Raw genomic sequence first — 111,481 nt, 5'->3', positions numbered from 1 at the left:
CTATCAGGCGCTGTTCCGCGACCGCGCGATCGACAAGCGTTACGAAGCGATCGCGGCACCGCTGCCCGAGATGCGATTTCCGATGCAGCGGCAGTCGCGGCTGGAACGCGGCGAGCCCTTCTTCCGCATGCGTGAAACCGAGGGCGAGCCCAATGCGTTCACCGACATCGACGTGCTGGCGCGCGGCGACGCGGCCTGGCGCTACGCGCTGTCGCCGATCACCGGCCGCAAGCACCAGCTGCGTGTGCACATGGCGGCGCTGGGCGCGCCGATCGCGAACGATACGCTCTATCCCGTGCTGCGCGACGCGATGCCGGACGATCCGCAGCATCCCCTGAAGCTGCTCGCGCGTTCGCTGGATTTCATCGATCCCGCCACCGGCGTGCAGCGGCGCTTCGAGAGCGCACAGACGCTTCGCTTCTGAATGCCGCTCAGCCCTGTGCCAGCAGGACTTCCAGGACGTCATCACCGTAGCGCGCCAGCTTCGCGCCACCGATGCCCGGCACGCGCGCCAGCGCATGCATCGAATCAGGGCGACGCTCGGCGATCTCGCGCAGCGTGCTGTCGTGGAAGATCACGTAGGCGGGCACGTTCTGTTCCTTCGCCAGTCGCGCGCGCAGGTCGCGCAGCGCGCGGAACAGCGGCAGCGCCTCGGGCAGCACCGACACGCCGGTGCGCGGACGGTCCTCGCGGCGCGCGCTCTTCTCGACGAGGTCGCGACGCATCGACACACGCTGGCCGCCGGTGAGCACGACGCGGCTGGCATCGGTCAGGCGCAGGCCGCCGTAGGACTCAGCATCGACCGCGAGCAGGCCCATCGCGACAAGCTGGCGGAAAACGCCGCGCCAGGTCTTCGCATCGAGGTCGGCGCCGATGCCGTAGGTGCTGACGCGGTCGTGGCCGAACTGGCGGATCTTCTCGCCCTCGCCGCCGCGCAGGACGTCGATCAGGTGCGCTGCGCCGAAACGCTGGCCGGTGCGGTACACGCAGCTCAGCGCCTTGCGCGCGGCGTCGGTCGCGTCCCACTGGTCCGGCGGCGAGAGGCAGTTGTCGCAGTTGCCGCAGTCCGTTGGATACGTTTCGCCGAAGCTGGCCAGCAGCACGCGACGCCGGCACTGCAGGGTTTCGCAATAGCCGAGCAGCTGGTCGAGCTTGCGTCGTTCGAGCTGCTTGCGCTCCTCGCCGGCCTCGCCCTGTTCGATCATCTGCTTGAGCAGCACCACGTCGCCCAGGCCGTAGCACAGCCACGCGTCGGCGGCTTCGCCGTCGCGGCCGGCACGACCGGTTTCCTGGTAGTAGCCTTCGAGCGATTTCGGCAGGTCCATGTGCGCGACGAAACGCACGTCGGGCTTGTCGATGCCCATGCCGAAGGCGATCGTCGCGACCACGACCACGCCATCCTCGCGGATGAAGCGACGCTGGTTTTCGGCGCGCACATTCGCGTCCATCCCGGCGTGATAGGGCAGGGCCTTGAAGCCGTTGCCGGCGAGGAACTCGGCGGTCTCCTCGACCTTGCGCCGCGACATGCAGTAGACGATGCCGGCCTCGTCGCGATGCTGCTTGAGGAAGTCGAGGAGCTGGCGCCGGCCGTTGTCCTTCTGGACGATGGTGTAGCGGATGTTCGGGCGGTCGAACGAGCTGACGAACCACCGCGCGTCCTCGAGCTGCAGGCGCTCGGCGATCTCGCGCTGCGTCGGCGGGTCGGCGGTCGCGGTGAGCGCGACGCGCGGCACCTGCGGCCAGCGCTCGTGCAGCACGGTCAGTTCGCGGTATTCGGGGCGGAAGTCGTGGCCCCACTGCGACACGCAGTGCGCCTCGTCGATCGCGAACAGACCGACCTTCGCGCGATCCAGCAGCGACAGGAAGCGCCCGGTGAGCAGGCGTTCGGGGGCGACGTAGAGCAGGTCGAGTTCGCCGGCGAGCAGCGCGCGCTCCACGCGCATCGCGTTTTCGGCATCGAGCGTGGAGTTGAGGAATTCGGCGCGCACGCCGACCTGGCGCAGCGCGTCGACCTGGTCCTGCATCAGCGCGATCAGCGGCGACACCACCACGCCCACGCCGTCGCGCAGCAGCGCCGGCACCTGGTAGCACAGCGACTTGCCGCCGCCGGTGGGCATGAGCACCAGCGCGTCGCCGCCGTCGGCGATGTGTTCGACGATCTCGCGCTGCGGGCCGCGGAAGTCCTCGTGGCCGAAGACGCGGCGCAGGAGGTCGCGCGCCATGCCCGGCATGGCGGCGGTGGCGCCGTCGCCGGGACTCACGCCCGCTTCTGCTTGCCGTCGCCCGCCGACGATTCGGCGCCGTGCGCCAGGCGCAGCAGTTCGGCGGCGTTGACGATCTCGACACGGCGGCCGGTGACGGCGATGACGCCGTCGTCCTGCAGGCGGGTGAAGCCGCGGCTCACCGTTTCCAGGGCCAGGCCGAGGAAGCGGGCGATGTCCTCGCGGCTCATCGGCAGCTGGAACTGGCTGTCGGACTGGCCGACGTTGCGGTAGCGCTCGCCAAGGCTGTGCAGGAACAGGGCGATGCGCTCGTTGGCCTGGCGGCGGACGAGGATGCCCAGATGGTCCTGGTCGCGGTCGACGCTCTGGCCGATCACGCGGAACAGCTGCTGCTGCAGGCTGGGGATCTGCCCGGCCACGCGCGACAGCTCGTCGTAGGGGATTTCGCACACGGTGGCGGCGGTCAGGGCCACGCCTTCGCAGCGATGCTGGCCACTGCCGAGGGCATCCAGGCCGATCAGCTCGCCGGCCAGATGGAAGCCGAGCACCTGCTCCTCGCCGTCCTCGCTAATGCTGACCGACTTGAACGCACCGTCCCGGGCGACGTAGACCGCGTTGAGCGGGTCGCCGATGCGGAACAGGCGGTCGCCGCGGGCGATCGGCTTGCGCCGCTGGACGATGTCGTCGAGGCGCTGCAGCTCCTCGGCGCCGATGCCGCCGGGCAGGCACAGCTGGCGGACCGAGCAGTAGGTGCAGCCCCGGCGCAGCTTGATCAGGTCGAGTACGGAGGAATCGCTCATCGGTCGCTAGTGTGCCACGGTCATCCGGCGGCGGGGCCGCAGAACCGTCCCGCCGGGTATGGCGATTTGTCCCGGCCCGGACCGCCCCGGCGCCCCGGGCTCGAATCCGGGGCGCGACACCCCTTATACTGCCCGGGTTCTGCGGCCCGGAAACCGGGTCCGCTCCGTCAACAGTCGTTTTCCGGGTGAGTCGTGCGCAATTACGATCTGGATTTTCTGAAGCGCTTTTCGCTGGTCATCGCCTTTCTCGCGGCGCTGACCCTGGGCCTGATCCTGTTCGCGGCCTACCTCCATAACGCACTGCCCGGCCAGACCAATCCGGTCGAAGTCGCGCGCACCGAGGCCCGCATCGCCCCCGCCGGCGACGTCTACGCGGGTGCCACCGGCGAAGCGGCCAAGGCGGCCGCCGATGTCGCGGCGCTGGAAGCCCTGAAGGCCAACGTGCCCTTCGGCGGCCGTACCGACGGCGCCGAGATCTACAACCAAGGGCCCTGCGCGGGCTGCCACAAGTCGGGCGCCGGCGGCGCGCCGATGCTCGGTGCCGCAGGCATGGGCGCTCGCGCCAGCAAGGGCAAGGACCTCCTTTACAAGCACGCGATCGAAGGCTTCACCGGCAGCGCCGGCGTGATGCCCGCCAAGGGCGGCAACCCGGCCCTGACCGACGACCAGATCAAGGCCGTCGTCGACTGGATGCTGGAACAGCCGGGCTGATCCGTCACACGCCTCGCCTATCCTCCGCAACGCCGCCTCCGGGCGGCGTTGTCCGTTTCGAGACTGGAGATTTCGCCATGATCCGCATGATGTTCCGCCTTGTACCGACGCTTCTCGCCCCCTCCGCTTGCCTGCTGCTCGCCGGCGCCGCGATGGCGCAGCAGCCGATCGCCATCGGCGCGATCCAGGGCAATGGCGAGCGCAGCCCGCGCGTGGGCGAGACGGTGGTGGTCGAAGGCGTGGTGACCGCCGTGCATGCGGGCAAGCGGGCCGGCGTTTTCCTGCAGGACGCCGGCGACGGCGATCCGGCGACCTCGGATGCGATCTTCGTCGAAGCAGAAGGGCTTGCAGGCGGTATCCCGTCGATCGGGACACCGCTCCGGCTGAGCGGCACCATCGTCGAGGCCGATGCCGGACGCGGCACGCTCACCCTGCTGCGGTCAGTACAGATCCTGCTGGTCGAGGCACGGAGAAAGACCATGAAGGCCGGTCCGGTCGTCCGCCTGAAAGCCCCGCCGGCCGACTGGGAACCTTACGAAGGCATGCGCGTCGAGATCACCGCTCCGCTGACCGTCGCCGGCACACACCGGCTGACTCGCGAGGGGATGCTCTTCGCGCACTTCGGCGAAGGCCGCCTGCGCACGCCGACCGAGGCCTTCGCGCCCGGCCCCGAGGCGAAGGCGCTCGCCACCGACAACGCCCGTCGCCTGCTCCGCCTCGACGACGGCAGCGACCAGGATCGTCCGGCCTCGGTCTGGTACCTGCCCGGCGACCCGCCGCGCACCGGCAGCCGGCTGACCCGGGTGGAAGGCGTCGTGGATCATTGGGGCGGGGCCTACCGGCTGCAGCTGACCCGCGCACCGAAGGTGGATCCGGCCGACCGCCCGAAGCCGCCGAAGGTCGGCGGTGACGTGCGCATCGCCGCACTCAACCTGGAAAACCTGTTCAACGGGGACGGCGCCGGCGGCGGCTTCCCGACCCCGCGCGGCGCGCGCACGCCGGCCGAGCTGGAGGCGCAGCTCGGCCGCCTGACCACCACCATCCACGGCCTCGATGCCGACGTGGTCGCGCTGATGGAAGTGGAGAACGACGGCTACGGCCCGGACTCGGCGATCGCCCAGCTGGTGGCGGCGCTGAACCGCGACGGCGCGGACTGGCGCTACATCGACGCCGGCCGGGGCCCGGGCAGCGACCAGATCCGGGTCGGCCTGATCCATCGCGCCTCCCGCGCCACGCCGGTCGGCGCCCCGGCGACCCTGGAGGACGATCTGTTCGGCACCCGCAGCCGCCCGCCGCTGGCGCAGAGCTTCCGCGCGGGCGATGGCCCGGTGTTCACCGTGGTCGCCAACCACTTCAAGTCGAAGGGCTGCGGTGACGCCAGCGGCGCGGATGCAGACCAGAAGGACGGCCAGGCCTGCTGGAACGCCGCGCGCACCGAATCCGCGCGTCGGCTCGATGCCTGGCTGCGCAGCGATCCGATGCGATCGGGCAGCGATCTCTCGGTGATCGTCGGCGATCTGAACGCCCACCGCATGGAAGATCCGGTCCGCCTGCTGGTCGATGCCGGCTGGCGCGATGCATTCGACGGACATCGCGGCGAGCCTCCGTACAGCTACGTCTTCGACAACCAGACCGGCCGGCTCGACCACGCCCTGCTCAGCCCCGCGCTGGCGAAGCGTCTGGTCGACGCGGCGGAATGGCACACCAACGCCGACGAGCCCGACAGCCGCGGCTATCAGGAAGCCCCGGAGCAGCGCGGCCCCTGGCGCAGCTCGGACCATGACCCACTGGTGCTGGGCTTCCGCCTGCGCAAGCCCTGAACGGGCGACCGCGCGCGGCCCGTTATCATGGCGTCATGACTATCCCCGCCTTTCCCGATGTCGCCACCACCCTGTCCCTGGCCGGCCCGGCCGGCCTGCTGGAGGTGGCGGTGGACCCGCCCGAGGCCGATGTCCCGCCCCGCCCGCTGGTCGCGGTGATCTGCCATCCGCTGCCCACCGAGGGCGGCACGATGCACAACAAGGTCGTGACCATGGCCGCGCGCGCCCTGCGCGAGCTCGGCGCGACCACGGTGCGCTTCAACTTCCGGGGTACGGGTGGGTCCGAGGGCACCTTCGACCACGGCGAGGGCGAGCTGGACGACCTGCGCGCGGTGGTGGCCTGGGCTCGGGCCGGCCGACCCGAGGCGACGCTGTGGCTGGGCGGTTTCAGCTTCGGTGCCTACGTCAGCCTGCGCGGCGCCGCCGAATTGCAGGCGGGCCTGCTGCTGTCGATCGCGCCGCCCGCCGGGCGCTGGGCGTTCGAGACGATCGAGACGCCGACCATGCCGTGGCTGGTGATCCAGGGCGACGAGGACGAGGTCGTCGAGCCGCAGGCCGTCTTCGACTGGTTCGAGGCGGTGTCCAAGCAGCGCGGCGAAGGCGCCGAGCTGGTGCGCATGCCCGAGACCAGCCATTTCTTCCATCGCAAGTTGATGGACCTGCGCGGCGCGATCAAGCACGGCGTCCAGCGCTACCTGCCAGGCAACGGCAATCCGGGCGACGCGGCATGACGCAGGCGCCTTCCGCGCGCTACGCCGCGGGCGTGGCGCGCGGCGACTGGAATGACGATCCCGCGCAGCACGCGGCCCTGCACGAGCTCGACCGCCTGCACGCGCACCTGGCCGCGCCGGTGGAAACGCCGGGCCTGCTCGCCCGGCTGTTCGCCAAGCCCGTCGATCCCGCACCGAACGGCCTGTACCTGTGGGGCGGGGTCGGTCGCGGCAAGACCTTCCTGATCGACCTGTTCTACGACGGCCTGCCGATCCGCGAGAAGCGGCGCACGCATTTCCACCGCTTCATGCGCGAGGTGCACGAGCGCCTGCGCGCGCACGCGGGCGAACGCGATCCGCTGGCCATCATCGCCCGCGAGTGGCGCAAGCAGCTGCGCGTGCTGGTGCTGGACGAGTTCTTCGTCAGCGACATCGGCGATGCGATGCTGCTGGGACGCCTGCTCGACCGCATGTTCGTCGAAGGCGTGATCCTGGTGACCAGCTCCAACGCCGCGCCGGCCGACCTGTACAAGGACGGCCTGCAGCGCGCGCGCTTCCTGCCGGCGATCGCGCTGCTGGAGCGGCACTGCAACGTGGTCCACCTCGACAGCCCGCACGACTACCGCCTGCGCGCGCTGACCCGCTCGCCGGTGTATCGCGCGCCGCTGGATGCCGGCAGCGACGCCTGGCTCGAATCGCGCTGGCACGAACTGGGCGGCGACGACGGCCACCGCGACGCCGGCATCGATGTCGATGGCCGGCGCATCGCGGTGCGCGCGCGCTGCCCGGGCATGGCCTGGTTCGATTTCGCAGCGGTCTGCGAAGGTCCGCGCGGCAGCGCCGACTACATCGAGATCGCCACCGAATTCCACACCGTGCTGCTCGGCGGCATTCCGCTCTTCAACGGCGGCAACGACGACGCCGCGCGCCGCTTCATCACCCTGATCGACGAACTGTACGACCGCCACGTCAACCTGGTGTGCAGCGCCGACGCCGAACCGACCGCGCTGTATCGCGGCGAACGCCTCGCCGCCGCCTTCGAGCGCACAGCGTCGCGCCTGATCGAAATGCAGAGCGCGGAATACCTGGCGCTGGAGCATCGGGGCTGAGCCTACCCCTGTTTTGCAGGCGCTTTTGTGGGAGCGACGCAAGTCGCGAAACAGACCCGGGAAAGCGTCGCGACTTGCGTCGCTCCCACAAAAACAAGAAGCACCGCCGATTTCTGCGACGATAGCCCCATGCCCGGAACCGACACCATCGCAGCCATCGCCACCGCCGCCGGAGCCGGCGGCATCGGCGTGGTCCGACTCTCGGGCCCACGTGCGAAGGCCATCGCCGAGACGATCTGCGGCCGACGACTGAGGCCGCGCCATGTGCACTACGCGCGCTTCACCGACGATGCCGGCGAGACGCTCGACGACGGCATCGCCCTGTATTTCGCCGCGCCGGCCAGCTACACCGGCGAGGACGTGGTGGAGCTGCAGGGCCATGGCAGCCCCGCCGTGCTGCGCGAGGTGCTGTCGCGCTGCCTGGCGCTGGGCGCGCGCATCGCACGGCCGGGCGAGTTCAGCGAACGCGCCTTCCTCAACGGCAAGCTCGACCTGGTGCAGGCCGAGGCGGTGGCCGACCTGATCGCCGCCGGCGACGCCCGTGCGGCGCGCGCGGCGCGACGTTCGCTCGACGGCGTGTTCTCGCGCCGGGTCGACGCGCTCGCCGACCTGCTGCTGCGCCTGCGCGTGCACGTCGAGGCGGCGATCGATTTCGCCGACGAACCACTCGACACCCTCGGCGGCGACGCCCTGCGCAGCGGGCTGGCGCGCGCGCAGGACGACCTCGACGCGCTGCTGGTCGAGGCCGAGCGCGGCCGGAAACTGCGCGACGGCCTGCACGCGGTGATCGTCGGTCCGCCGAACGCGGGCAAGAGTTCGCTGCTCAACGCCCTGGCCGGCAGCGAGCGCGCGATCGTCAGCGACGTCGCCGGCACCACCCGCGACCTGCTGCGCGAGACCGTGCGCGTCGATGGCGTGGAACTGACCCTGGTCGACACCGCCGGCCTGCGCGCCGGCGGCGACGCGATCGAACGCGAGGGCATGCGCCGCGCCGAGGCCGAGCTGGGCCGCGCCGACCTGGCGATCGTGGTGCTCGACGGACGCGAGGTCGAGGCCGGGCGCGCGGCGGTGGCCGAGGCGATCGCCGACGTGCCGCAGCGGCTGTGGGTCTTCAACAAGTCCGACCTGGCGGCAGCGCCGGCGGCAGCCGGCGAAAACGAAGTGTGGGTCTCGGCGCGCACCGGCGCCGGACTCGATGCGCTGCACGCACGGCTGCGCGCGCTGGCCGGCCTGGAGGCCGATGGCGTCGACGGCAGCTTCAGCGCGCGGACCCGGCAGGTCGACGCATTGCGTCGCGCGCGTCAGGAATTGGTCGCTGCGCGGCAGTTGCTGGACCGCGACCGGCTGGAGCTGGCGGCGGAGTCGCTGCGCCTGGGCCACGACCAGCTGGGCGAGATCACCGGCAGGGTTGCGCCGGACGATCTACTGGGTCACATTTTCTCCACGTTCTGCATCGGCAAATAGCCCGCGATGCCGCCCCGGGGATGTCGGCGGCACGGAATGCGCAGGAACCCCGCACGCCCCCGGTGCGCTGGCACAACTCGTGCTTGCCCACCAGAACCCAGCCCGCAGGAAACCACCATGACCCCAGCCTCCAACATCCGTATCTCTCCGATCCGCGACGGGTTCCGTCATGCCGCGCTCGCGGCCGCCCTCGTGCTGGCCATCTCGGCCTGCGGCGGCGGCGACAAGCCCGCCGACGCCGGCACCGCCGCCCCGACCGACGCCGCGGCCCCCGCCGCGCAGCCGCCGGCCCAGGCGGTCTCCGCCCAGGTCGCGGCCATGAGCGTGGACCAGCTCCGCGAAGCCGCCCGCACCGCGCAGAACGAACAGCGCATGTACGCGCCGGCCGGCAACAACGCGATGGAGTTCTACCTGGCCCTGCGCGACAAGCAGCCGAACGACGCCGCGGTGACCAGCGCGCTGACCGACCTGATGCCGTATGCGCTGATCGCGACCGAGCAGAGCATCGCCCGCGACGACTTCAGCGAAGCCCTGCGCCTCTACGCGCTGATGGAGAAGACCGACAAGAGCGCGCCGGCCCTGCCGCGCCTGAAGCAGGCGATCACCGACGCCCAGGCCAGCTTCGCCCAGCGCCAGCAGCAGCAGGAGCTCGACGCCGAAGCCGAGAAGGAGCGTCTGGCCAAGCTGGAGGAAGACCGCAAGAAGCAGCAGGAAGAGCAGCAGAAGGTCGCCGCCGAGCGCATCCAGCAGCAGCAGGCCGAAGCCGCGCGCAACGCCGAGGCGAACCGCCAGGCCGAGGCCGCGCGCCAGGCCGAAGCCGCACGCCAGGCCGAGGCCGCACGCCAGGCCGAAGCGCGTCGCCAGGCCGAAGCCGCACGTCCGACCGCCGCGCCGGCTACCGCCAGCGCCAACGACCTGCGCCTGATCAGCCAGTCCGCGCCGAAGTACCCGCCGGAAGCCTTCCGCGACCGCATCTCGGGCGAAGTGCAGGTGGAATTCACCGTCGGCACCGACGGCACCGTCACCAGCGCCCGCGTGGTCCGCGGCAACCCGCCGCGCGTGTTCGACCGCGAAGCCGTCGCGGCGGTGAAGCGCTGGCGCTACCAGCCGATCGCCTCGCCGGTCACCACCCGCCAGACGATCGCGTTCAAGCCGTAATCCCTGCGCGTTCCGCAGACACGAAGAAGCCCGGCTCGCGCCGGGCTTCTTTTTTCCTGTCATCCCGAGCGTAGCGAGGGACCTGCTTTCCGAGTCTTCTGCAAGAGCATTCAAGCAGGTCCCTCGCTACGCTCGGGATGACAGCGACTCATCGTCGCTGCCTGTACACCAACGATCAGGTCGAGATCGCCAGCTTCTCCTGGCGATAGCGCCAGATCGCGGCGAGCCACAGTACGCCGGCCAGGGCCAGCGCGCAGGCGAGGTAGATACCCCACTGCTCAGGCGATGCGGTCTCGCCACGCGAGGCCTTCACCAGCATCTGGTTCTGCGACAGGAACGGCACCGCGTACTGCCACAGGTCCTGGTCCTTGAGCGGATAGGCCATCAGCGCATAGGCCGGCAGCATCGGCATGAACATCATCCACACCAGGTGGCTCTGCGCTTCCTTCATGCTCTTGGCGCCGGCGGCGATGAAGGTGAGCAGCGCGGTGCCGATCAGCACCAGCGGCACCAGCACCAGCATCATCTTGCCGATCGCGAAATAGGACACGTCCAGCGAACGCGCCATGGCGCTGGTCGACAGGGCCGCGCTGAACTTGAACGAGAGCAGGGTCAGCACCAGCGCGACGATGCCGATCAGCGCGGCGGCCATCATCTTGCCGCTGACCAGGGTGCCGCGCGACACCGGCGTGGCCAGCAGCGGTTCGAGCGACTGCCGCTCGCGCTCGCCGGCGGTGACGTCCATGGTGAGGTTGGCGCCGCCGATGAAGGCGAACATCAGCAGCAGCACCGGCAGCATCATCGACAGGAAGCGGCCCTGCTTGGCCTCGGGCGTGGCCACGTCGCGCTGGGCGACGTTGACCGCCTGCGACAGCGAGGGATTCACGCCGCGCGCCACCAGTCGCAGCGCGCCGACCTGGCGACCGTAGGCCACCAGCGCGACGCGCACGCGCTGCACGGCGACTTCGGCGTTCTGCCGCGTGCTGTCGGAGACCACTTCGACCTTGGCCGGGCGGCCTGCGCGCCAGTCCTCGGCGAAGTCCGGGGCGATGATCAGGGCGACATCCTCGTCCTGGCGGCGGATCGCACCGACCAGGTCCTGCGGCGGGGCCTTGGCGCGGATGTCCTGGGTGGCGAGGAAGGCGACCAGGTTCGGGGCGTAATCCGCGCCGATGACCGGGATCTCCAGCGGCTTCTCCAGCTGTGTGCTGACCCGGGTCTCGACCAGCTTGCCCAGGCCGAGGAACAGCAGCGGGTAGACCAGCGGGCCGAGCAGCAGGGCCATCAGGAAGGTGCGGCGATCGCGCGCGAAGTCGCGCAGCTCCTTGCGCAGCACGGTCAGGAAGATGTTGAACGATGCGGGCATCATGCGTGCAGGCCCTCCTCCGAGCCGATCAGCTGGACGAAGGCGTCCTCGAGGTTGTCGTGGCCGGTGCGCGCGCGCAGTTCGTCGGGCGTGCCCATGGCCTTCACTTCACCGGCGGCGATCACCACGATGCGGTCGCACAGCGCGGCCACCTCCTGCATGATGTGGCTGGAGAAGATCACGCAGCGCCCTTCGGCGCGCAGCTGGCGCAGGAATTCACGCAGGCCGCGCGTGGTCATCACGTCCAGGCCGTTGGTCGGTTCGTCGAGGATGACGTTCATCGGATCGTGCACCAGCGCGCGCGCGATCGCGGTCTTGGTGCGCTGGCCCTGCGAGAAGCCTTCGGTGCGGCGGTCGAGCACGTCGGCCATGCCCAGCGCGTCGGCGAGGCGCGCGGTGCGCGCGGCGATCGTCGCCGCATCCAGGCCGTGCAGCTCGCCGAAGTAGGCGATGTTCTCGCGCGCGGTCAGGCGCTTGTACACGCCGCGTGCGTCGGGCAGCACGCCGAGGCGGCGGCGCACGTCGTTGGCGTGCGTGGCGACGTCGAAGCCATCGACGCTCACCTTGCCCTGGTCGGGCGACATCAGCGTGTAGAGCATGCGCAGCGTGGTGGTCTTGCCGGCGCCGTTGGGGCCGAGCAGGCCGGTGATTTCGCCGTCGCGCGCGGTAAAGCTCACGCCGCGCACGGCCTGGACAAGACCCGTGCGGGTCTTGAACGACTTGTGGAGATTCTGGACTTCGATCATGGGGAAGACTCTTGGTTGAACCACGCGATGCGGCGCGGCTCGATGGAATGGCTTGATGAAATAGATTCCTGACGCCGGGGAGCGGATGATCAGGGCTCCCAGCCGTAGTAGCCCGCGAACGGCGGCGAGGCCTTCAGGCGCTTGAGGCAGCCGGCGTCGAGCGCCTTCGCATCAGCCTTCTCGACGAACTGCGCGAACAGCTTGGGCATGCAGCCGGTGGTCAGCACGCTGTGGCCCTGGCCGGGCAGGACGAGATGACGGCCGTTGGGCAGGGTCTTCACCACCTCGTCGCCGTAGCGCGGCGGCGTGACCGGGTCGAATTCGCCGCTGATCGCCAGCACCGGCACGTTGCCGGACAGCGGCGTGCGGAAGTCCGCCGGGCGCGCGCCCTTCGGCCAGGCCGCGCACTGCGCCTGCAGGAATTCGGCCATGGAGGTGCCGAGGATGGTGTCCTTGTCGGCGGGATCGATGCGGATCTCCGGGTCCTCGGTGCAGCTGACCGACAGATGCATGCCCAGCGCCATCGAATCGCCGAGATCACCGGCCAGCGAACGGGCCTGCGACAGCAGCGGCTCGTAGCGGCCTTTCGAGGCATCGTGCAGCACCAGCGGCAGCATCGACGCGGACTCGGGACGATAGGCATAGAAGCGCAGCAGCGCGCTCAGATGCCCGAAGGCCGGCGCTTCCTCGCGCCATTCGCCGCTGGTCGGGTCGCGGTAGCGCACCGGGGCGATGCCGCCGGCCTGCAGCGTCGCGCGCACCGTCGCCAGCATCGCCACCGGATCGCCGATGTTGCGCTTGCACGCCGGGTCGGCGGCGCAGCGTGCGAACTGCTGCTTCAGCGCCGCGTCGAGGTTGCGCGCGTGCTCCTGGCCCAGCACCAGCGTGTTCGGCGCGATCGAATCGAGCGTGACCGTGCGCGTGTGCGCCGGATAGCGCTTGGCGAACTGCTGCGCGACGCGGGTGCCGTAGGAAATGCCGACGAGGTTGAGCTTGTCCACGCCGACCGTCCTGCGCAGCAGGTCGAGGTCGCGGATGTGGTCGGTGGTGGTGTAGTAGCGCAGGTCCGAGGTCTTCGACAGGCGACCGCGGCAGCGTTCTGCCAGCCCCCGCATCTGCGCGGCGTCGGGTTCGGTGGCGCTGCCGTCCATCAGCTCGCCCAGTTCATCGCACTCCAGGAGATGCGAGCCGCCGGTGCCGCGTGCATCCATCAGCAGGATGTTGCGACTGCGGCGCACGTCTTCCAGCGCGTCGTGCAGCCCGGGATAGGCATCGAGGATGGCCTGGCCCGGGCCGCCGGCGAGGATGACCAGCGGATCGGGCTGGGTGGCGTTCTTCGCCGGGATCAGCGCGACGGCGAGGTCGATCGTCCGCCCCTTCGGGGCATCGTGGTTCTCGGGCGCCTTGAGGGTGGCGCACTGCGCCTCGATGGCGGCGGTGCCTTCCTCGCCGAGGGAACAGGGCTTGAAGCGCAGCTGGCCGTAGCGCAGGTCGCCCTCGGCATCGGTGCGCAGGGTCGGGGCGGTCTGGGTGGCGCCGCCACCGCAGCCGGCGAGCGCGAGCGCCAGGGCGGACAACAAAAGGAATTTGGGCATGGAGGACTTCCGGTGCTGGGGGTTCGCCGGCAACGTCGACCGGCTTCAGGGATCAGGACGCAGGGGCGGGGAGAATGTGACCGGCGGGATGCGCGGGCACAAGCGCGGCAATCCCCGCCTGTCCGGGACAGGCGGAGTCGGAGGTGGCGGTGTCGACGCGGGGATGGACTTACGCGCGGCCGTGCAGGTAATCCAGGGTCACTTGCAGCATCGAGCGGAAGCCGACATCGAGCGCGGATTCGTCGAGGAAGAATTCCGGCGAGTGGTTCGACGGCGCCTTCACCGGGTCCTGTCCCTGCGGCGTGGCGCCGACGAAGAAGAAGAACCCGGGGACTTCGCGGGCGTAGAACGAGAAATCCTCGGCGCCCATGTTGAGGTCCATCTCGACGACGTTGCCTGCGCCCGCCGCGCGCTGGAGGCTGGGCACCATCTTCGCGGTGAGCGCAGGGTCGTTGACGGTGACCGGGTTGCCCTTGGTGTCGGGCACCTGGGCGACGGCGGTGGCGCCGTGCGCGGCGGACACGTGCTCGGCGACGTTCACCAGGTCCTTGAACACGGCCTGGCGCATGCCTTCGTCGAAGGTGCGGATGGTGCCGATCAGTTCGACCTGGTCCGGGATGATGTTGTAGCGGATGCCGCCCTTGATCGCGCCGAAGCTGACGACCACGGGCTGCTTGGAGATGTTCTGCCGACGCGACACGATCGTCTGCGCGCTGCCGATCACGTCGGCCGCCGCGACGATCGGGTCCACGCCGCCCCAGGGCCGCGAGCCGTGGGTCTGCCGGCCCTTGATCACGATGTTGAAGCGGTCGGACGCGGCCATCGTCGGGCCGCTGCGATAGCCGACCTTGCCGGCGTTGAGCGTGCTGAACACGTGCAGGCCGAACACGGCCTCCGGCTTGAAGTCGCGGAAGATGCCCTGCTTCAGCATTTCCTCGGCGCCGCCTTCCTCGCCGTCCGGCGGGCCTTCCTCGGCGGGCTGGAACACGAACAGGATCTCGCCCGGCAGATCGGCCTTCATCGCCGCCAGCGCCTCGGCCACGCCCATCAGGATCGAGGTGTGCGCGTCGTGGCCGCAGGCATGCATCACGCCGACGGTCTCGCCGCGGAAGGTCGAGGTGGCCTTCGATGCGAAGGGCAGGTCGTTGCGCTCGGTCACCGGCAGCGCGTCCATGTCGGCGCGCAGCGCGATGCGCGGGCCGGGCTTGCCGCCCTTGAGCACCGCGACCACGCCGGTGGTGGCGATGCCGGTCTTCACCTCGAAACCAAGCTTGCGCAGGTGGTCGGCGACCAGCTTCGACGTACGCACCTCGCGATTGCCCAGCTCGGGATGCTGGTGGATGTCGCGACGCCAGGCCAGCACCTTCGGCTGCAGGCGCTGGGCCTGCGCGTCGACCTCAGGGCGCGCGCCGTCGGCGGCGAATGCGGACGAGGCGGACAGCAGTGCGGCGAGCGCGGCGGCAAGGGTGGTGGCGCTCGCGGTCGAAGCGGGCAGGATCGAAGCGGGCAGGAGCGTGCGCATGCGGGGCCTCCGGAGTGATCCGCCGATCCTACCCCATCGCGTCGCTGCGCCCCCGGCGAACCGGGCATCCGTCATGGTTCTCCACGAGTCGCCCGAACCGGCATGATCGGTATCGCCGAAAGCGGTCGCCCGACTGCTCGTCAAACGCCGGCATGCATGCGAGTCTGCGGCCTTTCGCATCCATCGGGACCCACCCATGTCGAACCCGTCCTCCCGGCCGCTGGAAGGCGACGCCGCGCTGATCCGTGCCGTCGGCACCTTCGCGCTGACCGCCGCGGTCATCAACGTGATCATCGGCGGCGGCATCTTCCGTATGCCCTCGGCGCTGGGCGGACAGATGGGCATGGCCGCGCCGCTGGCGATCCTCGCCGGCGCGCTGGCGATCATCCCGGTCGCGCTGTGCTTCTCCGCCATCGGCAGCCGCGTGCGCGCCACCGGCGGGCCTTACACCTACCTCACCGCCGTGTTCGGTTCGTTCGCCGGCTTCATCGCCGGCGCGCTGATGTGGATCAGCAACATCGCCTCCAGCGCCGGCGTCGCCGCCGCGCTGTCCGAGCAGGTGGCGACGCTCGTGCCCGCCCTCGCCGGCAAGACCGAGCGCGCACTGCTGCTCACCGGCGTGTACGCGCTGCTGTTCGCGCTCAATGCCTTCGGCGTGAAGCTCGGCGCGCGCGCGATCGCGGTGCTGGCCACGCTGAAGCTCGCGCCGCTGTTCCTGCTCGCGGCGGTGGGCATCTGGTTCGTCGACTGGTCGCAGGTGAGCTTTTCCTTCGGCGACGTGCCCTCGGTCTCCGCGCTCGGCGCCTCGATGGTGCTGGTGATGTTCGCCTACTCGGGCATGGAGACCGCGCTGGTGCCGTCGGGCGAGCTGCGCGACCCCTCGCGCAACGTGCCGCGCGCGACGCTGGCCGCGATCCTGCTGGTAGTGCTGCTGTACCTGGGCCTGCAGATCGTCGGCCAGGGTCTGCTCGGCCCGGCACTGGCGAACAGCCCGGTGCCGATCGCCGACACCGCCGCGAAACTGTGGGAACCCGGCCGTGTGCTGCTGCTCGCCACCGCCTGCGTGTCGATGACCGGCTTCCTGATGGGCAACCTGATGGGCACCTCGCGCCTGGTATTCGCGCTCGGTCGCGACGGCTACCTGCCGCGCGCCTTCGGCCGCGTCACCGAAACGCACCGCGTGCCGCTGTTCGCGCTGGCCGCGCATGCGATTCCCGCCTGGCTACTCGCGCTGGGCGGCAGCTTCGACAAGCTCGCGCTGATCTCCGGCGGCGCCATCTGCCTGATGTACGCCTTCGTCAGCGTCGCCGCGTGGCGCGCGCAGCACATCGGCCTGCGCGATGCCGAGGCCACGCCCTTCGCATTGCCCGGCGGTCCGCTGATCCCGGCGATCTCGCTGCTGGCGATGCTCGCCATCGTCACCACGCTCAAGCCCGACGAATGGGCCGCCATTGGCATTGCGCTGGGTGCGCTGGTGCTGGTGTACGCGGGACTGCGCGGCGCGGCGAAAAAAGCGGCCTGACCGCAGCGCAGGGATTCAGTGCGTGTTGCGGTCGCGATCCCAGCCGCGATGCCTGATGTCCAGATACAGGCTGTAGCAGGCGGTGAACGCGGGAAAGAGGTTCTGCAGGATGCCGACCGCGTCCTGCTTCGAGGAGAAGATGAAGTAGCTGAGCGTCATCAGGCTGCCGACGATGCTCATGTACCAGAACAGGCGCGGGATGACCGGCTTGCCGGCACGCTTGCTGGCGATGAACTGCACCACCCAGCGGCAGCCGAACATCAGCGCGCCGGTCAGGCCGATCAGCTTCCACGGGCTCATGTGGATGCCGGTCCACTCCAGCCACGCGATCGGCGTGTTCATCAGGTCCATGCTCAGAGCTCCCGCACCGCCGTGCGCTTGCTGCGCACGATCAGCCAGGCCACGCCGCGCAGGTCGCGCAGGCCGACCAAGGCGCGGTTGAGGTTGTTGTACTTGGACACGCCGCTGGCGCGATGGCGGTGGTTCACCGGCACGCTGACCGTCTTCCAGCCCGCGCGCTGCATCAGCGCGGGCAGGTAGCGATGCATGTGGTCGAAGTACGGCAGGTCGAGGAAGGCCTCGCGCTCGAACAGCTTGATGCCGCAGCCGGTGTCCGGTGTCGCATCGCGCAGCATGCGGCTGCGGATCGCATTCGCGAACTTCGAGGCCCAGCGCTTGCTGCCGGTGTCCTGGCGGTTGACGCGCCAGCCGGCGAACAGCTTCACGTCGGCGGGCGATTCCGCGCGCTTGGCGAGCAGCTTCGGGATGTCCGCCGGATCGTTCTGGCCGTCGCCGTCGAGCGTGGCGATCCACGCGCCGCGCGCGGCCTTCACGCCGGTGCGCACCGCGGTGCTCTGCCCACTCTGGCTGACGTGGTGCAGCACGCGCAGCTCCGGCACCGTGGCCTTCAGGCCCTGCAGCACGGCGAGCGTGTCGTCGCGCGAATGGTCGTCGACGTAGACGATCTCGAAGTCGACCAGACCGCGCAGCGCGGCGACGATCTCGTTGACCAGCGGCGTGACGTTGTCGCGCTCGTTGAACACCGGGACGACGACGGAGAGATGGGGGGGGGTCATCGATGGAATCCGCGTAATGTGCGCCAACTGCCGGAAGACGCGCTCAAATGCGCGCCTTCAACCGCTCCAGCACCCCGTCCAGCGTCTCCAGGTCGGTGTAGTGGATGACCAGGCGGCCCTTGCCGCCGCGACCGTGGAGGACGTTGACGACGGTGCCGAGCGATTCGGACAGGTCGCGCTCGAGGGCGACGATGTCGGCCTGCGGCTTGGCCTTCACGGGCTTGGCGGCCTTGTTGCCGGTCGGGATCTGGCCGGCGCTGAGCTGCTGCACGCGGTGCTCGACCTCGCGCACCGACCAGCCGTGCTCGGCGGCCTGGCGGGCCAGGGCGATCGCGGCCTGCGGGGTCAGAGACAGCAGGGCGCGGGCGTGGCCCATTTCCAGCGCGCGGGTCTCGACCAGGGTGCGGATGTCCGGCGGCAGTTCGAGCAGGCGCAGCAGGTTGGACACCGCTGCGCGCGAACGGCCCACGGCCTCGGCGGCCTGGGCGTGGGTGAGGTCGAATTCGTCGATCAGGCGCTGCAGCGCCTGCGCCTCTTCCAGCGGGTTGAGGTCCTCGCGCTGGATGTTCTCGATCAGCGCCATCGCGACCACGGTGCGGTCGTCGACCTCGCGGATCACCACCGGCACTTCGCTCAGGCCGGCCTGCTGCGAGGCGCGCCAGCGACGTTCGCCGGCGATGATCTCGTAGACCTTGCCGCCCTTGTCGCGGTCGATCTCGCGCACCACGACCGGCTGGATCACGCCCTGTGCCTTGATCGACTCGGCCAGCTCGGTGAGCTTGCCCGGGTCCATCGCGCGGCGCGGCTGGTACTTGCCGGGGGTCAGCGCATCGATCGGCAGCATGCGCAGGGTGTCGGTGGGCGTGGCTTCCAGCGCGGGCGCCTCCGCGGCGGCCTTGGGGCCGAGCAGGGCTTCGAGACCGCGGCCGAGGCCACGCTTTTTCACTGCCGTCATGCGGACGTCTCCTCCGAGGATGCGGACGACTTGTCGTGGGCGGCCGTCCCGGCCTGTTGACGCTCCAGCTGGCGCTCGCGCTGGCGGCGGATCACTTCCACCGCCAGGCCGAGGTAGGCGATGGCGCCGCGCGAGGCGCGGTCGTAGCCGACGATGCTCTGCCCGTAGCTGGGCGCTTCGGCCAGGCGCACGTTGCGCGGCACCACGGTGGTGAACACCTTGTCGCCGAAGTGCTTCTCCAGGTCGGCGGACACCGCGTTGGCGAGGTTGTTGCGCGCGTCGAACATAGTGCGCAGCACGCCCTCGATCTCCAGCGCGGGGTTGAGCTTGGCCTTCAGCGCCTCGATGGTCTCGATCAGCGCGCTCAGGCCTTCCAGCGCGTAGTACTCGCACTGCATCGGCACCAGCACCGAGTCGGCGGCGGTCAGCGCGTTGAGGGTGAGCAGCGACAGCGCCGGCGGGCAGTCGATGATGATGAAGTCGTAGCGGTCGCGCAGGCTGTCGAGCGCGCGCTTGAGGCGCTGCTCGCGGCCGGGCTCGTCCATCAGCTCGATCTCGGCGGCGGTCAGGTCGGTGTTGCCGGGCAGCAGGTCGAAGCCTTCCGGCGTGCGCACCACGACATCGACCGCATGCATCTCCTCCAGGATCACGTCGCAGGTGGAGCCGGCGAGCTCGCGCTTGTCGACGCCGCTGCCCATGGTCGCGTTGCCCTGCGCGTCGAGATCGACCAGCAGCACGCGCTTGGGAGCCAGCGCCAGCGCGGCGGCGAGGTTGACCGAGGTCGTGGTCTTGCCGACCCCGCCTTTCTGGTTGGCGATGGCGATGATGCGGGCCATGGATGGGTCCGGTGGGTACTCGTGGAGGCGGAATGCACCGTACCACCCCATGCCTTCCGGTATGGAGCGAAAGCGGCCGAACCGCAGATTATGCCTGCTGCCGGGGCGTCCCGGGGTCAGCTTGCGACCGAAGGGTCGCGGCCGATCGTGACCAGGTGGCGCTCGGCGTCCAGCCCGGGCACGGCCAGCGGCTGGATCCCGCGCACCGTCCAGCCCGGCGGCAGGGCGGCGATCTCCTCGTCCGGGCGCGCGCCCTTCATCGCCAGCAGCACCCCGTCAGGGGCCAGCAGGTGCCCGCCCAGGGCCAGGATCTGCGGCAGGGTGGCCAGGGCGCGGGCGGTGATCGCCTGGTAGGCACCGGGGCGGTCGAGGGCTTCGATCCGCGACTCCGCGACCTCGGCATTGCCCAGGCCCAGGGTGCGCAGGGCCTCGCGCATGAAGCGCGCCTTCTTGCCGGCCGATTCGACCAGGGTCACGCGCAGGCCCGGGGTGGCGATGGCCAGCGGGATGCCCGGCAGGCCGGGGCCGGTGCCGAGGTCGGCCAGGGTGGCCACGTCGCGCACGGCCGGCGCCATCGCCAGCGAGTCGAGCAGGTGCTTGGTCACCATCTCGCGCGGGTCGCGGATGGCGGTGAGGTTGTAGGTGGCGTTCCAGCGCAGCATCAGCGCGAGATAGCGGGCCAGCGGCTCGGCCAGGGCGGCATCGAGGCCGAGCGCGGCGAGGCCGGCGTCGAGGTCCGCGCGCGCGTCGGCGGGAAGGGAAGACATGCTCATGGCGGCATTATCGCCGAGGTTCGGGCCAAGGTCTGGCAGGACTCAGCCGGCGTCGCGCCACGCCAGCGTCGCCAGATAGCCGGGCGACGGCGTCCAGGCGTGCAGGCGCCAGTCGTCGGGCCGGCCCAGTTCGGGGTCGCAGTCGAGCAGGCGCGGCGGGCCGTCGCGGTCGTCCAGCGAGAAACGCAGCCGGTGCAGTCCGAACGACAGCCCGCGCCCGTGGGCCTTGAGCAGCGCTTCCTTCGCGCACCACAACCGGGTGAAGTCGCGCTGCAGCGCGTCCGGATCGGTCGCCAGGCCCTCCAGCGCCTCGGTCTCGGCCGGATGAAAGAAGCGCTGGGCCAGGGCCAGCGCCTTGGGGCGCGGGCGCAGCAGCTCGATGTCGATGCCGACCCGGGCACCGTCGGCGCAGGCGGCGATCAACCGCTCGCCGCTGTGGCTCCAGTTGACGTCGGCATGGTGCGGCCCGGCGTCGATGTGCGGCCGGCCGTGGGCGTCGCGCGCGATCCGCAGCGCCGCCGGCGTCACGCCCCAGGCCGCGCCGAGCCAGTCGCGCACCCGGTCTTCGGCCCGGTCACCGGGACGGTAGGGCCACCAGGCGCAATGCACGGGGCCGGAAACGAGGGACTCCACGGTGCGTCGGAATTTGGGCGGGCAGGGGGCGCCAGCGTAAGCTACGCCGGGGCGGGCAGCCACAATGCCCGGAGAAACACGCGGAGAACGGGCGGATGTCGGCAGCGCTGGAATCGATGGGGGCCGGGGCGGCACAGGCGGCCTCGCGGCGCATGGCGATCGCCGAGGGATCGGGCGGGCGCTGCTTCGCCTTCGACGGTCATGGCCGCATCCCGCTGGACACCTTCCTCGCCGAGGTGCGCGGCGTCGCCGCCGGCCTGCCCGAGGCCGCCTGCGCGGTGAACCTCTGCGAGGACCGCTACCGCTTCCTGGTCGCCTTCTGCGCGGTCGCGCTGCGCGGCCAGATCAACCTGCTGCCGCCGTCGCGCACGCCCGCCGCGATCGACGACGTGCGCCGCCAGTATCCCGACAGCTACTGCATTTCCGACGTGCGCCTGAGCCCGGCGCCGCCGCGCCTGCATGCCCTGCCCGAACGCCTGCCCAAGCTCGACGGCCCGCGTCCCGAGGTCGATGCCGGCGCGCTGGCGATGATCGGCTTCACCTCCGGCAGCACCGGCACGCCCGGCGCGAACCCCAAGACCTGGGGCAGCCTGCGCCGCAGCACCGCGCAGAACGCGGCGGTGCTGCGGCATTTCTGGCCCGATGGCGGCGCGACCGAGGCCACGCTGCCGATCATCGCCACGGTGCCGCCGCAGCACATGTACGGCATGGAGCTGTCGGTGCTGCTGCCGCTGCTGGCGAACGCCGCCGTGCATGGCGGACGCCCGTTCTTCCCGGACGACGTGGCCCGCGCGCTGCGCGAGGCCCACGGCGAGGCCCTGCTGGTGACCACGCCGGTGCACCTGCGCGCGCTGGTGGAGTCGGGCATCGACCTGCCGCGTCCGTCGGGGATCGTGACGGCCACCGCGCCGTTGCCGCAGGCGCTGGCCGCCGCCGCCGAGCAGCGCTTCGGCTGCGAGGTGCGCGAACTGTTCGGTTCCACCGAGACCTGCGTGATCGCCACCCGCCGCACTGCGCGCGACGACCTGTGGCAGCTGCTGCCCGACGTCCGCCTGCAGCCGCAGCCCGACGGCACCCTGGTGCAGGCCGCGCACCTGCCCGCGCCGGTGATGCTGGCCGATCTGGTCGAACTGCGTCCCGAAGGCCGCTTCCTGCTCTGCGGCCGCCAGGCCGACCTGCTCGAAATCGCCGGCAAGCGCGCCTCGCTCGGCGACCTCACCCGCCGCCTGCTCGCCGTGCCCGGCGTGCTCGACGGCGTGATGCTGCAGCTCGATCCGTGCGAGGTCACCGGCGTGCGCCGCATCGCCGCGCTGGCCGTGGCGCCGGGCATGGACGAAACCGCCATCCTCGACGCGCTGCGCCAGAGCATCGACCCGCTGTTCCTGCCGCGCCGCCTGCGCCTGGTCGACGCGCTGCCGCGCAACGAGACCGGCAAGCTGCCACGCGCAGCGCTGCTGCCGCTGCTGCGCTGAGCGCGCAGCCGCAAACGATCAGCCGGCCTTCGCCGGTGCCTTCGGCGCTGCGGCCGCCGCGACGATCCGCACGCCCTTGAGCTGCGGCGTGCCGTCGACGACATCGGTCCAGACCACGTGCGCGACCGCGCCGTCCAGCACCAGTTTCGGCATGCCCGTGGCGCGGCCCCGGCCGTTCACGTCGGCCAGCTTGGTGCGCTGTATTTCCTTCGACAGATCGGGCGCGTAGCGCGCCAGCCACAGGCTCTGCGCACCCTTCACCTCGCGCAGCCAGACGATCCAGACCTGCTTCGCGTCGATGGCGACCGCCACGCGGCCGGAGACTTCGGGCCCCTTGTCGAGCACCAGCGGCTTGCCGAACGTCGCGCCGGCATCGCTGGACGCCGCCAGCTTCACCGCGACCTCATCGTTGGCGCCGGTGTACCAGGCCACCACGGCCTGCCGGTCCAGCGCCGCGACCGAGGGACCGTTGACCGGGCAGGCCGGCATCTTCCAGCCGTCGGCATGCACCGGCTTCGGCGTCGACCACGCCTTGCCATCGAACCGCGTGGCGTAGATGTCGCGGATCTCGTCCTTGGTGCGGTCGCGATAGACCAGCAGCGCGCCATCGCGCGTCGTTGCGACATCGGTCTGGCAGCAGTCGCAGACATCGACATCGATCTGCGCGGCATCGCGATCGGCCATGTTCGCGTCGAACACCGCCGCGCGCAGGGTCATCGGGCCGCGCGCGTCGCCGTGGCCACCATGCCCGTCGCCCTGCCCCGCCTCGTGCCCCGCGCCACCGCCGGTGTTGCGCCCGTCGAGCCAGGCCACGCCGAGCAGACCGTCGTCCTGCGCCCACATCGACACGAACCCGTGCTCGGTCGTGGTCGCGTCGTCGTGCACCTTGCGCGGCGCGCTCCAGTTCATGCCGTGGTCCAGCGAACGCACCAGCATCACGTCGTAGGCATACGGCGCATCGGCGGATTTCTGCAGCCAGTGCGCCCACAGCGCGCGATCGGGCGTGGCGGTGATGTGCGGCGTGTCGGCCCAGTTCACGAACATCGAATTGCCGACCGCGATCGTGCGCGCGGTCTGCCAGCCGCGATCGGGCAGGTGTTCGGCGAACTGAAAGGCCGGGCGACGCCCCGGTACCTCGCTGATCCAGCTCAGCAGCAGTCGGCCATCGGGCGCAAGGCTCAGATCCGGCTGCGCCGTGCCCGGCATCGCCGGCAGCGGCCAGGCCTCGATCGCGATGTCGCCGGCGATCACGGGTTTCGGGGCTTCGACCTCGGCGGCACAGCCGGCGAGCAGGGCGAAGGCGAGGACGGTGAGGAGAGTAGGCGTACGCATCGCGCTAGGGTACGCCATCGCCCTCATGCATGACCGCTTCGGACGACCCCCTTCGCACCTGCGGCAATGCCGCCAGGAACCGCGCGATCCCGGCATCGCTGCGCAACACCTCGACGCGAACGCCATGCGCCGCCGCCTCGCGCAGCTTCACCAGCACGGCCGGGCGCCTGCGCCAACGGTACGTCGCGATCCACCACAGGAAATCCGGATCGATCCTTTCGTTGCAGCCGGGCGTCATGTCCGGACGATGCCGGCTGCGATGCATCCAGCGCCGCCGCAGTACGCGCCACAGGCATTGCCACGGCGGGAGATCGAGCAGCAATGCCGTGTCGCAGGCGGACAGGCGCAGGTCGAGCGTACCGCCGAAATTGCCATCCATCACCCAGGCTTCGGCGGCGAGCAAGGCACGAACCCTCCCTTCCCACGCATCGCGCTCCGGCTGCACCCAGCCAGATTGCCAGTACAGCGCATCGAGATGAAGCAACGGCAGGTCCAGCCGCTCGGCCAGCAAGCGCGCGAGCGTGGATTTTCCCGCGCCGCCAGGGCCAATCAGAAGGACTCTTCGCATGCCTGGCGCGCGCGCATCATTCGACGTCGATCTTCCTCGACTTCGCGAGCAGCTGCCGCGCTTCCTCTTCGCCGATCCGTTCGATGACCGCGCACTCGCCACCCGGGCGCACCTTGAAATGAATCGTCTCGCCGTTCACGGCGGTGAACTGCAGGCTGTCGAACTTCATGGTCGGCGACCAGCCGCCGAAGCACTTCACGCCGACCGTGTGCGGCGTACCCGCGCGCGCCTCGAATTCGACATGCCGGCCGGTCCTGAGCTGGCCGCGATCCATGCCGTCGAGGCTGACCCCGTACTTCAGGCCAGCACCGACCAGGCTCTGCGTACGCAGCACCACGACGGTGGCAACACCGTCCTGCTGCTGCACTTCGGCGGGTGCAGGCGCGTCTGGCTGTCCTGCCGGCTGCCCGCCCTTCCACTGCATCCAGTCCTGGCCCAGTGCCAGCAGCAGCACCACGTGACCGATCGATCTCAGCATGACCCCTCCCGGGATTCCCTGCGCGCGCGATCACGCCGCCGCGCCGCGCCGTTTCGTCAGATGCACCAGCAGCAGTGAGATCGCGGCCGGTGTCATGCCCGGGATACGCTGCGCCTGGCCGACGGTTTCCGGACGCACGCGCTGCAGCTTCTGCAGCACTTCGTTCGACAGGCCGCGCACATGCGCGTAGTCGAAACCATCCGGAATCGCGGTGTGTTCATGGCGCTGCTGGCGCGCGATCTCCTCGCGCTGGCGGGCAAGGTAGCCGGCGTACTTGGCCTCGATCTCGACCTGCTCGGCCACGTCGGCATCGTCCACGCCGGGGCCGAGCGTAGGCACGGTCATCAGCTTCGCGTAATCGAGTTCCGGTCGGCGCAGCAGGTCCAGCGCATGCGTCTCGCGGCTGAGGTCGATGCCCAGCGTCGCCAGCGCTTCGCGGCCGAGCGCGTTGTTCGGCGCCGCCCACACGCTGCCGAGGCGCGTGGTTTCGGCCTGCACAGCGTCGCGCTTGCGCGAGAAGCGCTCCCAGCGCGCATCGTCGACCAGGCCGAGCGTGCGTCCGGTTTCGGTCAGGCGCAGGTCGGCGTTGTCCTCGCGCAGCTGCAGCCGGTATTCGGCGCGGCTGGTGAACATGCGGTAGGGCTCGTTGGTGCCGTGGGTGATCAGGTCGTCGATCAGCACGCCGATGTAGGCCTCGTCGCGGCGCGGCGACCAGGCCTCCTTCTGCTGCGCATGGCGCGCGGCGTTGAGGCCGGCGATCAGGCCCTGGGCGGCGGCTTCCTCGTAGCCGGTGGTGCCGTTGATCTGCCCGGCGAAGAACAGGCCGGAGACGAGCTTGGTCTCCAGTGAGGTCTTCAGCCCGCGCGGATCGAAGAAGTCGTACTCGATCGCGTAGCCGGCGCGGGTGATGTGCGCCCGCTCGAAGCCACGGATGCTGCGCACCAGGTCCAGCTGCACGTCGAACGGCAGCGAGGTCGAGATGCCGTTCGGATAGATCTCGTGCACGTCGAGGCCTTCGGGCTCGACGAAGATCTGGTGACTGGCCTTCTCGGCGAAGCGCACCACCTTGTCCTCGATCGACGGGCAATAGCGCGGGCCGATGCCCTCGATCTGGCCGCTGTACAGCGGCGAGCGGTGCAGCGCGTTGCGGATGATCTCGTGGGTGCGCTCGGTGGTGTGGGTGATCCAGCACGACACCTGCGGCGGATGGTCGGCGGTGCTGCCCATGAACGAGAACACCGGGCGCGGGTCGTCGCCGGGCTGCTCCTCCATCGCCGCGTAATCGAGGCTGCGGCCGTCGATGCGCGGCGGCGTGCCGGTCTTGAGTCGGTCGATCGCGAACGGACGCTCGCGCAGGCGCGCGGCCAGCGTGGTCGCCGGCGGGTCGCCCATGCGCCCGGCGGCGTACTGGGTCTCGCCGATGTGGATCTTGCCGGCGAGGAAGGTGCCGGCAGTGAGCACCACGGCGTCGGCGCGGAAGCGCAGGCCGGTGTTGGTGATCGCGCCGCGGACGGCATCGTTCTCTAGAATGAGATCGTCGACCGCCGACTGGAACACGGTGAGGTTCGGCTGGGTCTCGACCGCGCGGCGGATGAAACTGCGATAGAGCGAGCGGTCGGCCTGGCAGCGGGTCGCGCGCACGGCCGGGCCCTTGGACGCGTTCAGCCGGCGCCACTGGATGCCGGCGGCATCGGCCGCGCGGGCCATGATCCCGCCCAGTGCGTCGATCTCCTTCACCAGATGGCCCTTGCCGATGCCGCCGATGGCCGGGTTGCAGCTCATCGCGCCCACGGTCTCGATGTTGTGGGTCAGCAGCAGGGTGCGCGCGCCGGCGCGGGCGGACGCCAGCGCGGCCTCGGTGCCGGCATGGCCGCCGCCGATAACGATGACGTCGAAGGTGTAGAAGTCGTTCATGCGATGACCTGGAATCGATGACCCGGCCGGTCGGCGGGCGGGTCGATGGCAGCCGTGCCGCGTCGCCGCGCCGGTGCATTGCGGGGAAGTCTAAAGCAGTCGACCGGCACGCAAGCCGGCACGCAGGCCAGAAGGAAGTTGGCACGCAACCTGCTTATCCCAAGTGGCACTCAGCGCGGCAAGGCGCGAAAGCGCTGGCCGGGGTGGAACAGGGCTGGCCACGTGCGCGCTGAGGTAGCCGGGGGTCGGATGTCGGGGGACGTCCGACCCCTTTTTTTGTCTCCGCGTTTTGTCTTCGCGATCGGCATGCGCGTGGCGAGCCCGCGCAACGCCCCGGAACCGTGGCACCCAGGCAGGCACAAACGAAAAACGGCGCCGAAGCGCCGTTGTAAGGTGCCGACGCCCGACGGGGAGCGGAACAGGGGGGATCCGGATTTCCCCGCCGGGGTCGGCGATCTCGTAACGAGTTGCGTCGCAATGCGACGCAACCGGTCATGCTGGGCTAGCTTGCGACCAATTCCCTGCGTTGGCAAGGGCCATCAAGGCTCTTCTCCGCGACGGAATTCTCGTTCCGGACGTTCCGAGCGCGCGGGCATCGAAGGACGCGGGCGAGGCGCGTCGATCATGCGCGCACGCGGTGCTTCGATGCGCGGACGCGGCGGCGGCGAACTGTCGGGCAACGAGATCGGGGCACGCCGCTCGCGGACCACCACGCCCGGCGGCTTGCTGCCTCCGCCAGGATTCAGGGGGCGATGTTCGCGATTGCGGAAACGGTCCAGGTTGCGCCATGGCCCGCCCTCGTTGTCGGTGAAGCGCGGGCCGCCGCCAGGGCCGCTGCCCGGACCATTGCCAGGACCCGGACCACCCGGCGGACGATGACGCGGCGGACGGTGCGTGTAGCGCCAGTACGGGTAGTAACCGTACGGATATCCGTAGCGATAGCCGTAGGCGCCGTACGGGAAGCCGTAACGCGAATACGGCATGTAGCCGAAGCCGAAACCGAAGTGGCCGTACCAGCCGCCGGGATAGCCGTAACCAATTGATCCGTAGGGGTATCCATAGGCGTCGTAATACTCGACGCGGGGCTCGGCGTAGTAGTAATCGCCACCCGGTCCATCGCGATACGTGTAGCTGGTGACGCAGCCGGTCAGAATCAGCGCGGAGAGTGTCGCAACCAGACCCAGACGGGACATTGAAGAGAACATCGGTGCACCCCTGTCGTTCTTCGACTGTCATTGATGACGGGCATCGGCCCGCCACACCCCGACAGCTTCGGCCTGCGGGATTGAATGCGTCCTTAAGACGCCCTGCCGGATCATCGCATCCCCACGCGCCGGCTGCACGGAGGCATCCCGGTGACCACGGTGGCAACCGCCATCCGGCCGCCCATGCCGCCGCGGCTGATACGATGTCGCGATGAACGCGGCCGTTCCCCCACTCCCGCATTTCGACGACATCCTGAACGCGGCGGCCCGCATCGCCCCGCACGCGCGCGTCACGCCACTGCTGCGTTCCCGCTCGCTCGACGACATTGCCGGCTGTTCGCTGCACTTCAAGTGCGAAAACCTGCAGCGCAGCGGTGCCTTCAAGTTCCGCGGCGCCTGCAACGCCGTCTTCGCGCTCGACGATGCGGCGGTGTCGCGCGGCATCGTCACCCAAAGTTCCGGGAACCACGGCGCCGCCCTGGCGCTGGCCAGCCGCCTGCGCGGCGTGCCGGCGACGGTGGTGGTCCCCGAGGGTGCCCCGGCGATCAAGCTGGCGGCCATCGCCGCGCAGGGCGCGCGCATCGAGCGCTGTGCGCCGACCATGGCCGCGCGCACCGCCGCGACCGACACTCTGGTCGAACGGACCGGCGCTCACCTCGTCCACCCCTTCGACGACCGCGACGTGATCGCCGGGCAGGGCACTGTCGCGCTGGAGCTGCTGCGCGAGGCGCCCGACCTCGACGTGCTGCTCGCCCCGGTGGGCGGCGGCGGCCTGCTGTCGGGCACCTCGCTGGCGGCGAAGACCCTGCGGCCGGGCATCACCGTCTACGGCGCCGAACCCGCCGGCGCCGCCGATGCCCATGCCTCGCTGCGCGAGGGCCGCTGCATCACCGACATGACCGCGCGCACCGTCTGCGACGGCCTGCGCGGCCACCTCGCGCCGCGCACCCTGGCCCTGCTGCAGCGGCACGTCGACGGGATCCTGCTGGTCGACGACGACGCGGTGGCCGCAGCGATGCGCCTGCTCTGGGAGCGGCTCAAGCTGGTGGTCGAGCCCTCCGGCGCGATCGGCCTGGCTGCGGTGCTGGCCGACCGCGAACGTTTCGCCGGCCGCCAGGTCGGGATCGTGCTCTCCGGCGGCAACGTCGACCTGGACCAGCTGCCCTGGCAGGCGCAGGCGTGAGGGCGACGGCGTGAGCAAGGGCCTGCCTCCGCCGCTGGCACCGCTCGCCTCGCGCAAGCGACGCAGGCGGCGCGGCCTGTTCGGCAAGCTGTGGCGCCTGTGCCTGCTGGTGCTGCTGTGGCTGTGCGGCGTGGCGGGGTGGATCGTCTACATCGGCGCGCGCGACCAGGCCGCAGGCGACGACGTGCGCGCCGACACTGTGATCGTGCTCGGCGCCGCCGCGTACGACGCGCGTCCGTCGCCGGTGTTCGAGGAACGCATCCGCCATGGCATCGCCTTGCACCAGCGCGGGCTGGCGCCGACCCTGCTGTTCACCGGCGGCTTCGGCGGCAGCGGCGCGCGCTTCGCCGAATCGCAGGTCGCGCGCCGCTATGCGGTCCGTCACGGCGTACCGGTCAACGCGATCATGATCGAGACCGTCTCGCGCAACACGCGCGAGAACCTGCGCGAGGCCGCCGCGCTGATGCGAGCGCGCAAGATGACCCGCGCCATCGTCGTCAGCGACCCGCTGCACATGTCGCGCGCGCTGCGCCTGTGCAACGAGGTCGGCATCGAATGTCTCGGCTCGTCCACGCCGACCAGCCGCTACCGCAGCTTCGCCACGCAATGGCGGTTCCTGCTGGCCGAGGTCTACTTCTTCCACCGCGACCTGTTCCCGCGCAAGGAATGACCTGCACCGGGACGAGCGCCTCCCAGGAGCGTTTTCCATGATCATCGACGGCACCCGCGCCCACGACCGCAGCACCGAACTGGTGCTCGCCTACTACGCTGCCTTCAACCGCGGCGACCGCGAGGCGATGCTGGCCCTGCTCAGCGACGACGTGGCCCACGATCTCAACCAGGGCGCGCGCGAGATCGGCAGCGATGCCTTCGCCGCGTTCATGGCGCGCATGGACCGCTGCTACCGCGAGCAGCTGCGCGACATCGTGGTCATGGCCTCGCCCGACGGCAGCCGTGCCGCCGCCGAATATGTCGTTCACGGCGAATACCTCGCCGACGATGAAGGGCTGCCGCCGGCGAACGGGCAGACCTATGTGCTGCCGGGCGGCGCGTTCTTCGAGATCCGCGACGGCCGCATCGCGCGGGTCACCAACTATTACAACCTGCAGGACTGGATCGCGCAGGTGGGATGAAACCGCCGCGTCATCCGCCAGCCGGGCCCGGCGGATGTTCGGCGAACCAAGCCGCGATACCGGGCATGTGCTGCTCGAAATCGCCGGGAATCGACAGGTTCAGCACGCCCGCGCGCACCGCGCCGCGATTCTCGAAGTCATGCGTCGTGCCGCCAGGGACCAGCACGAACGCGCCGCGCGGCGCGTCGATCCATGCGCCATCGACCAGGAAGCTCATCACGCCTTCGATGACGTAGAAGATGTCGTCCTCGGGATGCGCATGGGCGCCGGGGCCCTGCGTGTTCGGCTCCAGCCACCATTCGGAAATCGAATAGGCGCCTGCGGTTTCGCCGCCATCGGCCTTGAAGACCGCCGAGATACCGCCCATCGGATAGGACCGGCCTTCGCCGGGACCGAGCACGACAGGTTTTCGCGTGGAAGCGTTCATGCGGATACGGCCTCGTGTGGTTGTGGCGGACGCATCGACCTGCGAACCGACGTGCGCATCATCGGCAACCGATCGTAGGGAATATCCATGGCGCGCGCATGGGCCATCGCCCCACGATGTCCGTCGTCCGCAGCATGCCCGTCACGAAGCATGCCTGTCACGAGGCGACATGGCCTGGCGCCAGATCGACATCGCCCGCAGCACCGCCTGCCTGCGCTCGGCCAGGCCCAGTTTCGCCGGACCGTTGATGCGTGCGGTGATGCCTTCGACATCGCCGGCATCGGCCAGCGGCGAACAGCCGCGCGCATCCCAGAACGCGAACGCGATCCGCGCGGCGGCCTCCGGTTCGCGTGCGAGCTCCGGATCGGCTTCCAGATCGAGACCGACGATGCGGCCGATGTCGCGATAATTCGCCCGGCCCGTGAGCTGCTTGTAGCCGGAGCCGCGATAGCGCCAGCCGTCGCCGCTGGCTTCGTCGCCGTTGCCCAAGCGGTTGGCGTAGACGCGGTTGGCGATCGCCTCAGGTCCGCGCGCGATCAGCGCCTTCGCGTCCCCGATGCCGCGGACCGATCTGAAGATGGCATCCAGCCGCGCGGCATTGCGGTAATTCAGGTTCTCGACCATGTGCGCGATGCCGCCGGTCTCGACGAAGATCTGTCCCATGAAATGACAGAGCCGGCGCGGCGTGACGACGCTGCTGCTGACGCGCGCCGCCTCCAGCGCACGCGCATGCACGTCGGGCATGCGGCTTCTCGGCGCGAAGCGACGGAGCGTCTCGGTGGTGATCATCTGCAGCGCCTCCCGGTTTGAGCGCCCCTGCGCGACTCGTGCGCACGGTGCCTCACGACCATTGCAGCGCATCCACGGCGCAGGGCCTGCGACTGGCACCGCGCGCCGGTCGGAACCCATCCCCGGGAGACGGCCTGCCGAGCCGACATGATGACTGCACCTGGGTACTGCGCAGCTCACGATCTCGCCAGCGACCACGCGATCGACTGCAGGATCGGCGCAATTCCTGCGACGACCAGCGCGTAGGCCAGCGGCGAAACCGCGATGCGGGCCGAATCCGCGAACGAGAGCGCTGGCGTCACCAGCCTGCCGGCCGCCCAATGCATGCCGAACCAGAGCAACGGCGCAGCGACGAGCAGCAGGACGTAGAACACGGCAAGTCCCTCCATGCCCGACGTGCTTCTGGCCGGGACCACCACGAGGATTGCGACGAACACTGCTGCGGGAATCGACGAGAGGCGAACCTTCAGCCATGAATCCGCCAATCCACGCGCGAGGAACCTGCGCCGCTCCCAGCGCACCAACTGGACGAACCCCAGGAGCGCCACCGCAGCGAACACGATCAGGATCATCTGGAATGCATGCATGCGCCACTCCTGAAGTCGGCCATGTCGATGCTACGTGGCAGGTCATCGATCATCGCTGTGCAACGCCCAGATCGGGAAGTCGAGCGTAGCACTGGCGGCAGACGCAGGCGACTGTCGACAGGGATACAAGTGCGCGCCGGTGACGCGCTGCCGGCTGCGATGCTGCGGTTTGCCTGCGCTTCGACGTGCGCGCTATCCTCCCGGAGGATGATCGATCTCACGACGACGCTCCGGGATCGCCTGGGTCTTGCCCACCCTGTCCCGGTGGAATTCCAGCGAAGCGAACGCATGCCGTTCGCCGGATTCGACCGCGAACGCATCGAGTACCCGGGACTCGAAGGCGACCTCATCCCGGCCTTCCTGTTCACGCCGACCGCAGGCGCGACGCTCGGCGGCGTGGTGGTCTTCCACCAGCACAATGGCGAATTCCACTTCGGCAAGAGCGAAGTGGCCGGCGAGGTGGGCGATCCGTTCCAGGCCTTCGGGCCGGCACTCGCGCGCAGGGGCCTCGCGGTGCTGGCGCCGGACGCCATCACTTTCGAGGATCGACGCGCCGCAGTCCGGGGGACTGCACCGGATATGTACGATTGGCTGCAGCATTACAACGCGATGAGCTATCGCCTGCTCGATGGCGATCTGCTGATGCGCAAGTGCCTGGACGACGCGCAGCGTGCACTGAGCGTGCTGCTCCGGGCCACCCGCATCGACGCAGACAAGGTGGGCGTGGCAGGTCACTCTTACGGCGGCTACACCGCGCTCTATCACGCCGCCGTCGACACGCGATGCCGGTTCGCATGCATCAGCGGCGCAGTGTGCAGTTTCGAGACACGTCGACGCGAAGGCACCGGCATCACCCTGTTCGAAACGGTGCCCGGACTCGCACGCGAGATCGACACGCACCACGTGCTGTCGGCCATCGGGCCCCGGCCGACGATGGTCGTGTCGGGCAGCCAGGACAAGTATTCGCGTGACGCCGACCAGGTCGTGGCCAGAGTCGCCGGCGATTTCATCACCCATCTCCGCGTCGACCGCGCGCATGCGCTGGATCAGGAACGGTTCGACGCGATCGTCGACTGGATCGTTGGACGCGTTACCGATCCCGCAGACACCACAGCCGATGCATGAAGCCGCATTGCGACGCAACGCTGGCTCGATGGATCGTCAGATAATCAGATCGCGAATCTGTCGGCGATGCACCTGACAGCAACCGCGACACCGTCTTCTTCCGCCAGTCGGGCGCCCACTGATCTGGCGTTCTCCGCGATACGCTGCGACTGCGTCACCTCACTGATCGCTGCTGCGATGCGCGTCGGCGTTGCGCGTCGACGCGTGATCGCCTTGCACGCAACGCCGATCCTCTGCAGCTCCCGGCCCCAGAGTTCCTGCTCAGCCGTATGGGCAACGACGACCGAAGGCACTCCAGCGAGAAGCGCAGCCTGCGACGTGCCAGCGCCACCGTGGTGCACCACCGCGCTGCATCGCGGGAAGATCGAGGCGTGCGGCGCGGAATCGACGAAATGGATCTGACTGCTGCATTCGAATCCAAGTCGATTCCACGCGGGCGCCTGGATGATCGCCCGTGTCGAAGCCGCTTCCGCCGCAGCCGCCAGCAGTTCGATGGTCTGCCGCTGGTCGCTGCCTGACAGCATGCTGCCGAAGGTCATGTAGACCGGTGGTGCGCCCGACGCAAGGAACGACAGCAGCTGCGGAGAGACGCTGCCTTCGGCGACGGATGCACGCGTCTCCAGCGCGCCGCAGACCTGGTAGTGATCCGGCCAGTCCGGCTTTCGCTCGCATATGGCCGGCGTGATGGCGAGCAATGTCAGGTCCTCGGATGCCCACACGGTGTCGATCATGTCGCGCGCGGGCGCAACGCCGATGCGTTTCCGCAGTCGGTCCGGATATCGCTTGAGGCTGCTGTTCAAGACCGACCGGGCAAACCGCCAGACGAGGCGGTTGCCGAACGCGCCGAGATCGGGAACCCCGGACGGCGGCTGGAATGCCGAGGGCACGGCCCCGTGAGCCAGCACGACACTGACGCAGGGACGGCCCTGCCGTTCTGCCGCGGCAGCGAGCGTGTACAGGAAGTAGTGGCCGATGACGAGGTCGTTCTCCGCGCAAAGTCGTTCCGACGCCTCGTACATCGCGGTCTCGGCAGGCAGCAGCAGGTGCTCGATCGCCAACCGCGTCTGCCTGATGGCGTTGCGCTCGCGCACGATCGTGTTCCCGATGCGCTCCAGCGCCTGCTTGTCGGGCACGGTGGGTGTCGCAACGATGCGCAGTTCGAAGCCTGTGCTCGCCCTGAGCTCGTCGTAGCGATCGCTGTCGACGCAGGTGATGACCAGCGTGACCTCATGACCAGCCGCCTGCAGGCCCTCCGCCAAGGCAACGAACGGCCGGATATCGCCATGACTGCCCCAGGTCTGGATTCCGATCTTCATGCGCCGGGGTCTGTCCCATCTGACTCGATCCGGCAAATATACCGGCAGCGCTCCACGTTGCGTGATGCGAAACCCTCACGTACGGCGCACGCATGCCAATCGGCTGCCAGACTTTTCCTGAATTCCCGATCGGTGCTTGCGCACCGGGAATCCATCAAACCTTCAAGGCACGGGTCGAGAGGGAAGACCAGAAGGCGCTGATGTTCTCCGCGTCATGGCCTCATCGTGGGGAAAGAACCTGGGTGTCCCGATCTTTTCGTGATCTTTTCGTTTCGCGCAGGAACGCGCGAAACTCATCCTCCTGCCATGGCGGAATCAGAATCCAGGTTTTCGAATCATGGGCCAGCTTCACCACCAGAACATCGTCCCCCAACCGTGGGGAATCTGCCCCGCAGGGCACTTGAACGTCCAAATCCGTTTTCCACTTCCCTCGAAGTGACATCCGTGGCTGTACGTGAATGGTTCTCTCCCACACGCCAGACCGAATGTCTCCTGTCACCAACCCTTCCACAACGGTATGTGGCGGCGGCGTTCCCGGGACCCAGACATGGATCTGCGGCGTGCATGCGTTTGCGCTGAATGCGAATCCGCTTGCGATCAAGGCGACAAGGATTTTCATGAGGGCTCCAGCGCCGGAGTCAGGCCGCTTGGCGAAGCGGGTTCGGCTTGGACGAATTGTTAGGGCCCATGCCGGACGCTCTTCAGGCGCTTGCCGTCCGAGATGGGGTCAGTGCAAACCCTCACCCTAGAGCCGCCATGCGAAAAGTACCCACATGTCTCGCTAGTGGCCAAGTCCGTAGCGAGCTCTGGCTCACCCTCAAAGCAGAGGTTTTGTTCGGAGCACCTTACAGGGACTGGCTCCCAGCCGGCTGCCACGACGCGTTGTCGCATTGGCCCGTAGTGCTCACCGACGGTGGCTTCAAAGGGCGGCGGCGAAGTGCTGGTGGAGCAACCGGCCGCCACTGCCACCATCACGACGATTGGAAACCGCACCATGGGCTCTAACGCCTGAATTAAGCTGTGCCGCGAAGCGGCGTCGGCTTGAATGAATTGTTAGACGCGAAGGCAGTCACTTGTTTTTTCCGTTGCAATAACAAGTTGCCACACCAGCCCTTTATTTCCAAAGGTATGCTCACGGCAATCGATGTAGTCTTGCCTAGAAAGCTCTTCAATGTGAGCTGCACGATTTCGATAACTTGTAGTTAACGTGGCTAGTGCACGATGAAACCCTTGTGGGTCAAGTATCCACACAGAGCCCACCCAATCTCCAATAAGGCTAAGAAAACAACGAATCAGCCGACTTGTTTCACGTCTTTCTTGACTATGCACTACCGTTTGAAGGAAGTGTGCGAACGTGCCGAGTTCCGGAGGCTTTCGTCCCGAATCGATGCAGTAGGCGGCTATGCGGCCGATATCCTTGTCTTTCTTGTCTTCGCTGAGGTCTTCGCTAGCCGTCAAGACTGCGAGGGGAACGAGAATGCGGCTTACAACCTCAGCTTCAACTGCTTTACATAAGCCGATTACAGCAGGCGACCATTCAAGCTGCGGGTCTGAATCCAGCTGTGCAGCAACGTGCTCAGCAGTAGCAACGAAACGTAACGAATGTGCCGCCAGAACCTCTGCGCGCTTCTCAGAGGCGCGATATATGCGTTCAGCTTGACGTAGCTGATTAGCTGAGACGAGAGAAAGAAGCTCTTCAGCAAGCTGCTCTGCCCGTACGTCCTCTGCGGCTGCGCCGGCCTTGATCTCGTAGAGTGATAAGAGTAGGCCATAGCATCCATTGCATAGTTTTCTAGCCCAGTCACCTGCGTACAGAGTGATGAGCTTCGATTTCTTCGTGTCACCACACCGAAAACATCTGAAAGCGGTTCCATCCGCAAAGCGGAATTGTTGGAGCGGCCCGCGCCTCGGGTATGACTTCGTTATGTTTGAGGGGACTGGATCCATAATTCCTAGCGTCTAACACCTGAGTTAAGCCGCGCCGCGAAGCGGCGTCGGCTTGGACGAATTGTTAGCGCGTTGCTTGAGCTATCGCAACAACTCAGCGCTTACCGTCGCCTCCGTGACCGCCACGATCCACGTGACCACCACGATCTACGTGACCGCCACGATCCACGTGACCGCCACGATCCACGTGACCACCACGATCCACGTGACCACCACGATCCACGTGACCACCACGATCCACGTGACCGCCACGATCCACGTGACCGCCACGATCTACATGACCGCCACGATCTACATGACCGCCGCGGTCTACATGGCCACCACGATCAGCATCGTTTCCCTGTCCATCGCGATTAGGCATTTCTACTTCCTCCCGTGAGAGATCGACGAACTATCAAATGCACGCTAACTACGATTAGACCCCAATTAGGGGCGTAGCACTGATTCTGCCCATGGCTGCCGGCCACCGTCAATCAGGATTTTCCTATACAGATCAACGGCTTTCGCCGACAGAACCGTTTGTGTGAATCCGCAAGATGGCGGTGTTATCCCGCATGGTTGCAGCCTAATGCCGTCCGCAGACTCCGATACCGTCATAGGCAGGGCCGATCTCGGCCAGCAACCGCCAGAGTTGTTGGAAGATGTTTGCAGACGATTGCGTATGAAGCGCTACAGCTTGCGCACGGAACAGGCGAATTCGCACTGGATTCGCCGCGATATTCGCTGCAATGACCTGCGACATGCTCGTGAATCAGGCGGCGCAGAGGTCGAAGGATTCCTCAGTGATCTGGCTGTACACGTTGCGACATTGCTTCGCGACGCACCTGCTCGAATCGGGATCGAACATCCGCTCCATGCCGGAGCTGCCGTGGTCACAAGGATGTGACCACGGCGCAGATCTGCACGCATGTACTGAATCGATGATGCGGGTGCGGCGTTGAGTCCATCGTTCGGTGAGACTCATCCGGCGCAATCGCCTGCAGCGGTTGCACCCTACGCGGGACGGGGTGAACTCACCGCCGCCGCACCGGAATCCCGCTCGCCGGAAAACGTGCGACATCCTCGCCGCCTTCGCGGATCGGGACGCCGTGTTCCGGGGCCCAGGCGACGGCGGTGACGATTTCCCAGGTGGCGGGCAGCTGGTCGCCGTGGCGGAACTGTTCGTAGGCGCGGGCGGCGGCGGCGAAGCGGGTCTTGCCGGTGAGGGTGTGCCGGCGCGCGTGCAGGGCATTGGTGGCGCCGATGGCGCGCTGTTCGCGCATCAGCGCGGGCAGGTCGGGATAGCGGGTGACGAGCTCGTCGCGATCGAGCACGGGGTTGCGGAAGCCGCTGCCGATCAGCGCGTCGCCGACCTGCGCGATCGAGGCGAAGGGGCTGACGTGCGGCACGGCGTCGGCTTCGGCGAAGGCGCTGCGCAGTTCGTAGAGGGTGTCGGGGCCGAAGGTCGACATGACCAGCATGCCGTTGGGCTTGAGCACGCGGCGGAAGCCGGCGAACACCGCCGGCAGGTCTTCGACCCACTGCAGGCAGAGGTTGGAGAACAGCAGGTCGACGCTGTGGTCGGCCAGCGGCAATGCGCGCGCGTCGGCGCAGATACGCTCGGGCGTGCGCTGGCCGAGGCCGACGCGTGCGAGCGTGCGCGCGAGTCCGCCTTCCACCGGCTGTTGCTGCAACATCGGCAAGGCGAGATCGAGCGCGAGCACGCGCGCCTTCGGCCAGCGCTGCTGCATCGCGCGCGCGGCGCTGCCGGGGCCGCAGCCGAGGTCGACGACGACCGACGGCGCCTTCGCGTCGGCGGCGCGGCCTTCCTCGTAGAAATCGAGCGATTCGAGCAGGCGCGCTTCGACCTCGTGCTGCAGCTTCGCCGCATCGGCGTAGCTGGCGGACGCGCGCGAGAAGGCGCGACGGACCTGGCGGGGGTCGAAGAGCTGGTTCATCGAAGCGTGGTCACTGCGCGCTCATTGCGGCAGGTGCTCGGTGAGGAAACCGTCCAGCGCCGCGACCACCTCGTCCACATGGGTCAGGAACGGCGCATGCCCGGCATGTTCGATCTCGACGAAGCTGGCGTACGCCGGGCTCGTCTGTTCGATCGTCGCGGCGGCGAGGCGCATCGCGCGCGGGTCGACGAGGCGGTCGCGGCGGCCGGCGATCCACAGGCTGGGGACGCGCAGCTGCGGCAGCAACGGACGCAGGTCGGTGGTTTCGAGGATGCGCAGGCCGTCGACGAGCGCGCGTGCGGCGGGTTCGCCACGGGCGAAGAGTTCGGCGCGCAGTTCGCGCAGCTCGTCCTTCGCATGATCGGAGCCGAAGGCTTCGAGCGCGACGAAGCGGTCGAGCGTGCCGCGATAGTCGTCGGCCAGGCCCTGGGCGAAGTCGCGGAAGATCTCGGGCGAGACGCCGAAGCGCCAGTCGGGGCCGCGCACGAAGCAGGGGCTGCTGCACAAGGTGACCAGCGCCGGCACGCGCGCGGGCGTTTCCGCAGAACGACGCACGGCGGCGTGCAGGGCGAACATGCCGCCGAGCGACCAGCCGATCCACGGCGCGACCGGCACCTGCGCCTGGATGGCGTCGCAGACGGCATCGAATTCGAGCGGTATGGCGGCGTCGCGGCTCAGGCCGTGGCCGGGCAAGTCGATGATGTAAAGCGTGTGGCGATCGCGCAGGCGATCGACCAGCGCGTGGAACACGCCGCCGTGCATCGCCCAGCCATGGATCAGCACCAGGGGCGGGCCGTCGCCGCTGACGGTCATGTGCAGGGAGTCGTTCATGCGCAGGATGCGTTGCGGGCCTTGCGGATCATCGGTTCGAGCGCGCGCCAGTGCTCACGGACCATGCCGGACGACAGGCGCGTGAGCCGACGCAGCCACAGCGGACGCCTGCGCACGGCCTGCACGTGTTCGACCAGCCATGCGTCATCGAAGCCCGCCCATTCGCCGGCCACCTGCAACAGGTTGGCATGCAGCGCGGGATGCACCTCATCGAGGAGGATCCGCTGGAGTTCGTCCAGGGGATAGGGCGATGCGGCGAGCACGCGCGCGACGCTGTCGTGGAAGAAGCGGACATCCGTATCGAGATAGAGCTCCGACAGCGCGACCCAGACCGGAATGCGCGCGTCGAGATCGTCGGTCGCCGCCAGTGCAGGCCTCATGCCACCGCGGCGCCGGAAGCACCGGCATTGCCGTAGCCCATCTCGACCGCATCGCGCGCCCAGCTCAACGCATCGACCAGGGCATCGACTTCGGCCTGGGTGTGCAGCGAGGACAGGGTGATGCGCAAGCGGGCCTTGCCGTCGGGCACGGTCGGCGGACGGATCGCGGGCACCCAGAAGCCCTGGGCTTCCAGCGCGGTGGTCAGGGCCAGCGCGCGCTTTTCCTCGCCGCACATCAGCGGCTGGATCGGCGTGGTCGACGGCAGCAGCTGCAGGCCGCGGAACTGGGCGTTCTGGCGGAAATGGCCGATCAGGTTCTGCAGCTTCTCGCGGCGCCAGTGGTCGCGGCGGGCCAGCTTCACGGCGGCGAGGGTCGCGGCGGCCTGCGCCGGCGGCAGCGCGGTGGTGTAGATGTAGGGGCGAGCGGTCTCGGCGAGGTGGCCGATGATGTCCTCGCTGCCGACCACGCAGGCGCCATAGCCGCCCAGCGCCTTGCCCAGGGTGGCGAGCTGCAGGACATCGCCCGGGGCGAGGCCGGCATCGACCGCACAGCCGCGGCCTTCGGCACCGACCACGCCGATGCCGTGCGCGTCGTCGACGTACAGCAGGGCGTGCTGGACCTTGGCGACCAGCGACAGTTCGCGCAGCGGCGCGACATCGCCATCCATGCTGAACACGCCGTCGGTGGCGACGATGGCGGCGCCGTCGGGCACGGTACGCAGCTGGCGCAGCGCGCCTTCGGCATCGTTGTGCGGATAGCGGCGCAGCTTGCAGCCGGACAGGCGCGCGGCGTCGATCAGGCTGGCGTGGTTGAGGCGGTCCTGCACGCAGACATCGTCTTCGCCGAGCAGGCCCTGCAGCACCGCGAGGTTGGCGAGGTAGCCGCTGCCGAACAGCAGCGCGCGTGGCGCGCCCAGCCAGTCGGCGATTTCCTTCTCCAGCGCCTCGTGCGCAGCGTGGTGGCCGCAGACCAGGTGCGAAGCGCCGCTGCCAGCGCCGTCGCGGCCGGCGGCGGACTGCAGGGCATCGACGACGGCGAAGTGCTGGGCCAGGCCGAGGTAGTCGTTGCCGCTGAAATTGGTCAGCCAGCGCCCGTCGACCTCATAGCGCACGCCGTCGCGCCGGGTGACCGTGCGCCGCTGTCGCTCGCGCCCCTGCAGGGTGCGTTGCACGCGGGCGGCGAGGATGCGGTCGGTGAGGCGCGGGCGGCTCATGGGCTGTGCTCGGTCGTGCGGTGCGGTCAGGCGGCGCGGGTGCAGGTCGGCGCGTCGCCGGCCGGCAGGGATTCGATGATGTCGGCGTGCACGGTGCCGCTGGTCTCGACCACCTGCATCGGCCGCAGGCCCAGGCGCTCGAACAGCGCGAGGTCGCGCTCGGTGTCCGGGTTGCCGGTGGTCAGCAGCTTCTCGCCATAGAAGATGGAGTTCGCGCCGGCCAGGAAGCACAGGGCCTGCAGCTCGTCGCTCATGCTCTCGCGGCCGGCGGACAGGCGGACCATCGATTTCGGCATCAGGATGCGGGCGACGGCAATCGTGCGCACGAATTCGAACGGGTCCAGCTCGGCGGTGCCGTGCAGCGGCGTGCCTTCGACCTGGACCAGTCGGTTGATCGGCACCGAGTCCGGATGGGCCGGCAGGTTGGCCAGGGTCTGCAGGAAGGCGGCGCGCTGGCGGCGGGTCTCGCCCATGCCGACGATGCCGCCGCAGCAGGTCTTCATGCCCGCATCGCGGACATGGGCCAGGGTGTCCAAGCGGTCCTGGTACTCGCGGGTCTTGATGATGTCGCCGTAGAACTCCGGCGAGGTGTCGAGGTTGTGGTTGTAGTAGTCCAGGCCGGCATCCTTGAGCGCCGTGGCCTGTTCGCCGCTGAGCATGCCGAGGGTGGCGCAGGTCTCCAGGCCCAGGGCCTTCACCTCGCGGATCATGTCGGCGACCTTCGGGATGTCGCGGTCCTTCGGCGAGCGCCAGGCGGCGCCCATGCAGAAGCGCGAGGCGCCGGCGGCCTTGGCGGCTTTCGCGCGCTCGACCACGGCGTCGGTGTCCATCAGCTTCGTGGCCTCGACCCCGGTGTGGTAGCGCTGGGCCTGCGGGCAGTAGGCGCAATCCTCGGGGCAGCCGCCGGTCTTCACCGACAGCAGGGTGCTGACCTGGACCTCGGCGGGGTCGAAGTTCGCCCGGTGCGTTTCGGCCGCCTGGTGCAGCAGCACCGGGAAGGGCTGCGCGAGCAGCGCCTCCACTTCGGTGCGGCTCCAGTCGTGACGCAGGGGGCCGGAAGCACTGACAACGGACATCGGGGTTTCCTGACAGACACAGCGAAGCGGGACCGGCAGTCTGGAAAGCATGTCCAGCCCTGTCAACCTTGACGCATCGAGCCCCTGGGCCCGCCTGCGCGCCGCCTTCGACCGCCTGTGGCCAGCACGATGCCTCGTCTGCGGCGAACGCGCCGGCAACGACGACCTCTGTCCGGCCTGCGTGCGCGAACTGCCGTGGAACCGCTGCGCCTGCCCGCGCTGCGCCCTGCCCCTCCCAGCCCCTGCCCCGGCCTGCGGGCATTGCCAGCGCCGGCCGCCGCCGCTGGCCGAGACCCGGGCGGCGTTCCGCTACGCGCCGCCGCTGGACCGCCTCTTGCCCCGTCTGAAATTCCACCGCGACCTCGCCGCCGGCCGCGCCTGCGCCCTGCATATGGCCGAGGCCCTGGCCGAGGCGCCCCGGCCCGACGCCCTCATCCCCCTCCCACTGCACCCCGCCCGGCTGCGCGAACGCGGCTTCGACCAGGCCCTGGAGCTGGCCCGGCCACTGGCGAAGGCGCTGGACCTGCCATTGCTCGACCGCGCGCTGCTACGCACCCGCGACACCGCGCCGCAGTCCCGCCTGGACGCCCCGGCACGGCGGCGCAACCTGCGGCGTGCGTTCGCGGTCCGCCCCGGGGTGTCGCTGCCGGCCCACGTGGCCCTGGTCGACGACGTGATGACCACCGGCGCGACCCTGCACGCCGCCGCCGAGACGCTGCTGCGCGCCGGCGTCACCCGGGTGGATGCCTGGGTGTGCGCGCGGGTGGCGTGAGGGAACCCAGGAGAATGCGTGGTCTTATGGCGCTGCCTCGGCAGAGGCTTCCGGATTCTGTATGTATGCCAAGACTGTCGCCTTCAATCGATCCTGATAGTCGAAGATGGTGTCGACAGAATCCAGAGGCAGGATTTCCTCTTCCTTGTTTTCCTTGAAAACCCCCAAACGGAGCTTCTGCCTGTTGTTGAACCTCAGTCGGCAGATGGGTTTTCGATTGTTGTCGTCAAAAAGCACAGCGCAATACGATTGCGCATCGCGCATGAAGATACGCCTGGACGGGACAATGTCTCTCAACATCGCACGCACTGCATAGAATCCTTCGAGCTCTTCGGAAGAAGTTACAAGCTGGGGTTCTGACGCCATCGTTTCTGACGGCTTTTCCTGCGGGTCAACGGCCCTGGAAGCGACCAGCACAGGCAATGCATCCGGCGTCATCGCACCCTTGAGTCGGGCATTGATCTTTTCACCGATCAATTGCTCGAAGGCACGCTTCGATATCGCAGTGAACTGGTCCTTTACCACAGGGGTGAATCGCTTGCCTGCCAAGAGATCCGCAGAAACGAGGCGGACGAATTCCTCCGGGGGATTCACCATCCATTCCTCGATCTTGTTCTGGATGGCTCGGGTGTACTTCAGATCGTTCGCTGTCGCTAGAATGTTGTCGAGGTTGTATGCCGACTTCGCGAACTTCTTCAGCTCATCCACGTCCTTGTCCTTGAACTCAAGAATATTGAATTCAAAGAACGGCTTCTCGTCCATCTTGTTGGGCTGTTCGAGGTCTGTGAAGAACTTATAGACGATGCCGTTCGTCAGGACGCCGAATCTGGCGGAAGTCACATGGAAATAGCGGAAAAGCTGTCCTGCATGGCTGATGTTGAGATCATCGCCAGCCTTCTTGCATTCGAAAATGATGATCGGCTTGCCGTCGCTGAGGATCGCGTAATCGACCTTTTCACCTTTCTTGGTACCCACGTCAGCCACGAGTTCAGGCGTGACCTCGAACGGATCGAACGGGTTGTAACCGAGTATCTGGATGAAGGGCATGACCATTGCATTCTTGGTCGCCTCTTCGGTCTGAACGACATTCCTTGTGCTCGCAATCCTGGAGGACAGCACGCGCAATTGATCCACGAAATCCATGACTTCAACTCCCCTGTCGAATGTGATGCTGGATCGTTCCGTTGAACAGTCCAGGCAGGTGCGCATCTCGTCGCGCACGACGGAGAATTTGGCGTCAAATCAAGAAGCGAATCAAGGCCCCGCAACGCACCACGGGATTGAGCGGGACGCCTGCGAGACAGCGCGACGAGAAGCCCACGCACCGCGAGAGATCGCCTCATGGTTTCATCAGAGCTGAGCCCGTGAAAGAGCGGCTGATCAAGACGCGGCGTTCACGGAGATTCCGGAAACGGGCCGCTCGCAACGAAACTTTTACAATGCTGCCGCCTGACTCACCACCCGAACAGCTTGAAGTACACCTGCGAGGTGCCGGTCTCGTCGTCGAGGCGGCCGTCGCCGTTGCGGTCCTGCAGGAAGTAGGCGGGTCCGCGCGCGGGCTGGATGCGGACGATGCGCAGCTGGCCGGCGACGCGATATTCGGTGATGACGTCGCCATTGGGCTGGTTGCGGGTGGTGGCGACGGCATCGGCGGGGATCTGCACGTCGGCGGTATCGGCGCCGCCGGTGGTGGCGCAGGCGGCGAGCGACAGGCACAGCGGCAGCAGCAGGATCGGCAGGATCGGCGTCGTGCGCATGAGGGTGCTCCGCGTGGGGGATGTGGTTCGATCATACGTCGCCCGGCGTGAACCCACCGTGCCGCCGTCCCGCTTCACGCCTGTCCCGGAAGCGTGGGGGGTAGAATCCCGGCATGAAACGACTCCTCCTGATCGACGGTTCCGCCTACCTCTTCCGCGCCTATCACGCCATGAAGGCGCAGGGACGCGAATTCACTGCTCCGGACGGCTTCCCGACTGCCGCTCTGCATGTTGTGCTTAGCATGCTCAAAGCACACCTGAAGGAGCAGCCCGACTACCTCGCCTTCGTCGTCGACGCCTCCGGCCCGACCTTTCGCGACGCACTGGACCCGCAGTACAAGGCGCACCGACCGCCGATGCCCGACGACCTGCGCGCGCAGGTCGAGCCGATGATGGAGATCGTGCAGGCGCTGGGCTTTCCGATCTTGCGCGTGCCCGGCGTGGAGGCGGACGACGTGATCGGTACGCTGGCGCTGCGCGCCGCCGAGGCCGGGATGACGGTCACCATCTCCACCGGCGACAAGGATTTCGCCCAGCTCGTCCGCCCGGGCGTGGCCCTGGTCAACACCATGACCGGCAGCCGCATGGCCGACGACGAGGCGGTCATGGCGAAGTTCGGCGTGCGCGCCGACCAGATCGTCGACCTGCTGGCGCTGATGGGCGACAGCGTCGACAACATTCCCGGCGTCGAGAAGTGCGGCCCGAAGACCGCCGCGAAATGGCTGGGCGAATACGGCAACCTCGACAGCGTCATCGTCAATGCCGACGGCTTCAAGGGCAAGCTCGGCGAGAACCTGCGCGCAGCGCTGCACCGGCTGCCGCTGAACAAGCAGCTGACCACAATCAAGACCGATGTCGAACTGGACGTCGGCCCAGCCGACCTCGCGCTGCGCGAGCGCCACGTCGAGGACCTGCGCCGGCTGTACGCGCGCTACGGTTTCAACCAGGCGCTGAAGGAACTGGGCGGCGACCCGGCCGGCGAAGCCGCTGCGGAAGCCGCCGCCGACCGCGCCGGCCTGCGCAGCACGGCCGCCGGCTACGCGCGCGCCGCGACCGGCAGCGCGGACGAAGCGCCGGACCCGGCGCTGTCGGCGAAGGGCGACTACGACACCGTGACCACGCGCGCGCAGCTCGACGCATGGGTCTCAAAACTCGACGCCGCCGACGAATTCGCCTTCGACACCGAGACCGACGCGCTCGACGCGATGCAGGCGAACCTGGTCGGCCTGAGCTTCAGCACCGAACCCGGCAACGGCTGCTACATCCCGGTCGGCCACACCTATCCCGGCGCGCCGGCGCAGCTGCCGATGGCCGAAACCCTGGACGCACTGCGCCCGCTGCTGGAAAGCGCGAAACACCGCAAGCTCGGCCAGCACGGCAAGTACGACCTGCACGTGCTGCGCCGCCACGGCGTGGACGTGGCCGGCTATGCCGACGACACCATGCTGGAGAGCTTCATCTGGAACTCCAGCGCCACGCGCCACGACATGGACTCGCTGGCCAAGCGCTACCTCGGCTACGACACCATCAAGTTCGAGGACGTGGCCGGCAAGGGCGCCAAGCAGATCTCCTTCGCCGAGGTCGCGATCGACGACGCCGCGCGCTACGCCGCCGAGGACGCCGACATCACCCTGCGCCTGCATCGCGTGCTGTCGGCGAAGCTGGCGACCGAGCCGTCGCTGGAGAAGGTGTATCGCGAGATCGAGGTGCCGCTGGTGCCGGTGCTGGCGCGGATGGAGGCCAACGGCATCCTGATCGACGCCGACGAACTGCGCCGGCAGAGTGCGGACCTGTCGCGGCGCATGCTCGCCGCGCAGCAGAAGGCCACCGAGCTGGCCGGGCGCACCTTCAACCTCGACTCGCCCAAGCAGCTGCAGGCGCTGCTGTTCGACGAACTGAAGCTGCCGGCGCTGGTGAAGACCCCGACCGGCCAGCCGTCGACGAACGAGGAAGCGCTGGAGGCCATCGCAGACCAGCACGAGCTGCCGCGCATCATTCTCGAATATCGCGGCCTGGCCAAGCTGCGCAGCACCTACACCGACAAGCTGTCGGAGATGGTCAATCCCGACACCGGCCGCGTGCACACCAGCTACCACCAGGCCGGCGCCGCGACCGGTCGCCTGTCGTCGAACGACCCGAACCTGCAGAACATCCCGATCCGCACCGAGGACGGGCGCCGCATCCGCAAGGCCTTCATCGCGCCGCCGGGCCGCAAGCTGGTAGCCTGCGATTACTCGCAGATCGAACTGCGGATCATGGCCCACCTGTCCGAAGATGCCGGCCTGCTGCGCGCCTTCGCCGCCGGTGCCGACATCCACCGCGCCACCGCCGCCGAGGTGTTCGGCAAGCCGCTGGACGAGGTGAGCGGCAACGAGCGCCGTGCCGCCAAGGCGATCAACTTCGGCCTGATGTACGGCATGAGCGCATTCGGCCTCGCCAAACAGCTCGACATCGGCCGCGGCGAGGCGCAGGACTACATCGCCCTGTACTTCAACCGCTATCCCGACGTGCGCGACTTCATGGAGCGCACCCGCAAGGAGGCGCACGAGCGCGGCTACGTCGAGACCGTGTTCGGCCGCCGCCTGTACCTGGACAACATCAACGCCAGAAACCAGGGCCTGCGCGCTGGCGCCGAGCGCGCCGCGATCAACGCACCGATGCAGGGCACCGCCGCCGACATCATCAAGCGCGCGATGATCGCCATCGACGGCTGGATCGCCGACCATGCCGACCAGGCGAAGATGCTGCTGCAGGTGCACGACGAACTGGTGTTCGAGTGCGATGCGGATTTCGTCGACACGCTGATTCCGGAAGTCAAAGCAAGGATGGCGGCGGCCGCGGAACTGCGCGTGCCGCTGGTGATCGACGCCGGCGTCGGCGACAACTGGGACGAGGCGCATTGACGTTGCGGATGCACCTGCGGAACGCTGTTTTCCGCGATTGCGCATGCAGCGAGTCGGTTAGCGGAACTGCACAACCTGTGACTTTCGACAGGGTCCAACCTGTTGTTTCAGACAGGTTTTCCCGCGATTTTTCCGCGAAACTGAATATCCGCTGCATGCGGATTAAATCGACCCTGAATTCGTCTGCCTTCTGAGCGAATTCTTTACGAACTCTCCGGCCGAATCGTGGTCAACTTGTTCGCGACGGATGCAACGTCCGTCGCAGGTCACCCACTCCCCTGGGGTGACCCCCGGAACGAACGACTCTCCCCAAGTCCCGTTCCAAGCCCCGCCGGTTCCCCCACCTGCGGGGCTTTTTATTTGTGCGGCCGGCCGGGAGACTGTGCGAAGTCTCCCGGCCGGTACGCCACCATGTCCGATCTGCTGCAACTGTCCGCGCCCTGGTGGCATTTCGTGCTGCGCGCCGTGATCGTGTACGCGCTGGTGATGGTGCTGATCCGGGCGTCGGGCAAACGTGCGGTCGGCCAGTTCACGCCATTCGACCTCGTGCTGCTGATCCTGATCGGCAACGCGGTGCAGAACGGCCTCAACGGTGGCGACAACTCACTGCTCGGCGCCGCGCTGCTGGCGAGCTGCCTGATCGGCCTGAATTACCTCGTCGCGTTCGTCGTGGCCCGCCACCCGCAGGCGCGGGCGCTGGTCGAAGGCCAGCCGGTGGTGCTGGCGCGCGACGGCAAGGTGTTCCGCGACGTGCTCAGGCGCGAACTGGTGAGCAACGGCGATTTCCTCGAAGCGATGCGCGAAACCGGTTGCAGCGAGATCGAGAAGATCCGCCTGGCGACGCTGGAGACCAACGGGCGGATCAGCATCCTGCTGGCGGACGAGGCCTGAGACGACGTGTAGAGCGGAGCTTGCTCCGCTCGGGCTTTCCCGGAAGAGGCAAGAGCGGAGCAAGCTCCGCTCTACAAGGGCGCAGGTCGGCTCAACCCAGCTCCGCCAGCCAGTCGCGCGGCGCCAGATAGTCGGCCAGCCGCGCCTCGTCGCTCTCCGCGTCCGGGTTGTAGCCATATTCCCAGCGGACCAGCGGCGGCAGGCTCATCAGGATCGATTCGGTGCGGCCGCCCGATTGCAGGCCGAACAGGGTGCCGCGATCGAAGACCAGGTTGAACTCGACGTAGCGTCCGCGCCGGTAGAGCTGGAACTGGCGCTCGCGCTCGCCGTACGACGTGTCGCGGCGGCGTTCGACGATCGGCAGGTAGGCGTCGAGGAAACCGTCGCCGACCGCGCGCTGGTAGGCGAAGTCGCGTTCGAAGTCCTCGTGCAGGTCGTCGAAGAACAGGCCGCCGACGCCGCGGGTCTCGTTGCGGTGCTTGAGGAAGAAGTACTCGTCGCACCATTTCTTGTGGGCGTCATAGCGCGCCTGTCCACCGAACGGCTCGCACAGGTCGCGCGCGACCTGGTGCCAGTGGCGCACGTCCTCGTCGACCGGATAGAACGGGGTGAGGTCGAACCCGCCGCCGAACCACCAGGCCACGGTCTCGCCGTCCTTGAACGCGCGGAAATGGCGGACGTTGGCGTGGGTGGTCGGGAGGTACGGGTTGCGCGGATGGAACACCAGCGACACCCCGACCGCCCGCCACGAGGCCCCGGCCAGCTCCGGCCGCGCAGCGGTCGCCGACGGCGGCAGCTTGGTGCCGGACACATCCGAGAAGCCGATGCCCGCCTGCTCGAACACCGCGCCATCGCGCAGGATGCGCGTGCGCCCGCCGCCACCCTCGGCGCGCTGCCAGAGGTCTTCGCGGAACGTCGCCGCGCCGTCCGCGCCCTCGATCGCGGCGCAGATGCGGTCCTGCAGGCCGGTGAGGTAGTCGCGGACACGAAGGAAATCTTCTTGCGGAGCAACGGGGTCGGTGTGGTCGGTCATCGGCGAGGACTCATGGTGGTGCGGCGTTGTCGATCATGTGCAGGAAAGGACTGGAATCCGAGAAGGATTTCATTCCGATCGAGGGAAATCATCTGGAATGAGCACAGGCAGCGTCAGGGCTTCGAGGTAGCGCTGAATATCTTCGTGGAGATCGGCGAGATCTTCACCACGAGGATATGCGGGATGAATCGAATACGTCTTCGGCATCGCACGATCATCCCCTTCGTAATGCACTTCATGGATGGCGTGTTGGCCATCCACCTTCATGACGCGGTATTCCCAACTCATTGTGATCGGTGTCCTCTTTCATCGGGCTGCCCCAGGACAACACCTTATGCCGGCTGCAGATTCGCATACGCCAGCACCAGCCACTTGCTGCCGGCGTCGTCGAAGTTCACCTGCACGCGGGCGTGGGCGCCGCTGCCTTCGATGTCGGTGACGATGCCGGTGCCGAACTTGGCGTGGGTCACGTTCTGCCCCACGCGCAGACCGGGCGTCTCCTGCAGCGAGGCGTGGCCCCACTGCTTGCGCGGCTGCGCCTGGTACATCGGTCGCGAGACCTGCACCTTCGGCCGGACTTCGTGGATCAGCGTGGACGGGATCTCGCGCAGGAAGCGCGAGGGCAGGCCGTACATCTCCTGGCCGTGCAGGCGGCGGGCTTCGGCGTAGGTGATCACCAGCTTCTGCCGCGCGCGGGTGATGCCCACGTACGCGAGCCGGCGCTCCTCTTCGAGCCGCCCGGATTCCTCGATCGACTTGTTGTTCGGGAACAGGCCCTCTTCCAGGCCGACCAGGAACACCAGCGGGAATTCCAGGCCCTTGGCGCTGTGCAGGGTCATCAGCTGCACGCCGTCCTCGCCGGCCTCGGTCTGGCCTTCGCCGGCTTCCAGCGCGGCATAGGCGAGGAAGGCGACGAGTTCGGACAAGGCCGCAGTTTCCTCGTCGTCGCCCTTCACGAAGCGCGCGGCCACCGAGACCAGTTCGTCGAGGTTGTCGGTGCGCGAGTCCAGCGAACCCTTGGACTGCAGCTCGTAGTGCGTGCGCAGACCGGAGCGGGCGAGCGCGTGGTCGATCTTGTCCTTCAGCGGCAACTCGCCGGCTTCGTCGGTGATCGCTTCGATCAGCTGCGCGAAGGCGGCGATGGCGTTGCGCGCGCGCGCCGGCAGCGCATCGCCGGCGGCGACCTCGGCGGCGGCTTTCCACAGCGAGATCGAGCGGTCGCGGGCGCGGCGGCGCACTTCGTCGAGGGTGCGCTCGCCGATGCCGCGCGGCGGCGTGTTGACCGCGCGCTCGAAGGCCGCGTCGTCGTCGCGGTTGGCCATCAGGCGCAGGTAGGCGAGGGTGTCCTTGATTTCCGCACGCTCGAAGAAGCGCATGCCGCCGTAGACACGGAACGGGATCTGCTCGCCGAGCAGGGTCTCTTCGAAGGCGCGGGACTGGGCGTTGCTGCGATAGAGGATCGCGCATTCACCGTGGCTGCCGCCGTCGCGCACCCACTGGCGGATGCGTTCGATGACGAAGCGCGCTTCGTCAATCTCGTTGAAGGCCGAGTACAGGTCGATCGGCTCGCCTTCGCCGCTGTCGGTCCACAGCTGCTTGCCCAGGCGCGAGGGGTTGTGCGCGATCACCGCGTTGGCGGCGTTGAGGATATTCGCGCTGGAACGGTAGTTCTGTTCGAGGCGGATGGTCTTCGCGCCGGGGAAGTCGCGCAGGAAGCGGTTGACGTTCTCGACCTTGGCGCCGCGCCAGCCGTAGATGGCCTGGTCGTCGTCGCCGACCACGAACACCTGGCCGGTGTCGCCGGCGAGCAGGCGGATGAAGGCGTACTGCAGGCTGTTGGTGTCCTGGAACTCGTCGATCAGCAGCTGCTGGAAGCGGTGCCGGTAATGCTGCAGCAGCGGCGGATGGTCGCGCAGGACTTCGTGCGCGCGCAGTAGGATCTCGGCGAAATCGACCAGGCCGGCCTGCTCGCATCGCTCCTGGTACAGGGTGTAGGCGCGGAGCATCACGCTCGCCCATTCGTCCTTGTCGGGCTGGATGTGCTGCGGGCGGCGGCCTTCGTCCTTCTGGGCGTTGATCCACCACGCGATCTGGCGCGGCGGGAAGCGCGCCTCGTCCAGCTCCAGCGCCTGCACCACGCGCTTGACCAGCCGATGCTGGTCGTCGCTGTCGAGGATCTGGAAGCCCTCCGGCAGCTTCGCGTCCTGCCAGTGCAGGCGCAGCAGGCGATGGGCAAGGCCGTGGAAGGTACCGATCCACATGCCGCGCGTGCCGTGCGGCAGCAGGGCGTCGGCACGGTGGCGCATCTCGCCGGCCGCCTTGTTGGTGAAGGTGACCGCGAAGATGCCGTGCATCGGCACGCCATGCACTTCGTGCAGCCAGGCGATGCGATGGGTGAGAACGCGGGTCTTGCCGGAACCGGCGCCGGCGAGCACGAGCATGTGGCCGGGTTCGGCCGTGATCGCCTCGCGTTGCGCGGCGTTGAGGCCGTCGAGCAGGTGGGAAACATCCATCGCGGCATTCTAGGCCATCGGATCGCGAATCCGGACTTCCCGGGCGCTGCTTTTCGTAGAGCGGAGCTTGCTCCGCTCGCGTCTACGCGCCATGTCGAAGTCACGGCCCATTGCCGTGGCGCCCCCATCTGCACCACAGGTAGGGATAGCCCTCGACATATCCAGCCAGCCCTGCCCGGACTGGATTCTCGATGATGTAGCGCGCCTGACGCTGGAGGTCGTGCTCATGGCGCAGGCGGTGATCGTAGAACCCGGGTTGCCACACGGGTCCGGACCGTCCACAGGCAAGGTTCAAGGCCCGTGCGGACCGAGACTTGAATGCTTGTACGCCGACGCTGAGGTCGACGTCACACAGCTCGATGAGCCAATGCAGGTGGTCGGGCATCAGCACCCAAGCATGGTGCACGAATTGGGTTCCGCTGCCGGCGTGCCGGATTTCCTCGATGACGGCCTGTGCCATGCCTGGATGGCAGAACAGACGCTGGCGAGCAGCGGAGACGGTCGTGATGACGTAATAGGCGCCAGGTTGGGAGTAACGGCCTTTGGTGAGCTTGTGACTGGTCATGCCCCGGAGGATGGAATGACTGGCCTGACGCCACCATCGGGAAACTCCGCATTCGGCTGTGCGCTTGCCTCCGGTGGGAGCGGAGCAAGCTCCGCTCTACATGAACCACTGTGCGGGCCCGCCCGCACCGGGCGCGGCGCGGGCGTCAAATGGCGACATGAAATGTCCGCATGGGAACTGGCCACGGCCCGCACGCCAAGCGCCAGCGTATGGCCCCCGGCTGCGCGTACACTCCGCCTTCCCCGCCCACGGAACCGGCGACGCCATGATCGAACTGCATTACTGGCCCACCCCCAACGCCCACAAGGTCACCCTGCTGCTGGAGGAACTGGTCGATGCCGGCCAGCCGCTGCCGTACACCATCAAGCCGGTGAACATCGGCACGGGCGAGCAGTTCCATCCCGATTTCCTGGCGATCGCGCCGAACAACCGCATGCCGGCGATCGTCGACACCGCACCCGCCGACGACGGCGCCCCGGTCAGCGTGTTCGAATCCGGCGCGATCCTGCTCTACCTGGCCGAAAAGACCGGCCGCTTCCTGCCCCAGGACCTGCGCGGTCGCACGGCGACGCTGGAGTGGCTGTTCTGGCAGATGGCCGGGCTGGGCCCGATGACCGGGCAGTACGGCCATTTCAATGTCTACGCGCCGGAAAAGATCCCCTACGCGATCGATCGCTACACCCGCGAGGCGCACCGCCTGCTCGGCGTGCTCGACAAGCGCCTCGCCGGCCACGCCTTCCTGGTCGGCGACGAGTACACCATCGCCGACATGGCCTGCTACCCGTGGATCAGCCCTTACCGCACGGCGCCGATCGACCTCGACGCGTATCCCGAAGTCCGCCGCTGGTGCGATGCGATCCGCGCGCGCCCGGCGACCCAACGCGCCTATGCGCTGACCAAGCAGGTCAATCCGCAGGCCGGGCAACCGCTCACCGACGAACAACGCCGCACCCTCTTCGGAACTTCCAAGCCATGATGCTCCGCACCCGCACGCTCGCCCTGCTCACCGCCGCAGTGCTCGGCGCCCCCCTGCTGTCCGGTCTCGCCATGCCCCACGCCCACGCCGCCGGCCCCGCGCCGGGCAAGCTCACCCTCGAAGCGATCAACGGCGCCGCGCCGCTGTCCGGCCCGACCCTGGTCAAGCCGCAGATCGCGCCCGACGGTTCGCGCGTGACCTTCCTGCGCGGCAAGGACAAGGACCGCAACCGCCTCGACCTGTGGGCCTTCGACGTGGCCACCGGCACGACCGCGATCCTGGTGGATTCCGCCGACGTGCTGCCCGGCGAGGAAGTGCTGAGCGACGAGGAAAAGGCGCGTCGCGAACGCCAGCGCACCGCCGCGCTGTCGGGCATCGTCGAATACCAGTGGTCGCCGGACGGCAAATCGCTGCTGTTCCCGCTCGGCGGCGAGCTGTACCTGTACGATCTCGCCAAGAGCGGCAAGGAGGCCGTGCGCAAGCTCACCCGCGGCGGCGGCTTCGCCACCGACCCGAAGATCTCGCCGAAGGGCGGCTTCGTCAGCTTCATCCGTGGCCGCAACCTGTGGGCGATCGACCTGGGCAGCGGCGAGGAACTGCAGCTCACCGCCGACGGCAGCGAGACCATCGGCAACGGCGTCGCCGAATTCGTCGCCGACGAGGAAATGGGCCGCCACACCGGCTACTGGTGGGCGCCGGACGATTCGGCGATCGCCTTCGCGCGCATCGACGAAAGCCCGGTGCCGATCCAGAAGCGCTACGAGGTGTATCCCGATCGCACCGAAGTGATCGAACAGCGCTATCCGGCGGCCGGCGACCCGAACGTGACGATCAAGCTCGGCACGATCGCACCGCGCAAGGGCGCGACGCCGTCCTGGATCGACCTCGGCCCGAACCCGGACATCTACCTCGCGCGCGTGCAGTGGCGCGACGCGAAACGCCTGACCTTCCAGCGCCAGTCGCGCGACCAGCGCAGGCTCGAACTGATCGAGGCCACGCTGGCCGACGGCAAGCAGCGCACGCTGGTCACCGAGACCAGCAAGACCTGGGTGCCGCTGCACGACGGCCTGCGCTTCCTCAAGGACGACCGATTCCTGTGGATCAGCGAGCGCAGCGGCTTCGAGCATCTCTACATCGCCAGCGCCGACGGCAAGCAGCTGACCGCGCTGACCTCGGGCGACTGGCCGGTCGACGCCCTGCTCGCGGTGGACCAGGACAAGGGCCTGGTGTATTTCAGCGCCGGCCGCACCGCCGACGGCAAGGCCGACGCGCGCCAGAACCACATCCACGTGGTGCCGCTGGCCGGCGGCGAGATCCGCACCCTGTCCACCGAGCCGGGCATGCACGGCGCCAGCTTCGCGCGCAACGCCAGCGTCTACGTCGACAGCTGGTCGAACACGAACACGCCGCCGCAGATCGTGCTGCATCGCGCCGACGGCACGCGCATCGCCGCGCTGGTCGAGAACGACCCCTCGAAGCCCGACCACGCCTACGCGCCGTATCGCGATGCGCAGCGTCCGATTGAGTTCGGCACGCTCACCGCCGCCGACGGCAGGACGCCGCTGCACTACAACCTGATCAAGCCGACCGGCTTCGACCCGGCGAAGCGCTACCCGGTGGTGGTCTACGTCTACGGCGGCCCGGCCGCGCAGACGGTGACCCAGAGCTGGCCCGGTCGCGGCGACCACTTCTTCAACCAGTACCTCGCGCAGCAGGGCTACGTCGTGTTCTCGCTCGACAACCGCGGCACGCCACGGCGCGGCGCGGCCTTCGGCGGCGCGCTGTACGGCAAGCAGGGCACGGTGGAAGTGGACGACCAGCGCAAGGGCGTCGAATGGCTGCGCGCGCAGCCGTGGGTGGACGGCCAGCGCATCGGCGTCTACGGCTGGTCCAACGGCGGCTACATGACCCTGATGCTGCTGGGCAAGGCGCCGAACGACTACGCCTGCGGCGTGTCCGGCGCGCCGGTGACCGACTGGGCGCTGTACGACACGCACTACACCGAGCGCTACATGGACCATCCGAAGACCAATCCGGCGGGTTACAGGGAAGCGAGCGTGTTCACCCACGTCGCCGGCATCCAGCCCGGCGCGCTGCTGCTGATCCACGGCATGGCCGACGACAACGTGCTGTTCGGCAATTCGACCAAGCTGATGAGCGAGCTGCAGAAGCGCGCGATTCCCTTCGAGCTGATGACCTATCCGGGCGCCAAGCACGGCCTGCGCGGCAACGATGCCCTGCATCGCTATCGCCTGACCGAAGCCTTCTTCGGCCGGTGCCTCAAGCCATGAGCCCGCACGCACCGCCGCCGCTGCCCGCAGGTGCGATGCCGCCCGCGCCACCCGCCGGCCAGCCCGGCTGGTGGCAGCGCAACTGGAAATGGGCGGTGCCGGTGCTGGTCGCCTTCTTCGGCGTGCTGTTCCTCGCGGCGATCGGCCTGTTCGTCTATGGCCTGTTTTCGATGATGGGCTCGTCCGACGTGGCGATGGAGGCCAAGCGCCGCGCGCAGCAGGACCCGCGCGTGATCGAGGCCCTGGGCCAGCCGATCGAACCCGGCTGGTTCATCCAGGGCAACCAGCAGCTCAACGGCCCGAACGGCTCGGCATCGCTGCAGATCCCGCTGGAGGGACCGAAGGCCGATGCCGACCTCTACATCGAAGCGGTCAAGCGCGTCGGCCGCTGGCAGTACCGTACGCTGACCGTGGTGGTCGACGGCCGATCCACCGACATCGACCTGCGCACGCCCGACGAGATCGCCGCCGCGAGCGCGACCGACGAAGAGGATTTCTCGTCGTCTTCCGACGAGAGCCTGTAACACCGTCGCGACTCGCGTCGCTCCAGCAAGCGCTTTGTCGCCTTGTGGGAGCGACGCGAGTCGCGACCATCAACCCCGCGTATCACAGCCGCACGTTCCCGCTGGCACATCGCCACCGGAACACCCGATGTCCCCTCGCCGCCTGCTCCCATCCGCACTGCTCATCGCGCTCGCCGCGCCCGCGCCGACACGCGCCGCCGAGCCGCCCAGCCACGATGAGGCCCGCGACTTCCTGCGCAGCCTGTTCGTGGCGTCCCCGTACCGGCTGAATGCGATCGCGCTGTCGGGCGAGATCCGCTACCGGCTCGCGAGCAACGCATCGCCGACATGGCAACCGCCACGCACTGGGGAACAATCGGTCACGATCGACAACGAAGGCCTGCATGTCTCGATCTGCGCCGACTGCGGCGACGAACCCGCACCATCGGCGGACGCGCTGAAGCATTACCTTTCGCCGAATGCGTGGGTGCGCAGCGACGACCCGCGCATCCGCAGCTTCGCGCGCCAGCACGGGCGCGGACGCTCGGTGCGCACGCGCATGGCCGGCCTGACCGAGGCGGTACGCGCGCACATGAACGGGCCGATCGACTACCGCCACTACGACGATGCGGCGACGGCGCTGGAGAAGCGCAGCGGCGACTGCACCGAGTTCGCGGTGCTGCTCGCCGCCGCAGCCCGCGCGCGCGGCATCCCGACGCGGATCGTGCACGGCATCGCCTATTCCGGACGCTTCGCCGGCCGCGCGCACGTGTTCAGCCCGCATGCCTGGGTGCAGGCCTGGGACGGCAGGCGCTGGACCAGCTACGACGCGGGCTTCGGTCCGTTCGGCGCCGGGCACATCGTGCTGGCGATCGGCGACGGCGACCCGGCCGCGCTGCGCGGCCTCAACCGCGCCACGCGCCAGCTGCGCATCGTCGACGCCGCGCAGATCCGGCGCGACCGCGACACGGCGTCGAACTGACGCCTTCTGTCATCCCGAGCCGCAGGCGAGGGACCTGCTTTTCGATTGATCGGAGAGACGTTTCAAAGCAGGTCCCTCGCCTGCGGCTCGGGATGACAGCAAGGAAACGAATGCGCAGATGACGACGTGCCGGCCCAGGTGCGAACCGGCCCGTCGTGTCGATCCGGAGGAAGATCAGCGACCGCGCATTGTCGATGCGATCACCACCGGCAAGTCCGGCAGCGAGGCGTCGTCGGCGAGGCCGGCGTCCGCCGGATCGTGCACCGCGCCGACGATGCGCACTTCGTCCAGCTCGGCGAGCTGGCTGTCGGGAATCCGCGAACCGGTGGTGGCGCGACCGCGACGCTGCGTCTTGCCTGCATCGGCCTGCGCAGGCAGCGGCGGCACCGAAGTGTCCTGGGGCAAGGCGGCATCGGCAGGATCGTGGATCGCGCCGATGACGAGGATTTCGTCGAGATCACTGGAATTGCGCTCGACGATGCGCGAGCCGGTGGTCGGTTCGGGACGCTCGCTGCGCGGCGCCTTGCGTTCGGCGGGCGTGTCGTCGGCGAACGCCGGGAGCGAAGCGGTGCAGGCGCACAGGGCGATGGCGAGCACGGTGGTGCGTGGCATGGACATGATGGTCTCTCCGGTCATGGATGAATGCATGCGGTGTCGCGCGCTGCCGGCGTGGATCGATCCTGCTGCGCGACGCGCTTCCTGCTGAACGCCGCGCCGGTGGCAACGGGGTTGCGTACCGGTTCGACACGCGCGAGCTTCGGCTCGCACGGATACTGCGGTCTCAGCCGCTGCGCCGTGGCCGCCGCATGCTGTCGTCCGTGACCTTCGGCGCTGTGCCCGCGCCGCGACCGGGGGTAGCGTTGGATCACCTCCGGAGACGTCCCCCATGAAACCGCTCGCCCTTGCCATCGCACTGACCCTCTTCGCGGCCGTGGCCGCACCGCCGGCGTTCGCGCATGCCGCGCCGCCCGCCCCGGCCACTTCCGCCACCAAGGCACCGCCGGCATGGGTCGCCGCCAGCAACGCGCACGCGCAGGTGCTGTTGCGCGCGACCCTGCCCTTCCAGCCCGAACAGGCCTCGTTCTTCGGCATTCCCGGCTACGACGACCAGGTCACCGACCTGCGTCCCGACAACGTCGCACGCGCGCGGCAGGCCACGCTCGCGGCCAGGGCCACCCTGCAGAAGGCGCTGCAGCTGGAGCGCGACCCGGACGTGCGCCAGGACCTGGCGATCATGGTCCAGGCCGCCAACGACAGCGTCGAAGCCAGCCAGATCAACGAGCGCCTGCTGCTGCCCTTCGCCGATGCGCCGCAGCTGGTGTTCCAGGGCGTGCGCGGGCTGCTCTCGGAACAGACGCCGCCGGAACGCCGGGCCAAGGCGCTGACCCGGCTGAAGACCTATGTCGGCATGACGCCGGACACCGTGCCGATCATGACCCTCGCACGGCAGCGCTACGAAGAACGCGCGGGCAACGCCAGGCTGCTGCGCCCGACGAAGCTGGAAGTGGAGCAGGCGCTGGGCAATGCCGAGACCTACGTCGCCGGCATCCGCAAGCTGTTCGCGCAGTACAAAGTGGATGGTGCCGACCCGGCGCTCGACGCGCTCGAAAAGCAGGTCGCCGACTACGTGGCCTGGGTGCGCAGCGACGTGCTGCCGCAGGCGCGCACCGACACCCGCCTGCCGCCCGAACTCTACGCACTGCAGCTCAAGCAGGTGGGCATCGAAATCCCGCCGCAGCTGCTGATCCAGCGCGCGCGCCTGTCGTTCATGGAAACGCGCGCGGCGATGCAGCGCCTGGCGCCGCTGGTCGCGAAGGAGAAGGGATTTGCCGAGACCGACTATCGCAGCGTGATCCGCGCGCTCAAGCGCGACACCATTCCGAACGACCAGCTGGAAACGCGCTACCGCACGGTCATCGACGCGATCGATCCGATCATCCGCCGCGAGGGCATCGTCGACGTGCCGCAGCGGCCGATGGTGATGCGCCTGGGCACCGAGGCGGAGAGCGCGGCGCAGCCGGCACCGCATTTCCTGCCCGCGCCGCTGATCGGCAACACCGGCCAGCAGGGCCAGTTCGTGCTGCCGCTGGGCAACCCCAACCTCGGCGCCAGCGAACGTTTCGACGACTTCAACTTCCCGGCCGTGGCATGGACGCTGTCGGCGCATGAAGGCCGCCCGGGCCACGAGCTGCAGTTCACCGCGATGGTCGAACGCGGCGTGTCGCTGGCGCGCACGCTGTTCGCGTTCAACTCGGTGAACGTGGAAGGCTGGGCGCTGTACGCCGAGGCCGAGATGGTGCCCTACCTCCCGCTGGACGGGCAGCTGGTGGCGCTGCAGTTCCGCCTGCTGCGCGCCGCGCGCGCGATGCTCGACCCGATGCTCAACCTGGGCATGATCGATCGCGAACGCGCCGGCAAGGTGCTCAGCGAGGATGTCGGCCTGTCGCCGGCGATGGTTCGCCAGGAACTGGACCGCTACACCTTCAACGCCCCCGGCCAGGCCGGCAGCTACTTCTACGGCTACGCGCGGATCCTCGAACTGCGTGCGGAAACCGAGCTGGCGCTGGGCGAGAAGTTCGACCGACTCGCCTTCAACAACTTCCTGCTCGACCAGGGCATGTTGCCGCCGGACCTGCTCGCGAAGGCCGTGCGCGAACGCTTCGTGCCGGAGCAGCAGCAAAAGAAACGCTGAGGAGCGCCCCCACCCCAACCCTCCCCCGCATGCGGGGGAGGGAGATTCACGCGCAGCGTGAACGGGAGGGGGCAATGCACTTCCCCCGCATGCGGGAGAGGAAGATCAACGCCGCCACGCCAGCAACGTCACCACGCCCGCGACCAGCCCCCAGAACGCGGAGCCGATGCCGTACAGCGTCAGCCCGGAGGCGGTGACGAGGAAGGTGACCAGCGCTGCTTCGCGGTCGGTCTCCTCGCGCAGCGCGGCGGCGAGGCTGCCACCGATGGTGCCGAGCAAGGCGAGGCCGGCGATGGCGACGATCAGCGCCTTCGGGAACGCGGCGAACAGCGCGGCCACGGTCGCGCCGAACAGGCCGACGAGCACGTAGAACACGCCGGCGGCGACCGACGCCACGTAGCGGCGCGACGGGTCTTCGTGCGCCTCGCGGCCCATGCAGATCGCGGCGGTGATCGCGGCGAGGTTCAGCGCGAACGCACCGAACGGCGCGAGCACGGCGTTGACCACGCCGGTCCAGCCGATGATCGGCGACACCGGCGGCGTGTAGCCGGAGGCACGCATCGCCGCGACGCCGGGCACGTTCTGCGAGGCCATGGTCACGATGAACAGCGGCAGCGCGATCCCGGCGATCGCGGCGAACGACAGCGTGGGCGCGACGAACACCGGGCGCGCCAGTTCCAGCACGAGGCGTTCGGTGTGCATCAGTCCCGCAGTTGCAGCGAAGGCGATGCCGGCGAGCAGGGTGAGGATCACCGCGTAGCGCGGCGAGAACCGGCGCGCGGCCACGTACACGGCGAACATGGTCAGACCCAGGCCGAGGCTGGTCTTCATCACCGCGAACGCTTCCAGTCCGAAGCGCAGCAGGACGCCGGCGAGCATGCCCGAGGCCAACGCCATCGGGATGCGGCTGATCATCCGTTCGAAGACACCCGAGAAACCCGCGACCGCCATCAGCAATGCCGAGAGCAGGAACGCGCCGACCGCATCGGACATCGGCAGGCCGGCGGCGCTGCCGATCAGCATCGCCGCGCCCGGCGTGGACCAGGCGGTGACCACCGGGATGCGATGGCGCAGCGACAGGCCGATGCAGGTGAGCCCCATGCCCAGGCCGAGCGCCCACATCCACGAACTGGTCTGCGCGGGCGTGGCGCCCAGCGACTGCGCTGCCTGGAACACGATGACGACGGAACTGGTGAAACCGACCAGCACGGTAACGAAGCCGGCGGCGATGGCCGACAGCGAGGCATCGCGCATGAGGCTGCGGCGCGGTGGCGCGCTGGAAGGCGTGGCGTCGGCGTTGGTGTCCATGGGCTTCCCTGCGTGCATGGCGAACGGTCGCCGCCGTCAGCGCGGCGCGCGGCCGGGGCTCTGGCCGGCCTGCGGGCGCACGAGCGGCGCGGGCTTCGTCGCCTGCGGGCGCGGCACGCGCAGCGGACGCGAACCGTTGGCCGGGATCGGCTCGAACATCGCCGGATTGAGCAGGTGCAGCGCGTTGCGGCAGTTGAGGAACGGATAGGTGCGCGCGCTGACGGTGTCGGTGATGCGCGTCGGCGACAGGGTCATCGCCTCCATGCGCTGCGATACCGTCGACGCGGGCGCAGCCTGTTTGAGCGCAACGGCGCAGGCGGCGGCCATCGGCGCGGCCTGCGAGGTGCCGCCGAAACTCGATGTGGCCCCGTTGAAGCCCGGCGCGGTGACGAAGGCGCCGGCGGCGTACAGATCGGTCGTCGGACTGCGATTGGTGAAGCAGGTCGGCTTCATCGGCTCGGTCGAGGCTTCGGTGCAGCCGAGGAAGGTGCGCGACGGGCCGTTGAAATCCCAGGTCGCACCGGTGGACAGCGCGGTCGAGATGCAGGCCGGTGCGCTCATCGCATTGCTGTTGCCCTGGTTGCCCGAGGACACCACCACCACCGCACCCAGCGCGCGGAGATTGTTCACCGAGGTCGCCAGCGCCTGGGTCCACGCAGCGCTGTTGTCGCAGTCGCCGGGGAACAGGGTGTCGGTGCCGAGACTGAGGTTCACCGCGTCGATGTCGGGATGGTTCACGGCCAGCCAGTCCAGCGCGGCGACGACATCGGCGGTCGACTGGAAGCGGTTGTTGCGGTCGATCACCTTCACCGCGACCAGCTGCACCTGGGGCAGCGCGCCGCGTGGCGCGACCGTACCATCGCCGCCGATGATGCCGGCGACGTTCGTGCCGTGGCCCTGGTCGTCCTCGGCCGACCCCGTGCCGGACTGGCTGGTGCTGCCGTTCGGGCAGCAGCCGGTGCCGACCGTGCAGAAACAGCGCTCGCCGACGATGCGGCCGGTGAAATCGGCATGGTCGGTGTCGATGCCGGTGTCGACCACGCCGACCTTCATCCCGGCGCCGCCGACGCCCAGCTCGCGGAGCTGATGGACCTGGTTGAGCACCGACGCGTAGTCGGGCTCGCCGCCACCGCTGCCGCCGACATCCAGGTCGACCTTCGCCACGCGCGGATCGCGGTGCAGGCGCGCCAGCGTGGCCGTATCGGCACGCATCGCGAACGCCGGCACGCGCGCGAAGCGGTGCGTCACCCGCGCGCGACCGGCGGCCGGCAGCGCGCGCAGCACGGCGTCGACATCCGGCGCGACCACCGGATGCAGGCGGATGCCTTTCGCCGCCGCGGCCTGCGCGGCCGGGGTCGGCTGCAGCATCACCACGACGCGTGCCTCGCCGTCCTTGCGCGCCTTGGCGAGCGCCTCGGCGGAGACCCCCTGCGCCGAGGCGGCGAGCGGAATGAGGGTCAGGACGGACATGGCCGCGATGGCGATGCGGCGGAACCAAGAAATACCTGCGATGCGACTGCCGTGCATGACCCGACTCCCGGATGACGCGCGCAGCTCAGCGCCCGCGCAGCTTCTTGAACAGCTGGACCGCGCCCAGCACCACGATGCCGAGCAGGATGCCGACCACCGCGTCGAAGGCCATCGACAGCAGCGTGCCGGTCCAGCCGTGCGCATACGGTTCGATGATGTGATGCAGCGCCGGGACGTTGTGGGTGATGATGCCGCCGCCGACGAGGAACATCGCGGCGGTGCCGGCGATCGACAGGAACTTCATCAGCTTCGGCGCGCCCCACAGCAGGAAGCGGCCGACGCCGCGCTGCAGGGCGGCGATGCCCTGGCCCGCGCGGGCGGTGAGGTACACGCCGACGTCGTCGATCTTCACGATCGCACCGACCAGGCCGTACACGCCCACGGTCATCAGCAGCGAGATACCGACGAGCACGCCGAACTGCTTCATGAACGGCTGCGTCGCCACCGTGCCGAGCGAGATCACGATGATCTCGGCCGACAGGATGAAGTCGGTGCGCACCGCGCCTTTGATCTTGTCCTTCTCGAACGCGACCATGTCGACCTGCTCGTCCTTCACCGCGCCGAGCAGTTCGGCGTGGTGCGCTTCATCTTCCTTGCTGCTGTGCAGGAACTTGTGCGCCAGCTTCTCGACGCCCTCGAAGCACAGGAACGCGCCACCGATCATCAGCAGCGGCATCACCAGCGGGATGTTGATGCCGCGCCCGCGCATCCAGACTTCCAGCGCGCTGATCGCCAGCGCCGCCGGGACCAGGATCGCCTTGTTCACCGCCGAGCCCTTGGCCACCGCCCACACCACCGGCAGCTCGCGATCGGCATTCACGCCGGTCACCTGCTGCGCGTTGAGGGCCAGGTCGTCGCCGAGCACGCCGGCGGTCTTCTTGGCCGCCACCTTGGTCATCACCGACACGTCGTCGAGGAGGGTGGCGATATCGTCGAGCAGCGCGAAGAAGCCTGAAGCCATGGGGCGGACATCCGTGGGGAAAAGACCGCGCCATTCTGCCACGGGCGATGCGGCGGTCCCGCGTCGCCCGTGGCCCGGCCCGGCTCAGGACCGGACTCAGCGGTCGGGCGCCCCGCCTTCGATCACCACCCGCGTCGCCGCCGTGCGCGCCCGGGTCGCCGCGCCGTACATCAGCTCGGCCTGCGCCGGTGCCGCCAGGTAGTCGCCGGCGTTGCCGACCCGCGCGAAGTAGTGGACCTCGTGCCGGCCCGCCGGCAGGACCTTGGCGTAGAACTTCGGCGCGCGCGGATCGAGGCGACGGGTGCGGAACCAGCCGGACCCTTCGTCCGACACCGCCTGCAGGTCGACGCCGGCCACGCCGCTCAGGGTGAGGTCGGTGGGGCGCAGGCCACCGGGCACGGCATCGGTGATCGCGACGAAATGCCGGTCGGCGCGGGTGTCGAGGCGCAGGGTCACGCGCACCCAGTCGCCGTCGCGCAGCGATTCGCCCGCCAGCGGCTGCCAGCGGCCGTCGCGCAGCATCCGATACTCGCGCTGCAGGGCGAAGCCGATCGCCGACGCGTTCGCGGCGCGCGCGTCCTCGCTGTAGCGGTATTCGACGCGATAGCTCGCAGGCACGTCGCCGCCAACCTGCGGGGTCAGGCGCAGCGGCTGGCCGGCCTCGCGCGGTTCGATCGCGAGGTCCCAGCGCGGCGGTTCGCCGCCGGGCGCCAGGGCCAGCGTGGTGCGGCGATCGCCCAGCGACAGGTCGAGGGTGACGGGCGTCCGCGTGCCGTCCCGGCCCAGTCCGCGCAGCGCGAGCAGGCAGACCGCGCCGCTCTGGGTGTCGACCTCAGGCACGCCGCCGGCATACAGGTCGCCGAGTCCGGCGATCAGCGCACGCCGCGTCACGGTGTCGGCGAACGAGGGATGACGACGCAGCAGCGCGATCAGTTCGCACTGCTCGCGCAGATCCGAACTCATCCAGCGATCGTGGCGGCCCGGCGCGCGCAGCACGCGCGCTTTGCCGCGCAGCGTGGTGGCGTCGAGCAGGCGTCGCGCGGCGTCGCGGGCCTGCGGATGCCGGCCCGCAGCCATCGCCCGCGCGGCAGCGACCTGCGCCGGCAGCGGCAGTGTCGCGAACTCGCGCCACAGGCCATCGGTGACCGCGAAGCCCGGCTTTTCCTGCGCGGCTGCGGCGAAGGCGACGCGTACACGGGTCACCGGATCGCTGCCGGACGGATGCACCCTGCGCTGCAGGTAACCGTCGGCCTTCGACAGCGCCCGCAGCGGAACGTCGTGGCCCAGGTCGGCCAGCGTGCGCAGCACGCGCACGGTCCAGGCGGTAAGCGGCACGTCGCCGCCGTCGTCGTCGGACGTATCGGCGAAATAGCGGAAGCCACCGTCGCCGGTCTGGAACACCGCGACGTTCGCCAGGGCATCGTCGATGCTGGCGCGCGCGTCGGGGAAGCGCGCGCCCTCGCCGCGCTCCAGCGCGATGGCCGCAGCGACCGCGCGGCTGAGCATCTGCTCCCAGCAGCGATGCGGATAGCGATGCAGGTCGTCGATCCAGCCGTGCACCAGCGCGTCCGCGCCGGGGAGCAGACTCACCGACAGGCGCACGTCGCGCGCGCCCGCCGGCAGCGTCGGCATCGGCAACAGCAGCGGCGAGGCGCCGAGCCAGCCGGCCTGCACGCGCCGCGCGTCGATGCTCGGCGAGGCCAGTTCGATGGCCTGCGACACAGCATCACCATGCGCACCGCCATGCGCATGCGCGGTCGCGACGAGCATGCGTGGCGTCGCTTCGGCCCCGGGCGCAATGTCGAGCACGAATGACGACTGCCCGCGCGCGGCGAGATCGAGCGTGGCGTCGGCCTGCGCACCCAGCGCCTCGACCGCGAGCCGCGCGTCGACGCGCAGCGGCGCATCGCCGCTCTGCCGCACGTTCGCGGTGAGTTCGGCGCGATCGCCCGGATACAGCCGCACCGGCGCATCCAGCCGCGCTTCCAGCGGCAGGCCGACATCGAACATCGCCTCGGCGCGGTCGAAGCCTTCGCCATCGTCCGCGCTCCACGCCACCGCACGCCAGCGCGTCAGGTTGTCCGGCGCGGTCACGGTGAACACGCGTTCCTCGCCCGGCGCCAGGCGCAGGCCGCCCTGCCACAGCGCGGTGTCGGCGAAGGCCCCGCGCACGCGCAGCGCGAGCAGCGCTGGATCCGGCGGCGGTGCGCGCTCGCGGCGGGTTGCGCCGGGGTCCGGTTTGACGATGTAAAGCAGGTCAGCAACGGGCCCGATGTCCTGCGCACGCAGGATCCGCGAGCCGGTCACGGCAATACGATCCAGGTCATCGGTCTCGCCGGCGTATCCCATCCCGGGCGAGGCCGGACTGTCGACTTCACTGGCAGCATCGAACACGACGGGCGGTTCTTCGGGAAAATCGGGCGCCACGACCTCCGTTGATCGCCGAATTTCCGCCTCGCGCAACCGCATCACGGCCCTGGCCGACGCCGGGCCGCGCAGCGATGCCTCGACCTTGGCATCGTCCCAGGGCAGCCAGTGCGTCCACGGCGCCTTGTTCCAGCCCGCGTAGTCGATCACGTGCAGCCGGCCGCGCCAGTCGGCATCGCGACTGCCCAGCCAGGCGGCGCCGTGCGGATCGAAGTCGTCCCAGCGCGCACCCGCGAGCGAGCGCAGGGCATCGTCGAACACGGCCAGTGCGACGGTGCGCGGCGTGGGGCCGTTGTTGCGCACGCGCACCTGCACCGGCTGTCCCGGCTCGGTGCGGATGCGATCGAGCGACAGCGCGACCGCAGGCTTCCTCTCGGGTCGCGGCACATCCACCGCGACGGTGAGCGTCGTGCTGCGCGGTGCCTTGCGCAGGCCTTCGGCATCCACCGGCGCCGGCGCGCGTTCGCGCACGCGCAGGGTCATGTCGACGCGATTGCGGCCGTCGGCGTGGGTCGGCAGGGTCAGTTCGGTTTCGGCGCGGTCGATCGCCAGCGTGCGCGTCGCCAGCACCTCGCCGCCGGCGGACACCACCAGCAGCGCATCGGCGCGCGCATACGGCTGGCGCAGCAGCAGGCGCACCGGCGCGGAGGCGTCAGCCGGTGCCGCGATCACCTCCAGCGCCGACTCGATGGCCGGCGCCTCGCCGCGCGCACCGCGCGCGTTCCACACGTAGCGGGTCAGCACCGCCGGCGCGGCGTCGCCACTGCGCGCGGTGAAGACATAGCGTCCGCTGCGCGTGCGCGGCACGTCGCAGGGCGCGGGCGTGCCGGCGACGAGCGTGCAGGTCGCCACCGGCTCGTCCTGCGTCGTGCCGTCGACTTGTTCGCTACGGCGCACCACAGTCACGGTGATCGTCTCGCCCGGCACGGCGGTGCCATCGGCCGCGACCAGCACGGCGTCCAGGCGCAGCGGCGTCGCGGCATCGAACCACGCCGGCAGCAGGCGCAGGCCGACGTAGCGCGCATGCCGCGCGTAATGCACGGTCGCGCCGTTGCTGACCACCGGCTCGCGACCGGCGAGGGCGATTTCCGCAGTCGTCTGCAGCCGGGCGAAGGCGGGCGGCTGCGCTGGCGTCTCGGCCTCGTCATCCACGAAGGCCACCGGAATCTCGACGCGCGCGCGGCCGTCGGCATCGAGCGTGCCCGTCGCCGCTGCAGGCGGCGCGAAGCGCGCATGCACATCGTCCGCCGAGGCATCGAGGAAGGCGTAATCGGCGAAGGCCGGATAGGCATCGGCCGGCGATGCTGCTTCCATGAACGTGCGCACGCGGCGGATCTCCGCGCCGCTGGCGGCACCGCCGGACCAGTAGCCGGCCTCGATGTCGAGCGCGATGCGATCGCCGTCGCGCACCAGCGGTGTCGTGGTCTCGGCCTGCGCCCAGAGGTCCTGCGCGCGGAAGGTGCCGACGAAGATGCAGGCGGCGTGCTCGCCTTCGTCGAGCCGGAAACAGTAGTCGCCGTCCACGGTCTGCGAGGGCAGGACGAATTCGCCGGCGAACGCGCCGCCGTCATCGAGCGTGCCGCGCCAGGTCAGCAGTTCGGTGCGCTGGGCGTCCGACACCAGCGACAGTGCGACCGCCTTGTCCTCGGGACGCAGCAGGCGCCCGCCGCGCCCCACGCGCACCCAGCCGTGGAAGCGCACGGTGTCGCCGGCACGGTACAGCGGCCGGTCGGTGGCGACGAACAGACGCGGACGCGTCGTGGAGACGCGGGCCAGTCCGCCATTGCCATCCTCGCCCAGATGCAGCACCGCGCGCCGCGCGCGGTCGGTCGCACGCAGGAACCACGAAGCCGGCGGCGTGCCGCGCGTCTTCGGCGCGCGCGCGAAATCGGCGGGCAGGACCAGGCGGGCGACGCCGTCGCGGCCGGTGCGCGCGGTGCCGACCACGGTCTCGGTCGGCATCGACGCCGGATCCTCCTTGGCGGCCGGCGCGAGCCGGACCAGTTCGACCTCGACCCCGTCCAGCGATCGGCTGTCGTCCCAGTCCAGCGCCCAGGCCACGACTTCGCTCCCGGCGACCTGCGCACCGAGGTCGAACTGCGGCGCGGCCATCCGCAGCGCCTCCCAGGAATGCGGGCCGAGCTGCCAGCGCAGCGTGCCGCCTTCGCCCAGGGTGCGCCGCGCGGATGCGGAAACGGCGGTCGCCGCGGTGCCGCGCGTCGAGGCGATGCCCAGGCGCTCGCGGAGCGGACCGGCGCCGAGGCCGTCGATGTCCAGGGTCAGCGCGGGTGCGTTCACCGCCTCGATGCCGGCGCGGTCGGGATCGCCCAGCAACCAGCGTGTCGCGGGCGCGCGCAGGGCCGGGCGCGGTGCGCCGGTGCGGAGCTCGACCCGCGTCGGCGCGGACAGGCGGCGTGCATCGACATCGCGCAGGCCGCCGTCGATGTCGAAGGCGATACGGGTATCCGGCGCGTCGATCACGAGGGAGGCGACATCGCCATCGCCCTGCGACACGCGCGCGTCTGACTCGACCGGCGCAGAAGCCGTCACCCAGCGCGACAAGACAACGCCGGTCGGCAGCGCGGCGACGAACGCCGCACGCGCGTCGGCCTGCAGCGTCGCCGAGAAATGGATCGCGATCGATCGGCCGGGCACGCAGTCCAGCGACAGGCCGTCCGCTGGCTGGAGGTCGCGCGCCTCGCGCTCGCGGGACGCACAGGTGGCCGCACGCACGCGGAACGGTTCGGCATGGCGGAACAGCAGGAGGCGCCCGGGTTCGTCCGACGGCAGCGGGCCGGCGCTGGAGCGCAGGCCCGCATCGGCCACCACATCAATGACCGCATCGGTCGGCAGATCCGGCGGCAGCGTGACTGCGAAACGCGGCCGTTCCCTGCCGTTCCAGTGCCGCCGCCCGGGCAGCGGCGAGACGCGCAGGCCGCGCCAGATGCGTTCGCCGTCGCCCAGCGACAGGACCCGGGCCACTGCTTCGGCGGTCATCGGCAGGTTGCCTTCGAGCACCAGCGACGGCACGCCGGCCTTCCAGTCCGTGACACTCGCGTCCAGTTCGGGGCGTTCCGTCTCCACGGTCAGCACCACGGCGCCGAGCGGCTTGCCCGAGGCGGTCTGCAGTCCGGGCGCGAGGCGGATCGTCAGCCGCGTGGCCGGCGGCAGAGGCTTGCCGCCCGCGACCGTGCAGCCGATTTCGGTGTCGTCGGACCAGTGGCAGTCGAGGGCGAGGGCCGGTTCGACGCGGAGGCCGGTCACCGGCTGGTTGTCGAGCGCGAGCATCGGCTCGGGGAATTCGAGGGAGAAGCCGTCGTCCTCGACGTCGACCTGAATGCCGCGCGTGGGGTCTGCGGCCAGTCCCTTAACCGGCAGCACCATCGCCGGCAGGCACAGCGCGGCCAGCAGCATTCCTCGTCCGAGTCGTCGCATCGCATCCCCCTTCATCGTCGGCGCATCGTGCAGCAGGCCAACGGCCGGCACCAGCGAACGGGGTCCGCGCCTCAGGTCACCTTCGCCAGCATCCGCCGGTGGCCGATGAAACGCGCCCAGCGGGTGCCGAGGTCGATCCAGCAGACGTAGCCGGCTTCGCCGAGCAGGCGCAGCCACATGCCGGGGCGCAGGGACAGCGCCGGTTCGGCGGCGCAGGGTTCGTGTTCGAAGCCCAGCTGGGTCGCGAACAGCGCGCAGCGGGCGAGGTGGTAGCGGCTGCTGACCAGGGTGACGCGGCCACGCTCGCCTTCGGCGGCGAGCAGGTCGCGGGCATGGCGCAGGTTCTGCAGGGTGTCGCGCGAGGCTTCCTCGAACAGGAACGGCGCGTCCGCTGGCAGGCCGGCGGCGAGCAGCGCGGCGTGCGCGGTCCTTGCTTCGCTGGGATGGCCCGGCGCGGCGCCACCGAGCAGGACGATCCGGCGCGGCGTGTGCGCCCGCCACAGCGCGGCGACGCGGGCCACGCGAGCGGCGAAATCGGCATCCATCCGCCCGTCCGGCGCGTGCTTGCCGAACAGCAGCAGGCAATCGCCGGTGGCCGGGACGGTCGGCGCCCGCGCGGCGGTGCGCACGACGCGGGCGAGGTAGAGCAGATAGACCAGGCCCGCGCTGAGCAGGCAGGCCAGCAGGGCCACGAGACCCGAGTGGAGCACGTCGGGGTCGAGCGCGAGCCGGGCGCGGTGGTCGAGGCGGGTCATCCCGGCGGTGACTCGAAGGCGCCGGGGCGATGGCGCCCCGGCGGTGCGGCTTACGGGGTCTGCGACAGCTGCAGGTTGACCCCGAGGTCGTTGGTGAGGTTCTTGATCCAGCCGAGGTAGTTGGCGTGGATCTCGGCCTTGCCCTTGCGATCGAGGCGGTAGTTCAGGTTCTTGCTGTCCACGTAGGCGAAGCGCACAGACTGCTGGTCGTAGGTGATGCGGATCTTCGCTTCATGGTCGCGGATGAACAGGGTCGAATCGATTTCGCCGGGACGCTCGGCGGTGATCGTCCAGCCACGGCCCAGCAGCGCGCGCTTGATGTCCTTGACCAGGGATTCCTGGGTGGCGCCCGCCGGGACCGACACCGGTGCGGGATCGACCAGCGGCGCGGTGCGGCCGGCGTGGACGGTGCCGCTGAAGGCCAGCAGCGCGAAAACGGAAAGAGCAACGGCGGAAAGACGCATGAATCCCCCTCGGTGGAATGTGGCTTCGTGAAGTGTGGCTTGATGAACCGCGCGGCGCGGTCTGGTCGGAATGCAGCAGGCCTGTCGCAGGTCCGGCAGGCGCACATTCAGGATATCGCGCCCATCCGCCTTGTGTCGCATGGCGAGTCGACCGCCGGCGACCGTCTTGTCGGACACGGCCCGTATAATCCCGGGTCGTTTCCCGACATGAGCCATGCGGTGCCCTCCGCCAGCCAAACTCCGACCCCGATGGCGCCGCTTGCGATCCGCGCCCACACCTCCACCACTGCCCTCGGCCATGGCCTGACTGCCCAGGTCGAGGCCCTGCGTACCCGACGGAGCGGGCTGCGCATCAACGATTTCGGCGAGGGCGCCACCGCCGACAAGAGGCTGGAGACCTGGATCGGTCGCGTCGATGGCGTGGAGGACGTGGTCCTCCCGGCCGAATTCGCGCCCTGGGACTGCCGCAACAACCGGCTGGCCTGGCTGGCCCTGCAGCAGGACGACTTCGTCGCGAAGGTCGAGGACCTGATCGCCCGCCACGGCGCCGAGCGCGTGGCCGCGATCATCGGCACCTCGACCTCCAGCATCGGCGCCAGCGAGGAGGCCTACACCCGTCTCGACGACGGCGCCTTCCCGGCCGACCTGCGCACCCAACTGCTGCACACCCCGCATTCGATCGGCGATTTCGTCCGCCGCATCACCGGCATCCGCGGTCCCTGCGTGACCGTCGCGACCGCCTGCTCGTCCAGCGCCAAGGTCTTCGCGCAGGCCGCGCGGCTGATCCACGCCGGGGTGGTCGACGCCGCCCTGGTCGGCGGCATCGACACCCTCTGCGGCAGCGTGCTGTTCGGCTTCAACTCGCTGGGCCTGGTGTCGCGCAACCGCTGCCTGCCCTTCGACGCCCGCCGCGACGGCCTGTCGCTGGGCGAGGCCGGCGGCTACGCGATCCTCGAACGCGCCGTCGACGGCGAACGGGGCCTGCGCCTGTGCGGCTACGGCGAGAGCAGCGACGCCCACCACATGTCGAGCCCGCATCCCGAGGGCCTGGGCGCGCGCCTGGCCATGCAGGACGCGATCGCACGCGCCGGCATCACCCCGGCCGATGTCGGCTACCTCAACCTGCACGGCACCGCCACGCCGGCCAACGACACGGTCGAGGCGATCGCGGTCGCCGGGCTGTTCGGCGACACCGCAGCGGGCGACGGCCTGCATGCCAGCTCGACCAAGGGCTGGACCGGCCACACGCTCGGCGCCGCCGGCATCGTCGAATCGGTGTTCGCGCTGATCGCGCTGGAACACGGCCTGCTGCCGGGCATCCTCGGCGACGGCGCGCCGCAGCCGGACCCGGCCTGCGGCCCGCAGATCCGCTTCGCCAACGCCGATCGCGCGATCCGCTACGCGATGAACAACTCCTTCGGCTTCGGCGGCAACAACGCCTCGCTGGTGTTCGGGAAGGCATGACATGACGACCTTGACCGCACACATCGAAAGCATCGGCTTCTGGACCAACGGCCTGCCCTCGTGGGACGCCGCGCGCGACTTCGTCGCCACCGGCACGCTGCCCGAAGGCGCACCCGCCAAGCCCTCGCCGCAGTTGCTGCCGCCGAACGAGCGACGCCGCGCGCCGGAATCGGTCGCGGTGGCGCTGGAGGTCGCGCTGTCGGCCTGCCAGGCCGCCGGGCGCGATCCTGCGTCGCTGCCGTCGGTGTTCACCTCGACCCACGGCGACCTGTCGATCACCGACTACGTCTGCGCCACGCTGGCCGCCGAGCCGCTGGCGATGTCGCCGACCAAGTTCCACAACTCGGTGCACAACGCCGCCGCCGGCTACTGGACCATCGGCGCGGGCTGCTTCGAGGCTGCAACCGCGATCAGCGCCTACGACGGCAGCTTCGCCGAGGGCCTGCTCGAAGCGCTGGCGCAGCTGGCCGCAGGCGCCGAGGCGGTGCTGCTGGTCGGCTACGACACCGGCGCAACCGGGCCGCTGCGCTCGGTGCACGACTGCACCGGCCTGCTCGGCGGCGCACTGCTGCTGTCGCGCGACGGCACGGGGCCGCGCATCTCGGCGACCTATGCCGACGGCGATGCCGGCGCACTGCCCGGCGGCGACGGCCCGCTCGGTCGCCACGCCGGCGGCAATGCCATCGCCTCGATGCTGCCGCTGTTCGACGCGCTGGCCTGGGGCGCCGGCCATGTGGTCCTGCGCGCCGGCCCGCCGGGTCGCGTGCTGACGGTGGACATCATTCATGACTGATCGCACTGCCGGCACGCCCGTCGTCTACGACCGCCACAGCATCGCCGTGGTGATTCCGGCCCTGAACGAATCGCTGCGCATCCGCGACGTGGTCGAGGGCGCGCTGGCCGAGTGCGACCGGGTGATCGTGATCGACGATGGCTCCGACGACGGCACCGCCGAGCGCATCGCCGACCTGCCGGTCACGCTGCTGCGCCACGAGACGCGGATGGGCAAGGGCGCCAGCCTGCGCGACGGTTTCCGCGAGGCGCTGCGCCAGGGCGCGAACGCGGTGCTGACCATGGATGGCGACGGCCAGCACCTGGCCGCCGACATCCCGCGCCTGGTCGCCGCCGCGAACCGCCATCCGAACTGCATCGCGATCGGTGCGCGCCTGCGCAAGCGCGCGCAGCAGCCGACCTACCGCCGCCTCGCCAACGAATTCGGCGACTGGGGTATCGCCTGGGGCTGCGGCTACCGCATCGCCGACACCCAGAGCGGCCAGCGCCTGTACCCGGCGGCGGTCGCGGCGCTGACCGACGTGCCCGGCGAGGACTTCGTCTACGAGGCGCAGATCCTGATCAGCGCCGCGCGCCGCCTCGGCATGGGCGTGGTCTCGGTGCCGATCGAATCCCGCTACGCCGGTGCCGGCGCGGTCGAGAAGTTCCGCAAGAGCCACTTCCGCCCGCTGCACGATCTTTGGCGGATCACCTCGCACGTGGTCGTGCAGGTCTGGAACTACGGCCACGTGATCCGCGAATATCGGCGTACCCGCAACACCCCGGCGGTGATCGACGACCCGAGCGGCGAGTTCGCCACGGCGCCCCGCAAGTGAACGAGCAAGAGCAGGCCATGAACGACGGCAACGCGACCACGCAGACCTCCCACGACGTCATCGTCCTCGGCGGCGGCCTCGCCGGGCTGAGCCTGGCGATCCAGCTCAAGCGCAAGGACCCGGCCGTCGACGTGGCGGTGATCGAACGCCGCGCGCACCCGGTGCGCGAAGCGGCGCACAAGGTCGGCGAATCCACGGTGGAGATCGGGGCGCACTACTTCGCCAACGTGCTGGGCCTGCGCGAGCACCTCGACGCCGAGCAGATCCGCAAGTTCGGCTTCCGCTTCTTCTTCAGCGAAGGCCGCCGCGACATCGACCGCTGCACCGAGCTGGGCGTGAGCCGGATCCTGCCGACGCCGTCGTGGCAGATCGATCGCGGCCGCTTCGAGAACTTCCTCGGCGAACGCGCGCGCGAACTCGGCGTGCGCTTCCACGACGGCGCCGTGGTGCGCAGCGTCGACCTGCGCGAGGACGACGCGCCGCACAGCGTCGGCTTCGAGCAGGCGGGCAGCGTGCAGACGGTGTCCGCGCCGTGGGTGGTCGACGCCAGCGGCCGCGCCGGCCTGCTCAAGCGCAAGCTCGACCTCGCCGAAAGCAACGACCATGACGCCAACGCGGTGTGGTGGCGCGTCGACGGCATCATCGACCCGAAGCTGTGGTCCGACGACGCCGACTGGCAGGCGCGCTGCAATCCGCCGGACCGCTGGCGCTCGACCAACCACATGTGCGGCCGCGGCTACTGGTTCTGGCTGATCCCGCTGTCCTCCGGCGCGCATTCGCTGGGCATCGTCTGCGACGCGAAGCTGCATCCGCTGGAGACCATGAACACCCACGAGAAGGCGATGGACTGGCTGCGCACGCACCAGCCGCGCGTCGCCGAGGCGCTGGACACGCCCGAGCACGCGCTGCAGGACTTCCTGTTCCTGCGCCACTTCTCCCACTGCTGCAAGCAGGTGTTCAGCGGCCACCGCTGGGCGCTGACCGGTGAAGCCGGCGTGTTCCTCGACCCGTTCTATTCGCCGGGCAGCGATTTCATCGCGATCTCGAACACGCTGATCTGCGACCTGATCGCGCGCGATCGTGCCGGCAAGGCCTTCGCGCCCTACGCCGACATCTACCAGCAGCTGTACTTCGGGTTCTACGAGAACACGATGACGCTCTACCAGGACCAGTACGCGCTGTTCGGCGACGCCCAGGTGATGCCGGTGAAGGTGATCTGGGACTACACCTACTACTGGGCGCTGCTCGCGCCGCTGGTCTGCGGCGAGAAGCTCACCGAGATCCAGCTGCTCGGCCGCCTGCGCCCGCAGTTCGAACGCGGCCGCGACCTCAACCTCGCGATGCAGGCCCTGCTGCGTACCTGGGGCCAGCGCAACGACGCCTCCGGGCGGGTCGGCGACGCCGCGCTCGACGGTCGCCTGCTCGATCAGTTCAACATCGACTGGTTCCACGAGATGAATCGCGCCCTGCACGACCTGCTCGACAACGCGACCTTCGCCGAGCGCATCCGCGACAACGTCGCGCGCATGGAATGGCTGGCCGCGGAAATCCTGCAGCGCGCGCGCGCGGACTATCGGGATATCGACGACCACGGGCTCGCCGCACTGCTGCCCGCGCCCGCCGAGCGCGCCTCGCTCGCGCCCGTGTGGTACGCGGCGGCGTAAGCAGGTCGCCGCCGGATAAAGCACGAGGGCCGCTTGCGCGGCCCTCGTCGTTTCAACCCTTTGCCGAACTCACTTGTCGCCGAGCGACGCCCCGTCCACCGGTGCCGTCAGCCATGCGGCGATGTCCTGGCCCATGACCTTCACCGTGCGCCCGAGCACTGAACACGAACCCTTGTAGCCGGCGAAGGCGCCGCCCATCGAGTGCCGGCGCGCCTTGAAACTGGCGATCTTCTGGCCGTTCTCGTACAGCGTGCCGGCCGCGGTGGTGCCCTTCTGGTGCCCGAGGAAGGCGTTGCCCATGCTGATCGCGTTGGTGATGCGCAGGTCGAGCACGCGCCCGGAGGCGGCCTTGTCGACCGGGCCGTCGGTGAACTGCACGGCGATGCCCTTCTCCTTGGCGTACTCCTGCAGGAAATCGGCGAGCTGCTCGTTGATCGTGCATTCCTGCTTGATCTTGTCGGCGATGTCGCCGTCCTCGGAATACGGCACGGGCCGCTGGACCTGCAGTGACTGCGCGGATGCGGTGGAAGCAAACAGCGACAGGACCAGCATGTGGATCGGTCGAAGCTTCATTGCGATGTCTCCCCCTGGTGGATGCACCGGCCAGCGGATGCGCCGACCGCCATCAGCGACAACGCGGCCGGCGACGGGTGCAGGACACGCCCACGCCCGGCGGAATCGCTCAGGGCGCTTCGGTCAGCGCATGCGCCGCGCCCATCGTCCGGCGCGGGGCTTCCGTCCACTCGGGGTCCAGCCACAGGCGCAGGGCATCGGCCTTGCGCTGCTCCAGTTCGAGCCTGTGCTGGGCGTACCACTCGTCGAGCTTCGGCGCGCGCTCGATCCATTGCGCGCGGGCCATCGCTTCGGCGAAGACCTGCGAACGGGCGCTGTCCCGTGCATAGGGCGAGGCGGCCATCGGGATCAGCTGGAACTTGGCCTTGCCCGGTCCGATCTCGGAGCGCAGCGTCACGTAGTAACGCTTGCCCGCCTCCAGTTCGGCGTCCAGGAACAGGACCTTCGAGCCGTTGACCATGAAGCGATGCTTGCCCGGGTCGACCAGCACCGCGTACTTCTCGTGGTGGTACATCACCGCCAGCGGAATCAGGGCATCGTCGGGCGCCAGGTACAGGCTCGCCGCCGTGGTGTTGCCGTAGCCGCTGGGCCGCAGGAACACGACCATGGCCTTGCCCTCGGCCGGCTTCGGATCCTGTTCGGTCGCGGCGCGCATGATCGGATTCTTGATCGCAGCGGAGGCGGTCGGCATCGCCGACACGGCCAGCAACATCGTCAGGATGGCGGAAAGACAGGTGCGGAACATGGGATCTTCCTGATTCGAAACAGAGGAGTCGGTTGGACGACGAGCGACGACGCTCAGCTCATCCCGCCATCGATGCCGATTACCTGGCCGTTGATGTAGCCCGCGCCGTCGCCGCAGAGGAATGCCACCAGCGCGGCGACCTCTTCCGGCGTGCCGGCGCGGCCGGCGGGGACGATCTGCTTGATCTGCTCCGGCGGGAAGGCCTCGCGGGCCATGCTGCCGGCGATCACGCCCGGCGCGACGACATTCGCGGTGATGCCCCGGCTGGCCATCTCGCGCGCGAGCGACTTGGTCGCACCGTGCAGCGCGGCCTTGGCGGCGGCGTAGTTGGTCTGGCCACGATTGCCGATGACGCCGGCCACCGAGGAGATGCTGACCACGCGGCCCCAGCGCGTGCGCGCCATCGGCAGCAGCAGCGGCTGTGTGACATGGAAGAAGCCGTGCAGCGAGACGTCGACGACGCGTTTCCACTGTTCGTCGCGCATCCCGGCCATCGGCGCGTCGTCGTGGATGCCGGCGTTGTTGACCACGATCTGGATCGGACCGGCTTCGAGCAGGGTCGCGAGCGCCGCGCGCGTGGTCTCGCCGTCGGCCACGTCGAAGGCCACCGCCTCGGCGGAACCGCCACTGGCGAGGATTTCATCGCGCACGGATTCGGCGCGGGCGAGATTGCCGTTCGCGTGCACGATCACGTGCACGCCGTTCGCGCCCAGCGCGCGGCAGATCGCGCCGCCGAGATCGCCGCTGCCGCCGGTGACGAGGGCGCGGCGGGGGATATGGTTCATGAAGATTCTCCTTGGTGACGACTCGATTCTGTGGGAGCGACGCAAGTCGCGACCAACGGATGCATCAGGTCGCGACTTGCGTCGCTCCCACACCGCTCACCCCTGCAGCATCACCGCCGCCCGCCCTTCCGCGAGCAACGTGCCCTCATGCAGCACGCGGAAGACGTACTGCTGGCTTGCGGGACTTTCGGCGAGCAGTTCGGCTTCGCAGGCGAGGTCGCCTGGCAGGTCGTCGATGCGGCCGACATGCAGCTGCACGTCGCGCAGGGCGACGAGGAAGCCGACCTTCGGTTCGCCGCCGGACGCAGCGCCACGCAGGCCACCGTGGACCGCCATCGCCTGCGCACCGTATTCGCACAGATGGATCGCGCGCAGACGGTCGTCGCCACGCAGCGGGTTGGCGGGATCGCGATGCGTGGCGCTGCGCAGGCGCACGCTGCGCTCGTCCCAGCCGGTGACGGCGTCCCACAGGCACATGCCGCCCTTGTGCGGGATCATCGCTTCGATCGCGCGTCGATCGATCACGTCATGGCCGGTCAAGCGGCACCTCCAGCTTGTGTCTTTGTAGGAGGGCCTTCAGGCCCGAGCGTTTCGCCGTTCGCACCGCCATCCACCGCATGCCGCGAGATCAGCATGGCCAGCACGAAATTGCACACCACGCCCAGCGTGACCGTCACGCCGATCGCGCGCAGCACCGGGATGGTGGACAGGCCGAGCAGGAAGAACACCAGGAAGGTCATCAGGCTGCAGACGATCAGCGCGTGCAGCGTGCGCAGCTGGTCGGCGTAGTCGTCGCCGGCATGCTCGAAGAACAGCGCATAGTCGAGACCGAGGCCGGCGGCGAGGATCAGCGCGACCAGGTGGAACAGGGTCAGCTCGACGCCGAACGCGCGCAGCACCGCGAGGATCAGCAGCGTGGTCAGTGCCATCGGCAGCAGCACGCGCACGACGCGGCGCGGCGTGCGCAGCGCGAACCACACCGTGGCCGCGAGCAGCAGCGCGGCGATGCCAAGCGCGAACAGCACGCGTTCGCGGTAGGCCTCGACCAGCGATTCGGAGGCGGTCTTGAGGTCCATGAGTTCGACGCCGGGCGACGCAAGCGCCGCCGACACCTTCGCCGGATCGGCGAGGCCGGTCATCGACACCAGCGCGGTAGCGTGGTCGCGCTGTTCCAGCAGCAGGGCGCCGATGCGCGTGGCCAGCGGCGTGCCGGCGAGATCGCGCGGCGCCAGTGGTTTCGCGGTGCGCGCGGTCTCGACATCGGCAAGGAAATCCTCGAAGGCATCGGCACGGAACGGCGTGGCCGCGACGGCGGTGTCGAGCGACGTCCGCAGCGCATCGGCCGAGGGCAGCTTCGCCTGGCGCGCGCGCTGCACGGCGACGCTGGGCAGCACCTTCGCGGCGCTGTCGTAGCCGGCCAGCGTGCCGTCGGCGACCAGCGCGTCGAGGCGCGGCTGCAGGGCTTCGAGCCGACGCAGCACGTCCTCGGCGTCCTTGCCGCGCACCGCCAGCAGGTAGCGCACGTCCGGCGCGCCCAGCTCGGTGCGCAGGCGCGCATCCTCGGCCAGGGCTTCGGGCTGCACGGGGGTGAGCTTGGACAGGTCGTTCTGCCAGAACGGCCCGGGCGCGAAGCGCAGGGTCCCGAGCGCGGCGACCGCGAGCACCGCCAGCAGCCACATCGGCGGACGCGGCACCTGCTCGGCCAGGCGCCACAGCGCGGCCATGCGCGGCGATGCGGCGGGGTCGCGCGGTGCCGGATCGATCAGCCCCGGCAGCAGGAAACGGGTGGTCAGCGCGGCCATGGCGAAGGCGGCGATGGTGAACACCGCCAGCTGCTGCAGGCCGTCGACGCCGGAGAACAGGAAGGTGAGGTAGGCGATGCAGGTCGAGGCCACGCCGGTCGCCAGGGTCGGCCAGATCGCCCGCGCGTTCGCCCATGGCGACACGCCCGCGCGCTGGTGGCTGAACAGGTGGATCGGGTAGTCCTGAACGACACCGATCAGGGTGAAGCCGAAGGCGACCGTAATCCCGTGCACGCCCTCGAACAGCAGCGCCACCGCACCCAGCCCTGCGAGGCCGGCGCTGGCCAGCGGCAGCACGCCGAACAGCGGGGTGCGCCAGCTGCGGTAGGCGATCAGCAGCAGCAGGATCAGGCCGACGGTGTCCACGGTGCCGATCAGGCTGGCTTCGCGCTGCGTACGGCCGCCGATCTCCACCGAAAACGCGCCGGGGCCGGTCAGGATCATGGTCGCCGGGCTGTCGCCGCGCGACCGGTCGAACGCCGCCTGCACCGCCGCCACCGCCAGCTGCTGGCCGGTGGGGTCGAAGCCGGCGGCCCTGGTTTCGATCGCGAGCAGGGCGCGCTTGCCGGCGCGGTCGAACCACACCCCGTGCAGGCGCTGCGGCGCGGTCGCCGGCTGCAGGGCCTCGGCGATGCGCAGGGTTTCCAGGGTGGGGTCGGACGGCAGGATCGGTTCGATCAGCGCGGCGGCCGGCGAGCCGAGGTCCTGCACCCGCGACTCCAGCTCGCCGCGCAGGAAGTCGGTGTCGTAGGGCTGGCTGTCGAGCGTCGGCGACAGCAGGTAGCGGTACGGGCGCAGGCGCTCGGGGATGGCGTCCAGCCCGGCATCGGCGCCGTTGGCGACCAGGACGAAACGTTCATCGGCGGCCAGGGTCGCGGCCACGGCCTGCGACTGTGCGGCCAGGGTTTCGGGATCGTCGCCGCCGATCGCCATCAGCAGCAGGCGCGAGCCCGGGCCTTCGCCCAGCTCGTCGATCAGCAGCTTCTGCGCCGGGGTCTCGGCCGAGGGCATGAACTTGCGCAGGTCGCCGCTGACCTGCAGGCGCTGCGAGATCGCGACACCGGCGCCAACCAGCACGGCCAGCCAGATGAGGGCGAGGATGACGCGGCGGGTGGCAGTCATGGGCGCAGCCCTTCGAATGTCATCCCGAGCGCAGCGAGGGACCTGCTGTTCGCACGTTCCCGGTGTGAGGTTTCAAAAGCAGGTCCCTCGCCTTCGGCTCGGGATGACAGGCAGCCGGAACCAGACAGGCTCACTTCACGCCCACCCGGCACAGCGCCTCCATCGCCTTCGCATCCGTCCCCGGCTTCACCGCGAGCGCGGCGCTGGCGAGCAGGGTGCGCTGCAGGTCGCCCTTCACCGGGCGGGTCTCGATGCAGCGCAGTTCGGCGCCCTGGCCATGCAGGGTGATGTCGCGCACGCGAGCGGCGAGCGCCTTGTCCTTCGGCACCAGGGTCAGCGTCCAGCGTTCGCGCGGGCCCTGCACCTTCAGCGTGTAGACCTGCTCGATCTGCGCGCGGTCGCCGGCGAGCAGGGCGCCGAAGCTGCTCTGCAGGCTGGCCAGTTCGGGCGCGCGCGACAGCGAGAACGTGCGCGGGGTCTTGCCGGCCCGGGCGATCGTCGCCTCGCCGGCGCGCAGCGTGGTGGTCTCGGCGTAGGGACTGCGGACCTCGCGGACCAGCGTATCGGCCACCGGGCGGCGGTATTCGCCGACCAGGCGCAGCGGATCCTTGAGCAGCGGCGAGACGCGGACCTCGACGAAATCGGTGCGCATCGGCGCCGGCCGCGCCAGCGCCTTGAGCACCCAGTCGGCGTCGGCGGTCTGCGCCAGCGCCGGTGCGGCGACGCCCGACAGGACTGCGCCGAGCAGGACGGTTCGAATCGCGCGCATCAGTCGCGGCTCCAGAAGTCGTAGAAGTTGAACCAGTTGTACGGGGCGGTGCGGGCGACAGCTTCCAGCCGCGTGGCGTAACGGCGGATCAATGCAGGGATGGCGGTCGCGCGCTCGCTGCGCGGGATCACGATGTCGTCGCTGAAGTTCTCGAATACCAGCTCGTAGCGGTTGCCGCCCTTGTACAGGCCGAAGCCCAGGGTGACCGGGGCCTTCAGCGCGGCGGCGATCAGCCACGGCGCCGTGGGAAACGGCGCGTCCTCGCCGAAGAACGGCGCCAGTTCGGTCTGTCCGCCCGGATGGGCGCGATCGATCAGCAGCGCGACCAGCGCGCCCTGGGCGATGGCCTCCTGGATCGCCAGCATCAGGCCCGGACCATCCTGGCCGCCGTCGATCACGGTCGCCGCGACCTCGGGATTGAGCGCGTCCAGCAGCTGGGTCAGGGCCGGGTTGTGGGCTTTGTCGAGCACCACGCGGATGGTGTACTCCGGGCGCTGCCGGGCGAGCACGCGCAGCACTTCGAAACTGCCCAGGTGCGAGCCGAACAGCAGCATGCCGCGCCCCTGGTCGAGGTGGGCGTGCAGCTCGTCCAGGCCGCGCACGGCCACGTCGAAGCGCTGCGCCACGTCGATCCGGCCGTCGCCGAGCAGGAACACGCGGTCGAGGATGGTCGAGGCGAAGGTGTGGACATGCCGGGCCGCATCCCACAGCGACGCCGGGCGGCCCAGCGCACGCCCCAGCCACTGCCGCGAAGCCTCGCGCTCGGGGCCGCGACGGACCAGGAAGTACAGGGTGATGGGATAGAGCAGCAGCCGACCGATCCAGCGCCCGCCGTAGCGGCTGATGTTGCGGATCAGCCAGAGCGCGAACAGGCCGCCGCCCTCGGGGCGCTGCTTCCACTCGGTGCTCATGCGACCGGCTCCGTCGCCTGCACGTCGCCGGACGCGATCACGGTCTCGCCGCGCAGCACGCGGAACCGCCAGCGCTGCGGCACGCCTTCGGCCACCGCCGGATCGATCTCGATCCGCGCTTCCTCCCCCGGCAGCAGCGGCTGCACGAACTTCACCTGCGGCAGGCGCAGCGCGCCGAGCGGGCCATGCGCCGACTCGATGGCCGCCAGCACGCGGTCCAGCACGACCACGCCCGGCACCACCGGACGCCCCGGGAAATGGCCCGGCAGCGCCGGATGATCAGCATCGATCACGAAGTTCATGCCTTGTGCTCCAGCATCGATGAAACGGCGGCCTGCGCCTGCTGCGCGAGGGCCTGGCGATCCACCCCGGCAGTGGCCAGCGGCGGGCCGATGCGGACCACGATCCGGCCCGGACGCACGCGGAACAGGCCCTCGGGGGACAGCACCGCCCCCGCGCCCTCGATCGCCACCGGCAGCACCTCGACGCCGGCATCGATGGCGGCCTGAAAGGCACCACCCTTGAACGGCGCCATGCGCCCGTCGCGGCTGCGCGTGCCTTCGGGGAACACGCAGAGCGTGGCGCCACCGCGCAGCAGGTCGACGACCTCGCGCAACATCTTCGACCCGGCGCGGCGGCTGTCGCGTTCGATGAAGACCATGCCCATCGCCCGCGCGTACTGGCCGAGGAACGGCACCTTGCCCATCTCGGACTTCATCACGAAGCGCAGCGGCACCGGCACCGCGCGGAACAGCGCGCAGATGTCGATGATCGACTGGTGGTTGGCAACGATCATGCGCGGCTTCGACCAGTCCACGGATTCCGCACCCTCGACCGAAAAGCGCGCGCCGGCGCCCGCCAGCAGGGTCGGTGCCCACATCCGCGAGGCCATGCGCAGCGGGAGGCGCGGGCTGCGGGTGACCAGCAGGACCAGCAACGCCGCGACGATCCCGGCACTGGTGAAGGCCAGGGTGAAGAGCAGTTGCAGGACGTTGTACACGGCCCGGAACGCGCGCGCCGCCGGCGATTCGCGGCGGTCGGCCTGGGTGTGCAGCGGGACGTGGACCGTGGACATCGTGGGACGGACTCTCCAGGAAGCGCTTACAGAGGCTCAGCGGGCGGGGCTCAGCGCGCGGCGCCGACGTCGTCGGAACGGAAGAAATCGCGCCAGAAGGCCGGCCCCAGCGCCGCCATCTTCCGCGCGAAATCGAACAGGTTGCGGTAGGGACGGACCGGGAACACGAACTGGCGAATGATGTATTCCAATGTCGCGAAACCGCCGAGCACGCCGTAGACCGCGATGTTGGCGATGAACGACCACTGCTCGCCGGTGACCGTCACCGGCGCGGCGATGCCCGCCTGCGCCAGCAGGCCGTTCGGCACCGCGACCAGGGCCAGGCCGAGGTTGAGCAGGGTCAGCAGCACCAGCAGCCCGGCCCAGGCGGCGGTCAGGCCGCGGGTGTAGGTGCGATGCCGGGGCGAGAGCTCGTCCGCGGGGATGCCGTACAGCGCCGAGACGACCTTGCGCACCAGCGGCACGCGACCGCGACGCAGGCTGCGCGCGAAGCACCAGGCGATCAGCCCGGTGAACAGCGGCGGCACCAGCAGCAGCGGCAGCAGGGCGAACGGGGAGCGGGACAGCCAGACCAGGGCACCGGCCACGACCGGCAGGGCCAGCCAGTGGGCGATGCGACGCTGGGCCAGGCCCTCGATCAGCACCGTGAGCGCCAGCGCGCCCAGCGCCAGCGCGGCGATCGGGCCCGACGACCTGGCCTCGGCCAGATGCGCCAGCGGGATGTACCCGACCAGCAGCAGGACCCGCAGCGCCGCGATCACCCCGTCTTGTGCTGTTCGATGTGGGCGGACAGCGCGCGCAGCGAACCGAAGATGCGGCGGTTGTCATCGTTGTCGGAACGCAGCTGGAAGCCGTATTGCTTGCTGATCGCCAGCGACAGCTCCAGGGCGTCGATCGAATCCAGGCCCAGGCCAGCGCCGAACAGCGGGGCTTCGGGGTCGATCCCCTCGGGCGCCACGCCATCGAGGTTCAGGCTCTGGACCAGCAGTTCCGCCAGCTCACGCTCGGCGGCAGTCATTTCGGACATGTCTCGGTTTCCGGTTCACGGTCGGGTGCGGATGGGGATCCGGCCGATAGGCAGGCTTCCCCGGCGGCAGGAGCGCTTGTGGCGCCTGCCGGACGGGAGCGCGGTCGGCGGCGGCGGCCATCCCCATGGCCGGCAGTGGCGACGCGCTGCGCGGTATGATGCCAGTCTCAGACTGCAACAAGAAGAGCATGACAGTACATTCCGGTACGGACGGTTCCGTTCAGGTAGCCGGGGGCACGCCGAGCACGCGCGAGCACGATGCCCTCGAACGCGGCGCCCCTGGATGTGATGCCCATGCGCCTGAATGTGATGTCCTTGAATGCGATGTGCTGGTCATCGGCGGCGGCCCCGCCGGCAGCACGGCCGCGATCACCCTGGCCCGCGCCGGTCGGCGCGTGCTCCTGCTGGAAAAGGACCGCCACCCGCGTTTCCACATCGGCGAATCCCTGCTGCCGATGAACCTGCCGATCCTCGACCGCCTCGGCCTGCTGGACAAGGTCGAGGCCATCGGGGTGCGCAAGATCGGCGCCGACTTCCCCCGCCCGACGGCCGGCGAGGGCATGACCCACGTCTTCCGCTTCGACCGTGCGCTGACCCCCGGCTGCACCCACGCCTTCCAGGTGCGCCGCGACGAATTCGACCAGTTGCTGTTCGAGGCCGCCCGCGAGGCCGGCGCCGATGCACGCGACGGCGTCGCGGTCACCTCGGTCGAGTTCGACCCGGACGGGCGCCCCGCCACGGCCCGCGCGCGCGCCGATGACGGCACCGAATACACCATCGCGATGCGCTACCTGGTCGACGCCAGCGGCCGGGACACCTTCCTCGGCAACAAGCTCAAGCTCAAGCGTCGGAATCCGAAGCACCAGTCTGCCGCGCTGTTCAGCCACTTCCGCGGCGTCGAGCGCCGCCCCGGCGAGGACGCCGGCAACATCACCATCGAGCGCTTCGAGGAAGGTTGGGTGTGGATGATCCCGCTGCGCGACGACGTGATGAGCATCGGCGCGGTGTGCAGCCCGGCCTACCTCAAGCAGCGCAAGGGCGACGGCGACGCCTTCCTGATGCGGACCCTGGAGGGCATCCCGACGCTGTGGTCGCGCATGGCCAACGCAGAGCGCATCGCGACGGTGCATGCCACCGGCAACTATTCCTACACCTCCACGCGGATGTGCGGCCCGGGCTGGACCACGGTCGGCGATGCCTACGTCTTCATCGATCCGATCTTCTCCTCGGGCGTCTACCTCGGCATGCACAGCGCCGAACGCGCGGCGGGCATGATCGACGCCGCGCTGCGCGATCCTTCGCGCGAAGCCGCGCTGCAGCGCGCGATGGTCCGCGACTTCGATCGCGGCCTGAAGGAATTCTCCTGGTTCATCTACCGCTTCACCACGCCGGTGATGCGCCACCTGTTCGCGAACCCGCGCAACATGTTCCAGATCGAGCAGGCGGTGATCTCGATGCTCGCCGGCGACGTGTTCGACAACCCCGCCGTGGTGCGCCGCCTGCGCGCCTTCCGCATGATCTACCGGTTCACCCGCCTGTCGATGGCGCCGCGCGCGCTGCGCGACTGGTGGCGCCGCCGCCGGGGCCGCGGCGCCGGTTTCAGCGGCGATACCCTGCAAACGGAGTCCTGATGAGTCCCACGCTGTCCCCTGCCGCCGCGCTGTCGGTGGATTACCTGCATGCCGATGCGCCGGACGCCCTGCTCGGCGAGGACACGCTGGCGGTCTTCGGCTTCGGCAACGCCGCGCCGCACTGCGACGATCCGCGCTACCTGCGCGTGCCTCTCGATCCCTGGGGTGGCGCACCGTTCGAGCACTGGCGCGCGGCGGGCCCGGTCGAATTCGGCCGCGAAGGCGAACCGGACTGCCAGGTGCGCTGGGCCAGCGACGGGATCCTGACCTTCGGCGTCATCGAAGTCGACGAACCGGCCGGCGACCACCCCGACCACAGCGACATCTGTGATGCCGCCGAGCGCGCGTACGCGGCGATGGTGGGCTTCGTTTCCGGCAGCCGCACGCCGCACCTGCTGCGGATCTGGAACTACCTCGACGCCATCACCCAGGGCGACGGCGATTCGGAACGCTATCGCCAGTTCTGCGTCGGCCGCGCGAACGGCCTCGGCCGCTTCGACAACCTCGAACTGCCGGCCGCCACCGCGATCGGCCGCTGCGACGGCCGGCGCACGCTGCAGGTCTACTGGCTCTCGGCCGCGCAGCGCGGCACGCCGGTGGAGAATCCGCGCCAGGTCAGCGCCTACCGCTACCCGCGCCAGTACGGCCCGCAGTCGCCGAGCTTCGCCCGCGCCATGCTGCCGCCGCCGGACAGCCACATGCCGCTGCTGCTCTCGGGCACGGCGAGCGTGGTCGGCCATGCCTCGCAGCACGTCGGCGAACTGCTGGCCCAGGTCGGCGAAACCTTCGCCAACTTCGATGCCCTGCTTGCCGAAGCGCGCCGCCACGCTCCGACGCTGCCCGCCGGCTTCGGCAGCGGCACGCGGCTGAAGGTCTACGTGCGCGACGCCGACGACCTGCCGCTGGTCGCCCGCGCCCTGGACGAACGGTTCGGCAGCACCGTCCCGCGCATCCTCCTGCACGCGGTGATCTGCCGTCGCGAGCTGGCGGTGGAGATCGACGGCGTGCATGCCTGACCTCCGGCACGCTTGAAATCCACCCAGGTCGCGACCATCTTCATCGTACGGGCGGCATCCGCGCCGCCCACGGAGACGGCGATGGGCTTCATCAGTCTGGTCTGGGGCGTGCTGGCGACGCTGTTCATGCTCATCGCCCTGATCCCGCTCCTCGGCTGGCTCAACTGGCTGGTCATTCCTTTCGCCGCCATCGGCGCGATCCTCGCCGCGATCGGCATCATGCTGCGCGGCGAGAAGGGCCGCCGCGCGAAGGCCGGCCTCGTGCTCAACCTCGCGATCCTCGTGATCGCCGCGATCCGGCTGTCGATGGGTGGCGGGATTCTCTGAGCATTTCGTAGGGCGGGCCCTGGGCCCGCCGTTGCGGCTTTCCTTGTGCACCGCTCGATGATCGAAACTTCTTCGATCATTTCCAACGCAACCGGTGACATGGCAGTGGCGGGCCCAGGGCCCGCCCTACGCCCGCTGCAATTTTCTCGCTTCCACCAGCGCCCGCGTATGCGCATGCTGCGGCGCGCCGAGCACATCGGGGGTGTCGCCGAGTTCCACGATGCGGCCCGCTTCCAGCACCGCGATGCGTTCGGCGACCGCCGCCGCTGCGGACAGATCATGGGTGACGAACAGCAGCGCGAGGCCGCGTTCGCGCTTGAGCGACGACAGCAGGTCGAGGATGCCACGCCGATGGTGCGCATCGAGCGCGGACACCGCTTCGTCGCAGACCAGCAGATCCGGATCGCGGGCCAGCGCGCGGGCGATGGCGATGCGCTGGCGCTGGCCGCCGGAGAACTGGTGCGGCCAGCGCTCGGCCATCGCCGGGTCGAGACCGACCGCGGCCAGCAGTTCGCGCGCCTTCGCAGCGCGCGACGCGGCATCGCCATCGCCGTGGATGCGCAACGGCTCGCCGACGATATCGCCGACGCGCATGCGCGGGTCGAGCGAGGCATAGGGATCCTGGAAGACTACGCCGATGCGTCCGCGCAGCGCGCGCAGGGTCGCACCGCGCTGCGCGGTGAAGTCGACGCCATCCAGCCACACCCGCCCCTGCGCACCGCGCAGAAGGCGCAGCAGTACGCGACCGAGTGTGCTCTTGCCGCTGCCGCTCTCGCCGAGCAGGGCGAGCCCTTCGCCGCGATGCAGCGCGATGTCGACATTGTCGAGCGCAGGCGTCGCCGCGCGCGGGTAGCGCATGGTGAGCGCTTCGCCGCGGAGCAAAGGCAAATCCCCCGTCGACTGCTGCGCAGCCGCCCGCCCCCTTTTGCAAAGGGGGCTCATCGCCGCTTCGGACGGCATGACTGCATCGGATGGCACAGCCAGCGGGCTCGATGCCACGGCCACAGCTGCGTCGACCCGCAGGCCTTCTGACGACAGCGAAGACGCTGCTGTTCGCCCCCTTTGCAAAAGGGGGGCGGCGTCGCGCAGCGGCGACGGGGGTATTTGCTCCGCCTCGATCAACTCCCGCGTGTAATCCTGAGCCGGCGCATCGAACACCGCGCGCGTAGCGCCGCGTTCGACGACATCGCCACGCTGCAGCACCAGGACCTCGTCGGCATAGGCACCGACCAGCGGCAGGTCGTGGCTGATCAGCATCAGCCCGAGGCCGTCCTCGCGACGCAGCACGTCGAGGAGGTCCAGCACCTCGCGGGCGATGCGCGCGTCAAGCGCGGAGGTGGGCTCGTCGGCGATCAGATAGCGCGGCCCGCTGCACAGCGCCAGCGCGATCGCGATGCGCTGGCGCTGGCCGCCGGAGAACTGGTGCGGGAAGCGCGCGAGCGCGGCGCCGGGATCGGGCAGGTGCACGCGCGCCAGCAGGTCGCGCGCCTCGCGATCCGGACGACCATGCACGCGCAGGGTCTCGCGCAGCTGCGCGCCGACCGTGCGCAGCGGATGCAGCGAGGCCAGCGGATCCTGCGGCACCCAGCCGAGCACGCGTCCGCGCAGCGCGACATGCGCGGGCGCGATGCGGGGACCGAGCGGGATGGACCGGCCCTCGTGCAGCACCTCGCCGGAGGACCACAATCCACCCGGCAGCAGGCCGAGCAGCGACAGCGCGCTCAGGCTCTTGCCGCTGCCGCTTTCGCCGACCACGCCGAGGCAGCGGCCGGGCGCGACTTCGAGATCCAGCGGACCGAGCAGCCGGCGCGTGCCAGCATGCACCTGCAGCTGGCGCAGGGCGAGGGTCATGCGGCCGCCTGTTCGACATCGGCGCGGGCCTCGTCGCGCACGTCCAGCCAGTCGCGCAGGCTGTCGCCAAGGAACTGGAACGCCGCGAGCGTGGCGACCAGGAACCCGGCCGGGAACAGCAGCGTCCACGGCGCGCCGTCGAGCTCCTGCACGCCTTCGGACAGCAGCGTGCCCCAGCTCGCGGACGGCTCGTCGACGCTCAATCCGAGGAAGCCGAGGAAGCTTTCGACCAGGATCGCCTGGGGCAGGATCAGGCCGAGATAGACCACCGCAAGCGGCATCAGGTTGGGCAGCGCGTGCCAGCGCAGGCGCTGGCCGAACGACGCGCCCATCGCGGTGGCGGCGAGCATGAACGGCGTCTCGCGCAAACGCGCGGCCTCGGCGCGCATCACCCGCGCCAGGTCGATCCACACGTAGCCGCCGATCGCGATCAGCAGCAGCCACAGCGAACGCTCGAACAGGGTCAGCAGCAGGATCACGATCAGCAGGAAGGGCAAGGCGCTGGCCATGTCGAGCAGGCGCAGCATGCCGCGTTCGACCCAGCCGCCGGCCAGCCCCGCGCTGGCGCCGAAGCCCAGGCCCAGGCCCAGCGCGACGAGGCTGGCGAGCAGGCCGATGGTCAGCGAGAGCCGGCCGCCGGCCAGGGTGCGCGCGAGCACGTCGCGGCCGATGGCATCGGTGCCGAACCAGTGCCCGGCCGTGCCCGGCGCGACGGACAGCGCCTCCCAGTCCGGGCGGTGCGGATCGAAATCGATGAACAGCGGCCCGAGCCAGCACAGCAGCGCCAGCCCGCCGAGGAACAGCAGGCAGGCGCGGGCCATCGGCGGCAGCGGGCGGGCGGGACGCATCGGGGGATTGTAGGGATTTGCATGGGCGATCCTTCAGCCCCCTTTGCAAAAGGCGGCGGCGGTCGCGAAGCGGCCGCGGGGGATTTGAGAGCCGATGCACGTGAATATCGCGCGAGGTCCTGCGAGACCTCGCGCAAATCCCCCCGCCGCGCTACGCGCGTCGGCCCCCTTTTGCAAAGGGGGCGAGGGGAAAGACCGCTCGCTCGTCCGTGGTCCTCGCGACCATTTGTCCCGGCGCAAATCGCGCACACCGCACCCGGCGTATCATTCGCCCATGACCTATCCCTACACCCGCCTCCGCCGCATGCGCCGCAGCGAGTTCTCGCGCCGCCTCATGCGCGAACACGTGCTGACCGCGAACGATCTCATCTATCCGGTCTTCGTCCATGAACTCGACGGCCGCGCCCCGGTGGGCTCGATGCCCGGCATCGAACGCCTGTCGATCGACGAGCTGCTGAAGGTCGCCGAACAGGCCAGCGAACTGCGCATCCCCGCGCTCGCCCTGTTCGCGGTGACCGCGCCGGAGGCGAAGTCGCTCGACGGCGTCGCCGCGTGGGACGACGAGGGCCTGATGCAGCGCGCCGTGCGTGCGCTCAAGCAGCGCTTCCCCGAGCTGGGCGTGATCACCGACGTCGCGCTCGACCCCTACACTTCGCACGGCCAGGACGGGCTGATCGACGACAGCGGCTACGTGGTCAACGACGAGACCGTAGAGGCGCTGGTGCAGCAGGCCCTGTCGCACGCCCGCGCCGGCGCCGACGTGGTCGCGCCCAGCGACATGATGGACGGCCGCGTCGGCGCGATCCGCGAGGCGCTGGAAGTCGCCGGCCACATCCACACCCGCATCCTCAGCTACGCCGCGAAGTACGCCAGCGCCTACTACGGCCCGTTCCGCGATGCGGTGGGCTCGGCCGGCGCGCTCGGCAAGGGCAACAAGTACAGCTACCAGATGGACCCGGCCAATTCCGACGAGGCCCTGCGCGAAGTCGCGCTGGACCTGGACGAAGGTGCCGACATGGTCATGGTCAAGCCGGGCCTGCCCTATCTCGACATCATCCGCCGCGTGAAGGACGAATTCGGCGTGCCGACCTTCGCCTACCAGGTCAGCGGCGAGTACGCGATGCTCAAGGCCGCCGCGCAGAACGGCTGGCTCGACGAACGCGCCTGCGCCCTCGAAGCCCTGGTCGCGTTCAAGCGCGCCGGTGCCGACGGCGTGCTCAGCTACTTCGCGCTGGATGCGGCGCGGTGGCTGAAGGACAGTTGATCGCGACACCCCACAGGAGCGCAGGATGAATCGTTACGCCGTGTTCGGTCAGCCCGTCTCGCACTCGCTCTCGCCGCACATCCACGCCGCGTTCGGCAGGCAGACCGGCATCGCGCTCGAGTACACCGCCATCGAATGCGCGCCGGAGGCCTTCGCCGACGCCGTCGCAGCCTTCGCCGCGCAAGGCGGCCAGGGCTCGAACGTGACCCTGCCGCACAAGCAGGCCGCTGCGGACCTGTGCAGCGAACTGAGCGAACGCGCGCAACGCGCCGGTGCGGTGAACACGCTGGCACGTCGCGGCGATGGCTGGTTCGGCGACAACACCGACGGTGCCGGCCTCGTCAGGGATCTCACCGGTCGCCATGGCCTCGACCTGCGCGCGCGCCGCACCCTGCTGATCGGTGCCGGCGGTGCCGCGCGCGGCGTGGCGCCCTCCCTGCTCGACGCCGGCATCGGCGACCTGTACATCGTCAACCGCGACTCGAAGAAGGCCGACGCGCTCGCCGACCTGCTCGGCGAACCCGGCCGCGCACATGCGCGCTATTTCGAGGATCTGCGCGACCTCGGCAACTTCGAACTGATCGTCAACGCCACCTCGGCCGCGCGCGGCAGCGGCCTGCCGAGCCTGCCGATGTCGCTGGTCGATTCCCGCACCGCCTGCGTCGACCTCAGCTATGGCGAAGCCGCGATCCCCTTCCTCGCCTGGGCCCGCGCCGCAGGCGCGCACCGCAGCGTCGACGGTCTGGGCATGCTGGTCGAACAGGCCGCCGAAAGCTTCACGCTGTGGCACGGCGTGCGCCCCGACACCGACCCGGTGTACGCGGAACTGCATGCCCGCCATGCGGCACTGGTGACGGCGGACTGATACGGCCGACGACAGCCCTGCAAGCACACAACGGAACGGGAACGACCGCATGGACTCCATCAGCACCATCCTCTTCACCCTCACCGCCTACCTGCCCGATCTGATCGGGCTGGGCATCGCATTGATCATGCTGCTTGGTTCGGCGAAGCCCGGGCGCGAGCGCAGGAACGCGGTGGTCGGCATCACCATCATGGCGATCTCGACGCTGGCGAGGATGGGGCTGACCTTCTACCAGAACTCGATCTTCTCGAGCGGCGCGGCGACGAGCGACGTGGCAAGCATGCTGAACCTGTTCATGGCGGTGCATACCGCGCTGAACCTGATCACCATCGCCGGCCTGCTGATGGTGGTGTGGGCATTGTGTCGCGCGACGCGGGCGGTGGACGCGCGCTGAACGTCCACGGCCGGGCCGGCTCCTTCCGTCAGGACGCGATCCGCACCTGCCACAGCTGCGGCGCGAGTTCGGTCCAGTCGATCTCCACCGGCAGGAACTTCTCGATCAGGCGCGCATTGCTGCTCAGGTGATCGCTGATCAGATGCGTGGTGAACGCACCGCCGCCGGCCAGCGCCATCGGCAGCAGCAGTTGGTCGGACAGGTGCTCGCCGACGCAGGCGGTGCTGCGCAGGTAGTGCCCCGCTTCCTCGCACAGGCGTTCGGCCACGCGCTCGGCGGTGACGCCGCGCTCGCCGTGGCCGGTGAACAGCTCGGCATGCGAGTCGTGCTCGACGCGCAGCAGCAACACGTTGCCCGGGCCCGATGACGGCGTGACCTCATGTACCCGTCGCGCCTCGCGCGGCAGGTGCAGGCGGCGCATCAACACATCGAGTTCGCGCTCGCCGATATTGTTAGGCAAGCCTGACAGCATCGCCGTCGCCGACATGCCGCGACGCTCGCCGCGATCAAGAAACTCGGCATGGCGCAATGCCTGCGCCGGTTGCACGACCGCATGCGCGATGCCGCCGCCGGCCGGGAAGAAGCCGGGGCGCTCGATCCGCAGCGAAGCCTCGATGCCGATCTTCGCGACCGCAGGCAGGAAGGTCTCGACCAGGAAGTCCGCGCTCGGCGCCATCGGATTGTGCGTGCCGCCTTCGAGACGCAGCGTCGACGGTCGGTCGCACTGCCACAGCGGCGGCAGCACGGTCTGCAGCACCAGCATCGCCGACCCGGCGCTGCCGGTGGCGAAACGGTAGTCGCCGGGCGTGACCACGCCCGGCTCGAAGCGTAGCGTGGTCGCGCCCAGCTCGGCGCCTTCGACGAAAGCGTTGCCGATCTTCGCCGCCGCGTTCACCGCGGTCAGATGCTGGCGCATCAGGCCCGGCTTCGAACGCTTGGCGCGGATCTTCGTCATGGTGAAGCCCGTACCCGTGCACAGGCTCAGGCTCAGCGCGGTGCGGAGCAGCTGCCCGCCGCCGGCGGAGCCGTCGATTTCGATCATGTCCATATTGAAATTCATTCAGTAGAACGGGCGGACATTGCTGTCCGCCCGAGTGAATTATGGCGTGTCACAGAAAATCAGCCTTTGACACACACCACCTGCCGCAACGTATGCACGATCTCGACCAGGTCGTCCTGGGCCGCCATCACTGCATCGATGGGCTTGTAGGCGGCCGGGGATTCGTCGACCACGTCGGCGTCCTTGCGGCATTCCACATGGGCGGTGGCCTTGATGTGGTCGTCGAGCGAGATCAGCTTCTTCGCGGCGGTGCGGCTCATCACCCGGCCTGCGCCGTGGCTGCAGCTGCAGAAGCTGTCCTCGTTGCCGAGGCCGCGCACGATGAAGCTCTTCGCGCCCATGCTGCCCGGGATGATGCCCAGCTCGCCCTTGCGCGCGCTCACCGCGCCCTTGCGGGTCACGTGCACGTTCTTGCCGAAGTGGTGCTCCATCTGCACGTAGTTGTGGTGGCAGTTCACCGCTTCGGCCTGGGCCTCGAACGGCTTCGGGATGACCTTGCGCATCGCCTCGACCACGTGGCGCATCATGATCTCGCGATTCATGCGCGCGTAGCGCTGCGCCCAGTCCACCGCGAACACGTAGTCCGCGTAGTGCTGGCTGCCTTCCGGCAGGTAGGCGAGATCCTGGTCCGGCAGGTTGATCATCCAGCGGCGCATTTCCTGCTTCGCCAGCTCGATGAAATAGGTGCCGATGGCGTTGCCGACGCCGCGCGAACCGGAGTGCAGCATGAACCACACGCGCTGTTCCTCGTCGAGACAGATCTCGATGAAGTGGTTGCCGGTGCCGAGCGTCCCGAGATGGTTGAGGTTGTTGGTCTTCTTCAGGCGCGGGTGGCGCTCGCAGATCTTCTCGAAGTCGGACACGAGCTGCGACCAGCCCTCGACCGACAGCGTCGGCGCGTTCTCCCAGGCGCCCTTGTCGCGCGGACCGACGGTGCGGCCATGCGGCACGGCACGCTCGATCGCGCTGCGCACGCCGGCGAGGTTGTCCGGAAGATCGCTCGCCATCAGCGAGGTGCGCGCCGCGATCATGCCGCAGCCGATGTCCACGCCGACTGCCGCCGGGATGATCGCGCCGATCGTCGGCACCACCGAGCCCACGGTCGCGCCCTTGCCCAGGTGCACGTCGGGCATCACCGCAATCCAGCGATGGATGAAGGGCAGCTTCGCGATGTTGCGCAGCTGGTCGCGCGCCTCGTCCTCCAGCGGGACGCCGCGCGTCCACAGCTTGATCGGCACCGCGCCCGGGTCCTGGATGACGTTGTAGTTGTAGTTGTAGTTGTAGTTGTAGTTGTGGTTGTGGTTGTGGTTGTGGTTGTGGTTGTGGTTGTGGTTGTGGTTGTGGTTGTGGTTGTGGTTGTGGTTGTGGTTGTGGTTGTGGTTGTGGTTGGTCATGGTGAATTCTCGCATTGCAGAAAGGAAACGGCGACAAGAGGAACGGAAGATGTTGTGACACCACAGGGTCGGGGGACCTTGTGTCCCGGGGATTGAACCCGGTCGCGCGGACAAGCCGCACTTACCCGTGTACTTCCGCCAGCATTCGCCGCTGGAAAGCGGGGATCGCCGACCGCGACGAGGCGTGATGACGCGAAAATTTGAGCTCTACCAGACTGAGCTACCGATGCACTGACAGGCACCGGGCGGGATTCGAACCCGCGACCACAAGGAGCGCCATCGGCATTCGCGGCCGACGAGTCGAACGTGAAGAAGTAGCTTCGCCTCTTCGACAAAGAGTGATGGAACGTTTCATGCAGCGCCTTGAACCACTCGGCTACCGCCGCTTGCCAGCGACGGGCAGGATTCGAACCTGCGATCTCCGCACCCCTGTAGTTCCACTGGCATTCGATGGAGACGAAGTTGAGAAATTTGATGTGAAAGGATGCCAATCGCGACAAGAATGACGGAACGTTTTCCTGCTCTACCCCTGAGCTACCGCCGCATGCTTTCACGGCGGGCGGGAATCGAACCCGCGACACGGACATTAAGAGTGTAGTTCCGTCGGCATTCGCGACCGACGAGGTGAAACGCTTTGCTTGTCATCCCGAGCGCAGCGAGGGACCTGCTTGTCGATGAAACTTCAAAACAGGCCTCTCGCTGCGCTCGGGATGACATGTGAAAACCGGCGACAACGGAGACGAGGATCGGGAAAACGTGCCTGCTCTATCCGACTGAGCTACTGCCGCATAGTGGCTGACGATCGTGGATCGGCAGCCATGATGCTGGCGCGGCAGGTGGGACTCGAACCCACGACCTGGACCATCTTGAGGTGTAGTTTTCCCAGCATTCTCCGGCGTCGACGGTGGGGAGCATGACGATCGCGACAAGGGGTATGGGACGCATTGGAGTGTAGTCCCGATGGCATTCGCGATCGCCATCAACGCTTGAATTCTCTGCCTGGCCGGCCCCATTGCCGGCCAGGACTTTTCATTGCCACTTACAACGGCATGCTCGCGATGCGGTCGACCCAGCGACGCGCGCCGATGCCCTCGGCTGCGAAGCTGGCGAGCAGGTCGAACACCACGTCGCTAAAGCCGCCGACATGCAGCACGTCCTCGCGCTCCACCGTCTGGCTGGTGGCGTACGGCTGCAGGTCGATGCAGACCAGCTTCGCGTTCGGACAGCGCGCCTTGATCTGCGCCCACTGGCGCATGGTCTCGGTGGCGCCGGAGCCGCGCGTGTCGCGCCAGCTCTCGTTGTCCGAGATCAGCACCAGCAGGTCGACCTTCGCCTTCTCCGCGTTGAGCTTCGCCAGCGGCGCGCTCACCGTGGTTCCGCCGCCGCACAGCTTCGCCAGCTGCTGCGCCTGGGTGATCACGCTGTCGCGCGGGTTCAGGCGCAGGTCGCGCACGACGGTGTCGAACGGCATCACCCGGGCGAGCGGGTTGGTGCGCTGCACGCAGGCTGCGATCAGCGCCGCCACGTCGACGCAGCGCGTCACGGTGGTCGCGCCCTTGCGATAACCGGTGACCGCCGAGCTCATCGAGCCCGACACGTCCACCGCCACCACCACGTCGCCTTCGAGCTTCGGCACCTGGCGGGTCGCGATTTCCATCGCGTCCTGCAGGGCCTCACCGATCGCGCGCGGCAGGTCGCCGGTCGCCTGGAAGGTGGTCAGCAGCTGGTACGGCAGCACGCGCGCCTTGCGGATCGCGGCCTCGTCGGTCAGCTTCGCCACCACCTTGCGCAGCACGTAGGCATCCGTGAAGACACCGTGGCGCGCGAAATGATTGAGGTTCTGGCGCAGCGACTGCCACGACGCACGGGTGGCCACCGTCTTCCAGTGCGACGACGTCAGCGGCTGCGACGTGTAGTACTGGAACGGCAGGTCCGGCAGCGTGCGCGAGGGGTCCTTTTTGAACGCCTCGTAGGCGCGCACCTTCTCCGGCAGCTTGTCGGCGTCGTACGGCTTGCCGATCAGCCACGCATACAGCGCCTGGCGCTCGGCGTCGGCCGGCTTCGGGTGGACCATCTTCACGATGTCGCCGAGCGACGGGTCGTTGCCGATGGCGGCCGAAACGATCTGGTCGACGCTCGCGTTCTGCAGCCAGTCGCGGATCAGGCGCTTGGGCAGCGAGCCCAGCGACTTCCGGCCGACGCGGCCGCTGCGCAGGATCTGCACCACGTTGCGGAGCATGCGGCCGTTGTCGACCACCTGCGGGAACGCGGCGGCGAAGGCCTCGCGGTCGCGCACCGACAGGGTCGCGAGCAGCAGCGCCGGCATGTCCTTCATGTGGCCGACCTTGCGGGCGTAGATGGCGGTGCGGGCGACGAAGCCCGGCTCGACCTCGCCGCAGAGCTTCAGGGCCATGTCCAGCTGCTCGCCGGCGTCGGCGTAGAAGGTGCCATTGAGGCAGCCGGTCGCCGCGTACAGCGCCAGCGCCGCCTTCGGGCTGCGGGCGTAGGCCAGGCCACCGGCTTCGTTGCGGGTGGTGGCGTTCGGCAGCAGGGCGCCGCGGCTGGAGGTGAAGAGCGAGGTGTTGGCCATGGTGTCGTCCTTTCGGGGATGCCCGATCTGCGTGTCGTTTGCCCTGCATAAGGCAACCCCCGTGCCAACTTTTCCGGAATACATACATCTCATTGATATTGAAAGGATTTCGTGAATTTCCTGGCGTGCTGCCGAACGATCCTCATCGTGATTTCATATACTTTGGGATAAGAATTTATCGGATAAAATCATGCGAAAGCGCCAGGTCGTGTTCGGAATGATCGGCACCCAGCTGGACGCGGCCAGCGGACCGGGGCGCTGGGAGAAGTGGCGCCCGACGGTGTCGCTGGGCATGCACGAGGACTTCCAGCTGGACCGGATCGAGCTGCTGCTGGACGAGCGGCGGTATGCGCGGCTGGGCGACACGGTCGGGGCGGACCTGGCGCAGGTGTCACCGGAGACCACGGTGGTGCGCCACGACATGCACCTGGCCGATCCCTGGGACTTCGAGGGCGTGTACGCCTGCCTCCACGACTTCCTGCGCGGCTACGACTTCCGCCCGGACGAGGAGGACTACCTGATCCACATCACCACCGGTACACACGTCGCGCAGATCTGCTGGTTCCTGCTCGCCGAAAGCCGGCTGTTCCCGGGCCGGCTGCTGCAGACCTCGCCGCCGCGCAAGCAGCGCAGCGGCGATGCCGGCACGTGGACCACGATCGACCTCGACCTGTCTCGCTACGACCGCATCGCGCAGCGCTTCAAGCAGCAGCGCATCGACGACCGCGACCTGCTCAAGAGCGGCATCGCCACGCGCAACGCCACGTTCAACCGGATGATCGAGCAGATCGAGACCGTGGCCACGCGCTCGAAGGCACCGATGCTGCTGATGGGCCCGACCGGCGCCGGCAAGAGCCAGCTGGCCAAGCGGGTGTTCGAGTTGAAGAAGCTCAAGCACCAGCTGCCCGGGCGCTTCGTCGAGGTGAACTGCGCCACGCTGCGTGGCGACGGCGCGATGAGCGCGCTGTTCGGCCACGTGAAGGGCGCGTACACCGGGGCCGGCAGCGACCGCGCCGGCCTGCTGCGCTCGGCCGACAAGGGCCTGCTGTTCCTCGACGAGATCGGCGAACTGGGCCTGGACGAGCAGGCGCTGCTGCTGCGCGCGCTGGAGGAGAAGCGCTTCCCGCCGGTCGGAAGCGACCGCGACGTGGAAAGCGATTTCCAGCTGATCGCCGGCACCAACCGCGATCTCGGCGAAGCCGTGGCGCAGGGCCGCTTCCGCGACGACCTGCTGGCGCGCCTGAACCTGTGGACCTATCGCCTGCCCGGGCTCGCCGAACGCATCGAGGACATCGAACCGAACCTCGATTTCGAGCTGGAGCGGTGGTCGCGCGAGCAGCACCACCGCGTCGCGTTCAACAAGGAAGCGCGGGCGCGCTTCCTCGCCTTCGCGACCAGCCCGGAAGCGCGCTGGCCCGGCAATTTCCGCGATCTCGGTGCATCGGTCATGCGCCTGGCCACGCTCGCCGATGCGGGGCGCATCACCACCGCGCTGGTCGACGAGGAGATCGCCCGCCTGCGCGCGCAGTGGCGCGTCGGCAGCGAGGTCTCGCCGCTGCTGCCGCTGCTGGGCGATGCGCTGGACGATCTCGACCGTTTCGACCGCGTGCAGCTGGAAGAGGTCGTGCGCGTCTGCGCCCGCGCGAAATCGCTGTCCGACGCCGGCCGCACCCTGTTCGCCGCCTCGCGTCGCCAGCGCACCAGCACCAACGATGCCGACCGCCTGCGCAAGTATCTCGCCCGCTTCGGGCTGGATTGGGAGCGGGTGCGGGCCGTAGAGTGACGCGTTCGCGACCCCCGAAGACGCCGCATGCACTGGATCCTGCAGACCAACCTGTTCAAGGAAACCGAGTGGGACAGCCTGGTCGGCGCCCTCGAACGCTTCGACCTGCCATACAGCGTGCACAAGGTCATTCCGTTCGTGGGCGAACTGGAGCCTGCGCCGGTGCTGCAGGACGCCAAGGCCGTGTGCTTCGGTTCGTACTCAATGCGCCATGCCGCGAAGGCGCATGGCTGGACGCCAGGCGTCTACGACCTGTTCGACCAGGATTTCCACGCGCAACTGGCGGCATGGGGCGATCGCATGCTCAATGCGGATTCCCGTGTGCTTGCCTTCCAGGACGTGCGACTGGAAGGGCCGACCTTTCTCCGCCCGATCGACGACTCGAAGTATTTCGCCGGTCGCGTCTTCGATGTGGACGAGTTCGAGGCCTGGCGGCAACGGGTCTGCGATCTGGACGAGGACTACGGCACCAGCCTGTCGCCTACGACCCAGGTGCAGCTGTGCGTGCCCAAGACGATCCACGCCGAGTACCGCTACTGGATCGTCGGCGGCGAGATCGCCACGAAATCGCTGTACAAGCTTGGTCGCCGTGTCGTGTACAGCTCCGACGTTGATGATCGGCTGGATGCCTTCGTCATGCAGGCCGTTACGGACTGGCAGCCGCACCGGGCCTTCGTGATCGATGTCTGCGATACGCCCGACGGTCCGAGAATCGTGGAAATCAACACGATCAACTCGGCCGGTTTCTATGCGGGCGACGTGCAGCGACTGGTGGCAGCGCTTGAGGAGTTGGAGCGGTGAATTCCTGCTGGCTGCAGCTCGGTGGGCAGAATGCCCACCCTGCGAACCGAATTGGTTCCGACGCATGCTCCCGCTCCTGATCCCCCTGCGCTATCTCGCCGTCGCCGGACAACTGGCGACGATGCTGTTCGTGGCCTGGCGGCTCGGACTGGGCATTCCGCTGGCGCCGATGCTGTCGGTGTCGGTGGCACTGCTGGTCTTCAACGTCGTGCTGCACCTGTGGTGGCGGCGCGGCGGGCAGGGCGGGTCTCGGCTGCTGATGACGCAGCTGGTGGTCGACATGGCGGCGCTGACCGCGCTGCTGTATCTCGCGGGTGGCCCGGCGAATCCGTTCGTGTCGCTGTACCTGGTGCCGGTCGCCATCGCAGCGGTCGGCCTGGACCTGCTGCCGGTGCTGGGCCTGGCCGTACTGTCCGCGCTGCTCTACACCGGGCTGATGCGCTGGCACGTGCCACTGCCGACGGTGCACGGCCGCGATTTCGAACTGCACATCGTCGGGATGTGGATCAACTTCCTGCTGACCGTGACGATCATGGCGGTGGTGCTGGGTCGGTTCATGGCCACGGTGAAGCGCCAGCGGCGCGCGCTGGCCGAGGCGCGCGAACGTGCGCTGCGGGACGAGTCGGTGCTAGCCTTGGGCACGCTGGCCGCCGGCACCGCGCACGAACTGAACACGCCGCTGACCACGATGGGCCTGCTGCTGGACGACTGGCAGGACGGGCACGCGCCGGATGACGAGGACCTGGCGCTGATGCGCGCGCAGCTGGCGCATTGCCGCGACCACGTCCGCACGCTGGCGGACCTGGCGCGACGCGGCGATGCCGACGAACCGCTGCCGCGCGATGCCGATGGGCTGCTGCGCGATTGCGTCGATCGCTGGCGCCTCCTGCGGCCGAGCGTGATGGTCTCGCTCGATGCCGGTGCGGACAGGCATGCGGTGCGCGTGGACGCGACCCTGCCGCAGGCGTTGATCCACCTGTTCAACAATGCCGCCGACGCGAACGCGCGAAGCGGCGCAGACGCGGCGGTCGAAATCGCGTCGCGCATCGTCGAAGGCCGGCTGTGCATCGCGGTGTGCGATCGCGGCGATGGACCGGACGCGCTGGCGGCGTTCGCTCGCGCCGAACGCAGTGCGCACAACCTCGGCGTCGGCCTGATGATCTCCAATGCCAGCATCGAACGCGCCGGCGGGGCGGTGCGCCAGTTCGCGCGGGACGGCGGCGGCTGCATCACCGCGATCGTGCTGCCGCTGGCGAACGACGAGGCGGTCGCACCATGAGCGATGTGTCCCGCATGCTGCTGATCGACGACGACGTGGCGTTCTGCACGGTGCTGGCGCGCCGCCTGCAGCGCGAGGGCATCGCCTGCGACATCGCCCACGACGCCGAGACTGCGATGCGCCTGCTCGACATGCTGCCGACCGACGCGCGACCACGGCGCATCCTGCTCGACCTGCGCCTGGGCGCGGACAACGGGCTGGCGCTGATCCAAGCGCTGCGCGAGCGCTGCCCGGATGCACGCATCGTGCTGGCGACCGGCTACGCCAGCATCGCCACCGCCGTCGACGCGATGCGCCGCGGCGCCTGGCACTACCTGCCCAAGCCCTTTGACCTCGACAGCCTGCTGCGCAGTTTCGGCGATGCACCCGATGCGGTGCCGGCCGATATCGCGGAAACGCCGCCGACGTTGCGCCGGCAGAGCTGGGAGCACGTGCAGCGCGTGCTGGCCGAATGCGAGGGGAACGTGTCCGCAGCGGCGCGGGTGCTCGGCGTGGACCGGCGCACGCTGCAGCGCAGGCTGGCGAAGCGACCGGTGCGCGAGCGCGGCTGAGGCCTTGCGATCTTCCAATGCGTTTGTAGAGCGGAGCTTGCTCCGCTCATTCTTCTCGCCACCCTGAAGATCGAGCGGAGCAAGCTCCGCTCTACGGAGACATTTCAGTGTCCGTGATGCCCGGCTTCGCGCTTGGCGCCGAGGCCGCGCACGCGGAAGGCGATCTCGACGTTGCCGGCCTTCTCGAATCGTGCGGTGGCGACGACCACATCGCCTTCGACGAAGGGCTGCTTCGGCCCGAACAGCATGAGGTGGTAGCCGCCCGGGGCCAGTTCGATCTTCGCGCCCGCCTTCACCGGCAGGCCGGCATCGATCCGACGCATGCGCATCATCCCGTCCTCGTGGCGCATCTCGTGGATCTCGACGCGCGCGACTGCCGCGCTGGTCACCGAGACCAGGCGATCGTCCTTCGCGCCAGTGTTGCGCACGGTCATGAAGCCGCCGGTGACACCCGCGCCCGGTGGCGTGGCGCGCACCCAGGGGTCCTCGATGCGCAGGTCGCCCACGCGCTGCGCACCGGCAGGCACGCAGGCGGAAAACAGCACCACGCCGAGCGCGACGGCGGCAGCGGCCATCCGGCCCTGCAGGCGGATCACGAGGGCTCTCCATCGAACAGGCACCACGGACGCGGCACGGCGTCCGCCAGCATGCGGGCGGACAGGGCCATGCCCCAGGACAGCAACCACAGACTCACGGCGACGGACCACCAGGACATCATCGTTTCTCTCGATCAGGGACAGCGACGACCTCCGGGGTGCGATGCACGGCAGGCCAGGCTTCGCAGGAATGTCGCCGGGTACAAAGCGTAAGCCGCTGGCGTGGCGTTGGCGATGCGGCGTTTTGCCGCAGGCCGGGGCGGCGGCGGCTCTCGACAATACCGGCCCCGATCACGGACCGGTCCGCACCATGCGCCACGCCCCGCTCTTCCTCGCGCTCGCCCTGGCCCTGCCGGCCCTCGCGGCCGGCGCCGACACGCCGGCCCCGGCCGACGATACAAACCAGAACGACACAAACCAGAACGACGCCCCGGCCACGCCCGACGGCGGCGAAGACGGCGATGCGCAGACGACGCGCACCCTCGGCACGATCACCGTGACCGGCGTGCGCCCGACCTCGCTGCCGACGCAGATCCCGACGACGATGGAAGGCATCACCGGCGACGAGGCGGAGGCGACGATCAACGCGATCGACGCCGAGGACGTGCTCAAGTATTTCCCGAGCCTGCTGGTGCGCAAGCGCTATGTCGGCGACTTCGACCACGCGGTGCTGGCCACCCGCGCCTCGGGCACCGGCAACAGCGCGCGTTCGCTGGTCTATGCCGACGGCATCCTGCTGTCGAACCTGCTCGGCAACGGCGCCTCGTTCACGCCGCGCTGGGGTCTGGTGGCACCGGAGGAGATCGCCCGCGTCGACGTGCTGTACGGTCCATTTTCGGCGGCGTATCCGGGCAATTCGGTCGGCGCCGTGGTCGATTACGTCACGCGCATGCCGCAGTCCTTCGAAGCCCACGCGAAGCTGAGCCATCACCACCAGGATTTCGAGCTGTACCGCACCCGCGACAGCTACGGCAGCACCCAGGCCAGCGCCTCGATCGGCGACCGCTGGGGCGCGTTCTCGGCCTGGCTGGCGGTGAACCGCCTGGACAGCGAAGGCCATCCGATGGTGTTCGCCAACCTGCTGCAGTCCAGCGGCACGACGGGCAGCGGCACGCCGGTCACCGGGGCGGTGGCGGGGCGCAATCCGCGCAACCAGCCCTGGTACCTGCTCGGCGCGACCAGCATCGTCGAGACCGAGCAGGAACACGCCAAGCTCAAGCTCGCCTACGATTTCAGCGACGACCTGCGCCTGAGCTACACCTTCGGCACCTGGCGCAACGACGTGTTCCGCGATTCCGAGACCTGGCTGCGCGACGCCGCAGGCAACCCGGTGTACAGCGGCAACGTGCTGATCGACGGCCGGCGCTACGCGGTGCCGGCGACCGCGATCAGCCTGCAGCAGGCCGACCTCGAACATCGCATGCATGGCCTGGCGCTCAAGCGCAGCAGCGGCAAGACGCTGGACTTCACCCTCGCGGTGAGCCGCTACGACTACGTGCGCGATCGCGTGCGCTCGCCGACGGTGGCACGGCCGATCGCAGACACCGGCGGTGCCGGGCGCATCGCCGACAGCGACGGCACCGGCTGGCGCAGCGCGAATGCGCACCTCGTGTGGCGACCGAACGACGCGCACGTGGTCGAGTTCGGCGTGCAGGACGACCGCTTCACGCTGGACACCGAAGTGCGCGACACCAGCGACTGGCAACGCGGCGCACCCGGCGCGCGCTTCTCGGCCTTCGGCGGCAAGGCCGCACTGACCGGCGTCTTCGCGCAGGACACCTGGCGCTGGTCGGAACGCTGGACCGGCACCTTCGGTCTGCGCTTCGATCGTTGGCGCGCGCACGACGGCCTGCTCGCGAACGCGACGACGGTCGCACGCTTCGCCGGACGCAGCGAGACCGCGCTGTCGCCGAAGGCCGCGCTGGCCTTCGCGTTCACCCCGGACACCTCGCTGCAGGCCTCGGTGGGACGCGCGGTGCGCTTCCCGACGGTGAGCGAGCTGTACCAGGGGTCGCTGGTCGCCGGCAGCGTGGTGAACAACGATCCGAATCTGAAGGCCGAGCGTTCGACGACCTCGGAACTGTCGCTGGTCCATGCGCTGGACAACGGCAGGCTGCGCGCGACCGTGTTCCACGAGCGCACCCGCGACGCGCTGTATTCGCAGACCAACGTGCTGGTGACGCCGAACATCACCAACATCCAGAACGTCGGCGCGATCCGCACCACCGGCATCGAGCTGGCCGGCGAGTGGCGCGCCCTGGGCATCGAAGGACTCGAACTGACCGGCAGCGTGACCTTCGCCGATTCGATCATCCGCGAGAACCCGAACTTCCCGGCGAGCGAGGGCAAGTGGCAGCCGCGCGTGCCGCGCTGGCGCGCCAACCTGCTGGCCAGCTACGCCCCGAGCGCGCAGTGGCAGTTCACCGCCGGCGCGCGCTACAGCGGCAAGCAGTTCAACACGCTGGACAACAGCGACCCCAACGGTGACGCCTACACCGGCACCAGCCCGTTCTTCGTCATGGACCTGCGCGCGCGCTGGCGCCCGACCGAACACTGGGGTCTCGCGCTGGGCGTGGACAACCTCAACGACCGCACCTACTGGAATTTCCATCCCTACACCCAGCGCACCTGGGTGGCGGAACTGCGCTACGACTGGCGCTGACGCCGATCGCTGCGAGCGGCGATCGCCCACGACGAACGTCCAGACCGTGCACACACCTGCGCGACGATTCGCGGCGCGAAAGCCGCGAGTCGTCGCGTTTCGCGCTTTCCCCCTGAAGAAGTCCGTACCACCGATGATGACCACCTTCGCTTCCACATCCTCCCGTACCGCTTCCTTCCGCCATCCGGCGCGCGCCGCGCTGGCGCTGGCCATCGCCGGCACGCTCGCCGCCTTCGCGGCCTCCGCCGACGACGGCACCCCGCAGCAGGCACGCGGCGACGAGGCCGACACCCTCGACACCATCGTCGTGACCGGCACCAAGACCGACGACGCCTTCGGCGCCAAGTCGGGCATCCCGCTGTCGAAGATGCCGCAGAGCGTGCAGGTGGTCGATGCCGAAGCAATCCGCACCCAGGGTGCCCGCAGCATCGGCGACGTGCTGCGCAACGTGCCCAGCGCCAACCCCGGCCAGTCGCGGGTCGCGCGCTACCAGAGCTTCAGCATCTGCGTGCGCGGCTTCCTGGCCGACCAGATGCGCAACGGCATGCGCCAGCGTTACTACGAGGACATCGATGCCTCGGCGATGTCGAACGTCGAGCGCATCGAAGTGCTCAAGGGCCCGTCGTCGGTGCTGTACGGGCAATCGGCGGTCGGCGGCATCCTCAGCATCATCACCAAGCGTCCCGAAGATGAGTTCGGCGGCAGCGTCGACGTGCAGCTCGGCAGCGACGACGCGCGCGTGGCCGGCTTCGACCTGACCGGTGCGCTGGACGCGGACAAGCGTTTCGCGGTGCGCCTGACCGGCGAGATCGAGCGCTCGGGTACCTTCGTCGACCAGCAGGACATCGACCGCAACAACATCGCGCTGGCCGCGCGCTGGCGCGCATCGGACACGGTGACCGTGCACTGGCTGTCCGAATACATCGAGCGCGAGACCCTGGGTTATCCGGGGTTGCCGGTGATCGGCACCGTGGTCGGCAATGGCCGGGGCGGCGTGCGTCGCGACGTCTTTCTCGGCGAACCCTCGCTGCGTCCGCTCACCGCCGATTCGCCGCTGATCCAGCTCTGGGCCGACATCCGCCTCTCGGAGCGCTGGACGCTCACGCCGCGCTACCAGTACCAGGGCTTCCGCACCGATTTCAGCCAGATCCGCCTGCGCGGCATGCAGGCCGATGGCGTCACCCTCAACCGCAACGGCCGCTACGGCACCGAAGACGACGATTACCGCATCGGCCAGATCGACCTGTCCGGCCGCTTCGACACCGGCCGCGTCGGCCACCAGTTGCTGGTCGGCGTCGAAGGGAGCCGCGAGCACAGCACCTTCCTGCAATACAACCTGACCAATGTCGGCCCGATCAACGTGCTGGCACCGGTCTATACCTATCCGGCCACGGCACCGAACGCGGTGTTCGCCTTCGATTCCGTTGGTCGCGCCGACGGCGTGGCGATCTACGCGCAGGACCTGATCGCGCTGACCTCGTCCTGGGACCTGATCGTCGGCCTGCGCCACAGCCGCTTCGACTACGTGTCGACGTTCAACGGCACGCGCGACCGCACGACCTCGTCGGCGACCACCTGGCAGCTGGCCAGCAACCTGCGGCTGTCGGAACGCTGGTCACTGTTCGGCGGCGTGAATACCGGCTTCGACACTGAAAGCACGTTCGGCGCGCGCGCCGCCGACGGCCGCGCGTTCGACCCCGAACGTTCGCGCCAGGTGGAAGCAGGCGTGCGCTTCAACGGCGAGCGGCATCGCTTCAGCGCCGCGCTGTTCGACGTGCGCCGCATCGATGCGCTGACCGCCGACCCGCAGGATCCCGACTTCAGCGTGCAGGATGGCGAGCAGCGCGTGCGCGGCATCGAACTGGAGGGCACATTGCGTCTGGCCGACGGCTGGACGCTGGACTGGGGCGTCGCGCACCTGGACGGCGAGGTCACGCGCAGCAACGACGGCGACCAGGGCGCGGAACTGGGCAACACGCCACGACTCACCGGCCTGCTGCGCACCCGCTACGTGCTGGGCGAGACGCCGTGGTCGTTCGATGCCGGCGTATACGCCACCGGCGAACGCCGGCTGGTGAACGGCAGCGACGTGCGTCTGGCGGGTTACGGGCTGGTCGACCTGGGCGTGCAGTACGCGCGTGGCGACTGGGCGCTGGGCCTGACCCTGAACAACGCGCTGGACAAGCACTACTACACCGCCTCGGGCAATGTCTTCGGCGTGCTGCCCGGCGATCCGCGCCACGTGATGCTGCGCGTGACCCGGTCCTTCTGACCGGGTCAGGGCTTCAGCGCGCTGCGGTACCGGCCACCGGCAGGGTCACCGTGGCGCGCAGGCCGCCGAACGTGGGCGAGGCGTCGAGGACGATCGTACCGCCGAGGCGCTGCAGGGCCTCGGCGACGATCGACAGGCCGAGGCCGCTGCCTTCGACGCCGCTGCCCAGCTCGCGATGGAAGCGCGAGAACACCCGCTCGCGAGCATCCTCGGGAATGCCGGGGCCGGCATCCTCGACCACCAGCGTCGCGCGGTCGCCGTCGCGGTCGGTGCGCACCCTGATCTGGCCGCGCGCGGCATAGCGCACGGCGTTGTCGACGAGGTTGCGCACCACCGCGTCGACCAGCAGATCGTCGCCAGTCACGGCCACCGGGGCGAGGTCGAGCGCGATGCGCGCGGCGTCGATGCCGGTGGCGGCGACGACATCGTCGCGGCAGCGTCGCGCGACCTCGGCCAGGTCGACCGACGCAGCCTGCGCGACCGTCGGTGCGTCGCGCTCGATCCGGCTCAGCGCCAGCAGCTGCGCGACCAGGCGTTCCATGCGCGCGATGCCGGCATCCAGTCGCTGCTGCGACTGCGCGCGTTCGTCGGCATCGGCGGCATGGGCGAGGTTGTAGGCGTGCAGCTTCAGCGCGGCGATCGGCGTGCGCAGTTCGTGGGCGGCGTCGGCGGTGAAGCGCTTTTCGCGGAACAGGGCTTCCTGCAGGCGCGCGAGCAGACCGTTCACCGCACCGATGATCGCGGCGATTTCCCGGGGCACGCGGGTGAGGGCGATCGGCGCCATGCGTTCGGGCACGCGCTCGTCGACGGCGTCCGATACCCGTCGCAGGCTGCCGCAGGCCCAGCCCACCGCCAGCCAGACGAACAAGGCCAGCAGCGGCAGCGCGACCAGCAGGGGCAGCATCGTGCCGAAGGCGATCTCCTCGGCGATCTCGCTGCGGATGCCGGCCAGTTCGCCGGACTGGTACCAGCGCCCGCCCGGCGAGCGCAGGGTAAAAGTGCGCCAGTGCTCGCCGTCGATCAGGCTGTCGGCGAAGCCCGGCGCCAGTGGCGCCAGCGGAAGCGCAGGCCCGCTCTCCGAACGCAGCAGCAGCACACCGGCGGGATCGCGCACCTGGAAGGCGAGCTTGGTCTCGTAGACATGGCCGCTCGATTGCGCGAGGGATGCGTGCTCGCCGTCGAAGGTGCCGTGCCAGACGCGGATCACCCGGGGCGCATCGGGAGCCGCGCCGGGGCTGCGTGGCGGCAGCTCGTCCAGCGGCGCGTCGGTGAGGCTCATCAGCACGCGCGACGAGTGGGCGAGCTTGGCGTCGAACAGTTCGTCCGCCTCGCGCAGGCCGCTGTTGTAGCTGAAGGCGGCGGCGACCAGCAGCACCACCGTGGTGGTGCCGATGATCGACAGGAGCAGGGCGCGACGGATCGAGGACATGACGGCAGTTCAGCGCATCCGCGACGGGGCGTCCAGCATGGGCCGGGCCGGCCTCAGCCCGCGCTGCCGTCCTGCGACGGGGCGGACGGGACCGGCGCCGACTGCGCCACTTGCTCGTCCAGAGCGTAGCCGACGCCGCGCAGGGTGCGGATCAGCGCCGGGTCGAGCTTGCGGCGCAGGGCGTGCACATGGACATCGAGCGCGTTGCTGGCCACGTCCTCGTCCCAGCCGTAGAGGCGCTGCTGCGCCGATTCGCGGGTGATCGGCCGGCCGCGCTGCTCCATCAGCAGGCGCAGCAGGGCGAACTCGCGGCGCGGCAGGTCGATGGCGCGGCCGCGCCAGCTCACCGCGAGCTGCACCGGATCCAGTTCCAGCGCGCCGAAGCGCAGCAGCGGCGTGGCCCGGCCGACGCTGCGCCGCAGCTGCGCGCGCACCCGCGCTAGCAGCTCGTTCACGTCGAAGGGCTTGCCGAGGTAGTCGTCGGCACCGGCATCCAGGCCGAGCGTGCGGTCGCGGGACCGCTCGCGCGCGCTCAGCACCAGGATCGGCACGTCGGCGCCGGCGCGGCGCGACTGGCGGATGACCTCGATCCCGTCGACGTGCGGCAGGCCGAGGTCGAGCACGACCAGGTCGAAGCCGCCGTCGCGGATCGCGGCCAGCGCGCTGGCGCCATCGCGCAGCCAGTCGACGGTGTAGGCGGCGCGGCGCAGCGCGGTACGCAGGCCTTCGCCCAGGGATTCGTCGTCTTCGACCAGCAGGATGCGCATGGGGCCAGTGTCGGCGCCGGCTCAGCGCGAAGCAAGGTGCGCGCGGACCTTGGCGAGCAATGCGGTCGCTTCCTTGCGCCGGCCCTGGTCGGCCAGTTCGCGACCCGGGCGCGATGGTGCGGCGAGCGCCTTCTCCAGCGCGGCGGCGGCGGCCTTCCAGTCGCCCTGGTCGCGCAGGAAATCGCCGTAGAAGTAGTTCGGATCGATGCCGTCGGGATTGGCCTTCAGACCCTTGCGCAGCAGCTCGCGGGCCTTGTCGTCGTCACCGAAGCCGACCGGCCAGCCGGGCACCTGGTAATACAGCACGCCGAGGCTGGTATAGGCCGAGCCATCCAGCGCGTTCGGGTCGAGCTTGATCGCCTGCTCGAAGTCGGCGCGCGCCTGCTTCGCGAGACCGAGCGCGCCGAGGCCGCCGCGTTCGCCGGCGTAGCTGGACAGGACGATGCCTTCCCAGATCAGCGCAGTGGCGTCCTTCGGCTGCGCGGCCTTCGCAGCGGCGGCCTGTTTGGCGAGCGCCTCGAACGCGGCTTCGCGCTGCGCCTTGGGGACGTTGTAGTTGACCTCGGCCCAGCGGTCGCGCACGGCGGCGACCTGCGGCGAGGGATCGCCGGCGAATGCGGCGGCAGTAGCAGCGAGCAGGGTCGCGCCGAGCGCGGTGGCGACCAGGCGGTTGCGGAGGATGTGCATGGGAAGCTCCTTCGGGAAATGGATGACGGGTGGCGTCTGGACGAGGCGCGCGTGCTGCGGTCAGGACGCGGCGTGGCGGCGGACGATGGGCAGCTGCGCGGCGAGGTTGCGATCCACCAGGCCGGGCAGCGCGCCGTTGATGCGGGCGAAGAGTTTCTCGGGCCAGCCAATCTGCATGCGCCGGCGACCGCTGGCGATGGCCGCGACCAGCTGCGCGGCGACATCGGCCGGGTCGTCCTGGGCGACCTTCATCTCGCGGTTCATCGCCTCGACCTGCGGCGTGTTGAACGCGGTGCGGGTCGCGCGCGGCGACAGGTACTGGAAGCGCAGCGGCGTGTCGGCGTATTCGCGCGCCAGGCCTTCCATCAGGCCGCGCAGGCCGAACTTGCTGGCGCTGTAGGCTGCGAACCCGGGAAACGCCAGGCTGCCGAAGGTGGAGCCGATCGCCACCACCGAGGATTGCGGATGCTTACGCAGGATCGGCAGCAGGGCGTGGATCAGGGTCATCGAGGCGATGAGGTTGGTGTGGACCAGCGCCTGCAGCGCCTCCGGCGTCTGCTGCTCGAACAGGCCGAACGCGCCTTGCGCGTGTCCCAGCACCACGACCGACGGCGTCGGCTGCAGGCGGGCGACTTCGGCGACGAGCTGCGCCGGGCCTTCGGGATCGGCGAGGTCGACGATCAGCGGGACGATGCGACCCGACGCGTGCCGCGCCGCGATCGCCTGCAGCCGCGCTTCGTTGCGACCGACGGCGACGACGCGCGCGCCCGCCGCGACCAGCGCATCGCACAGGGCGGCGCCGATGCCGCCGCTGGCGCCGGTGAGGAGGACGGTCCGACCGTCGAGCGTGCTCATGCGGCCTCCCGGACGGCATCGCCCTGCACGGCGGCGCGTTCGTCGCGCAAGGTGCGGAACACATCGCCGTAGAGCTTGTAGAAACGCTTCGCGGCGTGGATGACCGCGCGGCGATCGTCTTCGTCGTCGAGCCGGTTCATCAGCTGTTCGTAGAAGCCGGTGTGCTCGATGTCGAGGTCTCCGTGCGAGCGCAGGTAGGTGAAGGCGTTGCGCGGCAGGCCTAGCGAGGTCTCGATGGTCTCGGCGGCACGGGTGGCGAGGGCGACGCTGGTGCCTTCGAGCACCAGCACCATGCCGAAGAAGCCGACCGGGTTGCCGCGTGCGA

103 protein-coding genes (2 of these 103 running past the window's edge) are annotated in these 111,481 nt (G+C 69.2%); 39 read left to right on the top strand and 64 right to left on the bottom strand.

Going from position 1 to position 111,481, the window contains the following annotated elements; genetic code table 11:
* Positions 1-424, top strand: partial view of a pseudouridine synthase gene (locus ACFQ0E_RS04830; RefSeq protein ID WP_386822548.1) — the final stretch only. Its footprint begins 464 nt before the window's first position; only the last 424 of its 888 coding nucleotides appear in the window; its start codon lies beyond the left edge, outside the window; the stop codon is at positions 422-424.
* A 7-nt stretch (positions 425-431) separates the two neighbouring features.
* On the opposite strand, the gene recQ is transcribed toward ACFQ0E_RS04830, so the two are convergent.
* On the bottom strand, positions 432-2,231 hold the full coding sequence (recQ, locus tag ACFQ0E_RS04825) for a DNA helicase RecQ (protein WP_386824037.1): 1,800 nt from the start codon (positions 2,229-2,231) through the stop codon (positions 432-434).
* A 26-nt stretch (positions 2,232-2,257) separates the two neighbouring features.
* Positions 2,258-3,022, bottom strand: a complete 765-nt coding sequence (gene fnr, locus ACFQ0E_RS04820) for a fumarate/nitrate reduction transcriptional regulator Fnr (RefSeq protein WP_386822547.1) — start codon at positions 3,020-3,022, stop codon at positions 2,258-2,260.
* 192 nt (positions 3,023-3,214) lie between these two features.
* On the opposite strand from fnr, the gene ACFQ0E_RS04815 reads away from it, so the two are divergent.
* The 6 genes from ACFQ0E_RS04815 (at position 3,215) to ACFQ0E_RS04790 (ending at position 9,994) form a co-directional block, all read left to right on the top strand.
* Positions 3,215-3,733, top strand: a complete 519-nt coding sequence (locus ACFQ0E_RS04815; RefSeq protein ID WP_386822546.1) for a c-type cytochrome — start codon at positions 3,215-3,217, stop codon at positions 3,731-3,733.
* 77 nt (positions 3,734-3,810) lie between these two features.
* Positions 3,811-5,553, top strand: a complete 1,743-nt coding sequence (locus ACFQ0E_RS04810; RefSeq protein WP_386822545.1) for an ExeM/NucH family extracellular endonuclease — start codon at positions 3,811-3,813, stop codon at positions 5,551-5,553.
* A 35-nt stretch (positions 5,554-5,588) separates the two neighbouring features.
* Positions 5,589-6,284 (top strand): alpha/beta hydrolase, encoded by a 696-nt coding sequence (locus tag ACFQ0E_RS04805; RefSeq protein WP_386822544.1) that lies wholly within the window; start codon positions 5,589-5,591, stop codon positions 6,282-6,284.
* A complete protein-coding gene (zapE, locus tag ACFQ0E_RS04800) occupies positions 6,281-7,372 on the top strand; it encodes a cell division protein ZapE (protein ID WP_386822543.1) in 1,092 nt (363 codons plus the stop codon). The genes ACFQ0E_RS04805 and zapE overlap by 4 nt, the downstream gene beginning before the upstream one ends.
* 129 nt (positions 7,373-7,501) lie before the next feature.
* A complete protein-coding gene (gene mnmE / locus ACFQ0E_RS04795) occupies positions 7,502-8,836 on the top strand; it encodes a tRNA uridine-5-carboxymethylaminomethyl(34) synthesis GTPase MnmE (RefSeq protein ID WP_386822542.1) in 1,335 nt (444 codons plus the stop codon).
* 117 nt (positions 8,837-8,953) lie between these two features.
* On the top strand, positions 8,954-9,994 hold the full coding sequence (locus tag ACFQ0E_RS04790) for an energy transducer TonB (protein WP_386822541.1): 1,041 nt from the start codon (positions 8,954-8,956) through the stop codon (positions 9,992-9,994).
* A gap of 175 nt (positions 9,995-10,169) precedes the next feature.
* Here the strand turns inward: ACFQ0E_RS04790 and ACFQ0E_RS04785 are convergent, their stop codons facing one another.
* The 4 genes from ACFQ0E_RS04785 to ACFQ0E_RS04770 form a co-directional block, all read right to left on the bottom strand.
* A complete protein-coding gene (locus ACFQ0E_RS04785) occupies positions 10,170-11,363 on the bottom strand; it encodes an ABC transporter permease (RefSeq protein WP_386822540.1) in 1,194 nt (397 codons plus the stop codon).
* On the bottom strand, positions 11,360-12,106 hold the full coding sequence (locus ACFQ0E_RS04780) for an ABC transporter ATP-binding protein (protein ID WP_137853341.1): 747 nt from the start codon (positions 12,104-12,106) through the stop codon (positions 11,360-11,362). The genes ACFQ0E_RS04785 and ACFQ0E_RS04780 overlap by 4 nt, the downstream gene beginning before the upstream one ends.
* 89 nt (positions 12,107-12,195) lie before the next feature.
* Entirely contained in the window at positions 12,196-13,701 is a 1,506-nt protein-coding gene (locus ACFQ0E_RS04775) for an alpha/beta hydrolase (RefSeq protein ID WP_386822539.1), read from the bottom strand.
* A gap of 169 nt (positions 13,702-13,870) precedes the next feature.
* Positions 13,871-15,223 carry a M20 family metallopeptidase gene (locus ACFQ0E_RS04770; protein ID WP_386822538.1) on the bottom strand — a complete coding sequence of 451 codons (1,353 nt, stop codon included), beginning with the start codon at positions 15,221-15,223 and terminating at the stop codon, positions 13,871-13,873.
* 196 nt (positions 15,224-15,419) lie between these two features.
* Between ACFQ0E_RS04770 and ACFQ0E_RS04765 the strand changes: the two genes are divergently transcribed.
* Complete coding sequence (locus ACFQ0E_RS04765) at positions 15,420-16,745, top strand: APC family permease (protein WP_386822537.1); 1,326 nt, start codon at positions 15,420-15,422, stop codon at positions 16,743-16,745.
* A gap of 15 nt (positions 16,746-16,760) precedes the next feature.
* On the opposite strand, the gene ACFQ0E_RS04760 is transcribed toward ACFQ0E_RS04765, so the two are convergent.
* From ACFQ0E_RS04760 to ACFQ0E_RS04735, 6 genes are all read right to left on the bottom strand, one after another.
* Positions 16,761-17,096, bottom strand: coding sequence for a lipid-A-disaccharide synthase N-terminal domain-containing protein (locus tag ACFQ0E_RS04760; protein ID WP_386822536.1), 336 nt, complete (start codon positions 17,094-17,096; stop codon positions 16,761-16,763).
* 2 nt (positions 17,097-17,098) lie between these two features.
* Positions 17,099-17,821 carry a glycosyltransferase family 2 protein gene (locus ACFQ0E_RS04755; RefSeq protein ID WP_386822535.1) on the bottom strand — a complete coding sequence of 241 codons (723 nt, stop codon included), beginning with the start codon at positions 17,819-17,821 and terminating at the stop codon, positions 17,099-17,101.
* A 43-nt stretch (positions 17,822-17,864) separates the two neighbouring features.
* Entirely contained in the window at positions 17,865-18,776 is a 912-nt protein-coding gene (locus ACFQ0E_RS04750) for a ParB/RepB/Spo0J family partition protein (RefSeq protein ID WP_386822534.1), read from the bottom strand.
* The gene (locus ACFQ0E_RS04745; protein WP_386822533.1) at positions 18,773-19,612 is read right to left on the bottom strand and encodes a ParA family protein; all 840 of its coding nucleotides are present in this window, start codon (positions 19,610-19,612) and stop codon (positions 18,773-18,775) included. Before ACFQ0E_RS04745 ends, ACFQ0E_RS04750 begins: the two co-directional genes overlap by 4 nt.
* Positions 19,613-19,728: 116 nt before the next feature.
* Complete coding sequence (gene rsmG / locus ACFQ0E_RS04740; RefSeq protein WP_386822532.1) at positions 19,729-20,385, bottom strand: 16S rRNA (guanine(527)-N(7))-methyltransferase RsmG; 657 nt, start codon at positions 20,383-20,385, stop codon at positions 19,729-19,731.
* A gap of 42 nt (positions 20,386-20,427) precedes the next feature.
* A complete protein-coding gene (locus ACFQ0E_RS04735) occupies positions 20,428-21,018 on the bottom strand; it encodes a 4'-phosphopantetheinyl transferase family protein (protein WP_386822531.1) in 591 nt (196 codons plus the stop codon).
* Positions 21,019-21,134: 116 nt separating this feature from the next.
* Here ACFQ0E_RS04735 and ACFQ0E_RS04730 point away from each other — a divergent pair, with 116 nt between their 5' ends.
* Positions 21,135-22,490, top strand: coding sequence for an AMP-binding protein (locus ACFQ0E_RS04730; RefSeq protein WP_386824035.1), 1,356 nt, complete (start codon positions 21,135-21,137; stop codon positions 22,488-22,490).
* 18 nt (positions 22,491-22,508) lie between these two features.
* Here the strand turns inward: ACFQ0E_RS04730 and ACFQ0E_RS04725 are convergent, their stop codons facing one another.
* The 5 genes from ACFQ0E_RS04725 to ACFQ0E_RS04705 form a co-directional block, all read right to left on the bottom strand.
* Positions 22,509-23,840, bottom strand: coding sequence for a sialidase family protein (locus ACFQ0E_RS04725; protein WP_386822530.1), 1,332 nt, complete (start codon positions 23,838-23,840; stop codon positions 22,509-22,511).
* The gene (locus ACFQ0E_RS04720) at positions 23,827-24,390 is read right to left on the bottom strand and encodes an AAA family ATPase (protein WP_386824033.1); all 564 of its coding nucleotides are present in this window, start codon (positions 24,388-24,390) and stop codon (positions 23,827-23,829) included. The genes ACFQ0E_RS04725 and ACFQ0E_RS04720 overlap by 14 nt, the downstream gene beginning before the upstream one ends.
* Before the next feature lie 16 nt (positions 24,391-24,406).
* Complete coding sequence (locus ACFQ0E_RS04715; RefSeq protein ID WP_386822529.1) at positions 24,407-24,868, bottom strand: hypothetical protein; 462 nt, start codon at positions 24,866-24,868, stop codon at positions 24,407-24,409.
* A 30-nt stretch (positions 24,869-24,898) separates the two neighbouring features.
* On the bottom strand, positions 24,899-26,782 hold the full coding sequence (mnmG, locus tag ACFQ0E_RS04710) for a tRNA uridine-5-carboxymethylaminomethyl(34) synthesis enzyme MnmG (RefSeq protein WP_386822528.1): 1,884 nt from the start codon (positions 26,780-26,782) through the stop codon (positions 24,899-24,901).
* A gap of 539 nt (positions 26,783-27,321) precedes the next feature.
* Positions 27,322-27,975 carry a hypothetical protein gene (locus ACFQ0E_RS04705; protein WP_386822527.1) on the bottom strand — a complete coding sequence of 218 codons (654 nt, stop codon included), beginning with the start codon at positions 27,973-27,975 and terminating at the stop codon, positions 27,322-27,324.
* A 223-nt stretch (positions 27,976-28,198) separates the two neighbouring features.
* On the opposite strand from ACFQ0E_RS04705, the gene ACFQ0E_RS04700 reads away from it, so the two are divergent.
* From ACFQ0E_RS04700 to ACFQ0E_RS04690, 3 genes are read left to right on the top strand one after another with little or no spacing between them, the layout of a single operon-like run.
* On the top strand, positions 28,199-29,170 hold the full coding sequence (locus ACFQ0E_RS04700; RefSeq protein ID WP_386822526.1) for a pyridoxal-phosphate dependent enzyme: 972 nt from the start codon (positions 28,199-28,201) through the stop codon (positions 29,168-29,170).
* 34 nt (positions 29,171-29,204) lie between these two features.
* The gene (locus ACFQ0E_RS04695) at positions 29,205-29,840 is read left to right on the top strand and encodes a YdcF family protein (protein ID WP_386824031.1); all 636 of its coding nucleotides are present in this window, start codon (positions 29,205-29,207) and stop codon (positions 29,838-29,840) included.
* Positions 29,841-29,877: 37 nt separating this feature from the next.
* Positions 29,878-30,303: a nuclear transport factor 2 family protein gene (locus ACFQ0E_RS04690; RefSeq protein WP_386822525.1), complete on the top strand. Its 426-nt coding sequence runs from the start codon at positions 29,878-29,880 to the stop codon at positions 30,301-30,303.
* 10 nt (positions 30,304-30,313) lie between these two features.
* Here ACFQ0E_RS04690 and ACFQ0E_RS04685 read toward each other — a convergent pair whose 3' ends face one another.
* The 3 genes from ACFQ0E_RS04685 to ACFQ0E_RS04675 all read right to left on the bottom strand — a co-directional run bounded on the left by ACFQ0E_RS04685 (position 30,314) and on the right by ACFQ0E_RS04675 (position 32,091).
* Positions 30,314-30,730 carry a cupin domain-containing protein gene (locus tag ACFQ0E_RS04685; RefSeq protein WP_386822524.1) on the bottom strand — a complete coding sequence of 139 codons (417 nt, stop codon included), beginning with the start codon at positions 30,728-30,730 and terminating at the stop codon, positions 30,314-30,316.
* Positions 30,731-30,871: 141 nt separating this feature from the next.
* Positions 30,872-31,519 (bottom strand): glycoside hydrolase family 19 protein, encoded by a 648-nt coding sequence (locus ACFQ0E_RS04680; protein ID WP_386822523.1) that lies wholly within the window; start codon positions 31,517-31,519, stop codon positions 30,872-30,874.
* Between the two features lie 176 nt (positions 31,520-31,695).
* Complete coding sequence (locus tag ACFQ0E_RS04675; protein WP_386822522.1) at positions 31,696-32,091, bottom strand: hypothetical protein; 396 nt, start codon at positions 32,089-32,091, stop codon at positions 31,696-31,698.
* Between the two features lie 9 nt (positions 32,092-32,100).
* Here ACFQ0E_RS04675 and ACFQ0E_RS04670 point away from each other — a divergent pair, with 9 nt between their 5' ends.
* Entirely contained in the window at positions 32,101-33,231 is a 1,131-nt protein-coding gene (locus ACFQ0E_RS04670) for an alpha/beta hydrolase family protein (protein ID WP_386822521.1), read from the top strand.
* Between the two features lie 44 nt (positions 33,232-33,275).
* Here ACFQ0E_RS04670 and ACFQ0E_RS04665 read toward each other — a convergent pair whose 3' ends face one another.
* The 3 genes from ACFQ0E_RS04665 to ACFQ0E_RS04655 all read right to left on the bottom strand — a co-directional run bounded on the left by ACFQ0E_RS04665 (position 33,276) and on the right by ACFQ0E_RS04655 (position 36,494).
* Complete coding sequence (locus tag ACFQ0E_RS04665) at positions 33,276-34,547, bottom strand: glycosyltransferase (RefSeq protein WP_386822520.1); 1,272 nt, start codon at positions 34,545-34,547, stop codon at positions 33,276-33,278.
* Positions 34,548-34,767: 220 nt separating this feature from the next.
* Positions 34,768-35,166: a hypothetical protein gene (locus ACFQ0E_RS04660; protein ID WP_386822519.1), complete on the bottom strand. Its 399-nt coding sequence runs from the start codon at positions 35,164-35,166 to the stop codon at positions 34,768-34,770.
* A gap of 434 nt (positions 35,167-35,600) precedes the next feature.
* Positions 35,601-36,494 carry a hypothetical protein gene (locus tag ACFQ0E_RS04655; RefSeq protein ID WP_386822518.1) on the bottom strand — a complete coding sequence of 298 codons (894 nt, stop codon included), beginning with the start codon at positions 36,492-36,494 and terminating at the stop codon, positions 35,601-35,603.
* A gap of 115 nt (positions 36,495-36,609) precedes the next feature.
* On the opposite strand from ACFQ0E_RS04655, the gene ACFQ0E_RS04650 reads away from it, so the two are divergent.
* Positions 36,610-36,873, top strand: coding sequence for a hypothetical protein (locus ACFQ0E_RS04650; RefSeq protein WP_386822517.1), 264 nt, complete (start codon positions 36,610-36,612; stop codon positions 36,871-36,873).
* Positions 36,874-37,017: 144 nt separating this feature from the next.
* Positions 37,018-37,380 (top strand): phage integrase N-terminal SAM-like domain-containing protein, encoded by a 363-nt coding sequence (locus ACFQ0E_RS04645; protein ID WP_386822516.1) that lies wholly within the window; start codon positions 37,018-37,020, stop codon positions 37,378-37,380.
* Positions 37,381-37,507: 127 nt separating this feature from the next.
* Here the strand turns inward: ACFQ0E_RS04645 and bioC are convergent, their stop codons facing one another.
* From bioC to bioB, 5 genes are read right to left on the bottom strand one after another with little or no spacing between them, the layout of a single operon-like run.
* A complete protein-coding gene (gene bioC, locus ACFQ0E_RS04640) occupies positions 37,508-38,431 on the bottom strand; it encodes a malonyl-ACP O-methyltransferase BioC (protein WP_386822515.1) in 924 nt (307 codons plus the stop codon).
* Positions 38,432-38,452: 21 nt separating this feature from the next.
* Positions 38,453-39,250 (bottom strand): pimeloyl-ACP methyl ester esterase BioH, encoded by a 798-nt coding sequence (bioH, locus tag ACFQ0E_RS04635; protein ID WP_386824029.1) that lies wholly within the window; start codon positions 39,248-39,250, stop codon positions 38,453-38,455.
* Positions 39,251-39,258: 8 nt separating this feature from the next.
* Positions 39,259-39,642 (bottom strand): DUF7079 family protein, encoded by a 384-nt coding sequence (locus ACFQ0E_RS04630; RefSeq protein WP_386822514.1) that lies wholly within the window; start codon positions 39,640-39,642, stop codon positions 39,259-39,261.
* On the bottom strand, positions 39,639-40,856 hold the full coding sequence (gene bioF, locus ACFQ0E_RS04625) for an 8-amino-7-oxononanoate synthase (protein ID WP_137853706.1): 1,218 nt from the start codon (positions 40,854-40,856) through the stop codon (positions 39,639-39,641). The genes ACFQ0E_RS04630 and bioF overlap by 4 nt, the downstream gene beginning before the upstream one ends.
* Positions 40,857-40,882: 26 nt before the next feature.
* Positions 40,883-41,932 carry a biotin synthase BioB gene (gene bioB, locus ACFQ0E_RS04620; RefSeq protein WP_386822513.1) on the bottom strand — a complete coding sequence of 350 codons (1,050 nt, stop codon included), beginning with the start codon at positions 41,930-41,932 and terminating at the stop codon, positions 40,883-40,885.
* A 49-nt stretch (positions 41,933-41,981) separates the two neighbouring features.
* Between bioB and ACFQ0E_RS04615 the strand changes: the two genes are divergently transcribed.
* Positions 41,982-42,704: a ComF family protein gene (locus tag ACFQ0E_RS04615; protein WP_386822512.1), complete on the top strand. Its 723-nt coding sequence runs from the start codon at positions 41,982-41,984 to the stop codon at positions 42,702-42,704.
* 24 nt (positions 42,705-42,728) lie between these two features.
* Here ACFQ0E_RS04615 and ACFQ0E_RS04610 read toward each other — a convergent pair whose 3' ends face one another.
* Positions 42,729-43,847, bottom strand: a complete 1,119-nt coding sequence (locus ACFQ0E_RS04610; RefSeq protein ID WP_386822511.1) for a type I restriction endonuclease — start codon at positions 43,845-43,847, stop codon at positions 42,729-42,731.
* A 311-nt stretch (positions 43,848-44,158) separates the two neighbouring features.
* Entirely contained in the window at positions 44,159-44,461 is a 303-nt protein-coding gene (locus ACFQ0E_RS04605; RefSeq protein WP_386822510.1) for a DUF2782 domain-containing protein, read from the bottom strand.
* Between the two features lie 113 nt (positions 44,462-44,574).
* On the opposite strand from ACFQ0E_RS04605, the gene polA reads away from it, so the two are divergent.
* Positions 44,575-47,364 (top strand): DNA polymerase I, encoded by a 2,790-nt coding sequence (gene polA, locus ACFQ0E_RS04600; protein ID WP_386822509.1) that lies wholly within the window; start codon positions 44,575-44,577, stop codon positions 47,362-47,364.
* Between the two features lie 411 nt (positions 47,365-47,775).
* A complete protein-coding gene (locus ACFQ0E_RS04595) occupies positions 47,776-48,255 on the top strand; it encodes a DUF421 domain-containing protein (protein WP_386822508.1) in 480 nt (159 codons plus the stop codon).
* A 91-nt stretch (positions 48,256-48,346) separates the two neighbouring features.
* On the opposite strand, the gene hemF is transcribed toward ACFQ0E_RS04595, so the two are convergent.
* From hemF to ACFQ0E_RS04575, 4 genes are all read right to left on the bottom strand, one after another.
* On the bottom strand, positions 48,347-49,288 hold the full coding sequence (hemF, locus tag ACFQ0E_RS04590; RefSeq protein ID WP_386822507.1) for an oxygen-dependent coproporphyrinogen oxidase: 942 nt from the start codon (positions 49,286-49,288) through the stop codon (positions 48,347-48,349).
* Positions 49,289-49,357: 69 nt separating this feature from the next.
* Entirely contained in the window at positions 49,358-49,576 is a 219-nt protein-coding gene (locus ACFQ0E_RS04585; protein WP_386822506.1) for a hypothetical protein, read from the bottom strand.
* A 44-nt stretch (positions 49,577-49,620) separates the two neighbouring features.
* Positions 49,621-51,801 (bottom strand): DNA helicase II, encoded by a 2,181-nt coding sequence (gene uvrD, locus ACFQ0E_RS04580; protein WP_386822505.1) that lies wholly within the window; start codon positions 51,799-51,801, stop codon positions 49,621-49,623.
* A gap of 100 nt (positions 51,802-51,901) precedes the next feature.
* On the bottom strand, positions 51,902-52,366 hold the full coding sequence (locus ACFQ0E_RS04575) for an REP-associated tyrosine transposase (protein ID WP_386822504.1): 465 nt from the start codon (positions 52,364-52,366) through the stop codon (positions 51,902-51,904).
* A gap of 265 nt (positions 52,367-52,631) precedes the next feature.
* Here ACFQ0E_RS04575 and ACFQ0E_RS04570 point away from each other — a divergent pair, with 265 nt between their 5' ends.
* The 4 genes from ACFQ0E_RS04570 (at position 52,632) to ACFQ0E_RS04555 (ending at position 57,118) form a co-directional block, all read left to right on the top strand.
* Entirely contained in the window at positions 52,632-53,342 is a 711-nt protein-coding gene (locus ACFQ0E_RS04570; protein ID WP_386822503.1) for a glutathione S-transferase C-terminal domain-containing protein, read from the top strand.
* Positions 53,343-53,413: 71 nt separating this feature from the next.
* A complete protein-coding gene (locus ACFQ0E_RS04565) occupies positions 53,414-55,633 on the top strand; it encodes a S9 family peptidase (protein ID WP_386824028.1) in 2,220 nt (739 codons plus the stop codon).
* The gene (locus ACFQ0E_RS04560; protein WP_386822502.1) at positions 55,630-56,157 is read left to right on the top strand and encodes a cytochrome c oxidase assembly factor Coa1 family protein; all 528 of its coding nucleotides are present in this window, start codon (positions 55,630-55,632) and stop codon (positions 56,155-56,157) included. The genes ACFQ0E_RS04565 and ACFQ0E_RS04560 overlap by 4 nt, the downstream gene beginning before the upstream one ends.
* A gap of 127 nt (positions 56,158-56,284) precedes the next feature.
* Positions 56,285-57,118, top strand: a complete 834-nt coding sequence (locus ACFQ0E_RS04555; RefSeq protein WP_386822501.1) for a transglutaminase-like domain-containing protein — start codon at positions 56,285-56,287, stop codon at positions 57,116-57,118.
* Between the two features lie 174 nt (positions 57,119-57,292).
* Here the strand turns inward: ACFQ0E_RS04555 and ACFQ0E_RS04550 are convergent, their stop codons facing one another.
* Positions 57,293-57,736, bottom strand: coding sequence for a hypothetical protein (locus tag ACFQ0E_RS04550; RefSeq protein ID WP_386822500.1), 444 nt, complete (start codon positions 57,734-57,736; stop codon positions 57,293-57,295).
* Between the two features lie 268 nt (positions 57,737-58,004).
* Between ACFQ0E_RS04550 and ACFQ0E_RS04545 the strand changes: the two genes are divergently transcribed.
* On the top strand, positions 58,005-59,810 hold the full coding sequence (locus ACFQ0E_RS04545; RefSeq protein ID WP_386822499.1) for a DUF885 domain-containing protein: 1,806 nt from the start codon (positions 58,005-58,007) through the stop codon (positions 59,808-59,810).
* 105 nt (positions 59,811-59,915) lie between these two features.
* Here ACFQ0E_RS04545 and ACFQ0E_RS04540 read toward each other — a convergent pair whose 3' ends face one another.
* The 6 genes from ACFQ0E_RS04540 to ACFQ0E_RS04515 all read right to left on the bottom strand — a co-directional run bounded on the left by ACFQ0E_RS04540 (position 59,916) and on the right by ACFQ0E_RS04515 (position 70,690).
* Positions 59,916-61,118, bottom strand: a complete 1,203-nt coding sequence (locus ACFQ0E_RS04540; RefSeq protein WP_386822498.1) for a benzoate/H(+) symporter BenE family transporter — start codon at positions 61,116-61,118, stop codon at positions 59,916-59,918.
* Positions 61,119-61,154: 36 nt separating this feature from the next.
* A complete protein-coding gene (locus ACFQ0E_RS04535; RefSeq protein ID WP_386822497.1) occupies positions 61,155-62,588 on the bottom strand; it encodes a S8 family peptidase in 1,434 nt (477 codons plus the stop codon).
* Positions 62,589-62,673: 85 nt separating this feature from the next.
* Positions 62,674-63,609 carry a DUF808 domain-containing protein gene (locus ACFQ0E_RS04530; RefSeq protein ID WP_386822496.1) on the bottom strand — a complete coding sequence of 312 codons (936 nt, stop codon included), beginning with the start codon at positions 63,607-63,609 and terminating at the stop codon, positions 62,674-62,676.
* A 96-nt stretch (positions 63,610-63,705) separates the two neighbouring features.
* Positions 63,706-69,450, bottom strand: coding sequence for an alpha-2-macroglobulin family protein (locus ACFQ0E_RS04525; RefSeq protein ID WP_386822495.1), 5,745 nt, complete (start codon positions 69,448-69,450; stop codon positions 63,706-63,708).
* Positions 69,451-69,542: 92 nt separating this feature from the next.
* Complete coding sequence (locus ACFQ0E_RS04520) at positions 69,543-70,226, bottom strand: YdcF family protein (RefSeq protein WP_386822494.1); 684 nt, start codon at positions 70,224-70,226, stop codon at positions 69,543-69,545.
* 50 nt (positions 70,227-70,276) lie between these two features.
* Positions 70,277-70,690, bottom strand: a complete 414-nt coding sequence (locus tag ACFQ0E_RS04515; RefSeq protein WP_386822493.1) for a hypothetical protein — start codon at positions 70,688-70,690, stop codon at positions 70,277-70,279.
* 249 nt (positions 70,691-70,939) lie between these two features.
* Between ACFQ0E_RS04515 and ACFQ0E_RS04510 the strand changes: the two genes are divergently transcribed.
* Genes ACFQ0E_RS04510 through ACFQ0E_RS04495 form a run of 4 tightly spaced genes read left to right on the top strand, consistent with a single transcriptional unit; the run spans position 70,940 to position 75,425 of the window.
* Positions 70,940-72,154 carry a beta-ketoacyl-[acyl-carrier-protein] synthase family protein gene (locus ACFQ0E_RS04510; RefSeq protein ID WP_386822492.1) on the top strand — a complete coding sequence of 405 codons (1,215 nt, stop codon included), beginning with the start codon at positions 70,940-70,942 and terminating at the stop codon, positions 72,152-72,154.
* Between the two features lies 1 nt (position 72,155).
* Positions 72,156-72,947, top strand: a complete 792-nt coding sequence (locus tag ACFQ0E_RS04505) for a beta-ketoacyl synthase chain length factor (protein WP_386822491.1) — start codon at positions 72,156-72,158, stop codon at positions 72,945-72,947.
* Positions 72,940-73,761: a glycosyltransferase family 2 protein gene (locus ACFQ0E_RS04500; protein ID WP_386822490.1), complete on the top strand. Its 822-nt coding sequence runs from the start codon at positions 72,940-72,942 to the stop codon at positions 73,759-73,761. The genes ACFQ0E_RS04505 and ACFQ0E_RS04500 overlap by 8 nt, the downstream gene beginning before the upstream one ends.
* Before the next feature lie 17 nt (positions 73,762-73,778).
* Positions 73,779-75,425 (top strand): NAD(P)/FAD-dependent oxidoreductase, encoded by a 1,647-nt coding sequence (locus tag ACFQ0E_RS04495; RefSeq protein ID WP_386822489.1) that lies wholly within the window; start codon positions 73,779-73,781, stop codon positions 75,423-75,425.
* Between the two features lie 69 nt (positions 75,426-75,494).
* Here the strand turns inward: ACFQ0E_RS04495 and ACFQ0E_RS04490 are convergent, their stop codons facing one another.
* The 11 genes from ACFQ0E_RS04490 to ACFQ0E_RS04440 all read right to left on the bottom strand — a co-directional run bounded on the left by ACFQ0E_RS04490 (position 75,495) and on the right by ACFQ0E_RS04440 (position 84,234).
* A complete protein-coding gene (locus ACFQ0E_RS04490; RefSeq protein ID WP_386822488.1) occupies positions 75,495-75,998 on the bottom strand; it encodes a hypothetical protein in 504 nt (167 codons plus the stop codon).
* Between the two features lie 109 nt (positions 75,999-76,107).
* Positions 76,108-76,743, bottom strand: coding sequence for a hypothetical protein (locus ACFQ0E_RS04485; protein WP_386822487.1), 636 nt, complete (start codon positions 76,741-76,743; stop codon positions 76,108-76,110).
* A 53-nt stretch (positions 76,744-76,796) separates the two neighbouring features.
* The gene (gene fabG / locus ACFQ0E_RS04480) at positions 76,797-77,528 is read right to left on the bottom strand and encodes a 3-oxoacyl-ACP reductase FabG (RefSeq protein WP_386822486.1); all 732 of its coding nucleotides are present in this window, start codon (positions 77,526-77,528) and stop codon (positions 76,797-76,799) included.
* A gap of 96 nt (positions 77,529-77,624) precedes the next feature.
* On the bottom strand, positions 77,625-78,053 hold the full coding sequence (locus ACFQ0E_RS04475; RefSeq protein ID WP_386824027.1) for a phosphotransferase: 429 nt from the start codon (positions 78,051-78,053) through the stop codon (positions 77,625-77,627).
* Positions 78,054-78,064: 11 nt separating this feature from the next.
* Entirely contained in the window at positions 78,065-80,452 is a 2,388-nt protein-coding gene (locus ACFQ0E_RS04470) for an MMPL family transporter (RefSeq protein WP_386822485.1), read from the bottom strand.
* Between the two features lie 130 nt (positions 80,453-80,582).
* On the bottom strand, positions 80,583-81,221 hold the full coding sequence (locus ACFQ0E_RS04465) for a LolA-related protein (RefSeq protein WP_386822484.1): 639 nt from the start codon (positions 81,219-81,221) through the stop codon (positions 80,583-80,585).
* Positions 81,221-82,132 carry an LpxL/LpxP family acyltransferase gene (locus ACFQ0E_RS04460; RefSeq protein WP_386822483.1) on the bottom strand — a complete coding sequence of 304 codons (912 nt, stop codon included), beginning with the start codon at positions 82,130-82,132 and terminating at the stop codon, positions 81,221-81,223. Before ACFQ0E_RS04460 ends, ACFQ0E_RS04465 begins: the two co-directional genes overlap by 1 nt.
* Positions 82,129-82,434 carry a hypothetical protein gene (locus ACFQ0E_RS04455; protein ID WP_386822482.1) on the bottom strand — a complete coding sequence of 102 codons (306 nt, stop codon included), beginning with the start codon at positions 82,432-82,434 and terminating at the stop codon, positions 82,129-82,131. Before ACFQ0E_RS04455 ends, ACFQ0E_RS04460 begins: the two co-directional genes overlap by 4 nt.
* Positions 82,431-83,207, bottom strand: a complete 777-nt coding sequence (locus ACFQ0E_RS04450; protein WP_386822481.1) for a lysophospholipid acyltransferase family protein — start codon at positions 83,205-83,207, stop codon at positions 82,431-82,433. Before ACFQ0E_RS04450 ends, ACFQ0E_RS04455 begins: the two co-directional genes overlap by 4 nt.
* A gap of 50 nt (positions 83,208-83,257) precedes the next feature.
* Positions 83,258-83,968, bottom strand: coding sequence for a ketosynthase (locus tag ACFQ0E_RS04445; RefSeq protein WP_386822480.1), 711 nt, complete (start codon positions 83,966-83,968; stop codon positions 83,258-83,260).
* Positions 83,965-84,234, bottom strand: coding sequence for a phosphopantetheine-binding protein (locus ACFQ0E_RS04440; RefSeq protein WP_386822479.1), 270 nt, complete (start codon positions 84,232-84,234; stop codon positions 83,965-83,967). Before ACFQ0E_RS04440 ends, ACFQ0E_RS04445 begins: the two co-directional genes overlap by 4 nt.
* A gap of 326 nt (positions 84,235-84,560) precedes the next feature.
* Here ACFQ0E_RS04440 and ACFQ0E_RS04435 point away from each other — a divergent pair, with 326 nt between their 5' ends.
* The 3 genes from ACFQ0E_RS04435 to ACFQ0E_RS04425 all read left to right on the top strand — a co-directional run bounded on the left by ACFQ0E_RS04435 (position 84,561) and on the right by ACFQ0E_RS04425 (position 87,208).
* Positions 84,561-85,865, top strand: coding sequence for an NAD(P)/FAD-dependent oxidoreductase (locus tag ACFQ0E_RS04435; protein ID WP_386822478.1), 1,305 nt, complete (start codon positions 84,561-84,563; stop codon positions 85,863-85,865).
* Positions 85,862-86,881 (top strand): chorismate transformation enzyme, FkbO/Hyg5 family, encoded by a 1,020-nt coding sequence (locus ACFQ0E_RS04430; protein WP_386824025.1) that lies wholly within the window; start codon positions 85,862-85,864, stop codon positions 86,879-86,881. Before ACFQ0E_RS04435 ends, ACFQ0E_RS04430 begins: the two co-directional genes overlap by 4 nt.
* 81 nt (positions 86,882-86,962) lie before the next feature.
* The gene (locus ACFQ0E_RS04425) at positions 86,963-87,208 is read left to right on the top strand and encodes a hypothetical protein (protein WP_386822477.1); all 246 of its coding nucleotides are present in this window, start codon (positions 86,963-86,965) and stop codon (positions 87,206-87,208) included.
* Between the two features lie 126 nt (positions 87,209-87,334).
* Here ACFQ0E_RS04425 and ACFQ0E_RS04420 read toward each other — a convergent pair whose 3' ends face one another.
* On the bottom strand, positions 87,335-89,059 hold the full coding sequence (locus tag ACFQ0E_RS04420) for an ATP-binding cassette domain-containing protein (protein WP_386822476.1): 1,725 nt from the start codon (positions 89,057-89,059) through the stop codon (positions 87,335-87,337).
* The gene (locus tag ACFQ0E_RS04415; RefSeq protein WP_386822475.1) at positions 89,056-89,907 is read right to left on the bottom strand and encodes an ABC transporter permease; all 852 of its coding nucleotides are present in this window, start codon (positions 89,905-89,907) and stop codon (positions 89,056-89,058) included. The genes ACFQ0E_RS04420 and ACFQ0E_RS04415 overlap by 4 nt, the downstream gene beginning before the upstream one ends.
* A 274-nt stretch (positions 89,908-90,181) precedes the next feature.
* Here ACFQ0E_RS04415 and hemB point away from each other — a divergent pair, with 274 nt between their 5' ends.
* From hemB to ACFQ0E_RS04400, 3 genes are read left to right on the top strand one after another with little or no spacing between them, the layout of a single operon-like run.
* Positions 90,182-91,171, top strand: coding sequence for a porphobilinogen synthase (gene hemB, locus ACFQ0E_RS04410; RefSeq protein WP_386822474.1), 990 nt, complete (start codon positions 90,182-90,184; stop codon positions 91,169-91,171).
* Positions 91,172-91,196: 25 nt separating this feature from the next.
* Entirely contained in the window at positions 91,197-92,036 is an 840-nt protein-coding gene (gene aroE, locus ACFQ0E_RS04405) for a shikimate dehydrogenase (RefSeq protein ID WP_386822473.1), read from the top strand.
* Between the two features lie 49 nt (positions 92,037-92,085).
* Positions 92,086-92,430: a hypothetical protein gene (locus tag ACFQ0E_RS04400; RefSeq protein ID WP_386822472.1), complete on the top strand. Its 345-nt coding sequence runs from the start codon at positions 92,086-92,088 to the stop codon at positions 92,428-92,430.
* Positions 92,431-92,458: 28 nt separating this feature from the next.
* Here ACFQ0E_RS04400 and rtcA read toward each other — a convergent pair whose 3' ends face one another.
* The 3 genes from rtcA to ACFQ0E_RS04385 form a co-directional block, all read right to left on the bottom strand.
* Positions 92,459-93,478 (bottom strand): RNA 3'-terminal phosphate cyclase, encoded by a 1,020-nt coding sequence (gene rtcA, locus ACFQ0E_RS04395; protein ID WP_386822471.1) that lies wholly within the window; start codon positions 93,476-93,478, stop codon positions 92,459-92,461.
* 71 nt (positions 93,479-93,549) lie between these two features.
* Positions 93,550-94,884, bottom strand: a complete 1,335-nt coding sequence (locus tag ACFQ0E_RS04390) for an RtcB family protein (RefSeq protein ID WP_386822470.1) — start codon at positions 94,882-94,884, stop codon at positions 93,550-93,552.
* Between the two features lie 1,039 nt (positions 94,885-95,923).
* A complete protein-coding gene (locus ACFQ0E_RS04385) occupies positions 95,924-97,474 on the bottom strand; it encodes a VWA domain-containing protein (protein ID WP_386822469.1) in 1,551 nt (516 codons plus the stop codon).
* Between the two features lie 190 nt (positions 97,475-97,664).
* On the opposite strand from ACFQ0E_RS04385, the gene rtcR reads away from it, so the two are divergent.
* From rtcR to ACFQ0E_RS04365, 4 genes are all read left to right on the top strand, one after another.
* Positions 97,665-99,257 (top strand): RNA repair transcriptional activator RtcR, encoded by a 1,593-nt coding sequence (rtcR, locus tag ACFQ0E_RS04380; protein WP_386822468.1) that lies wholly within the window; start codon positions 97,665-97,667, stop codon positions 99,255-99,257.
* Positions 99,258-99,284: 27 nt separating this feature from the next.
* The gene (locus ACFQ0E_RS04375) at positions 99,285-100,058 is read left to right on the top strand and encodes an ATP-grasp domain-containing protein (RefSeq protein WP_386822467.1); all 774 of its coding nucleotides are present in this window, start codon (positions 99,285-99,287) and stop codon (positions 100,056-100,058) included.
* Between the two features lie 64 nt (positions 100,059-100,122).
* A complete protein-coding gene (locus ACFQ0E_RS04370; RefSeq protein ID WP_386822466.1) occupies positions 100,123-101,337 on the top strand; it encodes an ATP-binding protein in 1,215 nt (404 codons plus the stop codon).
* Complete coding sequence (locus tag ACFQ0E_RS04365) at positions 101,334-101,888, top strand: response regulator transcription factor (protein WP_386822465.1); 555 nt, start codon at positions 101,334-101,336, stop codon at positions 101,886-101,888. The genes ACFQ0E_RS04370 and ACFQ0E_RS04365 overlap by 4 nt, the downstream gene beginning before the upstream one ends.
* Positions 101,889-101,992: 104 nt before the next feature.
* Here ACFQ0E_RS04365 and ACFQ0E_RS04360 read toward each other — a convergent pair whose 3' ends face one another.
* Positions 101,993-102,484 (bottom strand): copper chaperone PCu(A)C, encoded by a 492-nt coding sequence (locus tag ACFQ0E_RS04360; RefSeq protein WP_386822464.1) that lies wholly within the window; start codon positions 102,482-102,484, stop codon positions 101,993-101,995.
* Entirely contained in the window at positions 102,481-102,603 is a 123-nt protein-coding gene (locus tag ACFQ0E_RS04355) for a hypothetical protein (protein WP_386822463.1), read from the bottom strand. The genes ACFQ0E_RS04360 and ACFQ0E_RS04355 overlap by 4 nt, the downstream gene beginning before the upstream one ends.
* 191 nt (positions 102,604-102,794) lie before the next feature.
* On the opposite strand from ACFQ0E_RS04355, the gene ACFQ0E_RS04350 reads away from it, so the two are divergent.
* Together ACFQ0E_RS04350 and ACFQ0E_RS04345 are read left to right on the top strand one after the other, a co-directional pair.
* On the top strand, positions 102,795-105,146 hold the full coding sequence (locus ACFQ0E_RS04350) for a TonB-dependent receptor (RefSeq protein WP_386822462.1): 2,352 nt from the start codon (positions 102,795-102,797) through the stop codon (positions 105,144-105,146).
* 136 nt (positions 105,147-105,282) lie between these two features.
* The gene (locus ACFQ0E_RS04345; protein WP_386822461.1) at positions 105,283-107,418 is read left to right on the top strand and encodes a TonB-dependent siderophore receptor; all 2,136 of its coding nucleotides are present in this window, start codon (positions 105,283-105,285) and stop codon (positions 107,416-107,418) included.
* A 13-nt stretch (positions 107,419-107,431) separates the two neighbouring features.
* Here the strand turns inward: ACFQ0E_RS04345 and ACFQ0E_RS04340 are convergent, their stop codons facing one another.
* From ACFQ0E_RS04340 to ACFQ0E_RS04320, 5 genes are all read right to left on the bottom strand, one after another.
* The gene (locus ACFQ0E_RS04340; RefSeq protein WP_386824023.1) at positions 107,432-108,826 is read right to left on the bottom strand and encodes an ATP-binding protein; all 1,395 of its coding nucleotides are present in this window, start codon (positions 108,824-108,826) and stop codon (positions 107,432-107,434) included.
* 74 nt (positions 108,827-108,900) lie between these two features.
* On the bottom strand, positions 108,901-109,614 hold the full coding sequence (locus ACFQ0E_RS04335; RefSeq protein WP_386822460.1) for a response regulator transcription factor: 714 nt from the start codon (positions 109,612-109,614) through the stop codon (positions 108,901-108,903).
* Positions 109,615-109,635: 21 nt separating this feature from the next.
* Positions 109,636-110,301: a hypothetical protein gene (locus ACFQ0E_RS04330; RefSeq protein WP_386822459.1), complete on the bottom strand. Its 666-nt coding sequence runs from the start codon at positions 110,299-110,301 to the stop codon at positions 109,636-109,638.
* A gap of 60 nt (positions 110,302-110,361) precedes the next feature.
* The gene (locus ACFQ0E_RS04325; RefSeq protein WP_386822458.1) at positions 110,362-111,156 is read right to left on the bottom strand and encodes an SDR family oxidoreductase; all 795 of its coding nucleotides are present in this window, start codon (positions 111,154-111,156) and stop codon (positions 110,362-110,364) included.
* Positions 111,153-111,481, bottom strand: partial view of a TenA family transcriptional regulator gene (locus ACFQ0E_RS04320; RefSeq protein WP_386822457.1) — the final stretch only. 382 nt of this gene lie beyond the right edge of the window; the window shows 329 of its 711 coding nt (coding positions 383-711); the start codon falls outside the window, past its right edge; the stop codon is at positions 111,153-111,155. The genes ACFQ0E_RS04325 and ACFQ0E_RS04320 overlap by 4 nt, the downstream gene beginning before the upstream one ends.

It is taken from the genome of Lysobacter brunescens, from assembly GCF_042677005.1.
Lineage (GTDB): Bacteria > Pseudomonadota > Gammaproteobacteria > Xanthomonadales > Xanthomonadaceae > Lysobacter_I > Lysobacter_I brunescens.
This window is presented reverse-complemented; position numbering and strand designations above follow the sequence as displayed.

Coding starts and splice junctions, on each gene's coding strand:
- ACFQ0E_RS04400 (WP_386822472.1), top strand. CDS start 92,086: ATGGACTCCATCAGCACCATCCTCTTCACCCTCACCGCCTACCTGCCC.
- uvrD (WP_386822505.1), bottom strand. CDS start 51,801: ATGGATGTTTCCCACCTGCTCGACGGCCTCAACGCCGCGCAACGCGAG.
- ACFQ0E_RS04370 (WP_386822466.1), top strand. CDS start 100,123: ATGCTCCCGCTCCTGATCCCCCTGCGCTATCTCGCCGTCGCCGGACAA.
- ACFQ0E_RS04670 (WP_386822521.1), top strand. CDS start 32,101: ATGCATGCGCCACTCCTGAAGTCGGCCATGTCGATGCTACGTGGCAGG.
- ACFQ0E_RS04465 (WP_386822484.1), bottom strand. CDS start 81,221: ATGCGCGCGATTCGAACCGTCCTGCTCGGCGCAGTCCTGTCGGGCGTC.
- ACFQ0E_RS04390 (WP_386822470.1), bottom strand. CDS start 94,884: ATGACCAACCACAACCACAACCACAACCACAACCACAACCACAACCAC.
- zapE (WP_386822543.1), top strand. CDS start 6,281: ATGACGCAGGCGCCTTCCGCGCGCTACGCCGCGGGCGTGGCGCGCGGC.
- recQ (WP_386824037.1), bottom strand. CDS start 2,231: ATGCCGGGCATGGCGCGCGACCTCCTGCGCCGCGTCTTCGGCCACGAG.
- ACFQ0E_RS04440 (WP_386822479.1), bottom strand. CDS start 84,234: ATGTCCGAAATGACTGCCGCCGAGCGTGAGCTGGCGGAACTGCTGGTC.
- hemB (WP_386822474.1), top strand. CDS start 90,182: ATGACCTATCCCTACACCCGCCTCCGCCGCATGCGCCGCAGCGAGTTC.
- ACFQ0E_RS04425 (WP_386822477.1), top strand. CDS start 86,963: ATGGGCTTCATCAGTCTGGTCTGGGGCGTGCTGGCGACGCTGTTCATG.
- ACFQ0E_RS04500 (WP_386822490.1), top strand. CDS start 72,940: ATGACTGATCGCACTGCCGGCACGCCCGTCGTCTACGACCGCCACAGC.
- ACFQ0E_RS04530 (WP_386822496.1), bottom strand. CDS start 63,609: ATGGCTTCAGGCTTCTTCGCGCTGCTCGACGATATCGCCACCCTCCTC.
- ACFQ0E_RS04770 (WP_386822538.1), bottom strand. CDS start 15,223: ATGCGCACGCTCCTGCCCGCTTCGATCCTGCCCGCTTCGACCGCGAGC.
- ACFQ0E_RS04575 (WP_386822504.1), bottom strand. CDS start 52,366: ATGACCAGTCACAAGCTCACCAAAGGCCGTTACTCCCAACCTGGCGCC.
- ACFQ0E_RS04330 (WP_386822459.1), bottom strand. CDS start 110,301: ATGCACATCCTCCGCAACCGCCTGGTCGCCACCGCGCTCGGCGCGACC.
- hemF (WP_386822507.1), bottom strand. CDS start 49,288: ATGACCGACCACACCGACCCCGTTGCTCCGCAAGAAGATTTCCTTCGT.
- ACFQ0E_RS04355 (WP_386822463.1), bottom strand. CDS start 102,603: ATGTCCTGGTGGTCCGTCGCCGTGAGTCTGTGGTTGCTGTCCTGGGGC.
- ACFQ0E_RS04615 (WP_386822512.1), top strand. CDS start 41,982: ATGTCCAGCCCTGTCAACCTTGACGCATCGAGCCCCTGGGCCCGCCTG.
- ACFQ0E_RS04325 (WP_386822458.1), bottom strand. CDS start 111,156: ATGAGCACGCTCGACGGTCGGACCGTCCTCCTCACCGGCGCCAGCGGC.
- ACFQ0E_RS04570 (WP_386822503.1), top strand. CDS start 52,632: ATGATCGAACTGCATTACTGGCCCACCCCCAACGCCCACAAGGTCACC.
- ACFQ0E_RS04610 (WP_386822511.1), bottom strand. CDS start 43,847: ATGGATTTCGTGGATCAATTGCGCGTGCTGTCCTCCAGGATTGCGAGC.
- ACFQ0E_RS04790 (WP_386822541.1), top strand. CDS start 8,954: ATGACCCCAGCCTCCAACATCCGTATCTCTCCGATCCGCGACGGGTTC.
- ACFQ0E_RS04350 (WP_386822462.1), top strand. CDS start 102,795: ATGCGCCACGCCCCGCTCTTCCTCGCGCTCGCCCTGGCCCTGCCGGCC.
- ACFQ0E_RS04520 (WP_386822494.1), bottom strand. CDS start 70,226: ATGACCCGCCTCGACCACCGCGCCCGGCTCGCGCTCGACCCCGACGTG.
- ACFQ0E_RS04730 (WP_386824035.1), top strand. CDS start 21,135: ATGGGGGCCGGGGCGGCACAGGCGGCCTCGCGGCGCATGGCGATCGCC.
- ACFQ0E_RS04685 (WP_386822524.1), bottom strand. CDS start 30,730: ATGAACGCTTCCACGCGAAAACCTGTCGTGCTCGGTCCCGGCGAAGGC.
- ACFQ0E_RS04545 (WP_386822499.1), top strand. CDS start 58,005: ATGAAACCGCTCGCCCTTGCCATCGCACTGACCCTCTTCGCGGCCGTG.
- ACFQ0E_RS04725 (WP_386822530.1), bottom strand. CDS start 23,840: ATGGCGTACCCTAGCGCGATGCGTACGCCTACTCTCCTCACCGTCCTC.
- ACFQ0E_RS04605 (WP_386822510.1), bottom strand. CDS start 44,461: ATGCGCACGACGCCGATCCTGCCGATCCTGCTGCTGCCGCTGTGCCTG.
- mnmG (WP_386822528.1), bottom strand. CDS start 26,782: ATGAACGACTTCTACACCTTCGACGTCATCGTTATCGGCGGCGGCCAT.
- ACFQ0E_RS04535 (WP_386822497.1), bottom strand. CDS start 62,588: ATGTCCGTCCTGACCCTCATTCCGCTCGCCGCCTCGGCGCAGGGGGTC.
- ACFQ0E_RS04335 (WP_386822460.1), bottom strand. CDS start 109,614: ATGCGCATCCTGCTGGTCGAAGACGACGAATCCCTGGGCGAAGGCCTG.
- ACFQ0E_RS04715 (WP_386822529.1), bottom strand. CDS start 24,868: ATGCTGAGATCGATCGGTCACGTGGTGCTGCTGCTGGCACTGGGCCAG.
- fabG (WP_386822486.1), bottom strand. CDS start 77,528: ATGAACCATATCCCCCGCCGCGCCCTCGTCACCGGCGGCAGCGGCGAT.
- ACFQ0E_RS04675 (WP_386822522.1), bottom strand. CDS start 32,091: ATGATCCTGATCGTGTTCGCTGCGGTGGCGCTCCTGGGGTTCGTCCAG.
- ACFQ0E_RS04555 (WP_386822501.1), top strand. CDS start 56,285: ATGTCCCCTCGCCGCCTGCTCCCATCCGCACTGCTCATCGCGCTCGCC.
- rtcA (WP_386822471.1), bottom strand. CDS start 93,478: ATGGACATGATCGAAATCGACGGCTCCGCCGGCGGCGGGCAGCTGCTC.
- ACFQ0E_RS04595 (WP_386822508.1), top strand. CDS start 47,776: ATGTCCGATCTGCTGCAACTGTCCGCGCCCTGGTGGCATTTCGTGCTG.
- ACFQ0E_RS04745 (WP_386822533.1), bottom strand. CDS start 19,612: ATGGCCCGCATCATCGCCATCGCCAACCAGAAAGGCGGGGTCGGCAAG.
- bioF (WP_137853706.1), bottom strand. CDS start 40,856: ATGAGCCGCCCGCGCCTCACCGACCGCATCCTCGCCGCCCGCGTGCAA.
- ACFQ0E_RS04460 (WP_386822483.1), bottom strand. CDS start 82,132: ATGAGCACCGAGTGGAAGCAGCGCCCCGAGGGCGGCGGCCTGTTCGCG.
- rtcR (WP_386822468.1), top strand. CDS start 97,665: ATGCGAAAGCGCCAGGTCGTGTTCGGAATGATCGGCACCCAGCTGGAC.
- bioB (WP_386822513.1), bottom strand. CDS start 41,932: ATGTCCGTTGTCAGTGCTTCCGGCCCCCTGCGTCACGACTGGAGCCGC.
- ACFQ0E_RS04660 (WP_386822519.1), bottom strand. CDS start 35,166: ATGAAAATCCTTGTCGCCTTGATCGCAAGCGGATTCGCATTCAGCGCA.
- mnmE (WP_386822542.1), top strand. CDS start 7,502: ATGCCCGGAACCGACACCATCGCAGCCATCGCCACCGCCGCCGGAGCC.
- ACFQ0E_RS04565 (WP_386824028.1), top strand. CDS start 53,414: ATGCCCCACGCCCACGCCGCCGGCCCCGCGCCGGGCAAGCTCACCCTC.
- ACFQ0E_RS04705 (WP_386822527.1), bottom strand. CDS start 27,975: ATGTCCCGTCTGGGTCTGGTTGCGACACTCTCCGCGCTGATTCTGACC.
- ACFQ0E_RS04485 (WP_386822487.1), bottom strand. CDS start 76,743: ATGTTCCGCACCTGTCTTTCCGCCATCCTGACGATGTTGCTGGCCGTG.
- ACFQ0E_RS04785 (WP_386822540.1), bottom strand. CDS start 11,363: ATGATGCCCGCATCGTTCAACATCTTCCTGACCGTGCTGCGCAAGGAG.
- ACFQ0E_RS04560 (WP_386822502.1), top strand. CDS start 55,630: ATGAGCCCGCACGCACCGCCGCCGCTGCCCGCAGGTGCGATGCCGCCC.
- ACFQ0E_RS04680 (WP_386822523.1), bottom strand. CDS start 31,519: ATGATCACCACCGAGACGCTCCGTCGCTTCGCGCCGAGAAGCCGCATG.
- ACFQ0E_RS04525 (WP_386822495.1), bottom strand. CDS start 69,450: ATGCTGCTGGCCGCGCTGTGCCTGCCGGCGATGGTGCTGCCGGTTAAG.
- ACFQ0E_RS04420 (WP_386822476.1), bottom strand. CDS start 89,059: ATGACCCTCGCCCTGCGCCAGCTGCAGGTGCATGCTGGCACGCGCCGG.
- ACFQ0E_RS04345 (WP_386822461.1), top strand. CDS start 105,283: ATGACCACCTTCGCTTCCACATCCTCCCGTACCGCTTCCTTCCGCCAT.
- ACFQ0E_RS04365 (WP_386822465.1), top strand. CDS start 101,334: ATGAGCGATGTGTCCCGCATGCTGCTGATCGACGACGACGTGGCGTTC.
- ACFQ0E_RS04455 (WP_386822482.1), bottom strand. CDS start 82,434: ATGAACTTCGTGATCGATGCTGATCATCCGGCGCTGCCGGGCCATTTC.
- ACFQ0E_RS04505 (WP_386822491.1), top strand. CDS start 72,156: ATGACGACCTTGACCGCACACATCGAAAGCATCGGCTTCTGGACCAAC.
- ACFQ0E_RS04690 (WP_386822525.1), top strand. CDS start 29,878: ATGATCATCGACGGCACCCGCGCCCACGACCGCAGCACCGAACTGGTG.
- rsmG (WP_386822532.1), bottom strand. CDS start 20,385: ATGAGCATGTCTTCCCTTCCCGCCGACGCGCGCGCGGACCTCGACGCC.
- ACFQ0E_RS04755 (WP_386822535.1), bottom strand. CDS start 17,821: ATGACCCCCCCCCATCTCTCCGTCGTCGTCCCGGTGTTCAACGAGCGC.
- ACFQ0E_RS04720 (WP_386824033.1), bottom strand. CDS start 24,390: ATGCGAAGAGTCCTTCTGATTGGCCCTGGCGGCGCGGGAAAATCCACG.
- ACFQ0E_RS04470 (WP_386822485.1), bottom strand. CDS start 80,452: ATGACTGCCACCCGCCGCGTCATCCTCGCCCTCATCTGGCTGGCCGTG.
- ACFQ0E_RS04585 (WP_386822506.1), bottom strand. CDS start 49,576: ATGAGTTGGGAATACCGCGTCATGAAGGTGGATGGCCAACACGCCATC.
- ACFQ0E_RS04490 (WP_386822488.1), bottom strand. CDS start 75,998: ATGAAGCTTCGACCGATCCACATGCTGGTCCTGTCGCTGTTTGCTTCC.
- ACFQ0E_RS04805 (WP_386822544.1), top strand. CDS start 5,589: ATGACTATCCCCGCCTTTCCCGATGTCGCCACCACCCTGTCCCTGGCC.
- ACFQ0E_RS04750 (WP_386822534.1), bottom strand. CDS start 18,776: ATGACGGCAGTGAAAAAGCGTGGCCTCGGCCGCGGTCTCGAAGCCCTG.
- bioC (WP_386822515.1), bottom strand. CDS start 38,431: ATGAACCAGCTCTTCGACCCCCGCCAGGTCCGTCGCGCCTTCTCGCGC.
- ACFQ0E_RS04630 (WP_386822514.1), bottom strand. CDS start 39,642: ATGAGGCCTGCACTGGCGGCGACCGACGATCTCGACGCGCGCATTCCG.
- ACFQ0E_RS04655 (WP_386822518.1), bottom strand. CDS start 36,494: ATGGATCCAGTCCCCTCAAACATAACGAAGTCATACCCGAGGCGCGGG.
- ACFQ0E_RS04810 (WP_386822545.1), top strand. CDS start 3,811: ATGATCCGCATGATGTTCCGCCTTGTACCGACGCTTCTCGCCCCCTCC.
- ACFQ0E_RS04375 (WP_386822467.1), top strand. CDS start 99,285: ATGCACTGGATCCTGCAGACCAACCTGTTCAAGGAAACCGAGTGGGAC.
- ACFQ0E_RS04415 (WP_386822475.1), bottom strand. CDS start 89,907: ATGCGTCCCGCCCGCCCGCTGCCGCCGATGGCCCGCGCCTGCCTGCTG.
- ACFQ0E_RS04540 (WP_386822498.1), bottom strand. CDS start 61,118: ATGGACACCAACGCCGACGCCACGCCTTCCAGCGCGCCACCGCGCCGC.
- ACFQ0E_RS04385 (WP_386822469.1), bottom strand. CDS start 97,474: ATGGCCAACACCTCGCTCTTCACCTCCAGCCGCGGCGCCCTGCTGCCG.
- ACFQ0E_RS04510 (WP_386822492.1), top strand. CDS start 70,940: ATGGCGCCGCTTGCGATCCGCGCCCACACCTCCACCACTGCCCTCGGC.
- polA (WP_386822509.1), top strand. CDS start 44,575: ATGAAACGACTCCTCCTGATCGACGGTTCCGCCTACCTCTTCCGCGCC.
- fnr (WP_386822547.1), bottom strand. CDS start 3,022: ATGAGCGATTCCTCCGTACTCGACCTGATCAAGCTGCGCCGGGGCTGC.
- ACFQ0E_RS04665 (WP_386822520.1), bottom strand. CDS start 34,547: ATGAAGATCGGAATCCAGACCTGGGGCAGTCATGGCGATATCCGGCCG.
- ACFQ0E_RS04780 (WP_137853341.1), bottom strand. CDS start 12,106: ATGATCGAAGTCCAGAATCTCCACAAGTCGTTCAAGACCCGCACGGGT.
- ACFQ0E_RS04495 (WP_386822489.1), top strand. CDS start 73,779: ATGAACGACGGCAACGCGACCACGCAGACCTCCCACGACGTCATCGTC.
- ACFQ0E_RS04760 (WP_386822536.1), bottom strand. CDS start 17,096: ATGGACCTGATGAACACGCCGATCGCGTGGCTGGAGTGGACCGGCATC.
- ACFQ0E_RS04775 (WP_386822539.1), bottom strand. CDS start 13,701: ATGCCCAAATTCCTTTTGTTGTCCGCCCTGGCGCTCGCGCTCGCCGGC.
- ACFQ0E_RS04515 (WP_386822493.1), bottom strand. CDS start 70,690: ATGCGTCTTTCCGCCGTTGCTCTTTCCGTTTTCGCGCTGCTGGCCTTC.
- aroE (WP_386822473.1), top strand. CDS start 91,197: ATGAATCGTTACGCCGTGTTCGGTCAGCCCGTCTCGCACTCGCTCTCG.
- ACFQ0E_RS04765 (WP_386822537.1), top strand. CDS start 15,420: ATGTCGAACCCGTCCTCCCGGCCGCTGGAAGGCGACGCCGCGCTGATC.
- ACFQ0E_RS04550 (WP_386822500.1), bottom strand. CDS start 57,736: ATGTCCATGCCACGCACCACCGTGCTCGCCATCGCCCTGTGCGCCTGC.
- ACFQ0E_RS04450 (WP_386822481.1), bottom strand. CDS start 83,207: ATGTCCACGGTCCACGTCCCGCTGCACACCCAGGCCGACCGCCGCGAA.
- ACFQ0E_RS04700 (WP_386822526.1), top strand. CDS start 28,199: ATGAACGCGGCCGTTCCCCCACTCCCGCATTTCGACGACATCCTGAAC.